General features: G+C 58.6%; 107 protein-coding genes, 3 tRNA genes and 1 pseudogene (2 of these 111 cut by a window edge). 43 read left to right on the top strand and 68 right to left on the bottom strand.

Features of this window, described 5'->3' with window-relative positions:
• From rpoC to ACY8FN_RS04900, 12 genes are all read right to left on the bottom strand, one after another.
• Positions 1-379 carry the 5' portion of a DNA-directed RNA polymerase subunit beta' gene (rpoC, locus tag ACY8FN_RS04955; RefSeq protein ID WP_042019312.1) on the bottom strand. It extends 3,926 nt beyond the left edge of the window, so only the first 379 of its 4,305 coding nucleotides appear in the window; the start codon lies at positions 377-379; its stop codon lies beyond the left edge, outside the window.
• A 91-nt stretch (positions 380-470) separates the two neighbouring features.
• A complete protein-coding gene (gene rpoB / locus ACY8FN_RS04950) occupies positions 471-4,499 on the bottom strand; it encodes a DNA-directed RNA polymerase subunit beta (protein WP_082186738.1) in 4,029 nt (1,342 codons plus the stop codon).
• A 224-nt stretch (positions 4,500-4,723) separates the two neighbouring features.
• On the bottom strand, positions 4,724-5,086 hold the full coding sequence (gene rplL, locus ACY8FN_RS04945; RefSeq protein ID WP_042019315.1) for a 50S ribosomal protein L7/L12: 363 nt from the start codon (positions 5,084-5,086) through the stop codon (positions 4,724-4,726).
• Between the two features lie 51 nt (positions 5,087-5,137).
• Positions 5,138-5,638, bottom strand: a complete 501-nt coding sequence (gene rplJ, locus ACY8FN_RS04940) for a 50S ribosomal protein L10 (protein WP_042019317.1) — start codon at positions 5,636-5,638, stop codon at positions 5,138-5,140.
• A 257-nt stretch (positions 5,639-5,895) separates the two neighbouring features.
• A complete protein-coding gene (rplA, locus tag ACY8FN_RS04935) occupies positions 5,896-6,597 on the bottom strand; it encodes a 50S ribosomal protein L1 (protein WP_042019318.1) in 702 nt (233 codons plus the stop codon).
• Positions 6,598-6,601: 4 nt separating this feature from the next.
• Positions 6,602-7,030 carry a 50S ribosomal protein L11 gene (rplK, locus tag ACY8FN_RS04930; RefSeq protein ID WP_042019319.1) on the bottom strand — a complete coding sequence of 143 codons (429 nt, stop codon included), beginning with the start codon at positions 7,028-7,030 and terminating at the stop codon, positions 6,602-6,604.
• Positions 7,031-7,165: 135 nt separating this feature from the next.
• Positions 7,166-7,717: a transcription termination/antitermination protein NusG gene (nusG, locus tag ACY8FN_RS04925; protein WP_042019321.1), complete on the bottom strand. Its 552-nt coding sequence runs from the start codon at positions 7,715-7,717 to the stop codon at positions 7,166-7,168.
• Positions 7,718-7,726: 9 nt separating this feature from the next.
• Complete coding sequence (gene secE / locus ACY8FN_RS04920) at positions 7,727-8,098, bottom strand: preprotein translocase subunit SecE (RefSeq protein ID WP_042019322.1); 372 nt, start codon at positions 8,096-8,098, stop codon at positions 7,727-7,729.
• Between the two features lie 60 nt (positions 8,099-8,158).
• Positions 8,159-8,235: transfer RNA gene (locus ACY8FN_RS04915), tRNA-Trp, on the bottom strand.
• A 53-nt stretch (positions 8,236-8,288) separates the two neighbouring features.
• A complete protein-coding gene (tuf, locus tag ACY8FN_RS04910; protein WP_068978300.1) occupies positions 8,289-9,473 on the bottom strand; it encodes an elongation factor Tu in 1,185 nt (394 codons plus the stop codon).
• Positions 9,474-9,645: 172 nt separating this feature from the next.
• Positions 9,646-9,720, bottom strand: a tRNA-Gly gene (locus ACY8FN_RS04905).
• 38 nt (positions 9,721-9,758) lie between these two features.
• Positions 9,759-9,843: transfer RNA gene (locus tag ACY8FN_RS04900), tRNA-Tyr, on the bottom strand.
• A 263-nt stretch (positions 9,844-10,106) separates the two neighbouring features.
• Here ACY8FN_RS04900 and coaA point away from each other — a divergent pair.
• Positions 10,107-11,045, top strand: coding sequence for a type I pantothenate kinase (coaA, locus tag ACY8FN_RS04895; protein WP_101323387.1), 939 nt, complete (start codon positions 10,107-10,109; stop codon positions 11,043-11,045).
• An 81-nt stretch (positions 11,046-11,126) separates the two neighbouring features.
• Here the strand turns inward: coaA and birA are convergent, their stop codons facing one another.
• Together birA and murB are read right to left on the bottom strand one after the other, a co-directional pair.
• The gene (gene birA / locus ACY8FN_RS04890; protein ID WP_463099382.1) at positions 11,127-12,092 is read right to left on the bottom strand and encodes a bifunctional biotin--[acetyl-CoA-carboxylase] ligase/biotin operon repressor BirA; all 966 of its coding nucleotides are present in this window, start codon (positions 12,090-12,092) and stop codon (positions 11,127-11,129) included.
• Entirely contained in the window at positions 12,089-13,126 is a 1,038-nt protein-coding gene (gene murB, locus ACY8FN_RS04885; RefSeq protein WP_463099381.1) for a UDP-N-acetylmuramate dehydrogenase, read from the bottom strand. The genes birA and murB overlap by 4 nt, the downstream gene beginning before the upstream one ends.
• Before the next feature lie 127 nt (positions 13,127-13,253).
• Here murB and ACY8FN_RS04880 point away from each other — a divergent pair, with 127 nt between their 5' ends.
• Both ACY8FN_RS04880 and ACY8FN_RS04875 read left to right on the top strand, forming a co-directional pair.
• Positions 13,254-13,907: a potassium channel family protein gene (locus tag ACY8FN_RS04880; RefSeq protein WP_042017933.1), complete on the top strand. Its 654-nt coding sequence runs from the start codon at positions 13,254-13,256 to the stop codon at positions 13,905-13,907.
• Positions 13,904-15,259 (top strand): TrkH family potassium uptake protein, encoded by a 1,356-nt coding sequence (locus tag ACY8FN_RS04875; RefSeq protein WP_463099380.1) that lies wholly within the window; start codon positions 13,904-13,906, stop codon positions 15,257-15,259. The genes ACY8FN_RS04880 and ACY8FN_RS04875 overlap by 4 nt, the downstream gene beginning before the upstream one ends.
• Positions 15,260-15,390: 131 nt before the next feature.
• Here ACY8FN_RS04875 and ACY8FN_RS04870 read toward each other — a convergent pair whose 3' ends face one another.
• The 7 genes from ACY8FN_RS04870 to ACY8FN_RS04840 form a co-directional block, all read right to left on the bottom strand.
• A complete protein-coding gene (locus ACY8FN_RS04870; RefSeq protein ID WP_463099379.1) occupies positions 15,391-17,367 on the bottom strand; it encodes a DNA topoisomerase III in 1,977 nt (658 codons plus the stop codon).
• Positions 17,368-17,434: 67 nt separating this feature from the next.
• Positions 17,435-17,932 (bottom strand): response regulator, encoded by a 498-nt coding sequence (locus ACY8FN_RS04865; protein ID WP_463099378.1) that lies wholly within the window; start codon positions 17,930-17,932, stop codon positions 17,435-17,437.
• A gap of 55 nt (positions 17,933-17,987) precedes the next feature.
• The gene (locus ACY8FN_RS04860) at positions 17,988-19,952 is read right to left on the bottom strand and encodes an ATP-binding protein (protein ID WP_463099377.1); all 1,965 of its coding nucleotides are present in this window, start codon (positions 19,950-19,952) and stop codon (positions 17,988-17,990) included.
• Positions 19,953-20,161: 209 nt separating this feature from the next.
• Positions 20,162-20,623 (bottom strand): hypothetical protein, encoded by a 462-nt coding sequence (locus tag ACY8FN_RS04855; protein ID WP_463099376.1) that lies wholly within the window; start codon positions 20,621-20,623, stop codon positions 20,162-20,164.
• A gap of 41 nt (positions 20,624-20,664) precedes the next feature.
• On the bottom strand, positions 20,665-22,014 hold the full coding sequence (locus tag ACY8FN_RS04850; protein WP_463099375.1) for a sensor histidine kinase: 1,350 nt from the start codon (positions 22,012-22,014) through the stop codon (positions 20,665-20,667).
• A complete protein-coding gene (locus ACY8FN_RS04845) occupies positions 22,011-22,667 on the bottom strand; it encodes an AHA_4052 family stress response regulator transcription factor (protein WP_042017947.1) in 657 nt (218 codons plus the stop codon). The genes ACY8FN_RS04850 and ACY8FN_RS04845 overlap by 4 nt, the downstream gene beginning before the upstream one ends.
• A 21-nt stretch (positions 22,668-22,688) precedes the next feature.
• Positions 22,689-23,027, bottom strand: a complete 339-nt coding sequence (locus ACY8FN_RS04840; protein ID WP_463099374.1) for a PepSY domain-containing protein — start codon at positions 23,025-23,027, stop codon at positions 22,689-22,691.
• 63 nt (positions 23,028-23,090) lie between these two features.
• Between ACY8FN_RS04840 and ACY8FN_RS04835 the strand changes: the two genes are divergently transcribed.
• Positions 23,091-23,339, top strand: coding sequence for a PepSY domain-containing protein (locus ACY8FN_RS04835; protein WP_463099373.1), 249 nt, complete (start codon positions 23,091-23,093; stop codon positions 23,337-23,339).
• On the opposite strand, the gene ACY8FN_RS04830 is transcribed toward ACY8FN_RS04835, so the two are convergent.
• A complete protein-coding gene (locus ACY8FN_RS04830; RefSeq protein WP_463099372.1) occupies positions 23,336-23,962 on the bottom strand; it encodes a protein-methionine-sulfoxide reductase heme-binding subunit MsrQ in 627 nt (208 codons plus the stop codon). The two genes, ACY8FN_RS04835 and ACY8FN_RS04830, sit on opposite strands and share 4 nt — an antisense overlap.
• Complete coding sequence (gene msrP / locus ACY8FN_RS04825; protein ID WP_463099371.1) at positions 23,953-24,954, bottom strand: protein-methionine-sulfoxide reductase catalytic subunit MsrP; 1,002 nt, start codon at positions 24,952-24,954, stop codon at positions 23,953-23,955. Before msrP ends, ACY8FN_RS04830 begins: the two co-directional genes overlap by 10 nt.
• Positions 24,955-25,322: 368 nt before the next feature.
• On the opposite strand from msrP, the gene ACY8FN_RS04820 reads away from it, so the two are divergent.
• Positions 25,323-25,805, top strand: coding sequence for a DUF1097 domain-containing protein (locus tag ACY8FN_RS04820; protein ID WP_463099370.1), 483 nt, complete (start codon positions 25,323-25,325; stop codon positions 25,803-25,805).
• 1 nt (position 25,806) lies between these two features.
• Here ACY8FN_RS04820 and ACY8FN_RS04815 read toward each other — a convergent pair whose 3' ends face one another.
• The 4 genes from ACY8FN_RS04815 to cydH all read right to left on the bottom strand — a co-directional run bounded on the left by ACY8FN_RS04815 (position 25,807) and on the right by cydH (position 29,204).
• Entirely contained in the window at positions 25,807-27,087 is a 1,281-nt protein-coding gene (locus tag ACY8FN_RS04815) for a sigma 54-interacting transcriptional regulator (protein ID WP_139719264.1), read from the bottom strand.
• Positions 27,084-27,611: a hypothetical protein gene (locus ACY8FN_RS04810; protein ID WP_414731102.1), complete on the bottom strand. Its 528-nt coding sequence runs from the start codon at positions 27,609-27,611 to the stop codon at positions 27,084-27,086. Before ACY8FN_RS04810 ends, ACY8FN_RS04815 begins: the two co-directional genes overlap by 4 nt.
• Positions 27,608-29,008 carry a sensor histidine kinase gene (locus tag ACY8FN_RS04805; RefSeq protein ID WP_463099369.1) on the bottom strand — a complete coding sequence of 467 codons (1,401 nt, stop codon included), beginning with the start codon at positions 29,006-29,008 and terminating at the stop codon, positions 27,608-27,610. Before ACY8FN_RS04805 ends, ACY8FN_RS04810 begins: the two co-directional genes overlap by 4 nt.
• A gap of 103 nt (positions 29,009-29,111) precedes the next feature.
• Positions 29,112-29,204: a cytochrome bd-I oxidase subunit CydH gene (gene cydH, locus ACY8FN_RS04800; RefSeq protein ID WP_101318427.1), complete on the bottom strand. Its 93-nt coding sequence runs from the start codon at positions 29,202-29,204 to the stop codon at positions 29,112-29,114.
• Between the two features lie 126 nt (positions 29,205-29,330).
• On the opposite strand from cydH, the gene ACY8FN_RS04795 reads away from it, so the two are divergent.
• Positions 29,331-29,915: a 2-amino-4-hydroxy-6-hydroxymethyldihydropteridine diphosphokinase gene (locus ACY8FN_RS04795; protein ID WP_463099368.1), complete on the top strand. Its 585-nt coding sequence runs from the start codon at positions 29,331-29,333 to the stop codon at positions 29,913-29,915.
• Here the strand turns inward: ACY8FN_RS04795 and ACY8FN_RS04790 are convergent.
• The gene (locus tag ACY8FN_RS04790) at positions 29,841-30,545 is read right to left on the bottom strand and encodes an SDR family oxidoreductase (RefSeq protein WP_463099367.1); all 705 of its coding nucleotides are present in this window, start codon (positions 30,543-30,545) and stop codon (positions 29,841-29,843) included. The two genes, ACY8FN_RS04795 and ACY8FN_RS04790, sit on opposite strands and share 75 nt — an antisense overlap.
• A gap of 162 nt (positions 30,546-30,707) precedes the next feature.
• Between ACY8FN_RS04790 and ACY8FN_RS04785 the strand changes: the two genes are divergently transcribed.
• Entirely contained in the window at positions 30,708-31,112 is a 405-nt protein-coding gene (locus tag ACY8FN_RS04785; RefSeq protein WP_463099366.1) for a CBS domain-containing protein, read from the top strand.
• On the opposite strand, the gene ACY8FN_RS04780 is transcribed toward ACY8FN_RS04785, so the two are convergent.
• On the bottom strand, positions 31,109-31,645 hold the full coding sequence (locus ACY8FN_RS04780; RefSeq protein WP_463099365.1) for a DUF2301 domain-containing membrane protein: 537 nt from the start codon (positions 31,643-31,645) through the stop codon (positions 31,109-31,111). The two genes, ACY8FN_RS04785 and ACY8FN_RS04780, sit on opposite strands and share 4 nt — an antisense overlap.
• Before the next feature lie 87 nt (positions 31,646-31,732).
• Between ACY8FN_RS04780 and ACY8FN_RS04775 the strand changes: the two genes are divergently transcribed.
• Positions 31,733-32,497 (top strand): substrate-binding periplasmic protein, encoded by a 765-nt coding sequence (locus ACY8FN_RS04775; protein ID WP_463099364.1) that lies wholly within the window; start codon positions 31,733-31,735, stop codon positions 32,495-32,497.
• Positions 32,498-32,601: 104 nt separating this feature from the next.
• Here ACY8FN_RS04775 and asnC read toward each other — a convergent pair whose 3' ends face one another.
• The gene (asnC, locus tag ACY8FN_RS04770; protein WP_033135290.1) at positions 32,602-33,063 is read right to left on the bottom strand and encodes a transcriptional regulator AsnC; all 462 of its coding nucleotides are present in this window, start codon (positions 33,061-33,063) and stop codon (positions 32,602-32,604) included.
• 154 nt (positions 33,064-33,217) lie between these two features.
• Here asnC and asnA point away from each other — a divergent pair, with 154 nt between their 5' ends.
• The 6 genes from asnA (at position 33,218) to ACY8FN_RS04740 (ending at position 40,576) form a co-directional block, all read left to right on the top strand.
• On the top strand, positions 33,218-34,210 hold the full coding sequence (asnA, locus tag ACY8FN_RS04765; protein WP_101323369.1) for an aspartate--ammonia ligase: 993 nt from the start codon (positions 33,218-33,220) through the stop codon (positions 34,208-34,210).
• A gap of 473 nt (positions 34,211-34,683) precedes the next feature.
• The gene (locus ACY8FN_RS04760) at positions 34,684-35,472 is read left to right on the top strand and encodes a substrate-binding periplasmic protein (protein WP_463099363.1); all 789 of its coding nucleotides are present in this window, start codon (positions 34,684-34,686) and stop codon (positions 35,470-35,472) included.
• Positions 35,473-35,620: 148 nt separating this feature from the next.
• A complete protein-coding gene (locus tag ACY8FN_RS04755; protein WP_042017963.1) occupies positions 35,621-36,289 on the top strand; it encodes a helix-turn-helix transcriptional regulator in 669 nt (222 codons plus the stop codon).
• A 21-nt stretch (positions 36,290-36,310) separates the two neighbouring features.
• Entirely contained in the window at positions 36,311-37,612 is a 1,302-nt protein-coding gene (locus ACY8FN_RS04750) for an L-cysteine desulfidase family protein (RefSeq protein ID WP_162511938.1), read from the top strand.
• 136 nt (positions 37,613-37,748) lie between these two features.
• Positions 37,749-39,149, top strand: a complete 1,401-nt coding sequence (locus ACY8FN_RS04745) for an L-cystine transporter (RefSeq protein WP_438580198.1) — start codon at positions 37,749-37,751, stop codon at positions 39,147-39,149.
• A gap of 98 nt (positions 39,150-39,247) precedes the next feature.
• Positions 39,248-40,576 (top strand): CoA-disulfide reductase, encoded by a 1,329-nt coding sequence (locus ACY8FN_RS04740; protein ID WP_463099362.1) that lies wholly within the window; start codon positions 39,248-39,250, stop codon positions 40,574-40,576.
• A 155-nt stretch (positions 40,577-40,731) separates the two neighbouring features.
• Here the strand turns inward: ACY8FN_RS04740 and ACY8FN_RS04735 are convergent, their stop codons facing one another.
• A complete protein-coding gene (locus tag ACY8FN_RS04735) occupies positions 40,732-41,487 on the bottom strand; it encodes an outer membrane protein assembly factor BamD (RefSeq protein ID WP_463099361.1) in 756 nt (251 codons plus the stop codon).
• Between the two features lie 117 nt (positions 41,488-41,604).
• Here ACY8FN_RS04735 and rluD point away from each other — a divergent pair, with 117 nt between their 5' ends.
• From rluD to clpB, 3 genes are all read left to right on the top strand, one after another.
• On the top strand, positions 41,605-42,585 hold the full coding sequence (gene rluD / locus ACY8FN_RS04730) for a 23S rRNA pseudouridine(1911/1915/1917) synthase RluD (RefSeq protein ID WP_042017969.1): 981 nt from the start codon (positions 41,605-41,607) through the stop codon (positions 42,583-42,585).
• Positions 42,586-42,718: 133 nt separating this feature from the next.
• Positions 42,719-43,468 carry a peptidoglycan editing factor PgeF gene (pgeF, locus tag ACY8FN_RS04725; RefSeq protein ID WP_463099360.1) on the top strand — a complete coding sequence of 250 codons (750 nt, stop codon included), beginning with the start codon at positions 42,719-42,721 and terminating at the stop codon, positions 43,466-43,468.
• Positions 43,469-43,639: 171 nt separating this feature from the next.
• Positions 43,640-46,213: an ATP-dependent chaperone ClpB gene (gene clpB / locus ACY8FN_RS04720; protein ID WP_101323362.1), complete on the top strand. Its 2,574-nt coding sequence runs from the start codon at positions 43,640-43,642 to the stop codon at positions 46,211-46,213.
• A gap of 333 nt (positions 46,214-46,546) precedes the next feature.
• On the opposite strand, the gene ACY8FN_RS04715 is transcribed toward clpB, so the two are convergent.
• The 4 genes from ACY8FN_RS04715 to arcA all read right to left on the bottom strand — a co-directional run bounded on the left by ACY8FN_RS04715 (position 46,547) and on the right by arcA (position 51,369).
• Entirely contained in the window at positions 46,547-47,953 is a 1,407-nt protein-coding gene (locus tag ACY8FN_RS04715; protein ID WP_101323361.1) for a YfcC family protein, read from the bottom strand.
• 123 nt (positions 47,954-48,076) lie between these two features.
• On the bottom strand, positions 48,077-49,081 hold the full coding sequence (argF, locus tag ACY8FN_RS04710) for an ornithine carbamoyltransferase (protein WP_042017978.1): 1,005 nt from the start codon (positions 49,079-49,081) through the stop codon (positions 48,077-48,079).
• A gap of 78 nt (positions 49,082-49,159) precedes the next feature.
• The gene (gene arcC / locus ACY8FN_RS04705) at positions 49,160-50,086 is read right to left on the bottom strand and encodes a carbamate kinase (protein ID WP_101318460.1); all 927 of its coding nucleotides are present in this window, start codon (positions 50,084-50,086) and stop codon (positions 49,160-49,162) included.
• A 62-nt stretch (positions 50,087-50,148) separates the two neighbouring features.
• The gene (gene arcA / locus ACY8FN_RS04700) at positions 50,149-51,369 is read right to left on the bottom strand and encodes an arginine deiminase (protein ID WP_101318462.1); all 1,221 of its coding nucleotides are present in this window, start codon (positions 51,367-51,369) and stop codon (positions 50,149-50,151) included.
• 748 nt (positions 51,370-52,117) lie between these two features.
• Between arcA and ACY8FN_RS04695 the strand changes: the two genes are divergently transcribed.
• From ACY8FN_RS04695 to ACY8FN_RS04685, 3 genes are all read left to right on the top strand, one after another.
• A complete protein-coding gene (locus tag ACY8FN_RS04695; protein WP_463099359.1) occupies positions 52,118-52,294 on the top strand; it encodes a hypothetical protein in 177 nt (58 codons plus the stop codon).
• Positions 52,295-52,391: 97 nt separating this feature from the next.
• Positions 52,392-53,039: an AAA family ATPase gene (locus ACY8FN_RS04690; RefSeq protein ID WP_042012296.1), complete on the top strand. Its 648-nt coding sequence runs from the start codon at positions 52,392-52,394 to the stop codon at positions 53,037-53,039.
• Between the two features lies 1 nt (position 53,040).
• Positions 53,041-53,406 (top strand): CopG family transcriptional regulator, encoded by a 366-nt coding sequence (locus tag ACY8FN_RS04685; protein WP_101323359.1) that lies wholly within the window; start codon positions 53,041-53,043, stop codon positions 53,404-53,406.
• Between the two features lie 722 nt (positions 53,407-54,128).
• Here ACY8FN_RS04685 and hemN read toward each other — a convergent pair.
• The 3 genes from hemN to yihI are packed head-to-tail and all read right to left on the bottom strand — an operon-like array spanning position 54,129 to position 56,570.
• Positions 54,129-55,502 carry an oxygen-independent coproporphyrinogen III oxidase gene (hemN, locus tag ACY8FN_RS04680; RefSeq protein WP_463099358.1) on the bottom strand — a complete coding sequence of 458 codons (1,374 nt, stop codon included), beginning with the start codon at positions 55,500-55,502 and terminating at the stop codon, positions 54,129-54,131.
• Positions 55,503-55,533: 31 nt separating this feature from the next.
• Positions 55,534-55,974: a DUF2489 domain-containing protein gene (locus ACY8FN_RS04675; RefSeq protein ID WP_463101131.1), complete on the bottom strand. Its 441-nt coding sequence runs from the start codon at positions 55,972-55,974 to the stop codon at positions 55,534-55,536.
• Positions 55,975-55,985: 11 nt separating this feature from the next.
• Entirely contained in the window at positions 55,986-56,570 is a 585-nt protein-coding gene (gene yihI, locus ACY8FN_RS04670) for a Der GTPase-activating protein YihI (protein WP_463099357.1), read from the bottom strand.
• 981 nt (positions 56,571-57,551) lie between these two features.
• Here yihI and ACY8FN_RS04665 point away from each other — a divergent pair.
• Complete coding sequence (locus ACY8FN_RS04665) at positions 57,552-58,469, top strand: IS5 family transposase (RefSeq protein ID WP_463099356.1); 918 nt, start codon at positions 57,552-57,554, stop codon at positions 58,467-58,469.
• A gap of 197 nt (positions 58,470-58,666) precedes the next feature.
• On the opposite strand, the gene ACY8FN_RS04660 is transcribed toward ACY8FN_RS04665, so the two are convergent.
• The 5 genes and pseudogenes from ACY8FN_RS04660 to ACY8FN_RS04640 form a co-directional block, all read right to left on the bottom strand.
• Complete coding sequence (locus ACY8FN_RS04660) at positions 58,667-59,710, bottom strand: IS110 family RNA-guided transposase (RefSeq protein WP_139692446.1); 1,044 nt, start codon at positions 59,708-59,710, stop codon at positions 58,667-58,669.
• A pseudogene (locus ACY8FN_RS04655) lies at positions 59,690-60,424 on the bottom strand (IS1595 family transposase); the annotation flags it as partial. The gene ACY8FN_RS04660 and the pseudogene ACY8FN_RS04655, both read right to left, overlap by 21 nt.
• A gap of 121 nt (positions 60,425-60,545) precedes the next feature.
• Positions 60,546-61,760 (bottom strand): IS256-like element ISAs3 family transposase, encoded by a 1,215-nt coding sequence (locus tag ACY8FN_RS04650; protein ID WP_139691386.1) that lies wholly within the window; start codon positions 61,758-61,760, stop codon positions 60,546-60,548.
• Positions 61,761-61,862: 102 nt separating this feature from the next.
• Positions 61,863-63,191, bottom strand: a complete 1,329-nt coding sequence (locus ACY8FN_RS04645) for an IS4 family transposase (RefSeq protein WP_463099355.1) — start codon at positions 63,189-63,191, stop codon at positions 61,863-61,865.
• 129 nt (positions 63,192-63,320) lie between these two features.
• A complete protein-coding gene (locus tag ACY8FN_RS04640; RefSeq protein ID WP_162515630.1) occupies positions 63,321-63,938 on the bottom strand; it encodes a c-type cytochrome in 618 nt (205 codons plus the stop codon).
• Between the two features lie 142 nt (positions 63,939-64,080).
• On the opposite strand from ACY8FN_RS04640, the gene yihA reads away from it, so the two are divergent.
• Complete coding sequence (gene yihA, locus ACY8FN_RS04635; RefSeq protein WP_139693135.1) at positions 64,081-64,737, top strand: ribosome biogenesis GTP-binding protein YihA/YsxC; 657 nt, start codon at positions 64,081-64,083, stop codon at positions 64,735-64,737.
• A 774-nt stretch (positions 64,738-65,511) separates the two neighbouring features.
• Here the strand turns inward: yihA and ACY8FN_RS04630 are convergent.
• The 9 genes from ACY8FN_RS04630 to ACY8FN_RS04590 form a co-directional block, all read right to left on the bottom strand.
• Entirely contained in the window at positions 65,512-65,772 is a 261-nt protein-coding gene (locus tag ACY8FN_RS04630; protein ID WP_139693134.1) for a DUF1488 family protein, read from the bottom strand.
• Positions 65,769-66,590, bottom strand: a complete 822-nt coding sequence (aroE, locus tag ACY8FN_RS04625; RefSeq protein WP_463099354.1) for a shikimate dehydrogenase — start codon at positions 66,588-66,590, stop codon at positions 65,769-65,771. Before aroE ends, ACY8FN_RS04630 begins: the two co-directional genes overlap by 4 nt.
• 103 nt (positions 66,591-66,693) lie before the next feature.
• Entirely contained in the window at positions 66,694-67,602 is a 909-nt protein-coding gene (gene hemF, locus ACY8FN_RS04620; protein ID WP_463099353.1) for an oxygen-dependent coproporphyrinogen oxidase, read from the bottom strand.
• 103 nt (positions 67,603-67,705) lie between these two features.
• Positions 67,706-68,266, bottom strand: a complete 561-nt coding sequence (tsaC, locus tag ACY8FN_RS04615; RefSeq protein WP_463099352.1) for an L-threonylcarbamoyladenylate synthase type 1 TsaC — start codon at positions 68,264-68,266, stop codon at positions 67,706-67,708.
• 134 nt (positions 68,267-68,400) lie between these two features.
• Positions 68,401-68,904 (bottom strand): 5-(carboxyamino)imidazole ribonucleotide mutase, encoded by a 504-nt coding sequence (gene purE / locus ACY8FN_RS04610; RefSeq protein WP_463099351.1) that lies wholly within the window; start codon positions 68,902-68,904, stop codon positions 68,401-68,403.
• Between the two features lie 73 nt (positions 68,905-68,977).
• Positions 68,978-69,535 (bottom strand): DNA topoisomerase family protein, encoded by a 558-nt coding sequence (locus ACY8FN_RS04605; protein WP_042017999.1) that lies wholly within the window; start codon positions 69,533-69,535, stop codon positions 68,978-68,980.
• A 55-nt stretch (positions 69,536-69,590) separates the two neighbouring features.
• Positions 69,591-70,064 carry a DUF494 family protein gene (locus ACY8FN_RS04600; RefSeq protein WP_463099350.1) on the bottom strand — a complete coding sequence of 158 codons (474 nt, stop codon included), beginning with the start codon at positions 70,062-70,064 and terminating at the stop codon, positions 69,591-69,593.
• Positions 70,057-71,172 (bottom strand): DNA-processing protein DprA, encoded by a 1,116-nt coding sequence (dprA, locus tag ACY8FN_RS04595; protein WP_463099349.1) that lies wholly within the window; start codon positions 71,170-71,172, stop codon positions 70,057-70,059. Before dprA ends, ACY8FN_RS04600 begins: the two co-directional genes overlap by 8 nt.
• A gap of 1 nt (position 71,173) precedes the next feature.
• The gene (locus tag ACY8FN_RS04590) at positions 71,174-72,265 is read right to left on the bottom strand and encodes a LysM peptidoglycan-binding domain-containing protein (protein ID WP_463099348.1); all 1,092 of its coding nucleotides are present in this window, start codon (positions 72,263-72,265) and stop codon (positions 71,174-71,176) included.
• A 109-nt stretch (positions 72,266-72,374) separates the two neighbouring features.
• On the opposite strand from ACY8FN_RS04590, the gene def reads away from it, so the two are divergent.
• From def to ACY8FN_RS04565, 5 genes are all read left to right on the top strand, one after another.
• On the top strand, positions 72,375-72,887 hold the full coding sequence (def, locus tag ACY8FN_RS04585; protein WP_068978268.1) for a peptide deformylase: 513 nt from the start codon (positions 72,375-72,377) through the stop codon (positions 72,885-72,887).
• Between the two features lie 12 nt (positions 72,888-72,899).
• Complete coding sequence (gene fmt, locus ACY8FN_RS04580; protein WP_463099347.1) at positions 72,900-73,844, top strand: methionyl-tRNA formyltransferase; 945 nt, start codon at positions 72,900-72,902, stop codon at positions 73,842-73,844.
• A 50-nt stretch (positions 73,845-73,894) separates the two neighbouring features.
• Positions 73,895-75,187 carry a 16S rRNA (cytosine(967)-C(5))-methyltransferase RsmB gene (gene rsmB, locus ACY8FN_RS04575; RefSeq protein ID WP_463099346.1) on the top strand — a complete coding sequence of 431 codons (1,293 nt, stop codon included), beginning with the start codon at positions 73,895-73,897 and terminating at the stop codon, positions 75,185-75,187.
• 87 nt (positions 75,188-75,274) lie between these two features.
• Positions 75,275-76,651, top strand: a complete 1,377-nt coding sequence (gene trkA, locus ACY8FN_RS04570) for a Trk system potassium transporter TrkA (protein WP_042018008.1) — start codon at positions 75,275-75,277, stop codon at positions 76,649-76,651.
• A 90-nt stretch (positions 76,652-76,741) separates the two neighbouring features.
• Complete coding sequence (locus tag ACY8FN_RS04565) at positions 76,742-78,184, top strand: TrkH family potassium uptake protein (protein ID WP_101323346.1); 1,443 nt, start codon at positions 76,742-76,744, stop codon at positions 78,182-78,184.
• 251 nt (positions 78,185-78,435) lie between these two features.
• On the opposite strand, the gene typA is transcribed toward ACY8FN_RS04565, so the two are convergent.
• Positions 78,436-80,247 carry a translational GTPase TypA gene (gene typA, locus ACY8FN_RS04560; protein WP_068978264.1) on the bottom strand — a complete coding sequence of 604 codons (1,812 nt, stop codon included), beginning with the start codon at positions 80,245-80,247 and terminating at the stop codon, positions 78,436-78,438.
• A 351-nt stretch (positions 80,248-80,598) separates the two neighbouring features.
• Between typA and glnA the strand changes: the two genes are divergently transcribed.
• The 5 genes from glnA (at position 80,599) to add (ending at position 86,412) form a co-directional block, all read left to right on the top strand.
• A complete protein-coding gene (gene glnA, locus ACY8FN_RS04555; protein WP_042018012.1) occupies positions 80,599-82,008 on the top strand; it encodes a glutamate--ammonia ligase in 1,410 nt (469 codons plus the stop codon).
• A 115-nt stretch (positions 82,009-82,123) separates the two neighbouring features.
• Positions 82,124-82,699, top strand: coding sequence for a DUF4124 domain-containing protein (locus ACY8FN_RS04550; RefSeq protein ID WP_463099345.1), 576 nt, complete (start codon positions 82,124-82,126; stop codon positions 82,697-82,699).
• Between the two features lie 86 nt (positions 82,700-82,785).
• Positions 82,786-83,841 (top strand): nitrogen regulation protein NR(II), encoded by a 1,056-nt coding sequence (glnL, locus tag ACY8FN_RS04545; protein WP_101323344.1) that lies wholly within the window; start codon positions 82,786-82,788, stop codon positions 83,839-83,841.
• 9 nt (positions 83,842-83,850) lie between these two features.
• Positions 83,851-85,269 carry a nitrogen regulation protein NR(I) gene (gene glnG / locus ACY8FN_RS04540; protein WP_463099344.1) on the top strand — a complete coding sequence of 473 codons (1,419 nt, stop codon included), beginning with the start codon at positions 83,851-83,853 and terminating at the stop codon, positions 85,267-85,269.
• Positions 85,270-85,410: 141 nt separating this feature from the next.
• On the top strand, positions 85,411-86,412 hold the full coding sequence (gene add / locus ACY8FN_RS04535; RefSeq protein ID WP_463099343.1) for an adenosine deaminase: 1,002 nt from the start codon (positions 85,411-85,413) through the stop codon (positions 86,410-86,412).
• A gap of 150 nt (positions 86,413-86,562) precedes the next feature.
• On the opposite strand, the gene rmuC is transcribed toward add, so the two are convergent.
• Complete coding sequence (gene rmuC, locus ACY8FN_RS04530) at positions 86,563-87,903, bottom strand: DNA recombination protein RmuC (RefSeq protein ID WP_139729052.1); 1,341 nt, start codon at positions 87,901-87,903, stop codon at positions 86,563-86,565.
• On the bottom strand, positions 87,900-88,115 hold the full coding sequence (locus ACY8FN_RS04525; RefSeq protein ID WP_101323341.1) for a hypothetical protein: 216 nt from the start codon (positions 88,113-88,115) through the stop codon (positions 87,900-87,902). Before ACY8FN_RS04525 ends, rmuC begins: the two co-directional genes overlap by 4 nt.
• Before the next feature lie 140 nt (positions 88,116-88,255).
• On the opposite strand from ACY8FN_RS04525, the gene ACY8FN_RS04520 reads away from it, so the two are divergent.
• Positions 88,256-88,777, top strand: a complete 522-nt coding sequence (locus ACY8FN_RS04520) for a ferredoxin-type protein NapF (protein WP_101318494.1) — start codon at positions 88,256-88,258, stop codon at positions 88,775-88,777.
• 72 nt (positions 88,778-88,849) lie between these two features.
• On the opposite strand, the gene ACY8FN_RS04515 is transcribed toward ACY8FN_RS04520, so the two are convergent.
• The 6 genes from ACY8FN_RS04515 to aptA all read right to left on the bottom strand — a co-directional run bounded on the left by ACY8FN_RS04515 (position 88,850) and on the right by aptA (position 95,463).
• Positions 88,850-89,302 (bottom strand): Rrf2 family transcriptional regulator, encoded by a 453-nt coding sequence (locus ACY8FN_RS04515; RefSeq protein ID WP_101318496.1) that lies wholly within the window; start codon positions 89,300-89,302, stop codon positions 88,850-88,852.
• Positions 89,303-89,633: 331 nt separating this feature from the next.
• Positions 89,634-90,473, bottom strand: coding sequence for a PfkB family carbohydrate kinase (locus tag ACY8FN_RS04510; RefSeq protein WP_139719729.1), 840 nt, complete (start codon positions 90,471-90,473; stop codon positions 89,634-89,636).
• A 105-nt stretch (positions 90,474-90,578) separates the two neighbouring features.
• The gene (locus ACY8FN_RS04505) at positions 90,579-91,550 is read right to left on the bottom strand and encodes a LysR substrate-binding domain-containing protein (RefSeq protein WP_139719756.1); all 972 of its coding nucleotides are present in this window, start codon (positions 91,548-91,550) and stop codon (positions 90,579-90,581) included.
• 181 nt (positions 91,551-91,731) lie between these two features.
• Positions 91,732-92,460 (bottom strand): glutamine amidotransferase-related protein, encoded by a 729-nt coding sequence (locus ACY8FN_RS04500; protein ID WP_463099342.1) that lies wholly within the window; start codon positions 92,458-92,460, stop codon positions 91,732-91,734.
• Between the two features lie 83 nt (positions 92,461-92,543).
• A complete protein-coding gene (locus ACY8FN_RS04495; protein ID WP_463099341.1) occupies positions 92,544-94,040 on the bottom strand; it encodes a CoA-acylating methylmalonate-semialdehyde dehydrogenase in 1,497 nt (498 codons plus the stop codon).
• Positions 94,041-94,131: 91 nt separating this feature from the next.
• Positions 94,132-95,463, bottom strand: coding sequence for an omega-aminotransferase AptA (aptA, locus tag ACY8FN_RS04490; RefSeq protein WP_463099340.1), 1,332 nt, complete (start codon positions 95,461-95,463; stop codon positions 94,132-94,134).
• Positions 95,464-95,649: 186 nt separating this feature from the next.
• Here aptA and ACY8FN_RS04485 point away from each other — a divergent pair, with 186 nt between their 5' ends.
• From ACY8FN_RS04485 to ACY8FN_RS04460, 6 genes are all read left to right on the top strand, one after another.
• Positions 95,650-96,192, top strand: a complete 543-nt coding sequence (locus ACY8FN_RS04485; RefSeq protein WP_042018027.1) for a cupin domain-containing protein — start codon at positions 95,650-95,652, stop codon at positions 96,190-96,192.
• Between the two features lie 124 nt (positions 96,193-96,316).
• Positions 96,317-97,813 carry an aldehyde dehydrogenase gene (locus tag ACY8FN_RS04480; protein WP_463099339.1) on the top strand — a complete coding sequence of 499 codons (1,497 nt, stop codon included), beginning with the start codon at positions 96,317-96,319 and terminating at the stop codon, positions 97,811-97,813.
• Between the two features lie 126 nt (positions 97,814-97,939).
• Positions 97,940-98,110, top strand: a complete 171-nt coding sequence (locus ACY8FN_RS04475) for a hypothetical protein (protein ID WP_172954754.1) — start codon at positions 97,940-97,942, stop codon at positions 98,108-98,110.
• Between the two features lie 125 nt (positions 98,111-98,235).
• The gene (gene rarD / locus ACY8FN_RS04470) at positions 98,236-99,132 is read left to right on the top strand and encodes an EamA family transporter RarD (protein WP_463099338.1); all 897 of its coding nucleotides are present in this window, start codon (positions 98,236-98,238) and stop codon (positions 99,130-99,132) included.
• Between the two features lie 190 nt (positions 99,133-99,322).
• Entirely contained in the window at positions 99,323-100,942 is a 1,620-nt protein-coding gene (locus tag ACY8FN_RS04465) for a methyl-accepting chemotaxis protein (protein WP_463099337.1), read from the top strand.
• A gap of 123 nt (positions 100,943-101,065) precedes the next feature.
• Positions 101,066-102,175: a YeeE/YedE thiosulfate transporter family protein gene (locus ACY8FN_RS04460; RefSeq protein ID WP_172954753.1), complete on the top strand. Its 1,110-nt coding sequence runs from the start codon at positions 101,066-101,068 to the stop codon at positions 102,173-102,175.
• Positions 102,176-102,248: 73 nt separating this feature from the next.
• Here the strand turns inward: ACY8FN_RS04460 and ompA are convergent, their stop codons facing one another.
• Both ompA and ACY8FN_RS04450 read right to left on the bottom strand, forming a co-directional pair.
• Positions 102,249-103,343: a porin OmpA gene (gene ompA / locus ACY8FN_RS04455; protein ID WP_303842586.1), complete on the bottom strand. Its 1,095-nt coding sequence runs from the start codon at positions 103,341-103,343 to the stop codon at positions 102,249-102,251.
• Between the two features lie 124 nt (positions 103,344-103,467).
• Entirely contained in the window at positions 103,468-104,034 is a 567-nt protein-coding gene (locus ACY8FN_RS04450; protein ID WP_463099336.1) for a TetR/AcrR family transcriptional regulator, read from the bottom strand.
• Positions 104,035-104,110: 76 nt separating this feature from the next.
• On the opposite strand from ACY8FN_RS04450, the gene ACY8FN_RS04445 reads away from it, so the two are divergent.
• Positions 104,111-104,563, top strand: a complete 453-nt coding sequence (locus ACY8FN_RS04445; RefSeq protein ID WP_463101130.1) for an HPP family protein — start codon at positions 104,111-104,113, stop codon at positions 104,561-104,563.
• A 44-nt stretch (positions 104,564-104,607) separates the two neighbouring features.
• Here the strand turns inward: ACY8FN_RS04445 and ilvA are convergent, their stop codons facing one another.
• From ilvA to ilvG, 5 genes are all read right to left on the bottom strand, one after another.
• Positions 104,608-106,128 carry a threonine ammonia-lyase, biosynthetic gene (ilvA, locus tag ACY8FN_RS04440; protein WP_101320204.1) on the bottom strand — a complete coding sequence of 507 codons (1,521 nt, stop codon included), beginning with the start codon at positions 106,126-106,128 and terminating at the stop codon, positions 104,608-104,610.
• Between the two features lie 3 nt (positions 106,129-106,131).
• On the bottom strand, positions 106,132-107,973 hold the full coding sequence (gene ilvD / locus ACY8FN_RS04435; RefSeq protein WP_463099335.1) for a dihydroxy-acid dehydratase: 1,842 nt from the start codon (positions 107,971-107,973) through the stop codon (positions 106,132-106,134).
• 144 nt (positions 107,974-108,117) lie between these two features.
• Complete coding sequence (locus ACY8FN_RS04430; protein ID WP_463099334.1) at positions 108,118-109,062, bottom strand: branched-chain amino acid transaminase; 945 nt, start codon at positions 109,060-109,062, stop codon at positions 108,118-108,120.
• A gap of 12 nt (positions 109,063-109,074) precedes the next feature.
• On the bottom strand, positions 109,075-109,353 hold the full coding sequence (gene ilvM, locus ACY8FN_RS04425; RefSeq protein WP_005342011.1) for an acetolactate synthase 2 small subunit: 279 nt from the start codon (positions 109,351-109,353) through the stop codon (positions 109,075-109,077).
• Positions 109,350-110,996, bottom strand: a complete 1,647-nt coding sequence (gene ilvG, locus ACY8FN_RS04420) for an acetolactate synthase 2 catalytic subunit (RefSeq protein ID WP_463099333.1) — start codon at positions 110,994-110,996, stop codon at positions 109,350-109,352. Before ilvG ends, ilvM begins: the two co-directional genes overlap by 4 nt.
• Before the next feature lie 384 nt (positions 110,997-111,380).
• Here ilvG and ACY8FN_RS04415 point away from each other — a divergent pair, with 384 nt between their 5' ends.
• From ACY8FN_RS04415 to ACY8FN_RS04405, 3 genes are all read left to right on the top strand, one after another.
• Positions 111,381-112,895 (top strand): YifB family Mg chelatase-like AAA ATPase, encoded by a 1,515-nt coding sequence (locus ACY8FN_RS04415; RefSeq protein ID WP_463099332.1) that lies wholly within the window; start codon positions 111,381-111,383, stop codon positions 112,893-112,895.
• A 136-nt stretch (positions 112,896-113,031) separates the two neighbouring features.
• A complete protein-coding gene (locus ACY8FN_RS04410; protein ID WP_101319555.1) occupies positions 113,032-113,931 on the top strand; it encodes an acyltransferase in 900 nt (299 codons plus the stop codon).
• A 6-nt stretch (positions 113,932-113,937) separates the two neighbouring features.
• Positions 113,938-114,599, top strand: the 5' portion of a protein-coding gene (locus ACY8FN_RS04405; protein WP_463099331.1) for an acyltransferase. The gene runs 313 nt beyond the window's last position; 662 of the gene's 975 nt are visible here — the first part of the coding sequence; it begins with the start codon at positions 113,938-113,940; its stop codon lies beyond the right edge, outside the window.

Below are 114,599 nucleotides of genomic sequence, written 5' to 3'. Positions count from 1 at the left end.
GCAGGCCGATACGGGATGGCAGCGACTTCAGGAACCAGATGTGGGCAGTCGGGCTGGCCAGCTCGATATGGCCCATACGCTCGCGACGGACCTTGGTCTGAGTCACTTCAACGCCGCACTTCTCACAGATCACACCACGGTGTTTCAGGCGCTTGTACTTGCCGCACAGACACTCGTAGTCCTTCACCGGTCCGAAGATACGGGCACAGAACAGACCATCACGTTCCGGCTTAAAAGTCCGGTAGTTGATGGTCTCAGGCTTTTTGACCTCACCGAATGACCAGGAGCGGATCATGTCAGGAGAGGCCAGACCGATCTTGATACTGTCAAACTCTTCGGTCTTGGTCTGAGCCTTCAAAAACTTGAGTAAGTCTTTCACGTGTTTCCCCTGTCAGGAGTCTAACCTCGGCGCCCCTACTGCCAAAGCAGCGGGGCGCCCACGTCAATTCTCGAACAATAAGAGCGAGCTCTTACTCTTCGTCCAGCTCGATGTTGATACCCAGAGAGCGGATTTCCTTCAACAATACGTTGAAAGATTCGGGCATGCCCGGCTCCATACGGTGGTCGCCATCCACGATGTTCTTATACATCTTGGTACGGCCATTCACATCGTCAGACTTGACGGTCAGCATTTCCTGCAGGGTATATGCCGCACCGTAAGCCTCCAGGGCCCACACTTCCATCTCACCGAAACGCTGACCACCGAACTGTGCCTTACCACCCAGCGGCTGCTGGGTAACCAGGCTGTAAGAACCGGTAGAACGCGCGTGCATCTTGTCGTCAACCAAGTGGTTCAACTTGAGCATGTACATGTAACCAACGGTTACTTTACGCTCGAAGCGGTTACCAGTACGGCCATCGAACAGGTCAATCTGACCGGATTCCGGCAGATCAGCCAGCTTCAGCAGTGCTTTGATTTCGCGCTCTTTGGCACCATCAAACACCGGTGTAGCAACTGGCAGACCATTACGCAGGTTACCCATCAACACACGTACGTCGTGATCAGACAGTTCAGCGATATCGACTTGCTTGGTGTCCTTCTCGCCCAGGTCATAGACCTGCTGCAGGAAGTTACGCATCTCGTGCAGCTCACGCTGCTCTTTGATCATTCGGTCAATCTTCTCGCCGATACCCTTGGCCGCAAGGCCCAGGTGCACTTCGAGGATCTGACCGATGTTCATACGGGATGGTACACCCAGCGGGTTCAGTACGATGTCTACCGGACGGCCAAACTCGTCATGGGGCATATCCTCGACCGGGCAGATCTTGGAGATAACACCCTTGTTACCGTGACGGCCTGCCATCTTGTCACCCGGCTGGATGCGACGCTTGACTGCCAGATAAACCTTGACGATTTTCAGTACGCCCGGCGCCAGATCATCACCCTGGATAATCTTGCGACGCTTGTTCTCGAACTTCTTGTCGAAATCAGCTTTCAGCTCGATGTGCTGTTCAGCGATCTGTTCCAGTTCGGTCTGCTTGCCTTCATCTTCGATGGCCAGTTCAAACCACTTGGAACGATCGAGCTTGTTCAGACGATCTTCGCTGTAACCGGCGGCCAGCAGCAGGTTGCGGGAGCGGCCGAAAATGCCGTCTTCCAGGATCTTGAACTCTTCGGTCAAGTCCTTCTTCGCTTCCTTCAGCTGCATCTCTTCGATTTCTTTGGCGCGCTTGTCTTTTTCCACGCCATCGCGGGTAAAGACTTGCACGTCAACCACGGTACCGTACACACCGTTCGGCACACGCAGGGAGGAGTCCTTCACATCGGAGGCCTTCTCACCGAAGATGGCGCGCAGCAGCTTCTCTTCCGGCGTCAGCTGGGTTTCACCTTTCGGTGTAACCTTACCAACCAGAATGTCGCCGCCCTTCACTTCGGCACCCACGTAGACGATACCGGACTCGTCCAGCTTGGACAGAGCGGCTTCACCCACGTTCGGGATGTCAGCAGTGATCTCTTCCGGACCCAGCTTGGTGTCACGGGAGATACAAGCCAGCTCCTGGATATGGATGGTGGTCAGGCGATCTTCCTGAACAACACGCTCATTCACCAGGATCGAGTCTTCGAAGTTGTAACCGTTCCACGGCATGAACGCGACGCGCATGTTCTGGCCCAGTGCCAGTTCACCCAAGTCGGTGGACGGGCCGTCAGCCAGCACGTCACCAGCCATCACCGGCTCACCCAACATCACGCAAGGACGCTGGTTGATACAGGTGTTCTGGTTAGAACGGGTATATTTGGTCAAGCTGTAGATGTCGATACCGGCTTCGCCAGGCATCAGCTCATCTTCATTAACCTTCAGGACGATACGGGAGGCATCGACATAGTCGATTACGCCGCCACGCTTGGCTACTACGGTTACCCCGGAGTCAACAGCCACAGCGCGTTCCATACCAGTACCTACCAGCGGCTTGTCAGCACGCAGAGTCGGTACAGCCTGACGTTGCATGTTTGAACCCATCAATGCGCGGTTGGCGTCATCGTGTTCCAGGAACGGGATCAGAGCTGCTGCCACAGATACGATCTGCTGCGGGCTCACGTCCATATACTGGATCTGGTCGGCGTTCATAAAGGTGGATTCACCTTTGTGACGGCACGGGATCAATTCATCTTTCAGACGGCCATCTTCGGTGGTCGCGGCGTTAGCCTGTGCGATCACGTACTTGCCTTCTTCAATAGCAGACAGGTAGTCCACTTCGTCGGTGATCACACCGTCAATGACCTTACGGTACGGCGTCTCGAGGAAACCATACTCGTTGGTACGAGAGTACACGGACAGAGAGTTGATCAGACCGATGTTCGGGCCTTCAGGAGTCTCGATAGGGCACAGACGACCGTAGTGGGTCGGGTGTACGTCTCGGACTTCAAAGCCGGCACGCTCACGAGTCAAACCGCCCGGGCCCAGCGCAGAAATACGGCGCTTGTGGGTCACTTCGGAGAGCGGGTTGTTCTGGTCCATAAACTGAGACAGCTGGCTGGAACCAAAGAACTCTTTGACTGCGGCGGAGATCGGCTTGGCGTTGATCAGATCCTGCGGCATCAGGGTGTCCAGGTCGCCCAAGGAGAGACGCTCCTTGACCGCACGCTCAACACGCACCAAACCGACACGGAACTGGTTTTCAGCCATTTCACCGACAGAACGGATACGACGGTTACCCAAGTGGTCGATATCGTCCACTTCGTCGTTGCCGTTACGGATGTCGATCAGACGCTTCATGACTTCGACGATGTCGTCTTTGGTCAGTACGCCAACACCAGTCTCGACTTCACGACCCAGACGGCGGTTGAACTTCATCCGACCTACGGTAGACAGGTCGTAACGCTCAGGAGAGAAGAACAGGTTTTCGAACAACTGTTCTGCTGCTTCACGGGTCGGCGGCTCACCTGGACGCATCATGCGATAGATTTCGACCAGCGCTTCCAAACGGTTGGAGCTGGAGTCGACACGCAGGGTCTCGGAGATATAAGCACCGTGATCCAGTTCGTTGGTGAACAGAACCTCGAAGTGCTTGAAGCCGGCTTGGGAAAGGTTAGCAATCGCTTCCAGGCTCAATGCCTGGTTGGCGGTCGCGACCACATCACCAGTTTGCGGATGTGCGTAGTCCTTGGCTGCAACTTTGCCAACAACATACTCAACCGGTACCTCAATCTGGGTAACGGCATCTTTTTCCAACTGACGAATGTGACGCGCAGTGACACGACGACCGGTCTCAACCACCACGGCGCCATTGGCCACGATGTCAAAGGTCGCTGTTTCGCCACGCAAACGCTCAGGCACCAAATCCATCATCAACTTGCCATCTTTTACTTCAAAACCGATGGTCTCGAAGAAGGTGGCCAGGATCTGTTCGGAAGTGAAATCCAGGGCGCGCAACATAATGGATGCTGGCAATTTACGACGACGGTCGATACGGACAAACAGGTTGTCTTTTGCATCGAACTCGAAGTCCAGCCAGGAACCACGGTAGGGAATAACGCGGGCGTTATACAGTACCTTACCGGATGAATGAGTTTTGCCTTTATCGTGGTCGAAGAAGACGCCCGGGCTGCGGTGCAGCTGGGAGACGATTACCCGTTCGGTACCGTTGATAACAAAGGTGCCGTTCTCGGTCATGAGCGGAATTTCGCCCATGTACACTTCTTGTTCCTTGATGTCTTTGACGGTGCCGGCAGCTGCTTCTCGGTCGTATAGAACCATACGAAGCTTGACACGCAGCGGCGCGGAGTAGGTCACTCCACGGATCTGGCATTCTTTTACGTCAAATACCGGCTCACCCAGGCGATAGCTGACGTATTGAAGCTCAGCACTACCGGAGTAACTGGTGATCGGGAAAACGCTTCGGAAAGCGGCCTCTAGGCCATATTCACCTTCCGGGTCGGCCTCGATGAACTGCTTGAAGGAGTCCAGCTGGATGGACAACAGATAAGGCGTGTCCAGTACCTGGTCTCGCTTACCGAAGTCCTTACGAATGCGTTTTTTTTCGGTATAAGAGTAAACCATAGGGTTCCTCAGCTCGCTGATAAGTGACCCACTCTGTCCCGCGGGACAGCTCTGTCTCAACACCGTTTTGTGTTGACCCGGACGAATGGAAACGGTCCGGATTGCTGGTGCACCGAGAGTCGTAAACGGTGTGAAATGCTCTCAGTCTACAGCGCAAAAAGGCTGGTGAACAAATATTCACCAGCCCTAGCCTGTTTTATCAGGCTAATCTACATAAATGCAGATTATTTGATCTCAACAGAAGCACCAGCTTCTTCAAGCTGCTTCTTCAGAGCTTCAGCTTCATCTTTGGAGATGGCTTCTTTCAGGTTGGTCGGTGCAGCTTCTACCAGGTCCTTGGCTTCTTTCAGGCCCAGGCCGGTGGCAGCACGTACAGCTTTGATAACGGCAACTTTGTTGGCGCCAGCAGCGGTCAGTACTACGTCGAACTCGGTCTTCTCTTCTACTGCTTCAGCAGCCGGACCGGCAGCAACAGCAACAGCGGCAGAAACACCGAACTTCTCTTCCATAGCTTCGATCAGCTCAACAACTTCCATTACAGACATGGAAGCAACGGCTTCGATGATTTGGTCTTTAGTGATAGACATGACAAAAATTCCTGATGTTGAATAAACTCAAACAGCCTAAATAGGCGAGAATCAAGCAGCAGCTTGTTTCTGATCACGCACAGCAGCGATGGTACGAACCAGCTTGCCAGCAGAGGCTTCTTTCATAGTCGCCATCAACTTCGCAATTGCTTCGTTGTAGGTCGGCAGCGTGGCCAGACGATCAATTTGTGCTGCGGCGATAAACTCACCGTTAAAAGCGCCAGCCTTGATTTCGAACTTAGGGTTCGCTTTGGCAAAATCTTTGAACAGACGAGCAGCAGCGCCCGGGTGTTCGTTAGAGAATGCAATCAAGGTAGGACCAGTCAATACGTCGTTCAGGCACGCGTAATCGGTGCCTTCAACTGCACGACGCAGCAGGGTGTTACGCACTACGCGCATATACACACCGGCTTCGCGAGCGGTTTTACGCAGGACGGTCATCTTATCAACAGTAACACCGCGAGTATCGGCGATTACTGCAGACAGAGCGCCTTTGGCAGCTTCGTTGACTTCAGCAACAATTGCCTTTTTGTCTTCGAGTCCCAATGCCATTGGCATAACTCCTGGATTGAATCTGAGTCTCATGACTCAGTACTGACACATCCCCCCTACCTTTACAACAGAGGGGAACGATGCGGTAGCAGGATTCCAGAAGAGAAAGAATCTTTCTCGCTGGGTTTCCGGCACCGTCTACGCAGGAAAAATTAAGGCGTTTAACGCCACCTGCGGTCTTGGACGGAGGTCGAAACCCCCAACCAATCAAGGCGCAAAATTATAGATTAAATTTTGCGCCTTGTAAAATCCATCAATTAGATCTTAGCTTCCAGAGTCGCTTGATCTACAGCAACACCGGCACCCATGGTGGTGGAGATGCTGACTTTCTTGATGAATACACCTTTGGCGGAAGAAGGTTTGCCTTTTTTCAGGGCAACCAGCAGAGCTTCCAAGTTTTCTTTCAGCTGACTTTCGTTGAAAGAAACCTTACCCAGAGTGGTATGGATGATACCATTCTTGTCATTACGGTAACGAACCTGACCAGCTTTAGCGTTCTTGACCGCTTCAGCAACGTTAGGAGTTACAGTACCAACTTTCGGGTTCGGCATCAGGCCGCGCGGGCCCAGGATCTGACCCAGTTGACCAACAACACGCATTGCATCCGGGGATGCGATAACGACGTCGAAGTTCATCTCGCCTTTCTTAACCAGATCGGCCAGGTCTTCCATACCTACCAGCTCAGCACCGGCTGCTTTAGCAGCTTCGGCGTTGGCGCCTTGGGTAAATACGGCAACGCGTACATCACGACCGGTACCGTGCGGCAGTACAGTAGCACCACGTACGTTCTGGTCAGATTTACGAGCGTCGATACCCAGGTTGACAGCAACGTCAACGCTTTCAACGAACTTGGCAGTAGCCAGTTCTTTCAGCAGGGCAATGGCTTCGTTGATGGAGTACTCTTTGGTACCGTCAACTTTTTCGCGAATAACGCGCATACGCTTGGAAAGTTTTGCCATTGTCTTAATCCTCCACTACCAGACCCATGGAACGAGCGGAGCCTGCGATGCAACGTACTTTTGCATCCAGATCGGCACCGGTCATATCCGGCTCTTTGGTCTTGGCGATTTCTTGCAGCTGGGCTACGGTCACCTTACCAACCTTGTCTTTGTTCGGCTTGGCAGAACCAGACTTGATACCGGCAACTTTCTTCAGCAGGAAGGAAGCAGGCGGAGTCTTGGTTTCGAAGGTGAAGGAACGGTCGCTGTAAACGGTGATCACGACCGGAGTCGGTGAACCTTTTTCCAGCTTCTCTGTACGAGCGTTAAACGCCTTACAGAATTCCATGATGTTCACACCGTGCTGACCCAGAGCAGGACCAACGGGAGGGCTGGGGTTAGCACTGCCAGCCTTAACTTGCAGCTTGATATAAGCTGTGACTTTCTTAGCCATTAGAAAAATACCTCAGATATGGGTTCTAGCGCCTCGGAGACATGCTCCTGCAAACGGCTCCCCAACTAAATAAAGGGGCAGCGAATTATAGAGATATTCGCTGCCCCTGACAACAGTTGAACGTACGAAATTCAATCAGCCCTTTTCGACCTGACCAAAATCCAGCTCAACAGGAGTAGAACGACCGAAGATCAGTACAGAAACCTTCACGCGGCTCTTCTCATAATCCACCTCTTCAACGGTACCGTTGAAGTCAGCAAACGGACCATCAGCAACCCGCACCATTTCACCCGGTTCAAACAGGGTTTTCGGACGCGGCTTGTCTTGGGCATCCTGCAGACGGTTGAGGATAGCATCGGCCTCTTTATCAGAGATCGGTGCCGGACGGTCAGAAGTACCGCCAATGAAGCCCATTACACGGGGTACATTACGTACCAGGTGCCAAGTGGTTTCATCCATCAACATCTGGACCAGGACATAACCCGGGAAAAATTTGCGCTCACTCTTGCGCTTCTGGCCAGCACGCATCTCGACCACTTCTTCAGTCGGGACCAGTACTTCACCGAACATGTCTTCCATGCCATGCATCTTGATATGTTCACGCAGGGATTTAGCTACACGGCCTTCATAGCCGGAGAATGCCTGCACGACATACCATCTCATACGTTGTTCACGTTGTTCAGTCATGGCTTATCCTTACACACCGGTAATCAGGTTGACCAACCATACCAAGGCACCGTCCAGCACGAACAGCAACAAACCCATCACGGCGGTCACCGCCAGCACAATCAGGGTTGTCTGAATGGCTTCCTGACGGGTTGGCCATACGACCTTGCGGACTTCCAGGCGAGACTCACGGGCAAATGCCAGTGTGTTCTTTCCCTTGGTGGTTTGCAGGGCTACTGCACCAGCAGCAGCAATGACAACGACCACACCCAGGGCGCGGACGGCAGCGATGACATCGTTGAGCAGGTAATTACCCACTACAGCGGCCGCCAGGATAATGAAAACCAGGCCCCACAGCAGGGTATCCTTGCTTCCGCCCTGGCTCTCAGAACTAACACTCATACAACCCACCTGTATCTGACGTAACCTAAGACACAAAAGCCCCGTACGAGACGAGGTATATGGCAGGGGTGGCAGGACTCGAACCCGCAACCATCGGTTTTGGAGACCGCTGTTCTACCAATTCGAACTACACCCCTACATAAGAAAGCCCCTATTATAGGGGCTTTGCTTTATTTATGTAAGCCAAAGATTAGGCGATTACGCTAGCTACAACACCAGCACCTACGGTACGGCCACCTTCACGGATAGCGAAACGCAGGCCGTCGTCCATCGCGATCGGCGCAATCAGGGTAACAACCATTTTGATGTTGTCGCCTGGCATTACCATCTCTACGCCTTCCGGCAGTTCGATGGTACCGGTCACGTCGGTAGTACGGAAGTAGAACTGCGGACGGTAGCCTTTGAAGAACGGGGTATGACGACCACCTTCTTCTTTGGACAGTACGTACACTTCAGATTCAAACTTGGTGTGTGGCTTGATTGAGCCCGGCTTGGCCAGTACCTGACCACGCTCTACGTCTTCACGCTTCACGCCACGCAGCAGTGCACCAACGTTCTCGCCTGCACGACCTTCGTCCAGCAGCTTACGGAACATCTCTACACCGGTACAGGTAGTGGTCACGGTATCTTTGATACCAACGATTTCTACAGACTCACCAACTTTAACGATACCGCGCTCTACACGACCGGTAACAACAGTACCACGGCCAGCGATAGAGAATACGTCTTCGATAGGCATCAGGAACGGCAGGTCAATTGCACGCTCCGGCTCTGGGATGTAGGTATCCAGGTGGCCAGCCAGCTCGATGATCTTCTCTTCCCACTGAGCTTCGCCTTCCAGCGCTTTCAGCGCGGAACCACGTACTACCGGCAGGTCATCACCCGGGAAGTCATATTCAGTCAGCAGTTCACGAACTTCCATCTCGACCAGTTCGAGCAGCTCTTCGTCATCTACCATGTCGCACTTGTTCATGAACACGATCATGTACGGGATACCAACCTGGCGACCCAGCAGGATGTGCTCACGAGTCTGCGGCATCGGGCCGTCAGTCGCTGCTACTACCAGAATTGCGCCGTCCATCTGGGCAGCACCGGTGATCATGTTCTTAACGTAGTCGGCGTGGCCCGGGCAATCTACGTGTGCGTAGTGGCGGATCGGGGTGTCGTATTCTACGTGGGAGGTGTTGATGGTGATACCACGCTCACGCTCTTCCGGTGCCTTGTCGATCTGGTCGAAGGCGAAAGCTTTACCACCGTAGGCCTTGGCCAGTACGCTGGTGATAGCTGCAGTCAGGGTGGTTTTACCGTGGTCAACGTGGCCGATGGTACCCACGTTTACGTGCGGTTTGTTACGCTCAAATTTTTCTTTAGACATGATCGTCCCTCTAAACTAACGCTGAGTACGCGGTGGCAAGCTAACCACAGAACAGTTGATAAGATGGGTTTGAATCTGATGAGGAAGAGAGACTGGAGCTGACAGGCAGATTCGACTGCCGACCTCACCCGCAGGCGTGGTCAATGATATCGTTTGAGCCATATCAGCATCTTGGAGCGGGCAGCGGGAATCGAACCCGCATCATCAGCTTGGAAGGCTGAGGTAATAGCCATTATACGATGCCCGCATTTCTCTAACCCAAAGAACTCAAACCGCAGAGAAATATGGTGGAGGGAGAAGGATTCGAACCTTCGAAGGCAGAGCCGTCAGATTTACAGTCTGATCCCTTTGGCCACTCGGGAACCCCTCCAGATGCCAGATTGTCACAACGGTAATTCTGCTTGCACCCGTTGTTTTTATCGCTTTTGCAGGGCAAATAGACGACAGACATTCAAGCGTCGCGCATTTTATTGTAAGGATTTGGGGGATGCAACCACTGAGCTGGGCAAAATATGCTTTATTGCCGGGAAAATAACAAAAAAATGGCGGCAACCCCGCCAATCCTGCCACGTCCCTTGTCGCTCCCCCCCCCTTGGTGTATGGTCGCCGTGCCCAAGAAACAGTGATGACACCATGACGAAAGAGCATAACCCCTATCTGCAATTTACCCGTGAACAATGGGCGTTATTGCGCGATTCGGTTCCCCTGACCCTGACCGAACACGATCTGCAGACCCTGCGCGGGATCAACGAGAAGGTGTCATTGCGGGAAGTGGAAGAGATCTACCTGCCCCTCTCCCGCCTGCTCAATCTCTATGTCAAAGCCAAACAGCGCCGCAGTCGGGTGCTGGAACAGTTCCTCGGCCAGTCCCGTGGCAAGGGCACCTATATCATCAGCATTGCCGGTAGCGTGGCGGGGGGCAAAAGCACCACAGCCCGCATCTTGCAGGCCCTGCTGGAGCGCTGGCCAGAGCATCCAAGGGTGGAGCTGGTGACCACCGATGGTTTCCTCTATCCCAACCATGTGCTGGAAGCGCGCGGTCTGATGCGCCGCAAGGGGTTCCCGGAGTCCTATGACATCCGTCATCTGGTGGAGTTTGTCACCGACCTGCGCGCCGGTCACGAGAAGGTCGAGGCACCGGTTTACTCTCACCTGATCTACGACATCATTCCCGATGAGAAGAAGGTGGTGGAGCAGCCGGATATCCTGATCCTGGAGGGGTTGAACGTGCTGCAAAGTGGCATGGATTACCCCCAAGAGCCCCATCGGGTCTTTGTGTCAGATTTTGTCGACTTCTCCATCTATGTCGATGCCGAAGCCGAACTGCTGCGCACCTGGTATATCGAACGATTCCTCAAGTTCCGCAGCGGCGCATTCTCGGATCCCGACTCTTACTTTCATCACTATGCCAAGCTGGCCGAAAGTGAGGCAACCCAGATCGCCAACAACCTCTGGAAAGATATCAACTACCTGAACTTGCAGGAAAATATCCTGCCAACCCGCGAGCGTGCCAACCTGATCCTGACCAAGGGACAAGAGCACGCCATCGAGCAGATCAAACTGCGCAAATGATGACAGGGTTTGCCGGATAACAAAGAGGGGGCCCGCAGGCCCCCTCTTCCATTTACCGTCATCAACCAGCCTCAATAACAGTCAGTCACCCCGGCGCAGGGAAATCTCCCCCCCCAGATAGAACTTGATCCCCTCCTCAGTCTCCAGCCGCAGGGCACCGCGATCGTCGATGCCGCGCGCGATGCCGCGGATCTCTTGCGCCCCCATCAGCAAGCGCACCGGACGACCGGCAAAGTGATCGAGCCGGTTCCAGTCCTCGACAAAGTGCGACAACCCGTGTTGCTCGAAAGCCACCAAGGCTTGCTGCAGGTAGCAGAGCATCCGGGCAGCAAGCTGATTGCGATCCACCAGTTCCGACTGAATATGACGTAGCTCGGACCAAGCCTGATCGATCTTCTCCCCCTCGCGGGCTGGCATCGCCAGATTAAGGCCAATCCCAATCACCAGATGACAGCTGGCACCAGCACTGCCGCTCATCTCCACCAATATACCGGCCAGCTTGCGCCCCTGGTAATAGAGGTCGTTCGGCCATTTGAGCTCGACTCCTTGATAACCAAGGGACTCCAATGCCTGAACCACAGCCACCCCGACCGCCAGACTCAGGCCCATGGCAGCCGCCATCCCCTGCTCCAAGCGCCAGTACATGCTGAGGATCAGCTGGCAACCAAAGGGGGAGACCCATGGCTTGCCACGACGACCACGACCGGCAGTCTGGCACTCGGCCAGGCAGCTCTCGCCGGATTGCAACCGGCTTACCCGCTCCAGCAAATACTGGTTGGTCGAGTCGATCACCGGGAAGCAGTGCACCGGCGCCATGGGGGCCAGCGCCTGCAATGTCCCCTGCTCATAGAGTGCCATTGGCACCGCCAGCCGGTAGCCCTTGCCGGTCAGGCTGAACAGATCCAGCCCCAGCTCCTTGAGCGCCGCCATGTGCTTGCTTACCGCGGCCCGGCTGATGCCCAGCTGCTCGCCCAGCTGCTCACCGGAGTGAAACTGACCGTCGCTGAGCAAGGTGATCAGGGTCTGCCTGATGGGAGTCAAGGTCATGAGAGCACCTCATCGAGCCAGGTTTCGCCCTGCGGCCCCATGAAGCGCACCTCGTGCTCCAGCACCACGCCGAACTTCTGCTCCACACTATCGCGGACATGAGCCGCCAGCGCGATCAGCTCCATGGCACTGGCGCCCCCCAGATTGACCAGCACCAGCGCCTGCTCCTGATGAACCGCGGCGCGGCCGATGGCGAACCCTTTCAGACCGCACTGATCGATGAGCCAGCCAGCCGCCAGTTTGGCGTGAGCCTCCCCGGCCGGATAGCAAGGCATCTGCGGGTAGCGCAACTTGAGATTCTCCGCCAATGCAGCGGGCACCAGCGGATTTTTGAAGAAACTGCCAGCATTGCCGAGTACGGCGGGGTCCGGCAGTTTGGCCATGCGGGTGGCACAGACGGTATCGAAGATGGCCTGCGCCGAAGGCGCGTCACCGAGGGCCGCCAGCGGGCCATAGCCCAACACCGGCTGCCACGCCTTGGGCAGCTTGAACCCGACGGCGGTGATCAGGTGGGAATCCTGATATTCATGCTTGAAGATGCTGTCGCGATAACCGAAGCGGCACTGGGCAGCCTCAATCCGTTCAACCTCGCCACTGTGCCAGTTGAATGCCTCGACATAAGCGCAGCAGTCCGCCAGCTCGACCCCGTAGGCACCGATGTTCTGCACCGGCGCGGCCCCGACGGTGCCGGGAATAAGTGCCAGATTCTCCAGCCCGTACCACCCCTGCTGCAAGGTGTGACGCACCAGCTGATGCCAATCCTCCCCCGCCGCCACATGCAGCAGCCAGTGATCGCCACAATCTTCAGCGGCAATTCCCTTGAGTCGGTTGAGCACCACCAGGCCGAGAAAATCGCTGGTGAAGAGCACATTGCTGCCGCCGCCAAGATTCAGACGGGGGAGCAGACTCAGCTCGGGATCGCTACGCAGGGTAACCAGATCGGCAACCTGCTCCACCTCGGCCAGCCAGAGGCAGTACGCATCGAGGGCAAGGGTGTTGAGCTTCAACAAGGAGGCGTTGGCATTCAGTTTCATCTGTCTATCCCGGCTTGGTGCAAGGGCGCAGTCTACCTCAAGTTGGTCGGTGACGAAAAACCCGAGATCTTTTCTCGCGAATAACAGTGGGTTAGAGTAGACCGCTTCAACTATTGAGGATGAACTCATGAACAACCAGTTTGCCGTCATCGGCCTGGGTCTGTTTGGCAGCGCGCTATGCGAAGAGCTGCAGCGGCAGGATGCCGAAGTGTTGGCTATCGACATCGACGAGAGCAAAACCCGCCAAATCGCCGCCCTCTGCAACCATGTGATCGTGGCGGATGCCACCGACGAGGCAACCGTTGCCGAGCTGGGTCTGGCCAATTTCGACATCGTCTTCGTCGCCATCGGTGACAACCTGGAGACCAGCATCCTCACCACGCTCGTTCTGAAGGAAGCGGGGGTAAAGAAGGTGTGGGTCAAGGCGCGCGACAAATTCCACGCCAAAATTTTGCAAAAAGTCGGTGCCGACAAGGTAATCAACCCTGAGTGGGATATGGGCCGCCGGGTCGCCCAAAGCATGCTGGACAACCGGCTGTTCGACTACCTGGAGCTGGGTCACGACATGGTGCTGACCGAGTTCGTCATCGGCCTGCCACAAAACGGCAAGGCGCTCGGTGACCTCCACCTGTTGCAACAGAGCGACTTCCAACTGCTCGCCATCAAGCGCGGTGAGGTGTTGCACAACGTGCTGACCGGCAAGATGGCGCTGCAACTGGGTGACATCCTGATTCTTGCAGGTAACAAGCACGCCATCGACCGCTGGCTCGAAACCCTATGATCAATTGGCGCAGCAGCTACGCCTTTGCCCTTCATCGGGAGCGCGACTCCCGCTGGAGCGAGGCTCGGCTGATCCTCGGCAGCTTCCTGATCATTCTGCTGGTTGGCACCATCTTTCTGGTGCAACCCTCCAGCCACAATGGCGAGGTCACCTTCGTCAACGCCCTGTTTACCGCCACCTCGGCCATCAGCGTGACCGGGCTTGGCGTGGTGGACACCGGCACCGCCTTCACCCTGCAGGGGCAGATTTTCCTGCTGATACTGATGGAGATTGGCGGGCTGGGTCAGATGACCATGACCCTGCTGCTGATCGCCATCTTCAGCAAGCGGGTCGGTCTGCGCCAGCAGGTACTGGCCAAAGAGGCGCTGGGGCAGGAGGGCTCGGTCAACATCATCCAGCTGGTCAAACGCATCGTGCTGTTTGCCTTTATTGCCCAGCTGATCGGCACCGGTATCATGGCGATCCGCTGGGTGCCGGAGATGGGCTGGGTGCACGGTCTCTACGTCAGCTTCTTCCATGCGGTATCGGCCTTCAACAACGCTGGTTTTTCGCTGTTTGCCAACAATCTCATCGACTATAGAGATGACCCGGTCATCAGCCTGACCATCGCCGGTCTGCTGATCCTGGGGGGGATTGGTTTCACCGTCATCGTCGATCTGGTACGCAACCGCAGTTGGCGCAAGCTAAAGCTGCACAGCAAACTGATGCTGCTGATGACCCCGGCCCTGTTGCTGGTCGGTACCCTGATGTTCTGGCTGCTGGAGCACAACAACCCGGGCACCCTCGGCAACGCCGGGTTCGGTGGCCAGCTGCTGGCGGCCTTCTTCCAATCTGCCAGCGCCCGTACTGCCGGTTTCAATACCATAGATATCGGGCTGATGACTCCGGCGGCCCTGCTGTTCCTGATGATGCTGATGTTTATCGGTGCCGGTGCGACCTCGACCGGTGGTGGCATCAAGGTGACCACCTTCGCGGTAGTGCTGCTGGCGACCAAGGCGTTTCTGACCAAGCGGCCCCATGTCACCGCCTTTGGCCGCACCCTGTCGCCCCAGATTGTGACCCGCTCGCTGGCCATCATCATCGTCAGCACCATGGTGCTGATGCTGGCGATGTTCCTGCTGATGGTGACCGAGGATCTGCCGTTCGACAAAATCATGTTCGAGACCATCTCGGCATTTGCCACCGTCGGCCTCTCCACCGGCATCACCGCCTCCCTGAGCGAGCCGGGCAAGCTGATCCTGGTGCTGGTGATGATCTGCGGCCGTCTCGGCCCGCTGACCCTGGCCTTTATGCTGGCCCGCCCGGTCGAGACCCGCATCCGTTATCCGGAAGAGAACGTCTACACCGGCTAAGTGGTGACAAGCCATTACAACGATAAAAAGAGAGAGGGGCTCATGGCCCCTCTCTCTTTTTTCAGCTGGCGGCTGCTGTGCATCAGCCAGTCAGCTCATCAACTACTCAGCCAGCACTAACCCTCACTCGGTCAGGCGGCCTTGCTTCTGGCGGGCCGCTTGCCCGTGCTTTTACGAGGAGTCCCACCAGCGCCGCTGGTCGCCGGACTCTTGCGCTTGGTAAAGCGCCGCTTGCTGGCACCCGGCGCCTCCTTGGGCAGGGCGCTGAAGCTGGCGCCGGAGTCCTGCCGCGCCCCTTCGATCAGACCGTTGAGCTGCTCGGTGAGCGGCCCCATAAACTGCTGATAACTGCCGTGGCGCTCGGCGATCTGGCCGAGGTGCTGCTCCCACAGCGCCGTCATATCCGGCGTGGTGGCGGTCGCAGGCAGCGCCTGCACCAGCGCCCGCCCGGTCGGGGTCGCCTTGATGCTCTTGCCCTGACGCACCAGAAAACAGCGCCTGAACAGCAGGTCGATAATGCCTGCCCGGGTCGCTTCGGTGCCAAGACCGTCGGTGTCGCGCAGGGTCTTGCGGATCTCGGGATCCTGCACATAGCGGGCGATGCCGGTCATGGCCGCCAGCAGGGTAGCATCGGTGAACGACTTGGGTGGCTGGGTCATCTTCTCCAGCAGCTCGCCCCGCTCGCACAGCAGTTGCTCCCCCTCTTTCATGGCGGGCAGGGTGCCCGCTTTCTCTTCGTCGTCATCCTCTTCCACCCCGAGCAGCGCCTTCCAGCCCGCCTTGAGAATGCGCCGCGCCTTGGCCTGAAACAGGCCACCGGCGATGCGCAGCAGCACCTTGCTGTCGTTGTATTCGAACGGCGGATAGAACTGCAGCAGGTACTGGCGGGCTACCAGGCTATAGATCTTCGCCTCGTCAGCCCCCAGCGTGGCGGGGTTGCCCTGCTTCTCGGTGGGGATGATGGCGTGGTGAGCATCCACCTTGCTGTCGTTCCACGCCTTGCTGCGGATCTTGCCATCTGCCTCGGCCACCGCCCTGGCCAGAGTGGGCGCGGTGGCGGCAATAGCGCCGCGCACCTGCTCGACCCGCTTGAAGTGATCGCTCGGCAGATAGCGACTGTCGGAGCGCGGATAGGTGATGAGCTTGTGGCGCTCGTAGAGGCTCTGGCAGATGTCGAGCACCCGCTTGGCATCCATGCCGAACCGCTTGGCGGCATCGATCTGCAAGCTGGAGAGGTTGTAGGGCAGCGGCGCTCCCTGCTTGCGGGCCTGCTCCTCCACCGACTCGACCTCTGCGGGCTGGCCGTTGATCCGGTTCACCACCTTGTCGGCCAGCGCCCGGTTGAGCACCCGCCCCTCCTCATCCTGCCACGGCAGACAGGCTTCCGATGGCAGCCACTTGGCGGTGAAACGTTCGTTGCCGTCGGTCAGCAGATGAGCCAACACCTCGTAGAAGGGTTTGGGCACGAAGGCCTCGATCTCGAGATCCCGCCGCACTACCAGCCCCAGCAGCGGGGTCTGCACCCGACCGACCGAGAGCAGCTCGCTGCAACCGGCTTTGCGCCCGAGCAGGGTGTAGGCACGCGTCATGTTGATGCCATAGAGCCAGTCGGCCCGACTGCGGGCCAGCGCGGAGACCGCCAGCGGCACGAACTCCTTGTTGTCACGCAGCTTGTCGAGGGCGCGGCGCACCGCGGGGGGGTTGAGATCGCTGATCAGGCAGCGCTGCACCGGTTTGGTTTTCGGGTAGCCGAGAAAATCGATCACCTCGTCCACCAGCAGCTGCCCTTCCCGGTCTGGGTCACCGGCGTTGACCACACAGTCCGCCTGCTTGATCAGCCGCTTGATGACGGTGAGCTGGGTTTTGGTCTTGGGTTTGGCCACCAGCAGCCACTGGGCGGGGACGATGGGGAGGTGCTCCATCCGCCACTGCTTGAAGGCGGCGTCATAGGCATCGGGTTCGGCCTGCTCCAGCAGATGGCCGATACACCAGGTGACCACATCCCCCTGGGCTGTTTCGATAAAGCCGTCGCCCTTCTTGTGGGGCTTGGGCAGGGCATCGGCAATGGCGCGGCCCAGGGTGGGCTTCTCGGCAATAAAGAGTCGCATCGGTGGCTACCTGCAATACTGTATATGTAGACAGTATACAACTGCCACCGCGAAAGCCCAACTGCCCCTATTGGTCGAACGGGTGATCGTGGATGGCGGCAAACAGCCGCGCCTGATTAAGCAGCGGCGCATAGTGGAAGGCGTTGTCGCCATCTTCCGCCAGCAGGTAGTCGGTCAGCTGTTCGCGCACCGCCTCTTGCAGCGTCTCCAGCTGCCACGGCTTGGCAAGGTAGTAGTGCAAGCCGCCGCGATTGACCGCTTCGACGGTGGCCTCCAGCCCCGCTTGCCCGGTCAGCAGCAACTTGCGGCTGGCACGGGTGCTGGCGCGCTGGTTCAGCTCCACCAGAAAATCGACCCCCAGGGTCCCCGGCATGATGTGGTCACAGAGGATCAGCGCCAGCTTGTTGCCGTCACTCTCCCACTCCTCCACCACCGCTCGCGCCTCATCGACGCTCTCGGCAGCCTCCAGCTCAAAGTGGGAACGGAACGGGGCGAGATCGTGGATCACCGCATCCAGCACCTCCCGCTCATCGTCAACACACAGGATCAGATAGTGTTTGTTCATTGCTCCTCCTTGGCGACATGGTTTGGCACGCCGCGCGATTGATGCTGGCGACGGCTCAGGCCGCATGCTCCTTGTGGCGGGGATCGCCTCCATAACTGGCCTGCCCCATGCCGTCCAGCGGCAAACAGACCCGCATCCGGGTATAACGGCCCGGCTCGGAGGCCACCTCGATCCGGCCATGATGCTGCTGCACTATCTGCAGCGAAACGCTCAGGCCAATCCCGAGGCCAAAATGGCCCTCCCGCTTGGTGGTGAAGTTGAGATCGAAGATCCGCTGCCATAGCTCGGGTTCGATGCCGCAACCGCTATCCTCGATCTCCACCATGGCCCACTCGGGATCCAGCAATCCGGTGCGAATGGTGAGCCGCCCCGGGCCGCTCATGGCATCCAGACTGTTGGCGATCAGGTTGGTCCACACCTGCTGCAGGGCGACGGGGTGACAGCGCACCAGCGGCAGCGGCTGGTACTCCTTGCAGAGCTCATGGTGTTTAAGGCGGTTCTCGAAAATCATCAGGGTATCTTCCAGCCCCTCGTGCAGGTCCACCAGCGAGGGTTCGGCCCGATCCTGCCGCGCGTACTGCTTGAGGCTCTTGACCAGATCGCCGATGCGGCGGGCGCACACCTCGATATTGCGCAAGAAGCTGCCGGTCTGCTGGAACAGCTCCAGCCGGGCGAGCAGCGCCGCCCGCTCGGCGGCGGTACGACCGGCAAACCAGCGCTGCCAGCTCAGCTCGTCATCCAGATTCATCTGCACCGCCTGCCGCGCCTGCTGACGATCGCCAAAGCGCCCCTCCGCCTGCCGGGTCTTGTCACGGATCTCGCTGGTCGAGACCGGCTGGGTGGTCAGCGCCTGACAGAGGGTCTGATTGCCCAACGTCTTGATAGGGGCCGGCAGCTCGAGATTGACCAGATCGGGGATGGCGGCGCGCAGGGTCTCGCTACCACGGATAATGGCCGCTACCGGATTGTTCAGCTCGTGGGCGACACCCGCCACCAGCTGGCCCAGCATCGCCATCTTTTCGCTCTCCACCAGCTGGGCATGGGCGGCATCGAGGGAGTTGAGGGTCTGCTGCAACCGCATCTCGGTGCGGATGCTGTTTTGCAGGCGGCGGTTGAAGTGGCGCAGCAGCAGGTTGGTAAAGGAGGGGAGCAGTTCGCTGCGCGCCTGCATCACCCGGGAGAATTGCAGCTTGTCGAGCTTGATCACCTCGGCGCCGGTCAGGGTCACTGCGGTGGTGAAGGCGGGTTCGCCGGTGACGAAGGACATGCCCCCCACCAGCGAGCCGGTGCGGTAGTGCACCACCTCCTGATCGATCCCCTGCTCATCCCGCTTGCGCAGCACCACCTCTCCCTTGGCGATGAACCAGAGGAAGCTGTTGGGCTCCCCCTCGCGGGTCAGCACATGGCCCGGACTGTAGTGGCGGCAGACCCGCGCCTCGTCGTTGCCATCAAAAAACTGGTAGAGGCCGTCGATCACCACCCGCGACAGCTCTTCATCGCTGTAGTGGGTGTAATCCATAAAACCCTGCCGATAGGCCGCCAGCTGGCGATCGACGTGGGCCCGCAGCAGCTTCTGGTTGTCGAGCACAGCGGCATAGCTCAGCAGGTCAGCCTCGGGTTGGAGCAGCACAAAGTGGCTGGCCTGCTCGATCACCGCCCGGCGCATGCTGCCATCGCGCCAGGGACGTTGCAGGTAGTAGTCGAGACGACCGAGGTTGACCGCTTCGATGATCGATTTCATCTCTGGCTGGCTGCCCAGCAGGATCTTGCGGCACGTCTCGTGGCGGTTGCCGAGGCGGATCAGAAAATCGGCCCCTCGCCCATCCCCCAGATCGCTGTCACACACCACCACAGCGGGCGGCTGCCCCTTGCGATCCAGCTCGTCGAGGGCCAATTCCGCCGACTCCTGCCCGACCACCACCACCAGCGCAAAATGGCCGAGCAGCGGCGCCAGCTCCTGTTCAAATTCGGCCAGCAGTTGCACGTTGGCGGCGACACACAGCAGTGAGAAAGGGCTCATCAGCGACACTCCGTTGTGGCTCACTGCTCACTATATCAACGAATCTTGTGGGGTTTTGCGAGGGGGCTAACAGCTGTCGAGAAAAACCGCGTGAGGAACCGAACGATGCCAGCGGCCAAGATTGACCTCTCGCAATAAAAACGGCGCCCGAAGGCGCCGTTTTCCTATCTGTATCTGTCTGCCAAAGCGCAGACATGGTCGGGAAGGATTTAAAAATCCCCCTCTTCCATATACTCCTGCGCGCACTCCACCAGTTGCGGCCACAGCTCTTCCGGCACCCAGGCATCCGGGTCATCTTCATCCCCGTCGTATTGGCTCCAGAAGTAGCGGCGCAGGCCAGAGGCGAACTCATCGCTGATCTCGGCCAGCTCCGAGAGCGGCCCCATCCAGGCGATGCGGCGCAGGCCGGAGGCGAGATCGTTGATGGCATCCATCAGGGTGCGATCGTCGAAGCTCTGCTCCACCAGCAGGGTGAAGCGCTCCCGCGCCTGTTCGGTCTGATCTTCCTCCAGCTCGCCCACATCGGCCAGCAGGTCGATAAAGTCTTCCAGCAGGAACGCGATCAGGCCATCCCTGTCTTCAAACCACTGGATCTGGGCGCCCTTGACCCCCAGTACAGAGGCATCAAATGAATCGTCAAGGTGACACAGTGCCCACGGATCGTCGGTCATACTTCTCTTCCTCAGGCTAAAACAAATGCCATATGTTATGCCTAGCTCTCGACTCTTGCCACCTTGGGCAACGAGAGGGAGGCAGCCAGACCGCCCAGTTCGGCGCGGCCCATGATGAAACTGCCCCGATAGGCTTCTGCCAGATCGGAGACAATATTAAGACCCAATCCGGAGCCCGGCACCTTCTCGTCGAGGCGTACTCCGCGCAACACCGCCTTGGCGATCTGATCCTCGCTCATGCCGGGACCGTCATCTTCAATGCGCAAGGTGATCCAGCCCCCCAGCTCGGCGCTGGAGATGCGCAGCTGAGTGGCCGACCATTTGAAGGCGTTTTCCAGCACGTTACCCACCATCTCGTCAAAGTCCTGCTCCTCCACCCCGACCGCCAGATTGGCGGGCACCTGCAGATCCACCACCTTGTCCGGATAGAGGCGGGAGAAGGCGCGGCAGATGTACTCCACCCGCGCCCGCACCGGCGTAGAGACCCCGAGGATTTTGGCGGCACCGGTGACCCGCGCCTTACCGAGGTGGTAATCAATATGACGCTGGATCTGGTCGAGCTGTTCGCCGATGGCGGCCTGATCTTCCGGCGGCAACTGGGCCACCTGATTGCGCATGATGCTGAGCGGCGTCTTGAGGGCGTGGGCCAGATTGCCGGTGTGGGAGCGGGCCCGTTGCAGCAGCTCGCTATAGTGGTGCAGCAGCCGGTTGATATCCTCCACCAGCGGCTGGATCTCCAGCGGGTAGCGTAGCCGGAACCCCTCCTGATGACCCTGATGGACATAGCCCAGCTCGCGGCGCAGCAGATGTAATGGCCGCAAGCCATAGAGGATCTGGAACATAAAGCCGAGCACCAGACCGGCGGCAGCAAAGCCGAGGCCAAGGAACAGACTGATACGGGTTTTGCTGAGGGTCAGCGTCAGGGCACTGCTATCCTTGGCCATCACCAGGGTGAACACCCGATCGGAACCTGGCAGCAGCACGGTACGGGTCATCACCAGCAAGGGCTCGCGATTGGGCCCCTTGCCGACAAACAGATCCGGATCACCGAAGGCGGATTTGAGCCCCTCGGTTTTCAAATTGGTATCCCACAGGGAGCGGGAGCGCCCCACCACATCGTGGCCCAGCTCCAGCTGCCAGTAGTAGCCTGAGTAGGGCTGGTTAAAGCGAGGGTCGGTCATCGCCTCGGTGACCACGGGCAAGCCATCATGCTGCACCTCGATCCGGGCGAGCAGATCATAAACCTGCAGACGCAGGCCGTCGGCCTCCGCCTCCTGCCAGTAGTTGCGCATCATGGTCTGCAGACTGAAGCCGGTGGCGAACAGAAACAGCCCGCACCACACCAGAGCAATGGCGACCAGTCGCCCCCGCAGGGTTCTCACCAGCCTCATTCGTTGATCCGGTACCCGAGGCCGCGCACCGTTTCGATCAAATCGGCATGGGTCTTCTTGCGGATCCGGCCGATGAACACCTCGACGGTGTTGGAATCACGGTCAAAATCCTGGGCGTAGATGTGGTCGATCAGCTCGCTGCGCGACACCACCTTGCCCCTGTGTTGCATCAGGTAACCCAGCACCCGGAACTCGTGAGCGGTCAGCTTGATGGGGGTCCCTTCGTACCACACCTGGGACGCCGCCATGTCGAGGCGCACCCCGCCGATCTCCAGAATGGAGCTGGCGTTGCCCGCCGCCCGCCGCACCAGCGCCTGAACCCGCGCCACCAGCTCGGCCACCTGGAACGGTTTGGTGAGGTAGTCATCGGCACCGGCGTTAAGCCCCTCGATCTTCTCGTGCAACTGGCCACGCGCGGTCAGTACCAGCACCGGCGTGTCGATACCCTTGCTGCGCCACTCTTTCAGCACGCTCAGGCCATCGCGCCCCGGCAAGCCGAGATCGAGAATAATGGCATCATAGGGCTCGGTCTCACCGAGAAAACCGGCGTCGTTGCCATTGTGGCAAAGGTCGGTGACAAAGCCGGAGAGCCGCAGCTGTTCAGCCAACTGCCCCGCCAGCGTTTTTTCGTCTTCAACAATCAGAATTCGCATCAACAGGCTTCCAAACAGAGGTTATTCATCATCCTCGACCGATGGCTTGGGCGGCTCGAACAGCCGCTCCAGATGGTGGCCCTTGGCCCACACCAGCTCAAGGTTATCGGCCCGATAGGCCACCTTGATCACGCTATTTGCTCGGTCGATAACTCGTAGTTCATAGAGCCAGATACCATCCTCTTCCCCCAGATCTACCCGCAACACCCGCACCGGCAATCTGGCCGCCACCTCCATCATTTCATGGAATGGCCGAACCCGTCCCTCATGGACAGCTTGCTGCAGCATGGCTTCATCAGGCGTGACCGCCTGTGCCAGCACCGGCAGCAATAACCCGAGCAGAGGGAGCGCTCTATTCATGGATGATTCATCTCCAAAAACCTAACATAATGGCGTTTATAGTCTGCCAGCCATGAATCCGGAATGAATATGATCCCGCGCAGTTTCCTGCTGATCCTTTGTCTGTTGAGTACCACAAGCTGGACGGCCCAGAGCCGTCTCGACATGGCCGGACTGGTCAAACTCCTGCTGGCGCAAGGGTATCACGACATTCGGGAAGTGGAGCTGGAAGGGGACAAATTCGAGGTCAAAACCCTCAATCGCCAGGATCAGAAGGTGCATCTCATCATCGATGCCTACACCGGCGAGATCAAACAACAAGAGGCCGATTAGGCCTCTTTTGTATTCCAGCGTCCCCGCCATGGGCGCAGCAGCTTATCTTTCCTCGGCCAGAGCAGGGCACAGGCCAGCAGCAGGTAGACAAGAGGCTCCCCCCAACCGCTCTTGAGCGACCACCAGTAGTGCACCGGCACCAGCAGGGCGATGGCATAGACCCAGTTGTGCAACTTCTGCCACACGGCCCCCATTCTGCGCTGCAATGCGGGCAGCGAGGTGATGCTGAGGGCGGCCAGCAGCAACAGTGCCACCATCCCCACCACTATATGGCTGCGCTTGACCAGCTCGCCGCCAATCAGGCCCCAGTCAAACTGCAGATCCAGCCCCAGCCACGCCATGAAGTGGAGCAGCGCCCAGGCAAAACACCAGAGCCCGAGGGGGCGGCGCAGCTTGATGAGCTGCCCCTGCCGCCAGCGCTTGGCCAGCGGCGACACCAGCAGGGTGAGCAGCAGCAGGTTGAGGGCCCCCTTGCCGAGGTAGTGGATAAGCTCGGGCACCGGATCGCCCCCCAGCAGGCCCGCCGGAATCGCCAACCCCAGCCAGAGCAAAAAGCCGAGGGAGCCCAGATGCACCAGCGCCCGCAAGCCGCTGATATGGGCCGGTTTCAATCTCAGTACCATTGGCGCAGATCCATCCCCTGATAGAGCGAGGCGACTTCATCGCCATAGCCGTTGAACATCAGGGTCGGCTGACGCTTGGCGCCAAACAGCCCGCCCTCGCCGATAAAGCGCTCGCTGGCCTGACTCCAGCGCGGGTGATCCACCTGCGGATTGACGTTGGCGTAGAAGCCATATTCGTTGGAGGCCAACAGGTTCCAGGTGGTGGGCGGCATCTCCTCCACCAACCGGATCGAGACGATGCTCTTGATGCTCTTGAAGCCATACTTCCACGGCACCACTAGCCGGATCGGCGCGCCATTCTGGGCAGGCAGAGTCTTGCCGTAGAGCCCCATCGCCAGGAAAGAGAGCGGATTCATCGCCTCGTCGATACGCAGCCCCTCCACGTAGGGATACTCGATACCGCCCCCCAGACTCGAGGCCTGCCCCGGCAACTGTTTCGGATCAAACAGAGTCTCGAAGGCAACAAACTTGGCGCGACTGGTGGGCTCGGCGCGGCGAATGAGCTCCGCCAGCGAGATGCCGTTCCAGGGCAGCACCATGGACCAGGCTTCGACGCAGCGCAGCCGGTAGATCCGCTCCCCCAGCTCGCTCTTGTTGATCAGATCCCACACGTCGAGAGTAAAGGGCTTGGCCACCTCCCCTTCCACCTTGAGGGTCCAGGGTTCGGGCTTGAGGTAATGGGCGTTGCGAGCCGGGTCGGACTTGTCGGTGCCGAGCTCATAAAAGTTGTTGTAACTGGTGGCCTTCTCTTCCGGAGTCAGCACCAGATTGGCTGGCCGCTCCGCAGGTTTGCTGTTGAGCGGCTTGGTGGCTAACTGGGGAGCATCCTCTTTACCACGCAGCAAATCGAGCACACCGGCCTGGGTGGGAAAAGCCAGGGTGGCAGCGCCCAGACCCAGCCCCTTGAGAATAAGGCGGCGATCCTGATAGACGGCTTCCGGGGTGACATCCTGTTCGGTGAGGGGGTGAGCGGCACGACGCTTGATCAACATGAAAAACTCCCGGGGCTAAGTAAGGCGATATGGATAAGACCCGCCCCGGCAGATTTTAATTTCACACAAATTTACATCATGTGGTGCAGGGGCAGTGCCTTGGCCATGGTGCCGACCAGAAACAGGACTACGAACACCAGCAGGGGGACGATCACATTGGGCACAATCAGACTCACTCCATGAGCAGGACAGGGCCTCTAACTATGGTCGACCGTTTGTCCGGTCACCAATGAATTTTTTTCGCGAACGCAAGCGTATTCCCGAGTTGAAAAGGGTGATGAAGATCACACACAATTCGCCCCCCGCTTGCCGCCCGGATTGCCGCAGGTAGGCTGCCCCTTTTGCGAAGCCAACTGAAGAGTCGCCCCATGAGCCCACTGATCGCCATCGCCATCACCACTGGAGTTCTCTCCGCCATCTGGGGCTGGATTGCCGTCGCGTTCGGCCTTATCTCCTGGGTCGGCTTTCTCGGCTGCACCAGCTATTTCGCCTCCAGCGGTGGCTACAAGGCGCTGCTGCAGACCATCTTCTGCAACACCAGCGGCATGTTGTGGGCGCTGTTGCTGATCCATGGCGACAGCCTGTGGGGGGCGGGCGTGGCGGGTTATGTGATGACAGGTGTGGTCGCAACCCTGATGTGCGTGCAGGCCAAGCAGCAGTGGCTCGGCTACATTCCCGGCACCTTTGCCGGTTGCTGCGCCACCTTCGGGGCGGCTGGCGAGTGGCGACTGATCCTGCCGTCTCTCATCATCGGTGCCTTGTTCGGTTACCTGATGAAGGCGAGCGGCCTCTGGCTCTCCCATAAAACCCGGAAAGCCGATGCCGCTCCGGCGGTGATTGATCCCGCCTGATTTATCCTTTCGACTTGAAGTTTACCGCCTCAATTGCGTGCCGATTCAATAGCTTGTAGAAATCGGTACGGTTTCTACCCGCCATATTGGCCGCCAGGGTCACGTTGCCCTCGGTGGTGCGCAGCAGGCGGATCAGATACTCCTTCTCGAACTCGGCCCGCGCCTCGTTGAACGAGAGGATGCCGCCGCCGCCGCCACTCAGGGCTGACTCCACCATGGAGACGCCGATCACCGGACTGCAGCAGAGGCTGGCGAGTTGATCCACCAGATGACAGAGCTGACGCACATTGCCGGGCCAGACTGCGGCAGCCAGCATCGCCAGCGACTCCGGTGAGAAACCCATGGCCGCGCAGTCGCTGTGGCGGCTGCGGTAATCATCAAGGGCCTGACGAGCCAGCAGGGGAATATCCTCACTGCGGGCACTGAGGGACGGCAAGGTGATATTGGCGACGTTGAGGCGGTAGAAGAGATCTTCCCGAAAGCGCCCCTCCTCCATCGCCTTGACCAGATCCTGATGGCTGGAGCTGAGCACCCGCACCTCAGGCGTGCCCTGACCGTACTCCTCCATCACCTGCAGTAATTTGGCCTGCAAGGATTCCGAGAGGCTGCCGATCTCGTCGAGAAACAGGGTCGCCCCCTTGGCCTGCTCGAACAGGCCGGATTGACCATCTTCACCAAACAGCTGCAAGTCGAGTGAGGCCCACGGAATGGCTGCACAGTTGATGGAATAGATCGGCTGGTTGCGACGATGACTGGCCTGGTGCAGTGCCTGCGCCATGGCCCCCTTGCCGGAACCGGATGGCCCCATGATCAGTACCGGCACCTCCATGGTGGCGATGCTGTGAGCCTGGATCAGCAGCTGTTCCAGCTGGGGATTGCGAGTCAGGATCAGCGACTGCCACTCCTGCTGCTGTTTGGGGCGCGTCAGGCTCAGGGCGTGCTCAATGGTGGAGAACAACTCATCCTTGTTGATGGGTTTGGTCAAAAAGCTGAATACCCCGGAGCGGGTTGCCTGAATGGCATCGGGAATGGTGCCGTGGGCGGTCATGATGATCACCGGCAACCCCAGCCACTGGGCCTGGATCCGCTCGAACAGTGCCAGCCCGTCCATACCGGCCATCCGCAAGTCGCTCAGCACCAGATCGGCCCGTTGCTGACGCAGCCGGTCGAGCGCCCCTTCCGCACTGTCGGCGGTATCCACTTCATAACCCTGACTGCGCAGTCGCAAACTCATCAGTTTGAGCAGGCTGACATCGTCATCCACCAACAAGATCCGACTCATGGAATGACCTCACGGCTCTCGTTCAACTTGCGCTGGTTGAGCTGGTCGTCGATGGCGGTCAGCTGTTCGATCTGACGACGCAGTCGCTGGACCTCCTGCCGCTGATCATCCCGACGGCTATCACGCACCAGCAACTGCTCGCCAAGGGCGATCCAGCTACGCAAAAAGGCCTGCGCATCGAGACCCAGCTCGGGCAGCATCTTTTTCAGGCGGGCCAGACCCGCGGTGCGATTGGCCACCGATTCGGCGGGATGGGAATCGACCATCGCCAGACTGACCCGGCTCTCCAGATCGTCGGCACCTTTCAGCCGCTGCCGCTCCTGCACCCGCTGCTGGGGGTGGCTGGCCAGCAGCCAGTCAGAGTATTGCAGGCGTACCTGCATCTCTTTGTTGGCAAACTCCATGCGCTTGGCAAAAGCGATATCGGAGGAATCCCGTGGCTCCTGTTGCGGCAGCAAGGTGCAACCCGCAAGCAGTCCTGCCATCAGGGCTGGAAATACCCGTTGTATCTTCATAGACCTCATTTCAACGTCAACCTGAAGCAGACATCCGCCTGCTCATCCTGTACCAGAACCAGTTCCCCCCCCAGACTATGGGCAGACTCGCGGGCGATGGAGAGGCCCATGCCTGAGCCTTTCAAAACCCCTTGCCGCACTGTGCTGCCCTGCTCGAAGGGTTCAAAAATTCGTTGCTGTTCAGCCTCGGGGATCTTTGGCCCCTCGTTGGCCACTTCCAGCCAGCTCATCTGTGCATCCTGCCCTACCCTGATCCAGATATTACCCTCGCGGGCGCCGTAACTGACCGCATTGGAGAAGAGGTTATCGAGGATCAATCGCAGCCGGTAGGGCTCTGCCAACAGCGTCACTGCGCTGGTCGGCAAGTGTACACAGATCTGCTTGGACTCCAATGCCAGCCGGTATTCGGCAACCAGCTCGGCGAGCATAGGATTGAGTGATACCGGCTCCAACTCGAACGCCTCCTGCTGGCTGAGACGGTTGAAGTCGAGCAGCCGCTCGATCAGGGTCTGCAGACGGCGACTGTTCTCATCAAGCATCTGGCAGATCTCCAGCTGATCCGGTGTCAAAGGCCCGACCAGCTGCTCGCAGAGCAGATCCGACCCCTCCCGCAGCACCGCCAGCGGGGTCTTGAGCTCGTGAGAAACATGGCGCAGGAACTGGTACTTCTGCAGCTCCAGCGCCTTGAGTTTGTCGTGCAACCAGAGGATCCGCTGCCCCAGCACCACCAGTTCGGCGGGGCCATCAACCGGGTCAGGATCGGGCTCGACCCCGGCCCCCAGGCTCAAAATGCGCGACTCAATCTGTCGTACCGGGTGGATGATGAGGTAGGTGAAGATAAAGACCAGCAGCAGGCTGATCACCGCCACAAAACCGCTCACCCACCAGAGCTCTCTGGTCAGCCCGTTGATGGTCACTTGCACCCAATCCATGTGTTCATCAACCCGGCTGCGGGTGACCATTTCAAGCTGCTTGTTGGCATCGTTGAACTGCTCGAGCTTGTCGCCCGCTACCGCCACCCGGGCCAGCGCGGCATCCTGCAAGGTGTCGAGCCAGGCAAGCCCCTGATCAAGCCCGCTGTAGAGCTGACCGTCGGAGATGGAGTTGCGATGTTCTGCCAGCAACACCCGATAGCCATCAAGTTGCTGCTGATAATTGGTTAGACTGCGGCGATCGCCCAGCACCGCAAAGCGGCGCAGGGTACGTTCAATGTCGATGGCTTGTGCGGTGAGCAAGGTGGCGCGGCGGGTATCCTTGACCGCCCGCTCCATCTCGTCGCTGGTGAGCTGGCTGAGGTTGGCCAGGGCTGTGCTGTTGTGCCAGATCATGCCGCCCAGCGGCATCAATACCAACACGAATCCCATCAATACCACCTGCAGCAGGGAGCGTGGGCGAACCTTGGTCATTATCTCTTCTCTTGCATTCTCACCGGTGCGCCAGCATAGCCGCAGCGCCCCAAAAAACAAAACCGGCCAACAGGCCGGTTCAGGTTATCTGAAACCACTAGGTTCACGCTAATCCGACGGATGCCAGACAGATAATCAGGATCATCGCCAGCGCCCCTGATGCGGTCAACAGCGCCCATTTCAGCTCAACACTCATGCCAACCTCCTTATTCTGCCAATCAGTGCCAGATCACAATCGATAAGATAATGTTACGCCATAGTTAATCCGATAACCGTGAGCTGCGTATACATTTCAGATGAGCCCAATCTGAGGAAGGTGAGCATGTTCTATCTCTGTAGCATAGGTTCCAATCTTGATCCCAGCACCCACGTCAGCACCGCACTGGGCGAGCTGCTTGCTCGTTTCGGCCCACTGCAGCTGAGCTCGGTGATCCGCACCGAACCGGTGGGAATGCAATCGCGCAACCACTTTCTCAACTGCCTGGTGATCGTGGAGAGCGGACTCGACCCTGCCAGCCTCAAGCAGATATTCGTGGCCCTCGAAATAGCCCATGGCCGGGATCGCAGCGACCCGCTCTGCAAGGTGCACGACCGACCGCTCGACATCGATATTGTGGCCAGCAGCCCTGAAGGTGACTTTGCCAGCGCCCGGGTTGATCCCTATCTGACCGAGCTGCTGGCCGAGCTGTACAGGCATAGCGAGGTGCACGATCCCAAGGTGGAGCTGCTGGTGCAGCTCCCCAACGAATTTAGCAAGCGCAGGGCTGGTAAAGCCGTGCAGCCACAGCCGGTCGGGTTGGAGCCACTCACACTCGGCCCCCGTGTCCAGCAGTCAAAGGGTGGCCAGAGCACGCCCCCCATCCACCTTGATGCTGGCCCCCGTCATATAACTGTTCCCCACCAGTAGCTGCACCGCCTGCCAGATGGGCTCAAGCCCCCCCTCCCGCGCTAGCGGAGTTTTCGCCAGCACCTGCTGGCGCCACTCTTCACCGTGCTCGTCGAGAAATAGGATCGGGCCTGGCTCTATGGTGTTGACCCGCACCGTGGGCGCCAGCTCGCGGGCAAAGCTCATGGCCAGTGAATGGGCCCCCGCCTTGGTCGCCACATAGCTGGCAAAACGGGGCGCCGGGGCGTGAATGTAGATATCGGTGATGTGAATGATGCTGGCGTTGGCATTGCTCGCCAGCTGGGGCGCCAGCGCCCGGTTGAGCTGGAAGGGGGCCGCCATATGCACCCGGTAGAACTGCTCGAACTGGGCCAGTTGCGCCGCCGGATCGGCAGCCTGTGGCTCGAAGGCCGAGGCGTTGTGGATCACCAGCGCCAGATCCTGATGGGCCGCCAGCACGTCGATCAGTTTGCCAACGTCCTCTTCCCGGCCAAAATCCGCCTGCACCAGCTCGACCCCCAGTGCAGCCAGCGTGGCCAACTCCGGCCGCTCGCTGCGATAACTGCCGGTCACCTGCCAGCCCGCTGCCACCAGCTGTTGACAGAGATAAAAGCCGAGTCGACGGCCGCAGCCCGTTACCAATGCACGCATAGAATCTCCTTTCCCTTTGATTGTCTTGCATGAACGAAGCCCGCCTGCTCGCGGATCACCGCCGATGGCCAGTGCCTATCAATCCCTGTAGCACAAGCCATTGGTGGCGGGCCACCCGGCCGCGTCATAGTGGCGACACCCCCATCTTGCGGAGTTACCACCATGCTGAAAGTTCACCACCACATGGGTCGCCTGACCCACACCCTCACTGCCGGACTCGGCCTGGCCGAAGCGCTGGATCGCCTGCATCAATCTGGTCTTGGCGGCCTGCCGGTGCTGGATGAGCAGAAACGGCTGATCGGCTTTCTTTCCGAACAAGACTGCATTCCCAGCCTGCTCAGCGGCAGCTACCACTGCGATACCCGCACCCGGGTGGAAGAGATGATGAACCGCACGCCCCTCTCGGTCGGACCGGACGACAGCATTCTGGAGCTGGCCCGCCAGATGGCCGACGCCAAACCCAAGATCTACCCGGTGCTGCAACAGGGCAAGGTGGTCGGCATCATCAGCCGCCGTCAGGTGATGCAGGCCCTCAACCAGCAGATGAAGGGGTGCCAGCAGACCTAAATCTGGTAACGCCCCTTGTCACCGATATCGAAGTGCAGGGGCATTCGCCACTTGGCAAGCGCCAGCAAGGTCAACAGGGCCCCGCAGACCAGCGCCACCAGCGCGGCGGCCCACTCCAATTGCAACCACTCCAGCAACCACAACAGCGGCAGCAGCACGGGCACCAGCTTGATACCGGGAATGGCGAAGCAAAACTGCTCCTTGAACGCCAGCCCGGAGAGGGTCGCCAACGCAGCCCCCAGCACCAGTGCATCCGGCGCCCCGACCGCCGCCAGCGCCAACGCCCCCCAACCAAATCCCTGCAGGATCAGGCGAATCCGCTTGTCGTAGATATGCAGCGAGAAGCCGCAAATTGCGCTTGCCACTGCCAGCGACATCAACCATTGTGCCGACGGGAGCAGTGCCATCCCGCTCAGCAGCGCCGCACCGCGGCAAAGCAGCAGCAGGGCGGCCGCACTCAGGCCAAGGCGGTAGAGCGAGACGGTCAACTTGTCGATCCCGTCCAGCGGGCTCTCAATTTCAGTGTTTGCCATACACGGTCGCTTCTAACAGATCAGGGGTGACCCAATATACTGGAATCAGGTCTTGGAATATCTTCAAACAGGCTCAGGAGACGTAGTTTGCGTGTGATCCCCCTGCTTTGGCTGCTGTTTCCACTCGGGTTGCCCGCCAAAGAGCTGGTGATCTGCGGCACCACGGAGCCCCCACTCAAGTTTCTCGATGCCGATCAGAAGCCCAAGGGCCTTGATATCGACATCGTCACCGCCATCTTCGACAAGCTGGGGGTTCCTGTCCGAATAGAACTGATCGACTCCGGCGCTCGCCTCACCCGCAATGCTGAAACCGGTCTCTGCGATATGGTACTAACCCACTCTTACAATGCAGCACGAGAGCGCTACCTCATCTATCCCCAACAGGCCCATCTTCGCCACAGCTGGCACTTCTTCGTGCGCAAGGTCGACCTGCTGCAGATCCACTACGAGACGCTGGCCGATCTCAAACCCTGGCGCATTGGCGTGACCAGGGATTTCTCCTATACCCCCGAGCTCACCGCGGCCATGGCCGATCCGACCTACCACTTCCAGCAAATTCCGATGAATCGGCTGCAACTGCGCAAACTACTGGCTGGACGGATCGATACCGTGCCCATGCCGCTGGTCACCGCCTTCACCCAGCTCAAGGAAGAGGGGCTGACCGACAAGGTCGATTACCTGCCCAAGCCGCTCAAGAGCAGCCCCTACTTCAACACCTGGACCCGCGCCAAAGCCGACGAGAATACGCCCGCCCAGATGGCCGCCTACGATGCCGAGCTGCTGCACATGAAGCACAACGGCAGCCTCAAGGCGCTCTACGACCAGTACGCCATCCCCTATATCGAACCCTGATTAGCCGCTCAGGGCTGCACATCCCGCAGGATTGGGTTTTGCAGTGCAATCAGGGTTTCGCACGGGAGATGGATCTCTACGCCCGCCCTCTTATACAACCCGACTCAAGGCTTCACGTCCCGCAAGATCGGGTTCTGCAGCGAAATTAACGTTTCAGTGGACTGGATCTCGTCGATGGTCTGGATCTTGTTGATCAGCACAATCTGCAGTTCATCGATGGAGCGGGTCATCACCTTCATGAAGATGCTGTAGTGACCCGTGGTGTAGTAAGCCTCCACCACCTCGTCCAGCGCCTGCAGCTTGGCCAGTGCCGAGGGGTAATCCTTGGCGCTCTTCAGATTGATCCCGATAAAGCAGCAGACGTCGTAACCCAGCTTCTTCGCGTTCACCTGCACCCGCGTCCCCTCGATGATCCCCGCCTGCTTCATCTTCTCCACCCGCACATGGATGGTGCCCGGGCTGACCGCCAGTTGTTTCGCCAGTTCGGCGTAAGGGATCCGCGCATTTTCCATCAGAGCGGTGAGGATGGCCTGATCGAGATTATCGATCCGGTAATTTTCCGGCATTTTTTTGCACTCCCGTTGACGATACCTCATTAAACAACAGCTTATTTTGAAGAAAAAAACACACAAAGCCTATTTCTATTATCGAATATTGAATTTAGTAGTCATTCCGTTGAAGAATCACCACATCCAACGGGGTTTGAAACAGGAATTCAGCATGAAACAGCACTACATTCGCAGCCAACAGCAGATCAGCTTCGTCAAAGAGATGTTCTCTCGCCAACTCGCCCAACAACTGGGCCTGATGGAGGTGCAAGCCCCCATTCTGAGCCGGGTCGGTGATGGCACTCAGGACAACCTCTCTGGCCACGAGAATGCAGTGCAGGTCAAAGTGAAGACCCTGCCAGAGCACAGCTACGAAGTGGTCCATTCACTGGCCAAATGGAAGCGCCAAACCCTGGGTCGCTTCGGGTTCGGCCCGGGTGAAGGGATCTACACCCACATGAAGGCGCTGCGTCCGGATGAAGACAAGCTCACCCCCATCCACTCCGTCTACGTGGATCAGTGGGACTGGGAGAAAGTAATGCCGAGCGAGCGCCGTGATCTGGCCTATCTGCAGGAGACAGTCAGCGGCATCTGGGCCGCCATCAAGGCCACCGAGCGCGCGGTCTGTGCCGAGCATGAGCTGACCCCCTTCCTGCCGGCCGAGATCCAGTTCCTGCACAGCGAAGAGCTGCTGACCCGTTACCCGGACCTCGACGCCAAGGGGCGCGAGCGGGCCATCGCCAAAGAGCTGGGTGCCGTGTTCTTGATCGGTATCGGCGGCGCCCTCTCCCACGGCGAGCGCCACGATGTGCGCGCCCCGGACTATGACGACTGGAGCAGCCACAGCGAGCTGGGGCTGGCGGGTCTGAACGGTGACATTCTGGTGTGGAACCCGGTGCTGCAAGACAGCTTCGAGATCTCCTCCATGGGGATCCGGGTCGACGCCGAGGCGCTGCGCCGCCAGCTCGCCATCACCGGCGATGAAGATCGCCTGCAGTACGACTGGCATCAGGATCTGCTGGCCGCACGGATGCCGCAAACCATCGGCGGCGGCATCGGCCAATCCCGTCTGGCCATGTTGCTGCTGCAAAAAGAGCATATCGGGCAGGTTCAGGTCGGTGTGTGGCCATCCGAAATGAAGGCCGCGATTCCGGGCATGTTGTAAACCGGTTTTCTCGTAAAGGAGCATATCGACAAACAGGCACAGGTCTGTGTCTGGCCAACTGAGATGAAGGCAGCTGTGCCGGGCATGCTGTAAATAATTCAACGGGTCTGGCCTGCACGCCATAGCGCGCGGGTCAGCCCTGAAGGTGTGTGGCGGTGCGGACTGAACGAGCGCAGTCCGGACATGCTGTAAGCCGTGTGGTCATCCCTGATGGCCCGCGGCGAAATCGGGGCTTGCCCCCGCGACCCGCTCAACCCACGCCAGGTCGCGTCACTACATTCCTCCCGGCAATCTTCGGATTGCCGTTTTTTTATGCAGAAAACTGGTGCTCGAATCCTGCGCCAATCTGAATCTGCCGTAGTAAGCCAGCTTTGCCGGTGCCGCGACAAGCAAACAAGCACTCGCCGCCTTTTTGTCCTGTCTATTGCCGGGCTTTGTATATGCTCAAATCATATTGATGTGGAGATAGTCCCATGGTGTGGCAGCGGTATTGGCGAAAAACGTGGCAACGGGTATGGCTCTATTGCGGGGTAATCCTATCTGGGTGTTTGGCCAGTGGAGCTCGGGCAGATGAGCCACCGACACTGACACTGCTGGCAGAGGTATGGCCCCCCTATATGATGCTGGATGACAGGGGTGAGCCGGTGGGCGCCGATCTCGATCTGGCCCGCACCGTACTGCGCCAGCTGGGCTATGACACCAAGGTGAAGGTACTGCCCTGGAAACGAGCCGTGAAGCAGGCGCAGTTGAAGGAAGGGGATGCGGTACTCGATATATTCTATGTCGAGACCCGTCAAAGCTGGCTCCACTATCCCGAAGAGCCGCTCTCCCAAAGCGGTGAGGTACTCTTCTATCCTGATGCTCGTCCAGTGCAGTTAGCCCGGATCTCCGACCTGCAAGGGCTGAGGATCGGCACTCAAGCTGACTACGCCTACAGCAAGGCATTTCTGACCGATCCCGGAGTGATCCGGATGCCGATGACCGGTGAGGGGAATGCCGTCAAACAGCTGCATCTGATGATGGCCGGCCGACTGGATGGGGTGGTACTCAACGAGCGGGTCGGGCGCTATCTGCTGCACACCCAGGGACTGCAGGATCAGGTGCGCCATCACCTGTTCCCACTGACCGATGATGACCGCAACTTCCTCGCATTTACCCACAAGCCCGGCCACGATCAGCTGGCTATCCGCTTCTCGGAAGCACTCAAACGGTTCAAGCAGACCCCCGCCTATCAAGAGCTGCTGGCTCGCTATCACCTCTGATTGACCACAGCGTCTGTGCGTGGCCTCACAATTTTTCGCACTTTGTTAAAAGGCGGGCATAATGACGTGCAAAAAGGGGATGCCGCTCAACATTAGTTGATCTTGTTGATAGTAGAATCAACTGCGGTTTACTCAACATTACTCATATATGTCCACAGCAGCCACCACTGACCACATCAATGCGTTAACGGATGAAGAACGCCATCTGATCGCCAGTTTCGAACCGGCCGTCGAGGCGTTGGCAGCCCTGTTTGGTGCCGGCTGCGAGGTCGTGCTGCATGCCTTCGATAATCTGGATGCCTCAGTCATCAAGATTGCCAACGGCCATGTCACTGGCCGTGGCGCGGGGGCTCCCGTCACTGACTTTGCCCTCAACCGCTTGCAAGGAGAGGCCGGTAGCCAGTGGAGCAGCTACTTCAGCCGCACCCGCGAGGGGGCGTTGATGAAGTCCTCCTCCATCACCATCAGCAACCGGCTGGGCAAGCCTATCGGCATGCTCTGTGTGAACTTCAGTCTGAATACCTCCCTCGGTAGCCTGCTCGATACCTTTGCGCAGCCTGCTGCACCGGCGCAGCTCAATAACGAAACCTTTGCCAGCTCGGTGGACGATCTGGTGACCCAGGTGATTGAGAAGGTGGATCAGGACAGTTCACTCGCCAGCACGGTGCGCAATAAGGAGATAGTGACCCGGCTTTACGACATGGGGATCTTCGAGATCAAGGAGGCGGCCCAGCTGGTCGCCCGGATGCTCGGCATCTCCCGTCATACCGTCTATTTGCACATCCGCAATCACAAGGCGGACCTGAACAAGCCATAACGGCCTGCGGGCGCCATGAACATGAGAAACACTGCAATGAAAGCACAATGGACCGACTTTATTACCCTGCTCAAGCGGGAAGTGGTACCGGCCCTGGGCTGTACCGAACCCATGTCGGTCGCGCTGGCGGCGGCCAATTGTCGCAAGCTGCTGGGGGAGACCCCGACCCGCATCAGCGTCTGGGTCAGTGGCAACCTGTTCAAGAACGGCATGGGCGTCGGGGTGCCGGGCACCGGCATGATCGGCCTGCCGGTGGCGGCGGCAGTCGGTATCACCGGCGGCAATCCCGATGCCGGGCTGGAGGTGCTCAACACCTTGACGCCAGAGCAGGTGGAAGCGGCCAAACTGCTGTTGCCCTGCATTGCGGTGGATGTGAAGGATGTGCCGGACGTGCTCTATGCCGAGGTGCTGGCCGAAGTCGAAGGCCACAGCGCCCGGGTGGTGATTTGTACCGACCACACTCGCATCATTCTGATGGAAAAGGATGGCGAGGTACTGATGGAGCAAGACAGCGCGCCCGGGGTGCAGATCCAGCCCGCCAAATCCGCCAAGCCGACCATGACCTTGCAACAGATCGTGGAGTTTGCCCTTGAAGTGCCGCTGGCCGAAATCGACTTCATCAAGGCGGCAGCCACCATGAATCAGGCGCTGGCAGATGAAGGGCTGCACGGTTACGGCCTGCAGATCGGCAAGATCCTCACCGAACAGGTAGAGCGCAAGCTGCTCTCCGACGATTTGATGACCCTGGCGATGCGCCTCTCCTCCGCCGCTTCCGATGCACGGATGGATGGCGCCATGCTGCCCGCCATGTCCAACTCCGGCTCGGGCAATCAGGGGATTGCTGCCACCATGCCAGTGGTCGCTGCCGCCCGCTTCCTCAAGGCAAGCGACGAGCAGCTGACCCGGGCACTGGTGATGAGCCATCTGGTGGCCATCTACATCAAGACCTATCAGAACAAGCTGTCGGCTCTTTGCGCCGCCAGTACCGCCGCCATGGGCTCCGGTGCGGCCATCACCTGGCTGCTAGGCGGTCAGTATCAACAGATCAGCCACTGCATCAACAACATGATTGGCGATGTCTCTGGCATCATCTGCGACGGCGCGGGCAGCGCCTGCTCCATGAAAGTCTCCACCTCCACCTCGGCGGCGGTGAAGTCCTCGCTGATGGCCATCAACAACCTGCATGTGCCCCAAAGCGAAGGGATCGTCTCCGATGACGTGGACGAGACCATCGCCAATCTGGGCCGCCTCTCCAAAAAGGGGATGCTGGATACCGATATCGAGATCATCAACATCATGCGAGCAAAACAGCAGAAGCGTTGAGTTCGCGCTAAGGGGGCAACAGACCCCCTTGCTCATGTCATGACGGATCAGGCCGTCTGACACTACGGTTGCCAGGACAAGCATGGCGCTTGTTCTTATTTCTCGGGCGTAAGCCCGCTTTTTGGGGAGTCATACCATGACATTCAGCGTTATCGGTAATCTGGCCATCCTGGCCATGTTGCTGTTCTTTCTCTACCGGTTACAGCAAAAACATGTGAGCTTCACCCGCCGGGTGTTTGCCGGTCTGGGCCTCGGTATCCTGTTCGGTGCCGCTCTGCAGCTGCTCTATGGCGCCGGTTCACCAGTCATAGTCCAGACCATCGACTATCTGGATATCGTGGGTGGCGGCTATGTGAAGCTGCTGCAGATGATCATCATCCCGCTGATCATGGTCTCCATCATCAGCGCTATCTTGAAGCTCAATGGCGGTACCGCCCTTGGCAAGATCAGCGCCATGACCATAGGCGTACTGATCTTCACCACCGCCATTGCCGCCGGTGCGGGCATCCTGATGTCCAACCTGTTCGGCCTGACCGCCGAAGGGCTGACCTCCGGCGCCGCCGAGAGCGCCCGTGGTGCCGCGCTGCAGACTACCCTCGGCAGCGTCGAGAGCATGTCGTTTGCCAAGATGATGCTGGAGTTCATCCCTGCCAACCCCTTCCTCGATATGACAGGGGCGCGCAAGACCTCCACCATCGCCGTGGTTATCTTCTCCATCTTCATCGGCATCTCTGCCACCGGCATCGCTCGCAAGAAGCCGGAGATCTTCGCCAGTTTCGGGCACTTCGTGGCCGTGGCTCACGCCATCGTGATGCGAATGGTGACCCTGGTGCTGCGTCTGACCCCGTTTGGCGTGCTGGCGCTGATGACCAAGGTGGTCTCTGGCTCCAACTACACTGACATCATCAACTTGCTTAGCTTCGTCATGGCCTCTTACGGTGCCATCGCTATCATGTTCGCGGTACACCTGCTGCTGGTGAGCATGGTCGGCATCAACCCGCTGCGTTTCCTCAAGAAGATCACCCCCGTGCTGGCCTTTGCCTTCACCTCGCGCACCAGCGCGGGCTCCATCCCGATGAACGTACAGACCCAGACCAAGTCACTGGGTATTCCGGAAGGGATCGCCAACTTCGCCGCCTCCTTCGGTTCCACCATCGGCCAGAACGGCTGTGCCGGTATCTATCCGGCGATGCTGGCAGTGATGATCGCCCCGACTGTCGGGGTTAACCCGATGGATCCCGGCTTCATCATGACTCTGATCGCCATTATCACCGTCAGCTCCTTCGGGGTGGCCGGGATTGGTGGTGGTGCTACCTTTGCCGCGCTGATCGTGCTCTCCGCGCTGGACTTCCCGGTGGCGCTGGCCGGTCTGCTGATCTCCATCGAGCCGCTGATCGACATGGGCCGCACCGCGCTGAACGTCTCCGGCTCCATCACCGCAGGGACGGTCACCAGCCGCCTGATGGGCGAAACAGACATGCATGTGTTCAACAGCGATCACGAAGTGAGTCTGGACGGCGAAGAGTCCACCGTCTGATTTGCTGCAGGTTGATCTGCGCGTGGAAAGGGGTGACCCTTTCCCGCCATAGACCGCAGGGAGGGCATGCCCTCCCTGCGCCATTGAGAGGTAAAACTATGAGAATCCTGATCATCGGTGGCGAAGCCGCCGGTATGAGTGCGGCCGCCAAGGCGCGCCGTCTGGCCAAAGAGGCTGAGATCGTGGTGTACGAAGCGTCCGAGGTGATCTCCTTCGGTGCCTGCGGCCTGCCTTACTTCGTCGGTGACGAGTTTCAGGAGCCCGGCTACATGGCCGAGTTCACCCCCGAGCAGTTCGCCGCCAAGGGGATCGAGGTCAAGATTGGCCATCGGGTGCTGAACGTTGACGCAACAGCCCAGACCCTGCAGGTAGAGCACAACGGCGACACCTTCACCGATCGCTACGATCGGCTGATGATCGCCACCGGTGCCCGCGAAGTGATGCCCCCCATCCCCGGCTTGCAGCAGCAAGGGGTATTCGGTCTGCGCCGGATGGCCGACGGACTGGGGCTGAAAGCGGCGGTACAAGACAAACACAATCGCCGCGCAGTGGTGATCGGCTCCGGCTTTATCGGGCTGGAAGTGGTAGAGGCGCTGGTCCATCAGGGCAAAGAGGTGCGCCTGATCGAGCTGGCGGATCGGGTCATCCCGGATGCGTTTGATGGCGAGATCACCCAACACATCGAAACCGAACTGCGCGAGCAGGGGGTCTCTCTCCATCTGGGTGAGCGAGTTGAAGCGCTGCTGGGGGATGGCCGGGTGACCGGCGTGCGCACCAGCCAGGGCGAGTACGAGGCCGATATCGTGGTGGTCTGCACCGGGGTCAAGCCCAACACCGAGTTTCTGGCCGATACCGGCATCGAGCGGCTCGGCAACGGCGCCATCAAGGTGGACCGGCAGGGGCGCAGCTCGCTGGCCAACGTCTGGTCGGCCGGTGACTGTGCCAGCGTCTGGCACAGCGTGAAGCAGCAGCAGGTCTATGTGCCGCTCGCCACCATCGCCAACAAGCTGGGCCGCATGGTGGGCGAAAACCTGGCCGGGGCCGAGCAAGAGTTTCCGGGCACCCTCGGCTCTGCAGCACTCAAAGTGCTGGGGCTGGAGGCGGGCCGCACCGGTCTTTCCGAGCAGGAAGCCAAGGCGATGGGCATCGACTATCGCACCGTGGTGATCAAGGACAAGTGCCACACCAACTACTGCCCGGGTCAGTCTGACATCCACGTCAAGCTGGTCTATGAGGCGGGCAGCAAGCGGCTGCTGGGCGGTCAGATCCTCGGTCGCAAGGGGGCGGTACACCGCATCGACGCGCTGGCGGTGGCCATCACCATGGGAGTGACCACCGAGCAGCTCGGCATGCTCGACTTCGCCTACGCGCCGCCCTTCTCCCGCACCTGGGATGCCCTGAACGTAGCGGGCAATGTAGCCAAGTAGCCGAACCGTAATGACGGCGCATCAGCTGCGCCGTCAGCCAATTTATCCGCAGACCACAGTGGTCTGCAGATAAATAGTGGTCTGCAGATAAATGGCAGGCATAAAAAAACCGATGCCAAGGCATCGGTTTTTTGTTACCGGTTCATTCACATTACTCAGCCACGGCCGAGGCGATTGTCCGGGTAGTTCTTGGCCAGCACTTCGCGGGCATTCTTGGCCAGCTGCGGCATCTTCAGGGTCTCGTAGGACTCGACCATGATCTCCAGCGCCGCCTTGGTTTCAGCGGTGTCGGGATAAGTCTCGACAATCAGCTTGGCCCGGTTGGCAGCGGCGATGAGCGCATCACGCTTGACGTAGTACTTGGCCACGCTCAGGTCATATCTGGCCAAGCGATTCTTCAAGCCAGTCATACGCGCGCGGGCATCGGCGGCATAGACGCTGTTGGGATAATTCTGCAGCAGAGTCTTGAAATCCTGGAAGGCCTGACGGGCATAAGCCGGGTCTTTGTCGTCCCGATCGATTCCAAACAAGTCCTGGAAGAAATTATAATCCGCCGCCATGTTGGTCAGGCCGCGCATATAGAAGACGTAATCGATATTTTTATGCGCCGGATTAAGGCGGATAAAACGGTCGATATTGGCGATCGCCTGAGCGGTGTCATCCTGCTTGTAGTAGGCATAGATAAGGTCAAGCTGAACCTGGTTTGAGTAAGCACCGAACGGATAACGAGAGTCCAAAGCCTCAAGTAATTCAGTAGCTTGCACGTAATTACCAACATCCAGTTTGAGGCGTGCTTTCTGGTACAGGGTCTCCGGCGGTTCGTCGGGTACCTTGGGTTTGGTGCTGGAACAGCCCGTGATCAAGGTAGCGACCAAGGCGAGCGACATCAGCAGGTGAGACTTCTTTCCCATCAACAACATCCGGTCCATTTCCACGAAATTGGCAAAGTATCCGTTATGCTTGGCTAAAAGAAAAGCTAGAATACCCTGATTATTTCGAATTGATACCCCCCGCTCAAGAGACCATACATGAGCCAGCATATTGAACTGACAGGCGAATTCCAGGATCACCAATTCGGGCAGCGACTCGACCAGGCCCTGGCCGAATTGTTTCCAGACTACTCCCGCACCCGCATCAAGGAGTGGATTTTACAGGACAGAGTGACCCTGGACGGTCAGGTTGCCAACACCCCGCGCGAGAAAGTGATTGCCGGGCAACAGGTGCATGTGGATGTCGAGCTGGAAGATGACACCCGCTGGGATGCCCAGGATATCGCGCTCAACATCGTGTATGAGGATGAGCATATTCTGGTGATCGACAAACCGGCTGGACTGGTGGTTCACCCGGGAGCAGGTACACCGGATGGCACCATCCTCAATGCCCTGCTGCACCGTTACCCCAGCATTGCCGAAGTGCCCCGTGCCGGCATCGTGCACCGTCTGGATAAAGACACCACCGGTCTGATGGTAGTTGCCAAGACGGTGCCAGCCCAGACTCATCTGGTGGAAGCACTGCAGGCGCGCCAGATCACCCGTGAGTACGAAGCAATCGCCATCGGTCACATGACCGCAGGCGGCACTGTAGATGCGCCAATTGGGCGTCACCCGACCCAGCGTACCCACATGGATGTCGTACCCAATGGCCGACCTTCCGTGACTCACTATCGGGTACATGAGAAGTTCCGTGGTCACACCCGTCTGCGTCTGCGCCTGGAAACCGGCCGTACGCACCAGATCCGTGTCCACATGGCACACATCAAGCACCCGCTGGTGGGTGACCCGGCATACGGTGGCCGTTTGCGCCTGCTGCGCAATGCTACCCCTGAACTGACCCAGATGCTGCGTAGCTTCAACCGTCAGGCGCTGCATGCCACCATGCTGCAACTGGCGCACCCCATCACGGGTGAGGTGATGCAGTGGCACTCCCCAACCCCGCAAGACATGGTGGAGCTGATGGAAGTGCTGCGTGCCGATACCCTCGTTAATCCGGATGACATCGTCTGGAGTTGATGAGCAAGGCGGGTATGCGACCGATCTTGCCGTAACCCGCCATCAAGCATGTCTGACACCCCAAACGGGGCGCCTTAACTGACGACAGTTAAGGCGCCCCGTTTTTATATCAGTGAAATTGAAGGAGTCACAGATGAAATGGATCGAACCTGACTGGCCTGCTCCGGCCAACGTCAGAGCCCTGTCAACCACTCGGGATGGCGGGGTAAGCGAGGGGGGGTTCGCTGGGCTGAATCTGGGCAGCCATGTGGGGGATGAGCTGGCGCGGGTCGAGGCCAATCGTGGCCACCTGCAACGGATAGCGGCCATTCCTGCCCCCCTCAACTGGCTTAATCAGGTACATGGCACCGTCGTTCATCCGGTCAGTTGTCATTATGAGCAGGCACCGGACGCCGACGCGGCGTGCGCCCATGAAGTGGAGCAGGCCTGTATCGTGATGACCGCCGACTGCTTGCCGGTGCTGTTTTGCGATCGGGCTGGCACTGTGGTCGCCGCCGCCCACGCTGGCTGGCGCGGATTATTGGGGAATGAGCAGGGTGGAGTGCTGGAGGCGAGTATTGCAGCCATGGCTTGCGATCCTGTCGATATCCTGGCCTGGCTTGGCCCGGCCATTGGCCCCACCGCGTTCGAAGTGGGTGGTGAGGTGCGCGATGCCTTTATGACGGAGCAGGCCGAGGCGGCGGCAGCCTTTGTGCCCTCCCCCAACCAGGGTAAGTGGCTGGCGGATATCTACCAGCTAGCGCGGTTGCGACTGGCCCGTGCCGGGGTGAACGCCGTTTACGGCGGCGAGCACTGCACCTTCAGCGATGGCGAGCAGTTTTACTCCTATCGCCGCGACGGCCAGACCGGCCGGATGGCCTCCCTTATCTGGCTGACGGCCTGATTGCGATCCCCGTCCTTTGGCTCAACAGGACGGGGATCCCGCCCCCGCCCCGTGTTGCAGAAAAAATAACCAGCCCTGCCCCTTGAAATAACCCGTACGGGCCGCATCTTTCTTGTCAGAAAGTTATGTTGTTTGCCGCGCAAGCGGCGTCTGCCTCAAAGGGGGAGTGCGATGCGTCTCGATCGCCTGACCAGCAAATTCCAGGTTGCTATTTCCGATGCCCAGTCACTTGCACTGGGTCGTGATCACCAATTTATCGAACCCGTCCACTTGATGACCGCACTGGTCAATCAGAACGGCGGATCAATCCGTCCACTGCTTACCCTGACCGGAATGGACATCAATACCCTGCGCTCGCGCCTTGGCGAAGAGCTGGATCGACTGCCCAAGGTAAGCGGGGTAGAGGGGGATGTTCAGCTCTCCAGCGGCCTCGGCCGCCTGCTCAACGTCTGTGACAAACTGGCCCAGCAGCGCAAGGATCAGTTCATCTCATCCGAACTGTTCGTGCTGGCGGCCCTCGACGAGAAAGGCAATCTGGGTGAGCTGTTGCGCGCTCAGGGCCTGAGTAAAGAGAAGCTTGAAACTGCCATCGACAAGGTGCGCGGCGGCAGAAAAATTGAAGATGCCAATGCCGAAGAGAACCGTCAGGCGCTGGAGAAGTACACCATAGATCTGACCGAGCGGGCCGAACTCGGCAAACTCGACCCGGTGATCGGTCGTGATGACGAGATCCGCCGCACCATTCAGGTGCTGCAGCGCCGCACCAAGAACAACCCCGTGTTGATCGGTGCTCCCGGGGTCGGCAAGACCGCCATCGTGGAAGGGCTGGCCCAGCGCATCATCAACGGTGAAGTGCCAGAAGGGCTCAAGAACAAGCGGGTGCTCTCCCTCGACATGGGGGCTCTGGTGGCCGGTGCCAAGTATCGCGGCGAGTTTGAAGAGCGGCTCAAAGCGGTACTGAGCGATCTGGCCAAAGAGGAAGGCAACGTCATCCTCTTTATCGACGAACTGCACACCATGGTCGGCGCCGGCAAGGGCGAAGGGGCCATGGATGCCGGCAATATGCTGAAACCGGCACTGGCCCGTGGCGACCTGCACTGCGTTGGTGCCACCACCTTGGACGAGTACCGTCAGTACATCGAGAAAGATGCCGCCCTCGAGCGCCGTTTCCAGAAGGTGCTGGTGGAAGAGCCGAGCGTGGAGGACACCATCGCCATCCTGCGCGGCCTCAAAGAGCGTTACGAGCTGCACCATCATGTGCAGATCACCGACCCCGCCATTGTGGCGGCAGCCCAGCTGTCCCACCGCTATATCGCCGATCGTCAGCTGCCGGACAAGGCCATCGACCTGATTGACGAGGCGGCAGCCAGCATCCGGCTGCAGATCGACTCCAAACCGGAAGCCCTCGATCGTCTCGAGCGTCGCATCATCCAGCTCAAGCTCGAACAGCAGGCGCTGATGAAGGAGGATGACGACGCCAGTCGCAAACGGCTGGATCTGATCAATCAGGAGATTGGCGAAAAAGATCGGGAATACAACGAACTGGACGAAGTATGGAAGGCCGAGAAGGCCGCCCTTGCCGGTACCCAGCATATCAAGGCGGCGCTGGAACAGGCCCGTCAGGATCTTGAGGTGGCACGCCGTGCTGGCGATCTGGGCCGGATGTCCGAGCTGCAATATGGCCGCATTCCCGAGCTGGAGAAACAGCTGGATCTCGCCACTCAGGCCGAGATGCAGGAGACCAGCCTGCTGCGTAACCGGGTCACCGATGTGGAGATCGCCGACGTGCTGGCCCGTGCCACCGGCATTCCAGTGGCGCGGATGCTGGAAGGGGAGCGCGACAAGCTGCTGCGGATGGAAGAGCAACTGCACAGCCGGGTGATCGGGCAGGAAGAGGCGGTTGAAGCCGTTTCCAACGCCATTCGCCGCTCCCGTGCCGGACTGTCGGATCCCAACCGCCCTATCGGCTCCTTCCTGTTTTTGGGGCCAACCGGGGTGGGCAAGACCGAGCTGTGCAAGGCGCTGGCGGAGTTCCTGTTTGATACCCAGGATGCCATGGTGCGGATCGACATGTCCGAGTTCATGGAGAAACACAGCGTGGCCCGCCTGGTGGGGGCGCCTCCCGGATATGTGGGTTACGAAGAGGGCGGTTATCTGACCGAGGCGGTCCGCCGTCGCCCCTACTCGGTGATCCTGCTCGACGAAGTGGAGAAAGCCCACCCGGATGTGTTCAACATCCTGTTGCAGGTGCTCGATGATGGCCGCCTGACCGATGGTCAGGGCCGCACCGTCGATTTTCGCAACACTGTGGTGATCATGACCTCGAATCTGGGTTCTGATCTGATCCAGGAGCACCACTCCGAGAAGGATTACGAGGAGATGAAAGCCCTGCTGATGGAGGTGCTGACCCGCAGCTTCCGGCCGGAATTTATCAACCGGATCGACGAGACGGTGGTATTCCATCCCCTCGATGAGGCTCACATCAAATCCATCGCCCGCATCCAGCTCAAGAGCCTGATGGGCCGACTGGAGGCGCAGGGTTACGAGGTGACGGTGAGTGAAGCGCTGCTCGACAAGCTGGTACACGCCGGGTTCGATCCTGTCTACGGAGCACGCCCGCTCAAACGGGCAATCCAGCAAAAAGTGGAGAACCCACTGGCTCAGGCCCTGCTCTCCGGTCGCATCGTGCCCGGCAAGACGCTGGTGCTCGGGGCCGACAGCAACGGCTTGACCATGACCCAGTAAGTGGCCCGATGAAAGGCCAGCCAGCAACGCCTTGCTGCTGACAAAACGCCATCGCTCGGTGTGCAAGAGCTAAAAAACCCCGAAACCATGGGAATGGTTTCGGGGTTTTTATCGCCATCACAGTCGTTCGTGACTTCATTCATCCTGTCACGGTGCTCAATACTTCGGACTCCCCCCTCTTCGCTTACTCTCGCGCTCATCCCCCTCTGCGCAGAGAGTGGCTGCGGGACTCCCCCCTAACCCCGCAGCGGGGATACTCACAAAAATAATGCCAGTCAGGCTAGCTGACTGGCATTCACCCTCGCGGGCAGTTGTTACAGCTTGCGAGTCATCTTAGGAGAGCAGCGCCCCCAGGCTCAGGCAGACCACAATCAGCACGGTCAGGATACCGAGCAACGGAGCCACCCATTTCAGCCAGCGCACATAGGGCACCTTGGCGATGGCCAGACCGCCCATCACCACTGCGGAGGTCGGGGTGACCAGGTTCACCAGACCGGACGCTGACTGGTAAGCAGTCACCACCAGATCGCGACCCACGTTGGCGAAGTCAGCCAACGGCGCCATGATCGGCATGGTCAGCACGGCCAGACCGGAGGAGGACGGCACCAGGAAGGAGAGCACCAATTCCAGCACGAACATCACGTTGATGAACACCACGGTAGAAAGACCGGTCACGATCCCTTCTGCACTGTGCAAAATGGTGTGGGTGATCATACCGTTGTCCATTACCACCACGATACCGCGGGCGATACCGATGATCAGTGCCACACCCAGCAGGTCGCGGGCACCGTCGATAAAGTTGGTGGTCAGCTCCTCTTCGCTCATGCGCGAGATGACACCGACTATGATGGCGGCAGCCAGGAACACGCCGGAGATCTGCGCCATCCACCAGCCCAGCACGGCCACACCGTAGATCATCACGGCGAAGGCGGCAACGAAGATACCCAGCACGATTTTACGGGTCAGGGTGAACTCCAGCATCTGGTCGCTCTTGTTGCCAAGGAAGTGAGCACGGTTCTCTTCCCACTTGTCAGCCACCAGGGATTTGCTCGGATCGCTGCGCACCATCTTGGCGTAACGCATGACGTAGGTGACACAGATCAGCCAGCCAGCTATCAGCATGGCGACACGCAACCAGATGCCATCGGTGAAGGAGATACCGGCCGCGTTGGCGGCGATCACAGTGGCAAACGGGTTGATGGTAGAGCCTAGGGTACCGATACCGGCCCCCAGCAACACGGTTGCCGCAGCGACGACCGGGTCGAAACGGGCAGCCATCATCACCGGCACCAGCAGGGTGTAGAAGGGCAGCGACTCTTCGGCCATGCCGTAGATGGTGCCGCCGGCGGCGAACAACGCCATCAGGATCGGGATCATCCACTCTTCACGACCGCGCAGGCGGTCGGTAACACGTTCAATACCGGCATCGATGGCACCGGTCTTGGTCACAATGCCAAGAAAACCACCGATGATCAGGATAAAAAGGGAGACGTCGATGGCGCCTGCCTCATAGGTTTCGTGGTTGTAGAGGCCATCGATAGGTGCCAGCAACACATCGACGATCCCCTGAGGATTCCCCTCCACCAGCTTGTAGGTACCCGCCACCGGCACTTCTTTGCCGAGGGCTTCGTTCATGGTCATCTCGTATTTGCCGGCCGGCACTATCCAGCTCAGGGCGGCCACCAGGGCGATCAGCACAAACAGTATCGTGTAGGCTGACGGGAACTTGAATTTGGTCATGGTCCAGCTTCCTTCTGTGGGTGTGGTATCCATGCAGGCTGCGGGTTGTAGGGTTAGAGGTATTATGCCGCTGTCACATGGTCGAAAAGCCGGGGGTTGCCCCCCGGCACCACTACTGCGACCTTAGTCGCCCAGCGTAGCAACCATCACTGCCTTGATGGTGTGCATCCGGTTTTCGGCCTCGTCGAACACGATGCTGTGCTCGGATTCGAACACCTCCTCGGTCACTTCCAGGCCTTTCATGCCATATTTCTCAGCCACTTCCTTGCCCATGGTGGTCTCGTCGTTATGGAACGCCGGCAGACAGTGCATGAACTTCACATCAGGGTTCTTGGTGGCGTTGATGACATCCATGTTGATTTGGTACGGGGTCATCAGTTTCACCCGCTGATCCCAGGCTTCTTTCGCTTCGCCCATGGAAACCCAGACGTCGGTGTAGAGGAAGTCGGTACCCAGCACACCCTCTTTCACATCTTCGGTCAGGGTGATGCGCGCGCCGGTCTCTTCGGCGATCAGGCGGCACTTGGCAACCAGATCCTCTTCCGGCCAGAAGGCTTTCGGCGCGACCAGACGAATATCCATGCCCATCTTGGCGGCACCGACCATCAGGGAGTTACCCATGTTGTTGCGGGCATCACCCAGGTAGGCGAACTTGATTTGATCCAGACGTTTGCCCTTGCCGTGCTCCAGCATGGTCATGAAGTCGGCCAGGATCTGGGTCGGGTGGAATTCGTTGGTCAGGCCGTTCCAGACCGGAACACCGGCATAAGCACCCAGCTCTTCCACGATCTCTTGGCCGTAGCCGCGATATTCGATGCCGTCATACATGCGACCCAGTACCCGGGCGGTGTCTTTCATGGACTCCTTGTGACCGATCTGGGAACCGCTTGGGCCGAGGTAGGAGACTTGCGCCCCCTGGTCGAAGGCCGCCACTTCAAACGCACAGCGGGTGCGGGTAGAGGTCTTCTCGAAAATCAGGGCGATGTTCTTGCCGGTCAGGTGTTTGCGCTCATAGCCACCGTATTTGGCTTTTTTCAGGTCGATGGCCAAGTCGATCATGTATTGGATTTCGCGTGGGGTGAAGTCCAGCAGTTTCAGGAAGTTACGGTTACGCAGATTAAAAGCCATGATGAGTTCTCTCTATATTTGTTGCAGACCAATTCGGGCAGTAGTGTTGACTACGCATTCTCAGTACAGATTCGTTAACTAGGCATGTTCGGTGCGAGTGGCGACGATATTGGTACCGGCTTCGCCCTTGAGGATGGCCAGGCCATCTTCCAGCGAACCGATCCCGACCATGCCGCCGGTCGCTTTGACAAATTCACAGGAGGCTTCGACTTTCGGTCCCATGGAGCCTGCGTCGAATTTGACCCCGGCCAGCTCGTCCGGGCTGGTGACCCGCAGCGGATGCTGGGTCGGCTTGCCCCAATCCAGATAGACGGCATCGGCATCGGTCAGGATCAGCAGGGCGTCAGCCTTGATCTGCTTGGCCAGATAGGCGGCAGACATGTCTTTGTCGATCACCGCTTCGATACCGGTCAGGCTCTGGCCATCCCAGGTCACCGGAATGCCACCACCACCGGTACAGATGATGAGGTGGCCCTGAGCGATCAGGGTTTCGATGGCATCACCTTCGATGATGCGCTGGGGCAGCGGGGACGGCACCACGCGGCGGAAGAACTTGCCATCAGCCTTGACCACCCAGTGTTTCTCTTCTGCCAGAGCGCGGGCTTCCGCTTCGTCATAGACGGGGCCGATAAATTTGGTCGGATTGGCAAATGCCGGATCCTTGGGATCGACCTGCACCTGAGTCAGCAATGCGGTGACGTTGCGGCTCGGCATCAGATTTTTCAGCTCCTGGATCAGCATGTAGCCGATCATGCCCTGAGACTCGGCACCCAGCACATCCAGCGGATAAGGAGAGACCTTGGTGTAAGCACTGTTTTGCAGGGCCAGCAGGCCGACTTGCGGGCCGTTGCCATGCACCAGCACCACGTTGTACTCCTGAGCGATCAGGGCGATGGTCTTGGCGGCAGTGGCGATGTTCTTGCGCTGAATATCCGCCTCAAGGGGCTCACCACGACGGAGCAGTGCATTACCACCCAGAGCGACGACGACAGTTGGTTTTTTCATAATGGTTAATCTCGATTTTGGGTCTGTGTGGCGCCAGCCTCTGCCGGCGCCACGCCGTCTCATCAGATGCTGTCGCGTTCCATCGGGCAGCTCATGCAGCGGGCGCCGCCGCGGCCACGGCCCAGTTCATCACCCGGAATGGAGAGAACTGTGATACCGGCCTTGTCATACTTCTCGTTGGTGTAGGTGTTGCGCTCATAACCCACCACCACGCCGGGACGTACGGTCAGTACGTTGTTGGCATCGTTCCACTGCTCGCGTTCGGCTTCGAAGCTGTCACCGCCAGTAGTGATGAGCTTGAGCTGATCCACTCCCAGCGCCTTCTCGATGGCGGTAACGAAGTAACCCTCCTCCTTGATGTTCATGCCGGTGGCGCCGCCCGGAGTCAGACTCCAGCACTGCAGATCTTTGCGAACCACTTCTGGATAAACGGAGAAGGTATCTATATCCATGTGAGTCATGACGGTATCCAGGTGCATGCAGCTACGGTGTTTCGGCAGCTCCATGGCGATGACCTGTTTGGCCTGACCATGTTTGAACAGGCTGCGAGCCAGATGCTCGACCCCTTGTGGCGTAGTACGCTCGGACATACCGATGAGCACAGCACCACGGCCGATGACCAGTACGTCCCCCCCCTCAATAGTGGAGTTGTCGTAGTCATGATCTTCGTCACCGAAGTACTTGATGAAGTCCTGCCCGGCAAACATCGGGTGCCAGCGGTAGATAGCCTTCACATGGTTGGTTTCGCGGCGACGCGCCGGCTTGGCCATCGGGTTGATGGATACGCCACCGTAGACCCAGCAGGAGGTATCACGGGTAAAGAGGTGGTTAGGCAGCGGCTCAATGATGAAATCGGTTGGGGTGTGCATGCCAACAACCATGTTGACGCCGCGATGGGGCATCTCGGAGTAGGTCAGGCCACCCGTCAGAATCCGGGCCAGCTCACGATGCGGCATATCAGCCAGGAAGCAACGCACATCGTTGGCCAGAGAAGAGCCGAGGCGATAATCGGAGACCTGATGTTGCAACAGCCAGGTTTTGGCTTCCGGCACATCCAGGGTTTCGGCCAACATATTAGTCAGCAGGAAAACTTCGACATTCTGATCGCGCAGTACCTGAGCGAATTTGTCGTGCTCCTGACCGGCACGCTCTACAGACAAGACATCATCGAACAGCAGGTCCTGGCAGTTGGAAGGGGTCAGACGCTTCAGACTGAGGTTGGGGCGGTGCAACATGACACGGCGCAATTGGCCAACTTCAGAACCTACATTAAATTTGCTCATGATTAAATTCCGTCTAGCAGTGGTCCCTGCGAGTGATTGAATAGATTCCTTCTATTCATGCTCGTGGCTAAGGCGGGATATTCTTTATGTAGGGTATTCAGCTTATGTTCTATCCTGCCCTTGCCTTTCGAGACCGAGGTTAGACCTGCAAACCAACGCAAACTTAGACATTGATCACATTCACTCAGAACTGAATATATTCACCGCTCAATCTATGACCCCAGTAGCAAATCGCACATTTTCCAAACACTCCATGCTGAATAGCCATGCACAACCACCCTGCTATATTTCAGTTTGATTCGTTTTTTATTCATTCATGGTCAATGGCCGGATTAAACTTAAAAACAACAAAACCTTTAAAATCAATTAAATGAAAACATTTAAACAGGAGCAATGAATATTAGCGTCTCGCTATTGAATACATCAGCATGACCACCGGATCAGAGGAGAAATAAAAACTCATATCCCCACACTTCATTGCATAAATCTTTTCTTGTCCCAGATCATGGCATTGATGTAATCCCCTTAGCGCCCTGCCCTGCACGCAATACTCTTCCCGATCCGATTCAACTCAATATGCACAAAGTGCGCATCCAGGCAGCTAACTATCCCGGTGAAGCATCACAACGCCTTTTGATACTTTTTTCATTAACTGAATTTATTGGTCTCACCTTGCACTGCCACCAACCTCGACTTAACTCAGACAGTGATCCAGATCACATATGGATGGTTCAACCAAGGAGTTGTTATGAAGATGAAACCCATGCTGCTGCTCGCCACTTTGTTCCTGACTGCTCTACCAAGCCTCAGCCAGGCCGAAGGAGCTCCCGCCATGCCCATGGTGGTCTGCCATGTCGACAAGGCCCCCCAAATGCTGGTGCCCGACTATGTCTGCCGCTGGCATGGAGGTCAGGTTCATTACTAGTCGAGACAGCGAGAGGAGCATCACTCCTCTCGCCTTGTGATGAGACAGGCTCCTCCTATACTGAAATCAGCAGTTTTCTCATGGATAGGGGAACGTCATGATCTTGTTGGTCGGTGGAGAGAAGGGGGGAAGTGGCAAGAGCTGCCTGGCACAAAATCTGGCGGTCTACCTCAGATCCCAATTTCAGGGGGAAGTGTTACTGGTCGATTGCGACCCGCAGCGCACCACCTCTGACTGGATTCAGGAGCGCAATGACAACCCGGAGCTGCCACAAATCAACTGCGTTCAGCTCTACGGCAATATCCGCAACGATCTGCTCAGCCTGAAGAACCGCTACGACTACGTCATCGTCGATTGCGGTGGGCAAGACAACCGGGCACTGCGCTCCACTATGGCTGTCGCCACCCACGCCCTGATCCCCCTGCGCCCCAAGCGCCGCGATCTCAAGACCTTGCCCCATATGGAAGATCTCATCACCACCTGCAAGATGGTCAATCCGACACTCAATGCAGCAGTAGTGCTGACCCAGTGCCCCGCCCTGCCCAATCAGGTAAAACGCATTCTGGAGGCGAAGGAGGTCTGCTCCTCGTTCGGTGTCGATGTCCTGAACGCCATCACCTACGGCCGCAATGTTTACGATGACAGCGAAGAAAAGGGGCTATCAGTGATGGAGATTGAGCCTGACGGCAAATCTGCCGAAGAGATCAGGACCATCGCCAAAGAGTTCCTGCAAGTGGGGGTATGAGATGGGCCTGGCTGATCTGAAAAAAAAGCACCAGTTGCATCATCAAAAGAAGTTCACCGTTGACGAGTTTATCGAAGATGCGGAGTTCTACGCAAAAGGCACCCCCAAGGTGGTCAGCCTGGAACTGAACCAGCATAGGGATGAAGCCTTGTCTGCTCTGGCCTTTATCGAGAGTGGTGAACACCTTAAACCCAGCTATAAGAAGGCCACCTTCTCGATGAGCGCGGTGGCCATCGACGAACTGGGCAATCTGACCCAGCAAGATGGCATGAACAAATCCCTGTTGCTGCGCCTTTTCACTCACTACTTCTCTTCGCTCACTCCGGAAGAGCGCCAGACCATCTATGAGCGACTCCAGCGCTCATAATTTCCCAATTCAACCAATCTTTTGGCGCATCGCCAACCGACCCCGAATGACCATCATCAGACCGCAGAATCTGTTTCCAAAGTAACCAAAAAGCCGTGTAAGAGATCTGCCATTCTATATGTAAGCCAACCGCCGAAAAGATCCCCGAGATAATCGGAAGATGGGATCTTAAAACATGACAATGGAACACTTAACATCATGTTTATAAATGAATAAATAGAAACACCCTGCTTTCGAAACAGCTAATGACAAAAACGTTTTCCAATCTGACGTTGTAGCCGGTAAGAAAATCCTTATAGTTACTCATGCACGGACGCAATGAAGTCGGTCAGGAAGACTGGCTGCCAGGGTTAGGCAAATGGACTCACCACAGGATGTGGTAAAGGACACCTCCCAGGATGGAGAAAGTGCGACGGGACAGGATGACTCGTCAGGCCAAGATGGCTAAAGGACACCCCAAAGGATTGGGAAGGGGAAACCTAAAGGAAGAGGTAAACAGTCAGGGATTGCAGGGAGCAACTTCGTTCAAGGATATGAGCGATACGACTACCGGGGGCGACGCAAGTCGCCCCCATCTTTTTGTCTGCGTTTCACCGCCCCATTGCTTGCCTCAGCGCAGCGCCTTCTTGCCAGAACTTTCCCGACCCGCAGCTTAAGCAAAAATACCTATGGAAAGGGCACAGCAATGGCGCCCTTTTCTGTTTTCTGATCGGCAAACAAGCTTATATCACGCGAGAGAACTGCTGCTGACGCGCCTTGTTGCGCAGATAGACATCGAAGCACATACAGATATTGCGGATCAACAGCTGTCCCGTGGACGAAACCTCCAGCCCAGCATTTGTCATGCGCACCAAACCATCGTCAATGAAGGTCTGCAGCAGCTTGAGATCTTCAGCGAAATACTCCTTGAAGTTCAGGCCGAACATCTGCTCGACAACAGCAAAGTTAAGGCGAAAATCACAGATAAGCCGCTTGATCACCTCACGGCGGATCAGGTCATCCTGATTGAGCGAGCAACCTTTCCATTGAGCATGGCCCAGCTCTGTAACTTGGGCGTAGTACGCTTTTAGCTCTTTCTGATTCTGGGAGTAGGCATCGCCAATCATGCTGATGGACGAGACCCCCAGTCCCAGCAGGTCGCAATCGCCCTGGGTGGTGTAGCCCTGGAAGTTGCGGTGCAAGGTACCCTCACGCTGCGCTACTGCCAGCTCGTCATCGGGTTTGGCGAAATGATCCATGCCGATGAACTGGTAACCCTGGCCGGTCAGGAAGGCGATCGTATCCTGCAGCATGGCCAGCTTCTCCTGCGGAGCAGGCATATCGTCTTCTTTCAGCTTGCGCTGGGCCGCGAAGCGACTCGGCAGATGGGCATAGTTGAAAATTGAGAGGCGGGCCGGATCGGTTTTTAGCACCTCTTCCAGCGTATGGTGGAAACTGGCACGATCCTGATGCGGCAGGCCATAGATAAGGTCGAGGTTGGTCGAGCGAAAGCCCAACGCGCGGGCACGTTCCAACATGGCTTTAATAAAGTCATTGTCCTGCTCGCGGTTTACCGCGACCTGCACAGCCTTGTTAAAGTCCTGCACCCCGAGGCTAATGCGGTTGAAACCGACTTCCCGTAGCACATCCAGCATGGTAATGGCGATCTCGCGCGGATCGACCTCGATGCTGAACTCCCCCTCTTCGGCGAAGTGGAAGTGCTCACGCAGCATACCCATCAGACGGCGCGTCTGTGCTTCATCCAGATAGGTAGGCGTACCGCCGCCCCAGTGCAGCTGGGTAACCAGTCGATGCTTGAAGAGCGGGGCCTGCGCTTTGATCTCTTGTTCGAGGTAGTCGAGGTACTCGTCAGCCTTGTGCTGGTGGCGGGTAATGACCTTGTTGCAGCCGCAGTAATAGCAGAGCTTGTGACAGAAAGGGATATGCACGTAGAGCGACAGATTGCGCTCGGGATACTGGCCGGCAGCGCGGACAAAATCCGGATAGCCGAAGCCCTCGTTGAACTCCAGCGCGGTGGGATAAGAGGTGTATCGCGGGCCGCTGTAGTTATACTTTTCGATCAGGGCCTGATCCCACACAATCTGTTCTGCTTGCACGCTCGCTTCCTCTCTTGTTGTTATTGACGGCTCATCGGCCTAACTGAAAATCCTTTAGTTGGGCCACATCCTTGAGGATCTGAGCCTCCAGCTCTGCCTCGTAGCCACTGCGGTCGAGATCCATCCTCATCACTTGGTTGCGCTTGAGGGCTCGCCTGGCCTCATGAGTCGGCATATCTTTCACCTTCTCATACAGTCCGTACAGACCCGGGAACTCGGTTGCAAATACCCGCCCACCCTTGATCTGCAACGCATCTAACAGGTTAGTCAGTCGAATGGCACCTTCGGAGTAGTCGCACTGCCCCTCCTGCACCGCATGGGCAATGACTCGCACGCTATCCAGAATTAGCTCATTGCGGGCAGCAATCGCCTGCGACTGCATCCCTTGCTGTCGTTTGAGCCTGGCTAGCAGCATACCGGCATAGGTGGCCAAGCCTGACAAAATCAGGCCGCCCAACAGGGCGGCCAGCATCCACTCACTCATCACTTTTTCTTCGGCTCAGGTTTTGGCTCAGGCTTGTAATCGACCTGAGTGAAACGATCCCACAGCTCCTCTTCGGAAGCAGGCTGTTGTGGTTCGTCGAACCCGCCATCATCATCACCATCGAACGGGAGGTCATCCTCGTCTTCATCGTTATCGATGATCCCCAGCTCATCCATCAGCACCTGATAACGGTCAACACGCTGATCAACCCAGGCCTGCTCGGCAGCTTCCAGGGTTTCACCGGCATCAAGACGATCCAACAGATCATTCAAGCGATCATCATTTTCGATAGAGGCCAGCTCCTGCTCAGGCGTCATCGCCAGTTTCTTCTCTTTTAGCGGCTTGGTCGTCGTCGGCTTCTTCTGCTTTTCATCCAGCACCAATACAACCGGCTTGCGTGAACCGATCCGTGGGTCTTTGGGCTGCTTATTCGAGTTATTGTTTTGTTGCTCGGCTTGCTGACGAGAACCTGCCTTCAGGCCCTTGCGCTTGGCAGCCCGCTTACGCTCACGACCTTCCTGAGCACTGACATCAGATTCTTGGCGCTTACCGGTAGGCTTGCGAGTGGGTTGTTTAGCAGACATGAATGGCTAACTCCGAAAAATAACTGGATTGAACCCGAACCCGGGATGATCTGACCCGGTGGGATACGATGCGAGGAACAGTAAGGCTGGAACAAGAACAGGATCTCGCCCCAACTCGGCCAAAAGTGACCACTGAACACCGCAGGATCGGTATCCTCTGGGCATGTTGCTGGTATTTTGACACAGAATGGCTAATCGGGTTAATGACCCCAACGAAAAAAGGCAGCCGAAGCTGCCTTGATATGTTTATGCGAGTAGATCCTGAAGAGCAAAACAGTACGCTTTACCTTTTCTGCTTAAGACTTCTCATCACGTCATATCTTGGTGTGGTCATCCTGACCTTATGTTAAGTCGTTCCTGAATGTGCGTGTGCCTGTTTGACCCGCCTCGACCGCATCCTGCCATCGTGCCGGGGAGTCTGCATCCCGCAACCCATCCCGCTCCGGAGATGGTCACCATCCTGATCCTTCAATCCCTTGCCAGCTCATGCGAGCCCATGGCATCCCGCCACGCCTGCCATCCTCTGCTCACAACATCCCGTTGTGAAAACCGCCACCCAATCCGTGGGTGAATCCATTGAGTCTACTGTATCAACTCTATAAGGTTGCTCAATCCACTCAAAGCATTCTCAATATGCCGAAAAATATCAAATTGCACATAATCAATTGATAAATAATAAATATTTCAAATTGTATGCAATTTAATGAGCCTTGGCCTGCCGCGAGAATGGAAGATCTCTTACAGAACGGGGGGATTAAACCGAGCATTATCGCCAAACCATAAAAAATGTATGGTCTGCTCCTTATCTGCAAGCTTGAACTGATTTCCAGAAGTCGTTTGCGTCAATGTATCCGGCCTGTCTGTGAGCCGTTTTCCGGCTCTGGCCTTGATGGGGCGTTGTTGCCCAAATCGATGCAGCTTGAATGGAACTAACTGAGGGCGCGGTGATCTGATCACCACCATCCTCTTCAAGTCTGCATCATGGGCACCTCGCTTCACCCCATCACCAACTGGCCTAAATACAACAGGTCTCTGATTAACCGTGGCTCACTCACCTTCTGGGTTGATGCCGAGGCCATGAGCAATTGGTTTCACCACGACCATCATGGGCGACGGGGACGCAGCCAGCTTTACACTGACCAGACCATCTGTACCTTCCTTATGCTCAAGGGGATTTTCAACCTCACTCTGCGGGCCACCCAAGGACTACTCGACTCCCTGTTCGAGTTGATGAACGTACCGCTTTGTGCCCCCGATTACAGCTGCGTCAGCAAGCGAGCACGCACAGTGACGGTCGCTTATCGACAGCCCCCAAAGGGACGTATTACCGACTTGGTTATCGACTCAACCGGGCTGAAGGTGTTTGGTGAAGGCGAGTGGAAGGTCAGAAAACACGGCGCCGAGAAGCGGCGAGTGTGGCGCAAGTTGCATCTGGCGGTAGACCCGGTGACTCACGATATCGTGGCGGCAGAAGTGTCGCTGGAGAATGTGCATGACGCAGAGGTGTTGCCGACCTTGCTCAATCCTCTGCGGCGCAAGCTGGGGCGTGTTTATGCGGATGGCGCCTATGACAGCAAAGCCAGCCATCGGTTGATTGCGCGTAAAGGGGCGACGGCGTGTATCCCGCCTCGCAAGAACGCAGGACTATGGAAAAAGGGCCATCCGAGAAATGAGGCGGTGCTGGTGATGCGCAAGGAGGGGCTAGCGCACTGGAAGAAGATGTTGGGATATCACCGTCGCTCGCTGGCAGAGACGGCGATGTATCGGTTCAAACAGTTGCTGACGGGGAAAATCAGTCTGCGAACATACAACGGTCAGGTAGGGGAAGTGATGGCGTATGTTGGTGCAATCAACAAACTGAACACCCTTGGTCTGCCTGTCAGAAAGCCCCGAGTGTAGCGGTCACCTGGGGCTGGGGACGTTGTGACCTGATAGCTGATTTGGGCAACAACGCCCCTTGATGGGATCCGCACGTCGTCGTCCTAATAAAGCTACCAGTCATGAGAGACTGCTTTTTTAGCCAGGCTGCAACGTCGTGGGGTGAACGCTTCTGTCATCTGTTTTTGGCTCGCAAAACCGGGTATGAGTTATATCTGTTAAACGGCTGCGCTTGCGTTGGGATAGGGTTGGTAATCCCTGCCGGATGTCAGTACTTTCCAGCAAATTCGCATTATCTTGTTGGCCAAGGCGATAAGGACCACATGATGGTGATGGCCGGCCTCCAGCCTAGCGACCCATTCGCCTAACGATGATTTGTCACGCTTCATGTGAATTTTCAGCGCTTTGGCGCCCTGAATAACCATTTGCCTTAAATAGCTATTGCCACGCTTACTGATCCCGCCGAGCGAAGATTTTCCGCCCGTTGAATATTGCCTAGGGACCAGCCCCAACCAGGCTGACAGGTCGCGGGCTTTCTTGAATTGTGAGCCATTGCCAATCGCGGCAATCAACGCGGTTGAGACAATCGGTCCAATGCCGGGGACGGTACTGATTTTTTGGCACAAACTTGATGCGCTTGAGGCTTGTCCGAGCATGAGGCTCATGTCATCAATCTGAATATCCAGCTGTTGCCACCGTTCTCTCAGGCGTAATACCAGGGCGCGGATAAAGTCAGGCAAGCCATTCTCGGCATCTTCAAGGATCGTCGGCAGAGAGCGCTCGAAGACTTTTCTGCCGACTGGCACGGTGAGCCCATATTCCAGCAGCAACGCTCGCATCTGATTGACAGTGGCGGTACGTTCGACGATGAAACGCTGACGGACGCGATGAGTCGCCTGCAATGCCAGTTGCTCATGAGATTTCAACGGGACACAGCGCATAGTGCCTCTGCTACCAGCCTCGGCAATGGCGGTAGCATCGTTGAAGTCATTCTTGTTTGATTTGAGGTAGGGCTTCACAAATTGGGCAGGGATAATCTTGGGTTCGAACCCCGCCTGTTGAAACAGGCGCCCCCAGTATTGCGAACCAGGACATGCCTCGAAGGCGACCCGACAGGGTGGGGTCGTACTGATGAACTGTTTCAGTTGTGAACGAGTGAGCTTTTGCTTGGTCAATACATGCCCCATGCGATCCATCGCCACCAGGTGAAACCAATTTTTGCCTAAATCGATCCCGTAAATGTAAATCTGCGCTTGAGTCACGCCCTGCACTTTACTGAAACTGGCATACACGCCCGCGCCATCGCTACACAGCACGGCATCCGGTGACACCAACGGCTTCAAGACCGCGATAACTGTTTCGGCATTCATCTTTTCCAACTGAAAATCTGCATGATGGCCAGCACGATCCTGCACCACCATCACCGGGATGTAATCCGGCCCGGTTCCCCGGGTTCGCCCTTTACCACCGCGATGCCGTGCCGGACGCGGCAGTCCCCGTTGCCCCTTGAACGACTCGAGGAAGAAGGTCTCATCGACCTCAACGATGCCCTCTTCCCGTGTGGCTTGATGGGCGGCCATCGCACGCAAGAAGCGGTGACGCCAGAGGAAGGCAGTGTTTTTGCTGACCCCGCAACGCAGAGCTGCCCGGCGGACAGTCAGTCCTTCAATGAGGGCTTGAGCGTAGTCTTCCCAGCACTGCGCTTTACGTAATCTGGCCAAGGGGGTCTTGGTCAGCACGGTGCTGGTGCGCAGACACCGTTTGCAACGGTAGCGACGTAGTCCCCGACTCCATCCCCAGGGAGCCAACTGATTGGCATCGGCCTGACAATGTGGGCAACCACTGCATGCAGGTAGCTGGGTATTGAGTGAGGTAATGGCGTGGGGCGCAGTGAGCTCCTGCCGGGCAACACGGCGTTGGCGCAGGGTAAGCTGTGGAAAGAGAGACAGCAGGTGTTGAAAGGCTGGGGTATCCATGATGGTAGACCTCAAGGTGATGGCCTACTTCAAGCTTAGCCTTTCAACACATAATTGGGACAGAGCCATAAAAAACGGGGAGCCAGAGCCTGTAAATAATTCTGTGTAACTGCCCACTCCATTACAGGTGACCGTTCAGGCGATCACCGAACTCGATAATAAAGCGATTCAGGGCCGGCTTCCAATTCTGGATCGGCATGGTCCATTTCTTGGAGGCCTGCTGTATTGCGAGAAACGCCACTTTGAGCGCCGACTCATCGGTCGGGAAGAGCTTCCGTTGTTTGGTCGCTTTGCGCAGTACGCTGTTCAGTGACTCGATCGCATTGGTGGTGTAGATCACCTTCCGGATAGCGGGGGGATAATCAAACAGCGTGATCAGATTGTCCCAGTTACTCTGCCACGAGCGCGCTATCTGCGGGTATTGGCTATCCCAGCGCTCGCCGAAGGCCGCCAGCGCCTGCTGAGCCTCACGTTCTGTCGCAGACTGGTATATCTGCTTCAGTTCAGCCGTCACCGCCTTGTAGTCCTTCCAGGAGACATAGCGCAACGAGTTGCGGACCATGTGGACGATACACAGTTGCACCTTGGTCTGGGGATACTCCACGGCAATGGCATCAGGGAAGCCCTTGAGACCATCCACACACGCGATCAGGATGTCTTCCAGGCCGCGGTTCTTCAGCTCGGTCAAGACCGACAGCCAGAACTTTGCCCCTTCGGTCTCGGCCAGCCACAGGCCCAACAGCTCCTTGTGCCCCTCCATATTGATGCCCAGTGCCAGATAGAGCGACTTGTTGATCACCCTCTGGTTCGCGCGGATCTTCAGCACAATGCAGTCCAGATAGACGATGGGATAGAGCGGATCCAGCGGCCGGTTTTGCCATTCGTGGACCTGCTCGATGACGCGTTCGGTCACCTTCGATACCAGCCCCGCCGAGATGTCGGCGTCATACATCTCTTTGAACGCGTCCACGATATCCCGCGTACTCAAGCCCTTGGCGTAGAGGGCGAGGATCTGGTCGTCCATCTGGGTCAGGCGTGACTGACCCTTGCGGACAAACTGAGGCTCGAAGGAGGCGTTACGGTCACGAGGCGCCTGGATGGTGACCTCTCCATGGTGGCCTTTTAGGCGCTTGGTGGAATAGCCATTGCGATTGTTGCCGGTCCCGCGGCCTTGTGGGGCGTGTTTCTCGTAGCCCAGATGCTCGTCCATCTCGGCATTGAGCGCGGTCTCAACGGTGAGCTTGATCAGCTGTTGGGTGAGTGTGCCGAGATCTTTTTCAGATTTGATGTCTTTGGCCAGCTCAGCGGCCAGTGCTTTGAGTTTGTCTTGGTCCATTTGCTTACCCACGAAGGTATCCTTTTGAAAAAGTTACTTATTCGTGGGCGGTTACACAATTGGATTTACAGGCTCGGGAGCCAAGGCTCTAATGCCAGTCAGTTAAGCCTGACTGGCATTGTTTTTATTGGCTTTTTTAACTCCATACTTCTGTGGCCTTGGCTTCACGCAGCGGGGATAACTTCGTTCCCTGCGGGCCGGCAACACAAACTGGCCCGCCTGTTTCTCCAGCTCCGCAACGCGTCCCGGGATATTCCCCGGCGACACATACGGCATGCAGCTCAACTCATGGATGAGATAGACCGATGCCATGTGAAAACTCAGCTGGCTCGCCGTGTATCCCTTCAGGCTTGCTGCCATCTTTACCATCTGGCTGCGCAGCAGGTTGTACGCCAACAACACGCCCCACAGCTCTTGCCGTATCCCCGCCGCCTTCTTGCTGCGCAGGGTCAGCCGGTGCTGCTGTAAGCTGTGCTTCATCTCCCGATAGCCCAACTCGATTTCCCAGCGCTGGCCGTAGAGTTCGACGATGTCGGCACCGGGGAAGCGCATCGGGTCGACCATTGAGGTCAGCACCTGCCGCTCTTTGCCGTTGATGGTGCGAGTCAGCAAGCGGGCTTCTAGCGTCTCTGGCAGTTGCAGCCACTTCTTCCTCGCCTGTGGACTGGGTTTGAGACGCACCAGCGCATCCTGACGCCCCAGCTTGCGCACCACCTCGTATTGCGTGCCCTTTTTGAGTGGCAGCAACCAGTGCCGCTCGCTGCCAGCAGTCTGCCAGGCATGGAGCAAACCGAGGGAGTAAAACCCCTTGTCGAACAGGGTGAGCGAGTGGTCTGGCGTACGCGCGACAAGTTGTTCGGCCAACACCATCTCGTTGACGGCGCAGCTCTCCATGACCGCCTGAACAAGCAGGTGACTGGTCAACTCCATCTGGCAGAGCATGCGCACCTGAGGATAGGCGGTCTCCCCATGCTGGGTACCGGGCTTGGCAAACGCGGCGGCATTGTCTGGGGTATCAGGCGTGCGCCACATCACGCCATCAACGGCGAGCAGTTGCAGCCCGGCCCAGCCGGGGTGATTGGCATGCTGGTGCCAGCCTGCGGCGGTCTCGTGAAACAGCCGCTCAATGCTCTTGTGGCCAAGCTTCTGGCGAGCTTGCAGGAAGGCGCTGGGGGCAACGAAAGGGCGGTCACCAGGCAACAGGATATCAAGCTGATTGACCAGCTGGGTCATGGGGACGTGGCGGAAGATGGCCATGCCGATGATGGCCCAGACCAGTCGCTCCATGGGCATACGGCGACGGCGGAGGGTAGCGACGCCCTCTTCGCCGAGCAGAGTGGTGATAAGCTCGTTGGGAATGAGGTCGGAGAGTGACTCAAACTGAGCGGCATTACTGGCGTGGAGGAAGTCGAGAGCTTGAGCGATACGCATAAAAAATCCGAAACCAATCAACAGGTTTCGGATTTTCACACATCAGAAGGATCGGTCAATGGATCCTTAACTGATCGGCATTAGAGCCAAGGCTCCCCGTTTCAACTCAAATCGACCATGTCGGCGGTATCAGTGCAGACCCGCCACATATTTAGACAGGACTTCGATATCCTGATCAGTCAGCTTCTTGGCAACGTCCCGCATCATACCATTGGGGTCGTTATCCCGCGCAGCTGCACGAAATGCGGTGAGCTGAGCTTTGATATAAGCAGGATGCTGGCCGGACAGGCTTGGATACTTGGCCTGTTCGACACCCGAGCCTCGGGGGCCATGGCAAGCCGTACAGGCCGCCAAACCACGGCTCATATCACCACCCATATAGAGCGCCTTGCCAGCGTCAACCACGTCGTCAGGCACGGCTATCGGGGTGACTTTCAAGCTGGAGAAGTAAGCCGCCAGGTCGTCCATGTCCTGTTCCGACAAGGGCAATGCCATGGGCCCCATCACAGGTGCAACCCGGCCAATTTGACCAGAAGCGGCAGCCTTCAGTTCAACTAACTGCTTTTTGATATATGATGCATGCTGACCAGCAATTTTGGGGTACATATCAATCAGGCTGTTTCCGTCCGGTCCATGACACGCCGCACAAACGGCAGCCTTGGTTTGTCCCGCAGCGGCATCGCCCTTGGCTTGTGCCATCCCCGTTACGCCAACCATCAGAGCAAGAGTAATGACTAGGTTCTTCATGGCGTTCCAACTTTTCGTTATTAGGCTTCCAGATCCCATGCCGCTGAAGGCATGTTAAAATAAACGCGTTTAAGCGACGCTATTTTACACCATTTTACAAAAAAGTAACTCTATAACCCTCTATCTCCATGGGGAATTTACGTTGGATACACAAACTCTGAATTTCAATAAGGTGCATTTTGTGACCAGCGCACCCGACATCCGCCACCTGCCAAATGATGGGGGTGTCGAGATCGCGTTTGCCGGCCGTTCCAACGCCGGTAAGTCATCTGCATTGAACACCTTAACTAAACACAAGAACCTGGCTCGTACCAGTAAAACACCCGGTCGAACCCAGCTAATCAACCTGTTTGAACTGGAGCCGGGCAAGCGCCTGGTCGACCTGCCGGGTTACGGTTATGCGCAAGTTCCGCTAGAAATGAAGCTCAAGTGGCAAAAGTCACTGGCAGAGTATCTGCAGTGCCGTGAATCATTGAAAGGTCTGGTGATCCTGATGGATATTCGCCACCCGCTCAAAGATACCGACATGAACATGCTGGAGTGGAGCTCCCACCGTGATCTACCTGTGATGCTGCTGCTGACCAAGGCCGACAAACTGAGTCCGGGTCCGCGCAATAATCAGGTGATCAAGGTGCGCCAAGCCGTTGCCAATCTGGGCTCACAGATCCAGGTGGCCGCCTTCTCGTCTACTACCAACATTGGTTTGGACAAGTTGGAACAAACTCTCACCGAATGGTATCTCAGCGGTGATGATCAACAGCTCGCAGACGCTGTTCAACACGAACCCGCCGGGGAATAATCGACTCCTCGCCATCCTTGCAATTGGCGGAGTGCTCCTCCGCTGATTGAAAGGGTTTCAGATTGCCGCTTTCATTGTTATTGCGGCATCATCTCAATTCCAAAATCCAATAAAAACAAATTAATTCATATTTTTCATATGGTTAGATTCAAATTTCGCATCGAGAATTAACATGATTTTATGCTGATAGCGTTTTCAACTTTGTTCTTTTAACACCAAGCCAAATAACAAGAAATCTCAAAATATGAAATTAAATTACACAACTTAAAGCGACGGATAAAAATGAGGCCGGACGACAGTGATGCCATCCAGCCTGAAACAATAAGTTCAAAAATTGAGAAGAAGCTGAATTTAGAGTACCAGACGACAGGTATCCCTCAAGCAGCAGCCTTATTCTATCAAACGCACCAGTATTTTAAAGCATTTACTCTAAACGCCACCCATAAAAAAATACCCCGACGAGAACCTCACCGGGGCAGCTATTCAGCTACATTCAATTACGTGAAATAAAAGGTCTGAAAGATAGAACATCTTACCTCTGTACCCTACGCAGATAACTGTACGACAAAGCAGCAGAAAGTGAAAGTAATTTCTGTAATTTAGTTTCACAACTCGCAGGTTAAGAAAAAATCTTTTATTTTCATGAAGATAAAAAAATCCCCAGTACGAATACCGGGGAGTTATAAAGGTGACTAGCTAGCACTACCTCAACTATCTAGTTAGTCAGCACTATTTCAAAGTAGTTCCGCTACAAAACAAAAAAACTTTAAGAGATCAGAGGTAGATGGCGCCATCCTCAGCAAACTCTTGTTCTTCAATGAGTTTTTCTGCAACATCCTCGATGTCAAAGCGCACACTTTCGAAGGCTCTGACGATGTCATCTTCCTTGGTCAACACCAGACCCGTCATTTTCTCCAGTCGCCGCTGGCTGATGTAACAATCTATCAGCGCCCCCATTTGCTGGGCGGGAAAACGCACCCGCTGTTCGCTAGCCTGCCACTCCATCAGGTCGGGAAACAAAATGCTTTGGTTCATAGGATCCCCAGATTACGTTTCAACTCTCTCAATACCTGTTTAGTCCCTGGACGGATTCCACGCCACACGGTAAAGGCTTCCGCTGCCTGCTCCACCAGCATGCCGAGTCCATCCATTGCCAGCCGTGCACCATGCTGTTTGGCCCAGCGAATAAAAAGAGTCTGCGTTGCACCGTACATCATGTCGTAGATGGCAATATCCGCATGGATAATGGCGGGAGCCAGCGGCGGCAGCTCACCCTGCAAACTGGCCGAAGTGGAGTTGATGATGAGATCGAATCGCCCAGTCAATAACTCATAGGTCTCGGCAGTGACCGTACCCAGATCGTGAAATTCGGCAGCCAGTTGTTGCGCTTTCCCGTGCGTACGGTTGGCAATCACCAGCTCACTCGGCTTCTCGGCCAGCAGCGGCGCCAATGCACCGCGGGCCGCCCCACCAGCCCCCAGCAGCAAGATCCGGCTGCCCGCCAACGTCACGCCATGAGCTTTAAGATCGGCAACCAGTCCTGCGCCATCCGTATTGTCGCCCAGCAGTACGCCATCATCGGTCAGCTTGATGGTATTGACTGCGCCCGCCCGCTTGGCCCGCGGGCTCAAGCGATCGACCAGCGCGAATGCCTGCTCCTTGAAGGGCACGGTGACATTGCACCCCTTCCCTCCCTCTGCAAAGAAGCTGTGCAGGGTGTCAGCAAACTCGTCGACAGCGGGTTCGGCCAGCCCATACTCCAACTCTTGCTGGGTTTGTCTGGCAAACAGGGTGTGAATGAAGGGGGACTTGCTGTGGCGCACCGGGTGGCCAAAAACCAGATAACGATCCATCAAAGAGTTCCATCAGAGGGCAATATTCCGATTTAACGGGTTTTCGCACTCAGGAACAAGCCGAATATCGGCCAGTAAAAAGGGGCCATCATGGCCCCTCGGGTCACAACCACTCTCGTGGCGTGAGGTAGTCGCTGTAGAGCAGGGCTTCCGAGCTGCCCGCCTCCGGCTGCCAGTCATATTCCCAACGTGCCAGTGGCGGCATCGACATCAGGATCGACTCGGTACGTCCGCCGGTCTGCAAGCCGAACAGGGTGCCCCGGTCATACACCAGATTGAACTCCACATAACGACCGCGGCGATAGAGCTGGAACTCCCGCTCCCGCTCGCCAAAGGGCTGCGCCTTGCGTCGCTCAATGATCGGCAGGTAGGCATCGAGATAACCCCGGCCTACCGCCTGCATAAAGGCGAAGCAGTCGGCAAAGGGCCAGCGATTCAGATCGTCAAAGAAGAGGCCACCGACCCCTCGAGTCTCGTTGCGATGCTTGAGGAAGAAGTAACGATCACACCAGGATTTGAATTCGGGATAGATCTCATCACCAAAAGGCTGGCAAAGATCACGGGAGACCTGATGCCAGTGCTGCACATCTTCGGCAAACGGGTAGAAGGGCGTCAAATCGAAACCACCACCAAACCACCAGATGGGCTCTTCGCCTTCCTTCTCGGCAATGAAGAAACGGACGTTGGCGTGGCTGGTCGGCACATAGGGGTTGTGCGGATGGATCACCAGCGACACGCCCATCGCCTCAAATTTACGACCGGCCAGTTCGGGCCGATGGGCCGTCGCAGAGGCAGGCATGGCATCGCCATAGACATGGGAAAAATTGACGCCCCCTTGTTCGATCACAACACCGTGACGCAGTACCCGGGTGCGGCCGCCACCACCGCCTTCACGGCTCCAGCTATCTTCCACAAAGTGTCCGCCGCCGTCAGCCTGCTCCAGACCACGGCAGATCTCATCCTGCAACTGCAACAGGAAGGCCTTGACCTGTGCCACATCCGGTTTGCTCATCTTGTCTCCAGTCAGGCAGGATCTTGAACGTCCTGTCCATTTTTGTTGTGGTATCACGTCATGATCTCATCACCATGACGGTAAATCAGCATGCCCCGCCCGCTCAGGAGGGGCGAATAATGGAACCAGTGCGCGCATCCTTGATTTCGGACGGATTGGCATTCCCTCCGACGTCACCGGGCAGGACATAGGCCAGTTTGCTTGCCAGCAGCTCACCGATATCGGCCACCCGACGGGCAGGCTCCTCACCGGTCAGGTTGGCACTGGTGGAGACCAGCGGCTTGCCAAAGGCGCGGCACAACCCCTGTACCTGAGGATGGGCAGTGACGCGCACCGCCAGGGTGTCGAACTGTCCGGTCAGCCAGGCCGGTGTCGTCGCACGGGCCGGCATGATCCAGGTGAAAGGGCCGGGCCAGCTGGCCTCAACCCGTGCCAGCTGTTCGCTGGTGAGCTGGCTCAGATCGATATAATCCTGCAATTGTTCCAGATCCGCCGCGATCAGGATCAGCCCCTTCTCCACCGGGCGTTGCTTGATGGCCAGCAGCCGCTGCACCGCAACCTCAGAGTCAGGATCACAACCCAAGCCAAACACGGCTTCGGTTGCGTAGGCAATCACCCCATCCTGCTGGAGAGCGGTAACTGCGAGTTCAAATTTATTTGGCATATAAAAATGCGGCAGTCTGGCTGCCGCCTCATCACTTGGTTGCAAATTGAATCAAGGTGGCAGCGATCATGGCGGATAGACGCGCTGGCAGAAGCACAGAAAAATACGTCATCTTCAGATCGCGACCAACCGACTTATTTGAGTAGAGCCTGCAGAGCGGCATCCTTGGCCATTACCTCTTCGGCATTCTTCTGCCGTTCGGCACGAACCTTGACCGCCAGTGCATCATCAGCCACCGCCAGCATCTGCGCGGCCAGGTAACCTGCGTTCTTGGCGCCGGCCTTGCCGATTGCCACCGTCGCCACCGGTACACCGCCCGGCATCTGCACGGTAGAGAACAACGCATCCAGCCCCTTGAGCGGGCCGCCATCGATAGGCACGCCGATCACCGGGCGAGTGGTGATGCCAGCAACGGCACCTGCCAGATGAGCAGCCAGGCCGGCCGCACAGATAAAGACCTTGCAGCCACGGGCCTCGGCATCGGTCACATACTGATGGGTCGCTGCCGGAGTACGGTGCGCGGAGGTCACTTTAACTTCCACAGTGATATCAAACGACTTGAGCACCTCAAGGGTGGTTTGCATCACCGGAAAGTCAGAATCAGAGCCCATCAAGACGGCAACAAAGGGTTTACTCATGGTGAAGATGTCCTTACTCCAAGTGGGGGATGATGTTCACCGAAAACGTTTTTATCTGCTTGCGGCGGCGCGATTATACCTGCTCACTTTGGTGGCCGCATTTCTTTTGCGGACAGACCCAGCGCAGATTTCCCCGCACTTTTTTCTCGACCATGATGCCCCAGCCACACGCGGGACAGGGCATGGGGATCGGCTTGTCGTTCACCACATATTTGCAATGGGGATAGCCATCACACGAGTAAAACTGCTTGCCATAGCGGGAGGTTCGGCTCACCAGATGATCCTTGCCGCACGCGGGGCAGAGGATCTGGGTATCGTCACTCTCCTGCAAGGATGCGATGTGCTGACAGGCCGGATAGTGGGTGCAGCCGACAAACAGACCGTAACGCCCCTTCTTGATCGCCAGCGGCTGTCCGCAATCGGGACAGGCAGAGCCTTCAAGCACCTTTTCGATGTCGCGGCCGGATGGTGTCAGGGAGCGGATATAGTCACAGGAAGGGTACGTGGAGCAGCCAAGAAACAGGCCATGCTTGCCCTGGCGCATCACCAGTTCGGCCCCACACTGCGGGCACGGCTCGCGCTCGAAGGCATGTTCGTGGGCTGAAAAGAGGTGATGATCGATTTTTGACATGGGCCGCGCCTTGGAATCCAGATGGCCTGAATTCTACCAGCGCGGCACCGGACTGTCAGTGAATGACGCCGTCTGACTCATCAAACACCAGCTCTTCCATCTGCTGGTAGGCATTTTCACTGCCCGGTACGTTAAACAGCACCATCATGACGACCCACTTCAGGTCATCCAGCTCGATATCCGGCTTATCCAGCTCGAGCAGGCGCTCGATACAGATCTCGCGGGTTTCAGCATTCAATACTTGAGCCTGCTCCAGGAAGAGCAGGAAACCACGGCACTCGGTGCCGAGACGAGCCAGCTCCTGCGGGGCATAGATACGCATTGAGCCTTGCGCGCTGGCGGTGACATAGACCTCCCGCTCGCTATCGTGCAAGTTGGCCAGTCGCTCCAGCCAATTCAGTGCCTTGTCGATTTCATCTTTATCGAAACCGGCCCGAGTCAACTCGTCGCTGAGCTCATCCTGCTCGACCATCACATCTGCATCGCTGTGGATGTAGGTCTCGAAAAGGTACATCAATACATCAAACATGATTCGCCCTCCTCGCTCTGACGTATCCACCGGCTACCGCCATCACTGCACCGGCCAGCTCCAGCTCTACCAACCTGCCTAATACCACTTCGACAGGAAGCTGGGCCCGCTCGGCAACGGTATCCACGCTCGTGGTCTCATAATCTACGTTATCCAACAAATCGGCATAAGGCAATTCGCTATTATGCTGTTGCTCAGATGATGCAGCCGGCCACTGCGACCGAACGCTCCACTCAGGCAGCTCTTCCACTATATCGGCCGCACTCAGCACAAGTTTGGCCCCCTGCTGAATTAATCTGTTGCACCCTATGGCTTGGGCATTTTGCGGCGCGCCGGGCACCGCAAACACCTCGCGCCCCTGTTCCAATGCATAGCGGGCGGTGATCAATGAACCGCTCTGTTCGGTCGCCTCCACCACCAGGGTGCCCAACGACAGGCCACTGATAATACGGTTGCGCCGAGGAAAATGTTCAGCGAGCGGTCCCTTATCCGGTGCCAGCTCGGAGATAAGCAAACCACCATTCTCCAGAATCTGGCCTGCCAGCCCTTGATGGCGTTTGGGGTAGAGGCTGTCGAGACCCGAGCCCAGTACCGCGAGGGTTATGCCCCCGGCAGCCAGCGCTTGCTGATGGCAAACACCATCAATGCCCAGCGCCAGCCCTGAGGTAATAGCCAACCCACAGGCGACCAGCTCAGCACTGAGGCGAGAGGCATTGTCTTTGCCGGCATAGGTAGGATGGCGCGTCCCGACCATCGCCAACTGAGGTAGTGACAGGGCAGCAAGATCGCCGCGACAGTAGAGCAGCAAAGGGGCGGCTGGAATTTCACGTAACAAGGGAGGATAAACCGGATGATCTTGCGGGATCAGGGCATTGCCGGACAGTGCCGCCCAAGCCAGGCTCTGCTCAACAACCGGCGATGGCCACCGTAATTGCCTTATCTGTTCCGAGGATAGCCCCAGGCCATGAAGCTCTGTTTCGTCGCACTGAAATAGCGCATCAATGCTTCCTCCAACTCGCTCCAGCAGACGGGCAGCAGTCACCGGGCCAATACCGGCGACTGCATCAAGGGTCAGCCAGAGCGCCAGACGCTCATCTGGATAAGTCACGTCAGAAATGAGTGACCTGATAACCCGAGCTCACCATGTCATTACTCTGCATGATGAGACCGTAGCTCAGCTTGTCATAGACCTTAAACAACATGACTCGGGCAATCGCTTCGGAAGGCAGTGGTGCCTTGTTATTACTGCTGTAAAACATCCGGTTAAAGACCGACGACAGCTCCTTGTACTGCACATCGCCATTTTTGGTTACCAACGCGGCCCCAGGGCGTTTGACATCCAGCACATCCCCGGCGACCAGTTGATCACGGGCACCCCGATTGATCAACACCACATCAAACTTGCCCCCCCCACGGGTCTTGTTTGGCAAGCCGATAATGTAACCGGGGGTAATAGCAGGCGCGGCTCGGGGCATAAATACGGCTGGCATGTTCTCCTGAGCGGGTAATGGCATCACCTTGTCACCCTGCAGCACTTCGCGCTGGTTGTGGGTCAGGGTTACTTTGGTCCGGTCGCCATCAAGACGCGCCACGGCACGCACCACACCGGCGAAGATCGCCTCCTGGCCCAGCAGTTCACCGGTTTCACGATCCTTGTAGATCACCCCGGGGTGATAGACGCCATAGACCTGCCCCGGCGTCAGTGAACCCTGCACATAGAGGGTATCCCCCTCCAGCATGCCTATGTGTTTCTGGTCCGATCCCAGCAGATAAGGCAGAGTCTTCTGCTGCTGGCTGTCTGCCAAAATATGGTCGGTTTGCAAGAAAGGGCCGATCTCGCTGATGGGCAAGGTCGGAATAGGGTTGGCTTTGTTCTCATAGCGGTTTTTGGGGCTAAGGCGGATGACTTGCTTGCCACCCTGTATCTCCTTGCCAAGACGGGGCTCCCCGTTGACCCAGGTCAGATGCAGCACATCGCCGGGATAGATCCAGTGCGGGTTGGCAATCTGCGGATTAATGTTCCAGAGGCGCGGCCACAGCCAGGGTTCTGCCAGATACTGGCCGGAGATATCCCACAAGGTGTCGCCTTTTTGCACCACATAACTGTCGGGATAACCCTGCTTCAGCTGCAACGGCTCGGCCAAGGCTGACTGGCCCACTGTCACCAACAAGCAGGCGAAGATGGTTTGCTTCAGATACATAACACTCCCTGTTACTTCTGCACGCAAAGTGTTGCTGTTTTTTGTCGGCGTAAATGACTAGAATTACGCCAATATTTGACTGCATTTATACGAAACGAAAGAAAAAACTATGGCCATTCTAGATGTATTGCGCTTTCCCGATGAACGTCTGCGCACTGTAGCAGCCCCTGTCGAGACCTTTACACCCGAGTTACAACACATTGTAGATGATATGTTCGAAACAATGTATGCGGAGGAAGGCATTGGCCTGGCCGCAACTCAAGTCAACATTCATCAGCGCATCATAGTGATCGATGTCTCTGAAAACCGTGAAGATCCTCTGGTATTGATCAATCCGGAGATCCTCGAGCAGAGCGGCAGTACCGGCATTGAAGAGGGGTGCCTCTCCGTTCCGGAACATCGTGCCTTGGTGCCTCGCGCCGAACAGCTCACCATCAGGGCTCTGGATCGTCACGGCAAGTCATTCGAACTGGCAGCGGACGATCTGCTCGCTATCTGCATCCAGCATGAGATGGATCATCTGGTCGGCAAGCTGTTTGTGGATTACTTGTCCCCACTCAAGCGCCAGCGCATTCGTCAGAAGCTGGAAAAAATGGCCCGTGAAGATCGCAAAGCCCTCTGAGGACCTGTTGCATTGAAGAAACTGAAACTGATTTTTGCCGGTACTCCCGACTTCGCCGCCCGTCACTTGGCGGCGTTGTTGTCTTCCGACCACGAGGTCGTTGCCGTTTATACCCAGCCTGACAAGCCTGCCGGTCGCGGTCAGAAGCTCACCGCCAGCTCGGTCAAAGAGCTGGCCCTGACCCACAATCTGCCGGTTTACCAACCAGCCTCCCTGCGCAAAGAAGAGGCGCAAGCCGAGTTGGCCGCCTTGGGTGCCGACCTGATGGTGGTGGTGGCCTATGGCCTGATCCTGCCCAAGGTTGTGCTCGATACCCCCCCGCTGGGCTGCATCAACGTCCACGGCTCGCTGCTGCCACGCTGGCGCGGTGCAGCGCCGATCCAGCGCGCTATCTGGGCGGGCGATGACGAAACCGGTGTCACTATTATGCAGATGGATGTGGGGCTCGATACCGGCGCCATGATCCGCAAGGTACACTGCCCCATCTCGGCAGACGACACCTCGGCCAGCCTGTACGACAAGCTGGCGGAACTGGGCCCGCAGGCACTGGTCGATACCATCAATGCCATGGCGGCCGGTGAAACCGCCGCCGACGCGCAAGATGATGCGCTAGCCAACTACGCCGAAAAGCTCTCCAAAGAGGAGGCTCGCATCGACTGGTCAATGGACGCAGTGACGATTGAGCGTTGTATCCGTGCCTTCAACCCCTGGCCTATCAGCTGGTTTGAGGTGGCTGACCAAACCATCAAAGTATGGCAAGCAGAGGTCATCGCCAGCGAGCACGGTCAGCAACCCGGCACCCTGCTCAACGCTGACAAACAGGGGATCGACATCGCCACCGGCCAAGGCATCTTGCGCCTGCTGGCCCTGCAGCCACCCGGCAAAAAAGCCATGTCGGTTGCAGATCTGCTGAACTCTCGCCGCGACTGGTTTGAACCCGGCACGCAATTGAACTGAATTGACACAAGCGGGGCCAAGGCCCCGACTTGCGCATCTAAGGTAACATTATGAAAACACGCGCACAGGCTGCTCTCGTTATTCAACAGGTGCTGGATCAGGGTCAATCTCTCTCCGCTGTTCTGCCTGCTGCCCAGGAGAAGGTTGCGCCTCGCGACCGCGCCCTCCTGCAAGAACTTTGCTATGGCACCCTGCGCTGGCTACCCCGCCTCGATGCGGCGGTGAGCGAGATGATGGACAAGCCGCTCAAGAACAAGAGCCGTATCTTTCATTACCTCATTCTGGTCGGCCTCTATCAGCTCATCTATACCCGCATTCCGGCCCACGCCGCGGTGGCCGAGACGGTCAATGCCGTCAAACTGCTCAAGGGTACCTCCCTGCGTGGCCTGATCAACGGCGTGCTGCGCAACTTCCAGCGCAGCGCTGAAGTCATCCTGCTGCGCATCGACCGGGTCCCCAACATTCGCCTCGGTCACCCAGAGTGGCTGACCAAACGGCTGCGCCAGGCTTACCCTGATCAGTGGGAATTGATCATGGAGGCCAACAACCAGCGCCCGCCAATGTGGATCCGTAACAACAGCCAGCGCCAGAGCCGCGAACAGATGCTGGCCCGCATGGCCGAAGTGGGCATCAATGCAGTAGCCGGCGAGGAAGGGGAAGATTGTATCCTGCTGGAACGCCCTTGCGACGTCACCAAGCTGCCCGGCTTCGAGGAAGGTGACTGCTCGGTACAAGATGGCGCCGCACAGCAGGCCGCACAGCTGCTCGACCCCCAACCGGGTGAGTGGGTACTCGACGCCTGCGCCGCTCCCGGTGGCAAAACCGCCCACCTGCTGGAGCGTCAGTCCAAGCTTGCCGGTGTAGTTGCCGTCGATGCTGACGACAACCGCCTCAAACGGGTGCAAGAGAACCTGGTTCGCATCGGCCTCACCGCTCAGGTGATCCATGGCGATGCCAGCACCCCGGATCAGTGGTGGCCAGAGGGCCAGTTCGATCGCATTCTGCTGGATGCGCCCTGCTCCGCCACTGGCGTGATCCGTCGTCATCCCGACATCAAGTGGCTGCGCCGGGATCAGGACATTCGTGAGCTGGCCGAACTGCAGCGCCGCATTCTCAATGCCCTCTGGGGCAAGCTGAAAAGCGGCGGCACCCTGCTCTACGCCACCTGCTCCGTACTGCCGGAAGAGAACCGCGAGCAGATCCGCGCCTTCCTTGCGGCGACCAAAGGTGCCAAATTGGTACCGCTGCACCCGCAAGACACCCCGGATTGCCCGGGGCGCCAGTTCCTGCCGGGTGAAGCCGAGATGGATGGCTTCTACTACGCCAAACTGATCAAGCTCTGAACCTGAGATGACGCCCCTCGTTCAGGAAAGCAGCCAGACATCCGCTGGCTGCCCCTTTTACTGCACCAATGTGAGTAGACGTTCCCTATGAAAATTATCATTTTGGGAGCCGGCCAAGTCGGCGGCACCCTGGCCGAGAACCTGGCCGGGGAGAACAACGACATCACCATCGTCGATACCGACAGCGAACGCCTGCGCGAGCTGCAGGACAAGTTTGACCTGCGGGTGGTCAACGGCCACGGTGCTCACCCCAAGGTACTGCGCGAAGCGGGAGCGCAAGATGCTGACATGCTGGTAGCCGTCACCAACAGTGACGAAACCAATATGATTGCCTGTCAGGTGGCCTACACCCTGTTCAACACCCCGAACAAGGTGGCGCGGATCCGCTCCCCTGCCTATCTCAGTGAGCGGGATCGCCTGTTCCTGCCTGAATCTGTGCCGGTCGATCACCTGATCGCCCCCGAGCAGCTGGTCACCGACTATGTCCGTCGCCTGATCGAGTATCCGGGAGCGCTACAAGTGGTTGATTTTGCAGGTGGTCGCGTAGGTTTAGTGGCGGTAAAGGCTTACTACGGCGGTCCGCTGGTGGGCAATGCCCTCTCCACCCTGCGCGAGCATATGCCCAACATCGAGACCCGGGTAGCGGCCATTTTCCGTCAGGGGCGCCCGATCCGCCCGCAAGGCACCACCATCATCGAAGCGGATGACGAGGTGTTCTTTGTGGCGGCGGCAGGCCATATCCGCGCAGTGATGTCGGAGTTACAGCGCCTCGAGAGCCCCTACCGTCGCATCATGATCGTCGGCGGTGGCAATATCGGGGCCGGTCTGGCACGTCAGCTGGAGAAGCGTTATAGCGTCAAACTCATTGAGCGCAACCAGAAGCGGGCAGAGCAGCTTTCCGAGCTGTTGGAAAACACCATCGTCTTCTGTGGCGATGCGTCAGACCAGGAACTGCTGGCCGAGGAGCATATCGATCAGATCGACGTCTTTATCGCGGTGACCAACGAGGATGAGGCCAACATCATGTCGGCACTGCTCGCCAAGAAGATGGGTGCCAAGAAGACCATGGTGCTGATCCAGCGCGGTGCCTACGTGGATTTGGTGCAAGGTGGCCCGATCGATATCGCCATCTCACCCCAGCAGGCCACCATTTCAGCCCTGCTGACCCACGTGCGCCGGGCAGATATCGCCAACGTCTACAGTTTGCGCCGTGGCGCTGCCGAGGCCATTGAGGCGATCGCCCATGGCGACGAGAATACCTCCAAGGTGGTCGGCAAGACTGTGGGTGAACTTAGGCTGCCACCCGGCACCACCATTGGTGCCATCGTTCGCGGGGATGAGGTGCTGATCGCCCACGATCGCACCAAAATCCAGCAGGATGACCACGTAGTCATGTTCCTGGTGGACAAGAAGTACATCCCTGAAGTGGAACGGCTGTTTCAGCCAAGTCCTTTCTTCCTGTAACGTATTGATGCGCTCAGGCTGTCAAACCAGACCCGGCTCCCTGAAGGGAATTGTCCGGGTCTTTTTTAATCAACGACCAGGTTATCGAACATGATCAAGCTGCGTCCCATTATCTTCACCCTCGGGTTGGTGCTCTCCAAGCTGGCGCTCTTCATGTGGCTGCCCACCTTGCTGGCACTGCTCACCGGCTCTGAAGGATTCGTCGAATTTCTCAAATCGGTGCTGATCACTCATGGTGCTGCGCTGCTCTGCCTGCACTATGGCCGCAAGGCAGAATTTCATCTGGGGGTGCGGGAGATGTTCCTGCTCACCACCTCCGTCTGGGTAGTGGCCTGTATCTTTGGCGCCCTGCCTTTTGTCTTCATCAATCACATCGGCTTTGCGGATGCCTATTTCGAGACCATGTCAGGGGTGACCACCACAGGGTCTACGGTGCTCTCCGGGCTCGACAATATGGCCCACAGCATCCTGTTGTGGCGATCTATCCTGCAGTGGCTGGGAGGCGTTGGCTTTATCGTCATGGCGGTCGCCATCCTGCCTTACCTCAACGTGGGGGGTATGAAGCTGTTCCAGACCGAGAGCTCGGATTGGTCTGACAAGAGCGCGCCACGAGCCAAGACGGTGGCCAACAACATAGTCGTGGTGTATCTGGTGCTCTCCATGCTCTGCTTCATGGCTTACTGGGCCAGCGGCATGAACATGTTCGAGGCAATCAACCACGCCATGACCACCTTGAGTACCGGTGGATACTCGACCTCCGATCAGTCCATGTCCCACTTCTCCAACTCGGCACACTGGATTGGCACCCTGTTCATGTTCCTCGGCGGCCTGCCCTTCCTGCTCTACGTGCAGAGCCTCAACCACAAGGATTACAGCCTGTTCCAGGATGCCCAGGTACGCGGCTTTTTCTGGCTGGTCGTCTGGGTGACGGCCATCATGACCTTCTATTTGTGGCAGCGGGACCTGTTCAGTTTTATGGATGCCTTGCGCATCAGCTGCTTCAACATCGTCTCGGTACTCACCACCACTGGCTTCGGTCTCGGTGACTTCGGCACCTGGGGGCCGCTGGCCAGCATCGTCTTCATCGTGCTGTTGGCACTGGGCGCCTGCTCCGGCTCCACCGCGGGCGGTCTGAAGATCTTCCGGGTACAGGTGGCGTTTGCCCTGTTCAGAAAACAGATGCGCCAGCTGATGCACCCCTCTGCGGTGTTCCCGCAAAAATACAACGGCCGGACGGTCAATGACGCCATCATCCGCTCGATGATCTCCTTCGTGCTGGCCTACTTCGCCATCATTCTGGTGATTGCAGCGCTGCTGGCGGCCATCGGACTCGACCCCCTGACCTCCATCTCCAGCTCCATCACCGCCGTCGCCAACGTAGGGCCGGGTATGGGCCCCGTGGTTGGCCCCAGCACCAACTTCGCCAGCCTGCCCGACTCGGCCAAATGGCTGCTGTCGTTCGGCATGCTGCTGGGCCGACTGGAGATCCTGACGGTCGCCGTGCTGTTCTTCCCCTCCTTCTGGCGTCAGTAACTCCTCTCTGCATGCCAGCAAAAAGCCGCAGCGTTCACCCGCTGCGGCTTTTTCCTATAGGGCACAGAACCATCGAACCATCGAACCATCGAACCATCGAACCATCGAACTACAGGCTGACAGCCAGCTGGCTTGAGCGCCATCGCCTGATAGCCAGACATGAAAAAACGCCCCCAAGCCAGGGGCTTGGGGGCGTTTTGCAATAAACCATTAGCAGTCGGTGACGACCATCAACAGCTCAAGCCGTTGGATTAAGCACGACCTGCGCGCTTACGATCCATCTCAGTCAGCAGCTTCTTACGAATGCGGACTGCCTTAGGAGTAACTTCTACCAGTTCATCGTTGTCGATGAACTCGAGAGCCTGTTCCAGGGTCATGCGGATCGGCGGAGTCAGCACTTGAGCTTCATCGGTACCGGAGGCACGCATGTTGGTCAGCTGCTTGCCCTTCAGGCAGTTAACTGTCAGGTCGTTGGAGCGGGAGTGAATACCGATCACCTGGCCTTCGTATACTTCGGTAGCGTGACCGATAAACAGACGACCGCGGTCTTGCAGACCGAACAGGGCGAAAGTCAGCGCCTTACCGGTTGCGTTGGAGATCAGCACGCCATTCTGACGCTCGCCGATGCTGCCACCCTTGTGCGGACCGTAATGGTCGAAGCTGTGATACAGCAGACCGGTACCGGAGGTCATGGTCAGGAACTCGGTCTGGAAACCGATCAAGCCACGGCTCGGGATCATGAAGTCAAGACGCACACGGCCTTTGCCATCCGGAGTCATGTTGGTCATCTCACCCTTACGCAGGCCGAGTTGCTCCATCACGGAACCCTGGTTCGCTTCTTCCACATCGACAGTGACTGTCTCATACGGTTCGTGAAGCACGCCATCGATGGTGCGCAGGATAACTTCTGGACGGGATACCGCCAGTTCGTAGCCTTCGCGACGCATGTTTTCGATCAGGATGGAGAGGTGCAGTTCACCACGACCGGATACACGGAACTTGTCCTGGTCATCAGTGTCTTCCACACGCAGGGCCACGTTGTGAACTAGTTCCTGGTCAAGACGCTCACGGATGTTACGGGAAGTAACGAACTTACCTTCTTTACCGGCAAACGGTGAGGTGTTGACCTGGAAGGTCATGTTCACGGTCGGCTCATCAACAGACAGCGCCGGCAAGGCTTCAACTGCGTTGTTATCACAGATGGTGTCGGAGATTTTCAGCTCACCCAGACCGGTGATAGCGATGATGTCGCCCGCTTGCGCGCTTGCAACTTCAGTACGAGCCAGGCCCAGGTAACCCAGTACCTGACCGACCTTACCAGTACGAGTCTTGCCATCAGCACCAACAACAGTAACCTGCTGGTTGCTCTTGACGCGACCACGGCTGATACGGCCGATACCGATAACACCCACGTAGGAGTTGTAATCGATCTGGGAGATCTGCATCTGGAAGCCGCCTTCAGGATCGGCATTCGGTGCTTTCACGTTATCAACGATAGCCTGGAACAGCGGCTCCATGCTGTCAGACTCAACGTCCTGATCCATGGAGGCCCAGCCGTTCAGCGCAGAGGCGTAAACAACTTTAAAGTCCAGCTGCTCATCAGTGGCACCCAGGTTGTCAAACAGGTCAAATACCTGATCCATAACCCAATCAGGACGAGCGCCCGGACGGTCAACCTTGTTGATAACCACGATCGGCTTCAGACCCTTGGCAAATGCTTTCTGGGTCACGAAACGGGTCTGTGGCATCGGGCCGTCAACGGCATCAACCAGCAGCAGCACGGAGTCAACCATGGACAGAACACGCTCAACCTCACCACCGAAGTCGGCGTGACCCGGGGTATCAACGATGTTGATGCGGTAGTCATTCCAGCGGATCGCGGTGTTCTTGGCGAGAATGGTAATACCACGTTCCTTTTCCAGGTCGTTGGAATCCATCAGACGCTCTTGACCATCAGTGGTACGGTCCAGGGTTCCAGACTGCTGCAGCAGCTTATCAACCAGGGTAGTTTTGCCGTGGTCTACGTGCGCAATAATCGCAATATTGCGTAAATTCTCTAACATTCTCGCCTCAATCACCGGGTAAAATTGGGCGCTAATTGTACTCTCGCCTTTGTGATCTGCCTAGCAGAATTGCAGTCCATTCACGCACAACAACAGATCTGGATCATAGACCGCCCCGACAAACCCTGCTTAGATGGGAAGTGACCGTATGATATGCACCACTTTAGAGCACCAAAACGATCCATCGTTGCACTAATTTGATGCGTTACCAGTCATGACCGCCTGATTTTGGGGCACGTCTCCTGCGGGATGACGCTGAAATCACGCTGCCACAAACTTGGCACGATACTGGCTTATGTGAATACGATGACGCATTCACCCAAAGATTTTTAACACCGGAGGTTACTTAGCATGTCAGCCCAGAACGTTTTGGCCCTGATCCAGGAACACGAAGTCAAGTTTGTTGATCTGCGCTTTACCGACACCAAGGGTAAAGAGCAGCACGTATCCATCCCTTCTCATCAGGTCAACGAAGATTTCTTTGAAGACGGCAAGATGTTCGATGGTTCCTCCATCGGCGGCTGGAAAGGTATCAACGAATCCGACATGGTACTGATGCCGGACGCAGCCTCCGCCAAGCTGGATCCCTTCACTGAAGAGACCACCCTGAACATCGTTTGTGACGTGCTCGAGCCTGCCACCATGCAGGGCTACGACCGCGACCCGCGCTCCATCGCCAAGCGCGCCGAAGATTTCCTGAAGTCCAGCGGCATCGCTGACACCGTGCTGTTCGGGCCGGAGCCGGAATTCTTCATGTTCGACAACATCACCTTCTCCAACACCATGGGCCACAGCTTCGTGAAAATCGAATCTGAAGAGGCTGCATGGAACTCCGGCACCGAGTATGAGCACGGCAACAAGGGCCACCGTCCGTTCGTCAAAGGCGGCTACTTCCCGGTTGCACCGGTCGACTCTTCCCAGGATATCCGCGCCGCCATGTGTCTGGTGCTGGAAGAGATGGGCCAGGTCGTTGAAGCTCACCACCACGAAGTGGCCACTGCCGGTCAGAACGAGATCGCTACCCGCTTCAACACCCTTACCCTGAAGGCTGATGAAGTACAGGTACTGAAGTACGTGATCCACAACGTGGCCCACGCCTACAACAAGACCGTCACCTTCATGCCGAAACCCATGTTCGGTGACAACGGCTCCGGCATGCACTGCCACCAGTCGCTGGCCAAGAACGGTGTCAACCTGTTTGCGGGCGACCTGTACGGCGGCCTGTCCGAGATGGCACTGCACTACATCGGCGGTATCATCAAGCACGCCAAGGCTATCAACGCCTTCGCCAACCCAACCACCAACTCCTACAAGCGTCTGGTGCCGGGTTATGAAGCACCGGTCATGCTGGCCTACTCCGCTCGCAACCGCTCTGCCTCCATCCGTATCCCGGTGGTACCGAGCCCGAAAGCCCGTCGTATCGAAGTGCGCTTCCCGGATCCGGCCGCCAACCCGTACCTGGCCTTCGCAGCCCAGCTGATGGCCGGTCTGGACGGTATCATCAACAAGATCCATCCGGGCGATGCCATGGACAAGAACTTGTATGACCTGCCGCCGGAAGAAGCCGCAGAAGTACCGACCGTTGCCGGCTCTCTGGACGAAGCGCTGTCAGCCTTGAATGCAGATCGCGAGTTCCTGACCCGTGGTGGCGTGTTCAGCGATGACTTCATCAACTCCTATCTGGAGCTGAAACAGCATGACGTTGACCGTGTGCGCATGACCCCGCACCCGCTGGAGTTCGAACTGTACTACTCCGTTTAAGTCAGAACAGCCTGCCCGTTTAAATCCGGCCAGCTTGCTTAATCGTGACAAAACCCGCCATCTGGCGGGTTTTTTCTCTGATAGGATTAAGCAAGATACCGTCAAGGAGAGATGGATGAACAACAAACATGGCATAGGGACTCTCGCCCTCCTGTTGCTGACCTCGTTCGCTGCAGAGGCGGCCAAGGTTTACTCCTGGGTCGATGGCAGCGGCGTCACCCACTACACAGATGCACCACCACCGGGCAAGAGTGCCAAAGAGGTCGATCTGCGGGTCGCCCCCCTCATAGGTAGCTCGCCCCGTTCGGTACAGGTGGACAACTTCAACAGCCTGACCGGCGCCGATGCCAAGAAGGAAAAAGAGGCGGCCAAGCTGGCGATTGAACTGCTCTCCCCTGAGCAGGGCAGTACACTGCGCGACAACACCGGCAACATCGTCTTTCAGGGCACCATCAGCCCCAAACCACCCACCCAGTACGATGTGCGCCTGACCCTGGATGGCAAAGCCGCCCCCATCGTCAGCAACAGCCTGTCGATCCGGGTAGAAAACGTCGATCGCGGTGCCCACGAGGCGCAGCTCGAGCTGCTCGCCAAAGACGGTACGATCCTTGCTAAATCCAGCTCAGTCACCTTTTACCTGCATAGAGCAAGCGTGACTCCGGCTCCCACACCCACCCCCAAGGCCGACTAGGGGTGATATAGCGCACCGATGCGGGTAAACTCAATGCACCATGTCGGTGCATTACAGGTGCATAGCACCGTTTTAGGGAGAAACCTGTGCCAACCCGCTCGGATAATGCCAAGACCCTATTGGATAATTTATTCACCGCCGTGATCCTGATGGATGAGCGGCTCTGCATTCAATTCGTCAACCCGGCGGCGGAACAGCTACTTTCCCTCAGTGAACGCCGGTTGATCGGCATCGAACTGCCCCATCTGCTGGAGCATATCTCCCTCGACTTGCAGCGACTCAAGCAGTGCCTCGTTTCAGGGCAAGGCTTTACCGACAGCGAAGTGACCCTGGTGGTGGAGGGGGAACCCAGACTGGTGGAGATCAGCGTCAGCCCGCTCGCCGACCATGAGCAGCGACTGATGGTGGTGGAGCTGCGCAAGATCGATCAGCAGAAGAAGATCAGCCAGGAGCAGCAACAGCATGCCCAGCAACTGGCCGCCAAGGAGCTGGTGCGCGGACTGGCCCACGAGATCAAGAATCCCCTCGGCGGCCTGCGCGGCGCAGCCCAACTGCTGCAAAAAGAGCTGCCGGACCCGGCCTTGCGTGAATACACCGGCATCATCATCGAACAGGCTGACCGGCTGCGGGTGCTGGTCGATCGACTGCTTGGCCCCCAGCGCCCCGGCCGCCACCAGATGCACAATGTTCATTCGGTGCTGGAACAGGTGCGTCGCTTGGTGGAGCTGGAACTGCCGCCCACGGTACGCATCGAGCGGGATTACGACCCCAGTATTCCCGAATTCGAGATGGAGCCGGACCAGCTGCAGCAGGCGTTTCTCAACATAGTGCGCAACGCCGCCGAAGCGCTGGGCGATCAGACCGGGCTTATCCGCATCAAGACCCGCACCGCCTTCCAGATCACCATCCACGGCCAGCGTTACCGGTTGGCGGCGGAGATCAAGATCATCGACAACGGCCCCGGCATTCCCGATGCCATCCGCGACACCCTGTTCTATCCGATGATCACCGGCAAGGAGGGGGGCACCGGGCTCGGCCTCTCCATCGCCCAGAACCTGATCGACCAGCACAAGGGGCGGATTGACTGCATCAGCTGGCCGGGCCACACCGAATTCACCATTTTTCTACCGCTTCGCAAGTAAGGGAACCCCATGACCGCCAAAGTGTGGATCGTCGATGACGACAGCTCTATCCGCTGGGTGCTGGAGCGCACTCTCGGCAGCGAAGGCTTCAACTGCGAGAGCTTTGCCGACGGCGAAGCGCTGCTGCACGCCCTTGAGCTGCGCTCGCCCGATGTGATCCTCTCCGATATCCGGATGCCCGGCATCGATGGCCTCAGCCTGCTGGAGCAGATCCACCGCCGTCAGGCCGATCTGCCCATCATCATCATGACCGCCCACTCGGATCTGGATAGCGCGGTCAACGCCTACCAGCGTGGTGCCTTCGAGTACCTGCCCAAACCGTTCGACATCGACGAAGCAGTGACCCTGGTCCGCCGCGCCGAGAATCACCTCAAAGAGCAGCGCACCAAGCGCAAGGTGCGCCAGCAGGAGACTACCGCCACACCGGAGATCATCGGTGAGGCACCGGCGATGCAGGAGGTGTTCCGCGCCATCGGTCGCCTGTCGCGCTCCAGCATATCTGTGCTGATCAACGGCCAGAGCGGTACCGGCAAAGAGCTGGTCGCCCATGCGCTGCACAAGCACAGCCCGCGCGCTCACAAGAACTTCATCGCCCTCAACATGGCGGCTATTCCGAAAGATCTCATCGAATCGGAGCTGTTCGGTCACGAAAAGGGGGCCTTCACCGGCGCCAACAACATCCGCCACGGCCGCTTCGAGCAGGCCGACGGCGGCACCCTGTTCCTCGACGAGATCGGCGACATGCCACTGGATGTGCAGACCCGGCTGCTGCGGGTATTGGCCGATGGCCAGTTCTACCGGGTCGGCGGTCACCAGCCGGTGCAGGTGGATGTGCGGATCATCGCCGCTACCCACCAGAATCTCGAAAAACGGGTGGCCGATGGCGAGTTTCGCGAGGATCTGTTCCACCGCCTCAACGTCATCCGCATCCACATCCCCGCCCTCAGGGAGCGCCGCGAGGATATTCCCCAGCTGGCCCACCACTTCCTGCTGCGGGCGGCCAAGGAGCTGAATGTGGAGGCCAAGAGCCTGCACCCCGATACCCAGACCTATATCAGCCGCCTGCCCTGGCCGGGCAACGTGCGCCAGCTGGAGAACGTCTGCCGCTGGCTCACCGTGATGGCCTCCGGTCAGGAGGTGCTGGTCGGCGACCTGCCTGCCGAACTGCTGACCCCGATCAGCAATAGTGCCGAACCGGGCCAACCGGCCATGCCCGGTTGCTGGCAACAGCAGTTGCAGGAGTGGATTGCCGCCAAGCTGGCGCTGGGGGAGACCGACATCCTGGCCGATGCTATGCCCCAGTTCGAGCGGATCATGCTGGAAACGGCGCTGGAACACACCCACGGCCACAAGCAGGAAGCGGCTCGCCTGCTCGGTTGGGGTCGCAACACCCTTACCCGCAAGCTGAAGGAACTCGATCTCTCCTGAGTCCCGTGGAAAAACGATTCCCATCACGCCCTGACAAATCACCGCCCGCCAGAGCCCCGTTTAGCCGTAAACGGGGTATCTTTTTTGAAAGCCCCGCCTAGAATGGCAGGCTTTCAAACCTGACTCGACGAGGGCGCCCCCATGATTGACAGATCTCTCCCCCTGACCGACCTGCACCGCCATCTGGACGGCAACATCCGCCCGCAAACCATCCTCGAGCTGGGTCGCCAACACAATATCCAGCTGCCAGCCTTCGAGCTGGAAGCGCTGCGCCCCCACGTGCAGATCGTCGAGAACGAGCCGAGCCTGGTTGCCTTCCTGAAGAAGCTGGATTGGGGTGTGGCCGTGCTGGCCGACTACGACGCCTGCCGCCGGGTCGCCTACGAGAACGTGGAAGATCTGCTGCGCGCCGGTATCGACTATGCCGAGCTGCGTTTCAGCCCGGCCTATATGGCGATGGCCCACAAGCTGCACCCGCAGGGCGTGGTGGAAGCCATCATCGACGGCATGGCCGCTGGCAGCCGCGACTTCGGCATCAAGACCAACCTGATCGGCATCATGAGCCGCACCTTTGGCACCGAGCAGTGCAATCAGGAGCTGGCCGCCTGTCTGCCCCTTCGCGACAAGCTGGTGGCCATCGATTTGGCGGGTGACGAGCTGGGCTTCCCGGGCACCCTCTTTACCGAGCACTTTCGCAAGGTGCGTGATGCTGGCCTGCGTGTCACCGTGCACGCCGGTGAAGCCGCTGGCCCCGATAGCATGTGGCAAGCCATTCGCGAGCTGGGTGCCGAACGTATCGGCCATGGCGTCAAGGCGATTGCGGATCCGGCCCTGATGGCCTATCTGGCCGAGCACCGCATCGGCATCGAATCCTGCCTCACCTCCAACATCCAGACCACCACGGTGGCAAGCCTGACCGAACACCCGATCCGCCAGTTCTTGGCTGCCGGTGTGCTGGCGTGCCTCAACACCGACGATCCAGCGGTAGAGGGCATCGACCTGCCCCACGAATATGAAGTGGCCGCCCCGGCCGCTGGCATGACCGCCAGCGAAATCCGCACCGCCCAGCAGAACGGCCTGACCCTGGCCTTCCTGAGCGATAGCGAGAAAGCCGAACTGAGCGCCCGCGCTGCCAGCCGCTGATCCACACCGGCACTGCAAATAACAACGGCCCACTTCGGTGGGCCGTTTGCTGTTCAGCTTTCTGATGATGGGTAAGCGCTGGGCAGACGGTAGATTGTAAAAGGCCCAAACAGTGTTTGGGCCTTGGCTGATGGCGGCGCAGGGAAATAACTACTCCCGCTCGTTGTCACGCTCCAGCGCGCGCTCCACCAGCGGCTCGGGCAGGCTCTTGGTCACCTCCACCCCCAGCTCGCGGAAACGCTCGACCTGCGCAATCAGGTTGCCACGGCCGTTGACCAGCCGCCCCATCGCCTTGTCGTAGCTCTCCTGCGCCTTGTGCAGGCTGCCGCCCATCTGCTGCATCTCCTCCACAAACAGCCGCAGCTTTTCGTAGAGGCGACCGGCCCGCTCGGCAATCTGGCGGGCATTCTGATTCTGTCGTTCGTAGCGCCACAGGTTTTCGATAGTGCGCAGCGCCACCATCAGGTTGGTGGGGCTCACCAGCAGGATGTTGTGGTCGAGGCCGTAGCGCACCAGCGAGGGATCGGCTTCCAGCGCGGTGAAAAAGGCAGGCTCCACCGCCACGAACATCAGCACATAGTCGAGGGTACGTACCCCGGGCAACTGCTGGTAATCCTTGCGGCCCAGCTCGCGGATATGGTTGCGCACCGAGGCGACGTGCTCCTTGAGCGCCACCGCCTTCTCCAGCTCATCCCCAGCATTGAACCAGCGCTCGTAGGCGGTCAGCGACACCTTGGCGTCAATGATGATGTCTTTTTCCTGAGGCAGGTGGACGATCACGTCGGGCTGGTAGCGTTTGCCCTTCTCCACCTCGATATTGACCTGGGTGTGGTACTCGTGGCCCTCGCGCAGACCGCACTCGCTGAGGATCCGCGCCAGCACCACTTCACCCCAGTTGCCCTGCTGCTTGCTGTCCCCCTTGAGGGCGCGGGTCAGCGCCGCCGCCTCTTCGGTCATGCGGGCGTTGAGCTCGGCGAGGCGCTCCAGCTCGAACTTGAGGCTGTGACGCTGGGCTGTCTCCTGGGCGTGGGTCTCCCCCACCTGACGGCGAAAGCCCTCGAGCTGCTCTTTGAGCGGAGTGAGAAGCAGATCGAGGCTGTTCTGGTTCAGTTCGCGGAAGTTACCGGAGTTTTGCTCGAAGATCCGGTTAGCAAGGTTCTCGAACTGCTGGCTGAGGCGCTGTTCCGCCTCCTGTTGCAGTTGCAGCTTCTCGGCGGCGGCCAGCCGCTCGCTGCGCAGGGTCGCCTCCGCATCCTTGAGGCGAGCGGTGAGCTTGATCAGCAGGGTCTGCTGCTGATCCAGTTTCTGCTGGCCCTGCATCCGCTCATCTTGCAACTCGTCGAAACGATCTTGCAGCGCCTGATGACGCTCCTGCACCAGCATCAGTTCCTGAGCCTGCGCCGTGGCAGCTCGCCGCCCGATCAGCCAACCAAGCCCGAGGGCTAGCACGGCGGCAGGCAGCAAGATCCCCCAGAGCCCGGGATCGATCATTTGCGACTCCGTTGACGCAAGAACAGCTCGAGATAGCGGTTAGCCAAAATCCAGAGCACCACGTAGATCAGGTAGGCGGCCAGCACCACCCACTTGTGGCTGTTGACGCCGGTATCGAGCTCGGCGAACTCGATATCCTTGATGCGGCAATAGGCCCACATCAGCAGCGGAAAGACGTAGAGCAGGGAGGCACGCCAGAGAAATAACCACATATGTTTTCATTCAACCAGGCAAAAAGACCCGCCTAGCTTACACAAGGGCAACTGCGCTTGCGATCCTGGTGGCCGCTATTCTCTGGCCTGCTTACCGAAACTTCGATAAAATTAACCCCTAATAGGTATCAGGGGCGCGCATGACTCACTATTTCCTCCGTTGGCTAACGCAAGGCTGGCAAGCTTCCCGCAAGCCCGCCGTGGTTTGCCATGAAGCGCGCCCGCCGTGGGCCATCGAGGAGTCCCAATACCTCTCGCTGTGCAACCGTTGCGGCGAGTGCTTCAAGGCCTGCCCGCGCGGCCTGCTCAAACCGGCCACCCAGGAGGAGTACGAGGGGAGCCCCATTGAGGGCACGCCGGTGCTCGATCTCGCCTGCGGCCAGTGCAGCTACTGCGGCAGTTGCGCCAGAGCTTGTCCCACCGGCGCCCTCGATCTGCAACTGGGCCGTCAGGTGCAGACCCGGGTCCAGATCGAGGAGAGCTGTCAGGCCAGACAAGGCTTCTACTGCCTGCTCTGTGAAGATGCCTGCCCCCAGCAGGCGATCAAGGCCAGCGCCGATGGCATCAACGTCAACATGGATGCCTGCAACGGCTGCGGTGCCTGCGGCCTCGCCTGCCTGCACGGCGCCATCACCCTGATCCGCCAGCCGGGCAGTCGTTAAAAACCAGCTGTGCACAACAGCAAAAGGGGCCATCAGGCCCCTTTCATATCTTGTTCGTTATTGTGCGCCCCGTCAGGCCATGGTCACGATGGGATCCTGCTCGATACCCAGCAGGTGGCAGAGACGATTAGGATCACGCACCGCATCGGCCAGGGTGTATTCACCCAGCACTTCGAGGAAAGCGTTCATGGCGCGGCGCAGAATGCCCTGAATACGGCAGCCACCGGAGAGACGGCAATTCTCACGCTTGCAGTCGACCGGGCAGAGCACGTGCTCCATGTCCATCACCACATCCCGCAGATTGATGGAGACTGCAGAGCGACCCAAGCGGATGCCACCGTGCTTGCCACGTACCGTCTCGATATACCCCTTGATGCCAAGCTGGTGCACAATTTTGACCACATGGTTGCGCGAGATCGCAAAGGTGTCGGCCACTTCGGTAATTGTCGACAGGCGATCCCCTGGCTGAATCGCCAGAAAGGTCAGGGTACGCAGGGCGTAGTCGGTAAATCGTGTCAGTTGCATGGTCTCACTTGCCTCTTACTACAAGCCAGGAATCAGGACGACAACATTGAGCTAAGAGGCAGGAGACAACCGGATCGTCCCTGTTCACCAAGGGGACCTGTCTCTTAATCTGAGTTGCGGAGTGACAGGTTAAGAGCAGCACCAGCGGGTGTCGATGAAGATGCACATAAATCGACACTTTCTTTGATTGATCGCAAACTTGCCGGGTTAACCCAACGTTTACCCGCTTTATTGCGGGTAAATCTCCCGAACCGTCCCCCTCGCCAAGCCCCCTCTACGAGTTGCCATATGGCCCGTGATCCGGCCCTCAATCGACCGTCAGCAAGGTGGCTCAGTGGGGCTGTTTCAGCCAGTTTTTCAGGGCAATAGAGGGGATGGAGCTCTCGGATGCGACGGCAAACGCGCCCCAATCCACCGCGCACTGCAGGGCATCCTTGATTGCCATGCCCCGCGCCAACCCGTGGATCAGGCCACCAGCGAAGGCATCCCCCGCCCCGGTGGTATCGACCACCGAAACCGGCCGGGCAGCAACCCGGATCTGCTCGTCACCATGGATGGCCACGGCCCCCGCCTTGCCCTCGGTCAGCACCAGCCATTCGAGCTGCTCCCCCGCCAACTGGCGGGCATGTTGCCAGGGGTCGCTCACCTCCCCGAGGTCAGAGCGGGAAGCTACCAGCACATGGCAGGGGCGGCGCGCCTGCCCCCCCTTGGGATACTGGGCCACCACGAAGCTCTTGCCGAGCATCTGACGCATATAGCTGATGATGGCGGTGCCGGGATAGTTCACATAGAGGCAATCCACCCCCTCCAGCGGCAGATCGCCGGGCAGATCGGGGCGCCGCGGGCGGCGCAGTATGGTGCGCTCGCCGGTGGAGTCCACCAGGATCAGCAGCTCGCCGGTTTCGCCGCCGAAACGCTCCACATGGCTGCAATCCAGCCCGTAACCGGCCGCCTGCTCCAGCAGCCAGTCACCGGCCTCATCCAGTCCGATGCGGGAGGCAATGGTCACCTCGTGGCCCGCCCACACCAGCCCGATGCCGGTGTTGGCGGCGCCGCCGCCCAGCCTGCGTCCCTGATCCACATATTGCAGCCGGGCCCCCGCCACCAGCGGTTCGGAGAGGGAGAGCACATGATCACAGTTGAGATTGGCAAGCAGCAGAATGCGGGACATAGAGACCTCGGACGATGGAGATAGCCCAGAAAAGAAGGCTGAACCCCGAGTAGAGCCCAGCCTGACAGAAGAGACAACCGGCGGCGATCGGGAATCCGATCGGGATCAATAGATGGGCAGCTCCACCCCCGTCAACAGCTCGTCGATGCGCGCCTGACTCGGCTGCTGCATCACGCTCTGGATCACCTCCTTGGTGAGGTGAGGCGAGAAGGAGCTGATGAAGTCATACATGTAGTTCTGCAGCAGTATGCTCTTGCTGAAACAGATCTGCGCCGGGCAGGGTTTGAACAGGTGCTCCAGATTGATGGAGACCAGCCCGGGTGCATCGGTGTCATTGGCCACCAGCGAGGAGATGATGCCGATGCCAAAGCCCAACTCCACGTAGCGCTTGATCACCCCGGCATCCATCACCGTCATGTAGTAGCTCGGGGTGAGACCGGCGGCATGGAACACCTCGTCCTGCACCTGACGGCCGGTTGCCCCGCTCTCGTAGCTGAGGATCGGGTAGTGGCAGAGCTGCTCCAGGGTCGGCTTCTTCACCTTGGCCAACGAGTGGTCCTGCGGTACCACCAGCGAGAGGGTCCAAAGATAGGCGGGCAGCGCGATAAGCTCCTTGTCACAGCCAATCTCGTGGGCAACGATGGAAAAATCGGAGTAACCCTTGCTGATCTGCTCCTTGCTCGCCGACATCACCGGATGGAGGTGGAACGAAATCTTGGGGTACTTCTTGGTGAAGTAGGTGACCGACTTGGGCAGCAGATAGCGGGCTATGGTGTGGGTGGTGTGAATATTGAGGGTGCCCACGGTCGGGTCCAGATACTCGCGGGAGATCGCCTTGATCTTGCTCTCGATATTGAGCATCGCCTCGGCACACTTGATGATCTCTGCCCCCACCGGCGTGATGCGATGCAGGTGCTTGCCGCGGCGCTCGAAGATCCGCACCCCCAGCTCGCCCTCCAGCAGGCCAATCTGTTTGCTGACCCCGGGCTGACTGGTATAAAGCGCATCAGATGCCACGGACACATTGAGGTTGTGGTCCCGGATCGCGATCAAATACTTTAACTGCTGTAGTTTCACGGCTTCACTCTCTGTGCTCAGGCAGGGTTGGCTCAGACTGGTGCGGCGATCAAGCCAGACAAACTGGCCGCCACAAAGGGCGGCCAGTGTATCACCCGATCCCGACATCGCAGTGCTTGGTCCTTCATTTTGCTACAGAATCTAGCACCCGAAGAGGGGGCTGACAAACCACAAACCGGGTTCAGGCCGCGCCAGCCTGCAGCGACAAAATCCCCAAAAACTGTAGCAGCCACTGCATCATGGTGGCGGAATCCACCTCTCCCTCCAGCGAAGAGAGGCTGCTCCGGTAGCGTTCGTCGGGCAACAGGCCACGGCGCCGCTCGATCAGCGCCCGGTTGTACTCCACCGAGAACTCCGGGTGCCCCTGAATGGCGACGATGTGATCGCCCTGCAAAAACATGAAGTTGGGGCAAAAATCGTTGCCCGCCAGCCGGGTCGCCCCCGGCGGCAGCAGGGCCACCTGATCCTGATGGCTGGCCAGAATGCGGATCTGATCCCGCGACGGCGCCATCCAGGGTGCATCCGCCAGCATGGGATGCACCGCCACCCCCAGCCCCCACCCCTTGGTGGACTTCACCACTTCGCCACCCAGCGCCTGGGCGATCACCTGATGACCGAAGCAGATACCGGCCAGCTTGACGTCGGCATCGTGCGCCTGGCGGATCCACGCCCGCAGCGCCTGAATCCAGGGGATGTCGCTGTAAGCATCGTGGCGCGAACCTGTGATAAGCCAGGCATCGCACTCGTGCAGGTCGTCCGGCAGCTCTCCATCGAGAGCCGACCAGACCCGAAATTCCAGTTCGGGGGCCAGGGCCGCAAAGCCCCTGATAAACATCTCGGAGTAAACGGGGCCAAAACGATCCGCCAGATCGGGATCGAGCCGGTCACAATCGAGAATTCCCAATCGCATCTGTTGTTCCTTTACAGAGTTCGCCCCCGCCAATCAACGACCGGCGGGGGCAAGAAGTTAGGCCATGAGCACGCGCCAGCGCATCACTTCATGGTCGGCATGGAGAACTCGGCACCACTGCGCAGGCTCTGGGGCCAGCGCGCCGTCACCGTCTTCATCCGGGTATAGAAGCGAACCCCGTCCGGCCCGTGCATGTTGAGCGGCCCGAAGATGGAGCGCTTCCAGCCACCAAAGCTGTGAAACGCCATCGGCACCGGAATGGGAACGTTCACCCCTACCATACCGACCTGCACCCGCGCCGTGAAGTCCCGCGCGGTGTCGCCGTCACAGGTAAAAATGGCGGTGCCGTTGCCATACTCGTGCTCGTTGATGAGCCGCAGCGCTGTCTCGTAGTCCGGCACCCGCACGATGGCGAGCACCGGGCCGAAGATCTCCTCGCGGTAGATGCGCATCTCGGGCGTCACCTCGTCAAACAGGCAGCCACCGATGAAGTAACCCTCCTCGTGAGCCAGCTTGCGGCCATCGACCCGCAGCGCGGCCCCTTCGGCTACCCCCTGATCCACGTAGCCGCGCACCTTGGCCAGATGTTCCTTGCTGATGAGCGGCCCCATCTCGCTCTCCGGGCTCCGCCCCAGCCCTGGCCCGACTCGCAATTTTTCCACCAGCGGCGTCAGCTTGGCCACCAGCGCATCGGCGGTCTCGTCACCCACCACCACCGCAACCGAGATCGCCATGCAGCGCTCGCCCGCCGCCCCATAAGCGGCCCCCATCAGGGCGGAGACCGCCTGTTCGAGATCCGCATCCGGCATCACCAGCATGTGGTTCTTGGCGCCACCCAGCGCCTGTACCCGCTTGCCATGCTCCGAGGCGGTGGCATAGATGTACTGGGCGATGGGGGTGGAGCCAACAAACGACACGGCACCCACTCGCGGGTCGGTCAGCAGCACATCCACCACCTCTTTATCGCCGTTCACCACGTTGAGCACCCCGTCCGGCAGACCGGCCTCCTTGAGCAGCTCGGCCATCCGCAGCGAGAGAGAGGGATCCTTCTCGGAGGGTTTGAGGATAAAGGTATTGCCGCAGGCGATGGCGACCGGGAACATCCAGAGCGGCACCATGGCCGGGAAGTTGAACGGGGTGATACCGGCGCAGACCCCCACCGGCTGCATCATGGAGTAGCTATCTACCCCGCGACCAACGTTGAGGGAGTGCTCCCCCTTGAGCAGATGGGGAATGCCGCAGGCAAACTCCACCACTTCCAGCCCACGGGTCAGCTCACCCTGCGCATCGGAGAAGACCTTGCCGTGCTCGCGACTGATCAGCTGGGCCAGCTCATCCCTGTGCTGCTCCATCAACTCCTTGAAGCGGAACAAGACCCGGGCCCGCACCAGCGGCGGGGTTTGCGACCAGTCGGCAAAGGCGCGCTCGGCGATGGCGATCGCCTCCTGACACTCGGCGGTGCTCGACAGCCCGACACTCCCCTGCTGCTTGCCGCAGGCGGGATTGAAGATGGCCCCCTGGCGCTCGCTGCGACTCTCCTGCAACTGGCCGTTGATGAAGTTGCTGACCCTGTATGTCATGTATCCTCCGTGATGACTGATATGGTTACTGCGTTGCGCTTGCCGATGTGCGCCAACGCAAGGCCCCGCCAGTGCGGGGCCATCAAATGGATTAGGGTTGTACCTGCAGGACATCCTGCAGCAGGGTGAAGAGATCGTCGATTTGACTGCGCTCGATAATGAGAGGCGGCGACAGGGCTATGATGTCGCCGGTCACCCGGATCAGTGCCCCCTTCTCGAAGCAGCGCACAAACACCTCGTAGGCGCGCTTGCCCGGCGCATCCGGCATGGATTCCAGCTCGATACCCGCCACCAGCCCGTAGTTGCGCACATCCTTCACATGCTTGCAGCCCTTCAGCGAATGGGCCGCCTCCTCCCAGTAGCCAGCCAGATCGGCGGCGCGGCTGAGCAGGTTCTCGTTGCGATAGATCTCGAGGGTTGCCAGACCGGCGGCCGCCGCCACCGGATGGCCGGAGTAGGTGTAGCCGTGGAACAGCTCGATGGCCCCCTTGCCCGCCGCCATCATGTCGTCATAGATATGCTTCTGCACCAGCACCGCCCCCATGGGGATGGCGCCGTTGGTGAGCCCCTTGGCGCAGGTGATCATGTCGGGAATGACATCGAACTCTTGTGCCGCAAAGGGGGAGCCGAGGCGACCGAAACCGGTGATCACCTCGTCAAAAATCAACAAGATGCCGTGTTTGGTACAGATCTCCCGCAGCCGCTTGAGGTAGCCTTTGGGGGGCATCAGCACGCCGGTACTGCCGGCGATGGGCTCGACGATCACCGCCGCGATATTGCTGGCATCGTGCAGGAAGACGATTTTCTCCAGCTCGTCGGCCAGCGCCACATCCTCCTCGGGTAGCCCTTTGGTGAAGGCGTTTTTGGCGATGTTGAGGGTATGAGGCAGATGATCCACCCCGGTCAGCAGGGAGCCGAACCACTTGCGGTTGCCGGGAATCCCCCCCACCGAGATGCCGCCAAAGCCGACCCCGTGATAGCCACGCTCGCGACCAATCAGCCGGGTGCGAGTGCCCTGACCGCGAGCCCGCTGCCAAGCCAGCGCGATTTTGAGCGCGGTATCGACCGATTCAGAGCCGGAGTTGGTATAGAAGACGTGGCCAAACCCCTTGGGGGCAATCTCCACCAGCCGGTTGGCCAGTTCGAATGGCAGGGGGTGGCCCATCTGGAAAGTAGGGGCGAAATCGAGGTGGGAAATCTGCTGGGAGACCGCCTCGGCAATCTCGCGCCGACCATGGCCTGCGTTGCAACACCAGAGTCCGGCTGTGCCATCCAGTATCTTGCGGCCATCCTCTGAGTGATAATACATCCCCTCTGCCGACTTAAGAATGCGCGGCGCCGCCTTGAACTGCTGGTTGGCGGTGAACGGCATCCAGAAGGCGGACATGTCGGAGGGCGTATTGATGTCGCTGATCGGTTTCATGGTCACCTCATCCTTAAGGTGTTTAGCAACTGTCGGCCTATGCCTATTAAATTAAACACCTGAATCCATAAAAAAGGGCCCGTTATCGCCCTGTCTGGTGCCACCCCTAGCTAGATGTATCAGCAGGGTGGTATAAGATATTTAACACAATTTTAATAATAGTAAACAGTCAAGGAGTGTCTATAGATGGATATAGGTCACCGCCTCAAAGCGGTTCGCACCACGGCAGCCCTCTCCCAGCGCGAGCTGGCCAAGCGCTCCGGCGTGACCAACGGATTTATCTCCCAGATCGAGAAAAATCAGGTGAGCCCCTCTGTCTCCTCCCTGCGCAAGGTGCTGGAAGGCATCCCCATGTCGCTGGCCAGCTTCTTCACCGAAGAGACCGAAATGAGCACAGAAGTGGTCTTCCGCGCCGCCGATATGCCGGATCTCGGCACGCACCCCATCAGCTACCGGCTGGTCGGGCACAGCCGCGCCAACCGCGCCATCGGCATGCTGCAGGAGGTGCTGCCACCGGGCGCAGACACCGGTGACGACATGCTGAGCCATGAGGGTGAAGAGTGCGGCATCGTCATCAAGGGCGAAGTTGAAGTGACTGTGGGCGAGCAGATCTACCTGCTGGGCGCAGGAGACGGCTACTACTTTGACAGCCGCACCCCCCACCGTTTTCGCAATAGTGGCGAGCAGGAGTGCATGCTGATTTCGGCCAACACCCCCGCCAGTTTCTGACATCCAGACGCACGTCGGCAGGTGGCTAATGTTTAATGAATTGTTACAAGATGGATTTACAAGCGGCAGGATGTTTAGCATATTGATACGCGGAAACTGACTTTTGCCGGTTCAAGGAGTGAACATGAGTGACCTGACCCTGGCCCAGTGGCAACACAAGGCTGCCCATCTGACCCTGCCCTCGCAAGCCTTTATCAACGGCAGCTATCGGGATGCCGTCAATGGCGCCACCTTCGATTGCATCAACCCGGCCAACGGCAAGCTGCTGACCAAGGTGGCTGCCTGCGATGCCGCCGATGCCGAACTGGCGGTGCAGGCCGCCCGTGACGCCTTCAACGACAAACGCTGGAGCGGCCTGCCGCCGAAACAGCGCAAACTGATCATGCAGCGCTTCGCCGAGCTGATGCGCCTCAACAAGGTGGAGCTGGCGCTGCTGGAGTCGCTGGATATGGGCAAGCCCATCGGCGATGCCATGGGCTATGACGCCCCCGCCGCTGCCAACTGCATCGCCTGGAACGCCGAAGCGATTGACAAGATCTACGATCAGGTCGCCCCGGTGGAGGAATCTGCACTGGCGCTGGTGACCCGCGAGGCGCTCGGGGTGGTGGCCGCCATAGTACCGTGGAACTTCCCGCTGGTGATGGCCTGCTGGAAGCTGGGTCCGGCGCTCGCTACCGGCAACTCGGTCATTCTCAAACCTTCCGAAAAATCCCCCCTGACCGCCCTGCGCATCGCGGGTCTGGCCAAGGAAGCGGGCATTCCGGACGGCGTCTTCAACGTGCTGCCGGGCTTTGGCCATACCGTGGGTGAAGCGCTGGCCATGCACATGGATGTGGACTGCATCACCTTCACCGGCTCCACCAAGATCGGCAAACATCTGGTGCAGTGTTCCGGCAAATCCAACCTCAAGCGCGCCTTTATGGAGTGCGGTGGCAAGAGCCCCAACATCATACTGGCGGATGCGCCGGATCTGGACGCTGCGGCCAAGAGCGCCGCTGGCGCCATCTTCTACAACCAGGGGGAGGTGTGTACCGCCGCCTCTCGCCTGCTGGTGCAAAACAGCATCAAGCCGCAATTTATGGAGCGGCTGCTGGCCCACGCCAAGGAGTGGATTTCGGCCGACCCGCTCGATCCTGCCACCCGCATCGGCGCCATGGTGGACAATATCCAGATGGAGCAGGTGCTGCGCTATATCGAGATTGGCAAACAGGAGGGGGCCAAACTGCTGCTGGGCGGCAACCGCACCAACAGCGGGAGCGGCGGCTTCTACATCGAGCCCACCATCTTCGACGACGTGACCCCGCAGATGCGGATCTTCCGTGAGGAGATCTTCGGCCCTGTGCTGGCGGTGACCGGTTTCGATACCCTCGAAGAGGCCATTGCGCTGGGCAACGACTCTGACTACGGGCTGGCGGCGGCGATCTGGACGGCGGATCTCAACAAGGCGGTGAAAGGCTCCCGCGCCCTGCGCGCCGGTACCGTGTTCGTCAACAACTGGGACGGTGGCGACATGACCATGCCATTCGGCGGATTCAAACAGTCCGGCAATGGCCGCGACAAGTCGCTTCATGCGCTGGAAAAGTACACCGAGCTGAAAAGCACCTGGATCCAGCTGGAATAACCCCACCAAACAACACTATCGGATCAAAAAGGGGGAAAAATCCCCCTTTTGCATTTTTGGCCTTCCATCACCGAGCTCAATCCTTATAATGACAAAATAGCCAACATGTTAAATATAAAGACAAAAATGCTATTTTTTCTGGGAAGCGTACTTTTTCTGGTGATCGGTTTGCCCCTGCTGTTCTTCATGCTGGGGCATGGCGAGGCCTACGTGACCTGGGGCCCCTGGATCTCCGCCATCGCCCTGATGTTGTGGCTGTTGATGGACGTCGACAAGATCCGCCGCGGCAAAGGCTGACCGGTCAGCCACACTCTCCCTTCCCCTCAAACTTCGTTTATTCGCTTCTTTCCCCGCAAAAGGATCGCTACACTGATTTTTTGCGATGTTTTCCTGCATCCAACGCTTCAGTAAAGGTCATCCCCATGCCGCAACAGATCCAGCGTCAGGGCGTCATCTACGCCCTGTGCGCCTATACCCTTTGGGGCATAGCCCCTGTCTATTTCAAGACCCTCTCTGCCGTCCCGGCCGCCGAAATCCTGACCCACCGGATGATCTGGTCCTGCGTCTTGCTGATGGTGCTGACCCTGCTCGGCCGCCAGTGGCACAAGGTGCAAGCGGTGCTACGCCAGCCAAAAGTGCTGCTGACCCTGGCGTTTACCTCGATCACCATCGGCGGTAACTGGCTGCTGTTTATCTGGGCCATCAACAACGGCCACATGCTGGATGCCAGCCTCGGCTACTACATCAACCCGCTGTTCAACGTGTTGCTGGGGATGGTGTTTCTGAGCGAGAAGCTGCGCCGCCTGCAGTGGTGGGCCGTCGCGCTGGCCTTTGCCGGTGTGGCGATCCAGCTCATCGCCTTTGGTTCGCTGCCCGGGATTGCGCTGGTACTGGCGTCGAGCTTTGCCATCTATGGTCTGATGCGCAAAAAACTGGCCCTCGATGCCCTCACCGGTCTGCTGATCGAAACCATGATCATGCTGCCGCCAGCGGCCATCTATCTGTGGGGCTTTGCCGACAGTCCCACCAGTCATCTCACTGAAAATGATTGGCACCTCAATCTGCTGCTGATCGCCGCCGGTGCCGTCACCACGGCTCCCCTGCTCTGCTTTACCGCTGCGGCAACCCGACTCAAGCTCTCCACCTTGGGCTTCTTCCAGTACATAGGCCCCAGCCTGATGTTCATTCTCGCGGTCACCCTCTACGGGGAAGAGCTGGCGATAGACAAGCAGCTCACCTTCGCCTGCATCTGGAGCGCACTGGTGCTGTTTAGCCTTGATGGCCTGCGTCGAGGCAGAGCTGTGCCAAAACAGGCATAACGCCACCGACCCTCTGCCCCGGCTCATCTGCCGGGGTTCTTTTTTGCACCACCGGCCCCCTGACCACCAGCTCCCGCTCCCGCTCACCAGAGCCGACAACCGGCTACCTGACGCTCCAAAGGCCACATCCGAGTCATATCCTCCTCACAGAGAGCTATGCTATCCATGAACGGAGCCGAATGGAGGCAACATGCTCAAGCAAATTCACGACAGATCCCTGCTTTTTGGCCAGGTTCTGGGGATCATGGTCATTATCACGCTGATCTCCATCAGCTTTTTCGGGCTTTACTCGGTCCGGAGTGCAGCCGACCAGATGGGACAGGGGAAGGATGTGGTAGCCGATATTCTGCCGCCGCCCCTCTACCTCATCGAATCCCAGTTGCAGGTCTACACCCTGCTCCATGCCAAACCGGAGGAGCGGGAAGCGTTGCTGCAAACCCTCACCCGACTGCAGCAAGAGTTCGAGAGCCGCAACCGCTTCTGGCAAGAGAGCAATCTGAACGAGCCCCTCAGGGAGCTGCTGCTGGGGGAGCAAAAAGTGCAGGGGGAGCTGTTCTGGCAACTGCTCAACACCAAGTTTGTCCCCGCCATCAAGGCGGGCGATCTGACGCAGGCGGGAGCGATTGCCGCACGCCTGCACACCCTCTATAACGCCCACCGGCTAGGGGTGGACGCCACCGTCATCAGCGGCAACCAATATGCCGCCGAACAGATGGCTCATCTCGCCAGCACCTCCCGACTCTGTTACGGCCTGTTGCTGTGCGCCGCACTGCTGGGCGCCGGACTCATCTTCTGGCTGGGACGCCCCACCCAGCAGCGACTGCTGGCCGCCGGCAAAGCCACCGCCGCCATCGCCAAAGGAGAGCTGAACAGCCCCATGCCGGAGCCGGGCCTCGACGCCATCGGTGAACTGATCCACCAGATCGGGGCAATGCGCGACCAGCTTGCCACTCTGGTGGCGTCGCTGCAGCGCAGCGCCAGTACCCTGGATGATCGCGCCACCAACCTGACCGCCATGGCACAGCGCCACGCCGATGATAGTGAGGCACAGGTCGGCGCGGCCCACCATGTCGAACAAGCCATAGAGCAACTCACCCACGCCATCGAGCAGGCAGGTAGCCAGCTGCATCAAGTGGGGGAGCAGACCCTGCAGTCCGCCACCCGCGCACAAGAAGCCACGCACGCCATTCACACCGTTGAACAGGTGATCGAGGAGCAAGCGGCGGGGGTGAAGCGGGTATCTCGCACCATTTCGGATCTGACCGGGCTCTCGCAACAAATTGCCGGGCTGGCGGGCGCTATCCACGGCATTGCGGAACAGACCAATCTGCTGGCGCTTAACGCCGCCATCGAAGCCGCCCGAGCGGGCGAACAGGGGCGCGGTTTTGCCGTGGTGGCCGATGAAGTTCGATCGCTGGCGACCCGTACCGGTAGTGCCACCACCGAGATCAACACCATCATCGGCAAGATCCAGGATGTCAGCCTGCGCGCCGCCAGCGAGATGGATGCCGAGCTGGCCCGGGTCGAACAGGCGGTCGCCCACGCGATGACGGCGCGCCAGAGCGTCGCCCGGATCGGCCAGAGCTGCGAGGAGATCAACCAGCGCATCGCTCAGGTTGATCAGCTGATGAGCGATGAGACCCGCCTCATTCAGGGGATTAATCATCAGGTCGGTGAGATGTCCCGGCTGGCGGCCGAGGTCAACCAGAGCGCCAGCCACGCCGCCGAAGAGGCGACCATGGTCGCCCAGCATGCCCGCATCCTGACCAAGCAGACTCACCACTTCCATCTCGACACCACCCGCCACTGATCTGCGGCGCTGACGGGAGTCAGCGCCCCCATTTTCCGCTGCGTTGGCAAAATGGGTAGCATTGGACTCCATGAGGGAATAGGATCCGCCCCTCTAAAAAACCAATTGCAAGGATCAACTGACATGAATCGAAAATGGTCGCTCCCCATCGTGGCACTCGCGGGGGGAGCGTTACTCTGGCTTGGCAACACCTTTGGTATGAAATGGGCTCTGATGGCCCTGATCGGATTCGGCTTCGGCTTCACCCTCTCCTTCAGCCGCTTCGGCATCGTGTTCGGTTGGCGCGAAATGCTGACCAAGCGCAACAGTTACTATGTGCGGGTTCACCTGCTCACCATCGCCATCGAAATTCTGCTGTTCACCTGCTTCCTCTCCTTTAGCCACGCCCTGTTTGGCGATGCCATGGTGGGCAACGTGATGGCTATCGGCATTCCTTTCATCGTCGGTGCCTTCCTGTTTGGCATCGGCATGCAACTGGCGGGCGTCTGCGCCACCGGCACTCTCTACTGCTGTGGCGAGGGGCAACCCCGCTTCTGGCTGGTGCTGATCTGCTACGGCATCGGCACCCTCATCAGCAACCAGTTCCGGCCAGAACTGACCGCCACCTTCTCCAGTCATGTGGTATTGGCCAAAGATCTGACCGGCAATATCTGGAGCGGCATGCTGCTCAACCTGGCGCTGGTCGCCGTGCTGTTCCTGCTGTTTCGCAACAGCGAGCTCAAACGCACCGGCGAGCTCAAGCCGATCTTCAGCGGCGGCAACCTGTTCTGGCGCGATGGCCGCTTCACCGTGCTGACCGGCGGCATCATCATCGCCCTGCTCAACTCGACCGTGGTCGCCCTGCACGGCTCGGCCTGGACCATTACCGGTGCCGTCTATGACATGGCGCTGCGCGGCGCCTCCCTGTTCGGCCTGTTCGAGGGGAACCCGAAACTGGCCCAGCCGCTCTTTATCAACCCCATGGTCGGTATGTTCTGGCTTGGCATTCTGGGGGCCATGCTGGCGCGCTGCATCAGCGGGGGTGGCAACTTCGCCCCGATGCGACTCGGCAACAGTCTGGCATCCATCATCGGCGGCCTGTTGATGGGGATGGGGGCCATGTACGCCGCCTGCAACCTCGGCGGCTTCTTCGATGGCACCGCCTCCGGCAGCCTGCACGGCTGGGTCTGGATGCTGATGGCCCTGGCGGGCAGCCTGATCGGCATTCGCCTGCGCCCGCTGTTCGGGCTCTGACACGCGACATCGCACCATAGAAAACGGGAGGCCAGGCCTCCCGTTGTGGTATTTATCGATCCCGTCGTTCTGCTTATTGGACTGGCTGGGAGACCCCTTCCAGATTGATCTCCACCCGGCGATCCGGTGCCAGACAGGCGATCAACTCCTGCTTGGAGTTGCTGGCGCAGTTGCTGCCAGTGACCGGATTGGCCTTGCCACGACCCTCGACCCGCACCTTGTCGGCATACAAGCCTTTGGAGACCAGATAGCTGGCCACGCTCTGGGCCCGTTTTTCGGAGAGGGCCAGGTTGTAGTTGTCGGAGCCAATGCGGTCGGTATAACCGATAACAGTTGCGACGCCATCCTTCGGATTGGCCGCCACAATCTGGCTGAACAGGGCATCGAGCGCCTGATTGGCCGAAGGCTTGAGGGTCGCCTTGTTGAATTCGAACAGTACGTCGGAGCTCAAACTGAAGGTCTTGGGCTCAACCACCGCTACCGGAGCAGGTTCAACTGCTGGTGCCGGCGCAGGTGCGACAACCTCGCCACCTTGTTGGCCGAAGCGATAGAGCATGCCAAACGAGATCAGGCCGTTGTCCAGCTCGATGCCGGAGCGATCGAGAGAGGCATCGCCGAGCGGCGTGGTGTACTGGTACTCCAGACGGGCGGCCCAGTCACGATCGATGGCGTATTCGGCACCAAGCGCCCCCACGAAGGCAGCCCCATGCTTTTTGCCGGTCTCGCTGATATTGGCGATGCTGATCTCGCTATCCGTCCAGGCATAGGCGCCGCCCAGTCGGCCATAAAGATCGAGCACATTGGTTGCCGGGAAGCTGATCTTCATAGTGGCCTGAATCATCTGACTCTTGGCTTCTGCCTTTAGGGCTGTAATACCACTACCACCTTTCAACTCGTATTTGCCCAACCAGTCATAACCCAGCTCAAAACCAAGATTCGGGTTGAGCTGATAGCCAGCAAATGCTCCCAGCCCCAGATCGTCGGTGTTCTCGCTATTGTTACCTACCGCGCTGAAGGCATTGGCTATATCCTGGTTTTTGTCCACCCCGTAGTAGTTCGACCAACCGGCCTTGCCACCGACATACCAGGTGTTGTCCTGCGCGGCGGCCTGCACGGCCCCGGCCGCCAGCAAACCACTGACCAATACGGCAAGCATGGATTTATTCATATTTTCGCCTCTGCAATAAGTCGTTATGGGCGCCTGAGTGCGCACTCTCCCTGTGTGAAGCCGTCAGGCAGCTTCCCGCATTCCAGAGTATCCCATCCGAACGCAGCCTCAAATGACCAGCAGCTCAGGAGTGTGAAGCGGCCAGCATTATCGCGCCATCGTCGACCAAAATGCTCTTTGCCAGCATTCTGGCCTGCTCCAGAGCCAGCGGCTGCTGATAGCTGTGAGCCATCACAATCGCCCCCTCCAGCAGCAGGCAAAGCCCGGTCGCCTGAGCCAGAGAGCACTCGAGCTGGTTCATCACCCAGCTCAGCAACGCCTGCTTGTGCGCCATCACCAGCTTGCGCACCGGATGGCGCGGCGCGGCAAACTCGGCACTGGCGTTGATGAAGTTGCAGCCATAGAAATCGCTGCGGCCAAACCACTCTGCGAAACCATCGAACAGCCCCTGCAGGCGAGCTTCGCGTCCGGTCACGCCGGCCAGCCGCTGGTCAAGCAGGGCGAAGAACTCCCGGTCACGCGCGAGCAGCACCTCCTCAATCAAGGCGTCCTTGGTCGGGAAGTGGCGATAGAGGGTGCGCTTAGTACTGCCCGCCTCGGCCCAGATGCGATCTATGCCGGTGGCATGAAAGCCATGACGGTTGAACAGACGGTAGGCCGTCGCCACCAGCTGTTGACGCTTCTCGCTCATGATTTACCTCTTGAAGTACACCGATCTGTCTACCTAATGTGCCTAATCAGTGCTGGCAAACCAAGAGGAAAACATGATGACAAAATGGTATGGCCCGTTATGGGCAGGCGTGGGCGCTGCACTCACCATCGGCATATTGGAATGGCTCAATCTGAACTGGCAGGTGGCGCTGATAATGGCACCTTTCGGGGCCAGTTGCGTGTTGCTGTTTTCCCTGCCCGAGAGTCCACTGGCGCGCCCCAAAAACGTGCTGGGTGGTCACCTGCTGACGGCTTGCATCGGGCTGCTCATCTGCTTGCTTCCCCTCCCCGCTGAAGTGCAGATGGCCTTGGCAACCGGGCTGGCCATCGCCCTGATGCAGGGACTGAATGTCATCCACCCTCCGGCAGGCGCCAATCCCTTGCTGATCCTGATGACAGGACAAGAGCCGGCGTTCCTGTGGCAAACGGTACTGCCCGGCACCCTGCTGCTGATGGCGCTGGCCTACGGATTTCAATGGCTCAGACGAAGGTGGCTAGCAACAGCCTGAAAAACAGAGGGAGGCCACAGCCTCCCTCCTTCTTTATCCCGTCATTAACTGGCCAAAAATAGCCGGTAGGCGGGGTCGTCACTCACCTCTTTCCAACGGTAGCCAATCTCCCGCAGGTAGTCGTGGAAAGCGGCGATATCCTCGTCCGGCAGCTCAAAGGCGCAGAGCACGCGGCCGTAGTCGGCGCCATGGTTGCGGTAGTGGAACAGGCTGATGTTCCAGCGACAGCCGAGGGTCTCAAGGAAGCGCATCAGGGCGCCCGGTTGCTCCGGAAACTTGAAGCTGTAGAGACGCTCGCCCAAAGGCCGGGCCGGGCGGCCACCAATCATGTAGCGTACGTGGTTCTTGGCCAGCTCGCTCTCGGTCATGTTGACCACCGGATAGCCGTTGCCGCCGAGCTGATCGATGATCTGGCCCAGCTCCTGGTCGCCACCGGTGAGACGCACCGAGACGAACAGCGAAGCTTGAGCGGCATCCGAATAGCGGTAGTTGAACTCGGTCACCATGCGAGGGCCGAGCTGACGGCAGAAGTCGAGGAAGGCCCCTTTGCGCTCGGGAATGGTCACCGCCAGCATGCCCTCGCGCTTCTCGCCGATCTCGCAACGCTCCGACACGTAGCGCAGGCTGTGAAAGTTGACGTTGGCACCCGACAGAATGGCCGCCATCCGCCCCCCTTTGACCTGCTCCCGCTCGCTGTAGGCTTTCAACCCCGCCAGCGACAGGGCGCCCGAGGGTTCGGCGATGGCGCGGCAGTCATCGAAGATGTCTTTCAACGCGGCGCAGATCTGGTCATTGGAGACGGTCACCACCTCGTCCAGATACTGGTTGCAGAGCCGGAAGGTCTCCTCGCCGATGCGCCTGACCGCCACCCCGTCGGCAAACAACGAGACTCGCTCCAGATTGACCGGCTCACCCGCCGCCATGGCCGCCTTGAGGCAAGCGGAGCCCTCCGCCTCCACCCCGATCACCTTCACATCCGGCAGCAGTTGCTTGATGTAGACCGCTACCCCGGCGGCCAGACCGCCGCCGCCCACCGGCACGAAGACATGGGTGAGGTGGATGTCCTGATCCAGCAGCTCCTTGCCGATGGTGCCCTGCCCAGCGATCACCTCGACATCGTCGAATGGAGGGATCAGGGTATAACCCTCCAGTTCGGCGAGGCGGCGGCTCTCGGCATAGGCCTCGTCGAAGCTGTTGCCAAACAGCATGACGTTACCGCCCTGACGGCGCACCGCGTCGATCTTGATGTCCGGCGTAGTGTTGGGCATCACTATGATCGCCTTGATACCGAGCTTGGCCGCCGACAGGGCGACCCCCTGCGCATGGTTGCCCGCAGAGGCAGCGATGACGCCGTGATCCTTCTGTTCCTGAGTCAGGGTGGCGATCTTGTGATAGGCGCCGCGCAGCTTGAAGGAGTGAACCGGTTGCAGATCCTCCCGCTTCAAACTGACATGATTGCCGAGCCGCTCGGACAATTTTTTAAGGGTTTGCAATGGTGTCACCCGCGCCGCCTCATAGACGGGGGAGAGCAACACCTTGCGTAGATAATCAGCCGCAGAGACCATGGTTTACTCCTCCAGCTTGCTGCGGTCACGCACCGCGCCCTTGTCAGCGCTGGTGGCGAGCATGGCGTAGGCGCGCAGGGCAAAGGAGACCTGACGCTGGCGATCGAGCGGCTTCCAGCCACGGGCTTCCACGGCAACGCGGCGGCTGGCCAGCACGCTGTCGGCCACCTCCAGCACCATGCTGCGGGCCGGGATGTTGATGCTGATGATGTCGCCATCCTCCACCAGACCGATAGTGCCGCCAGAAGCCGCCTCCGGCGAGACGTGGCCGATGGAGAGGCCCGAAGTACCGCCGGAGAAGCGGCCATCGGTGATCAGGGCGCACTGCTTGCCCAGTCCCATGGATTTCAGATAGGTGGTGGGGTAGAGCATCTCCTGCATGCCCGGGCCCCCTTTTGGCCCTTCGTAGCGGATCACCACCACCTCGCCCGCTTTCACGGTGCCGTCCAAAATGCCGGCGACCGCCGTGTCCTGACTCTCGAACACCCGGGCCGGGCCGCGGAAGGTGAGGTTCTCGTCATCCACCCCAGCGGTCTTGACGATGGCACCATCAAGGGCCAGATTGCCGGAAAGTACCGCAAGGCCTCCTTCCAGACTGTAAGCGTGATCCAGCGAACGGATGCAGCCCCCGGCGCGATCCACATCCAGCTCGTCCCAACGGCAATTCTGGCTGAAGGCCTTGGTGGTGCGGATCCCGGCAGGGCCAGCGCGGTAGAAATCCACCACCGCCTGACTCGGCTGGCGGCTGACGTCATATTCATCGAGCTGTTCGGCCAGCGAACACCCCAGCACGGTGCGGGTATCGCCGTGCACCAGACCCGCTTTTTCCAGCTGGCCCAAAATGGCGACTACGCCACCGGCACGGTGCACATCTTCCATGTGGTACTTCTGGGTAGAGGGCGCCACTTTGCACAGCTGCGGCACCTTGCGCGACATGCGGTCGATATCGGCCATGGTGAAGTCGACACCGGCCTCTTGTGCCGCCGCCAGCAGGTGCAGCACGGTATTGGTGGAGCCGCCCATAGCGATGTCGAGCGCCATGGCGTTTTCGAACGCCGCCTTGTTGGCGATATTGCGCGGCAGCGCGCTCTCGTCATCTTGCTCATACCAGCGCTTGGCCAGCGTCACGATGCGCTGACCCGCCAGCTTGAACAGCTGCTCGCGGTCGCTGTGGGTCGCCAGCATGGAGCCGTTGCCTGGCTGGGAGAGACCGAGCGCCTCGGTCAAACAGTTCATGGAGTTGGCAGTGAACATGCCGGAGCAGGAGCCGCAAGTGGGGCAAGCGCTGCGCTCGATCTGATCGCTCTGGGCGTCGGAGACCTTGGGATCGGCACCCTGGATCATGGCGTCCACCAGATCCAGCTTGATGATCTGATCCGACAGCTTGGTCTTGCCCGCTTCCATCGGGCCGCCGGAGACAAAAATAACCGGGATATTGATACGCAGGGCCGCCATCAGCATCCCCGGAGTGATCTTGTCGCAGTTGGAGATACAGACCATGGCATCAGCGCAGTGGGCGTTGACCATGTACTCCACCGAATCGGCGATCAGTTCGCGCGATGGCAGGGAGTAGAGCATGCCGCCGTGGCCCATGGCGATGCCGTCATCCACGGCTATGGTGTTGAACTCCTTGGCAACGCCGCCTGCGGCTTCGATCTCTCGTGCCACCAGCTGGCCCAGATCCTTGAGGTGGACGTGGCCCGGTACAAACTGGGTGAAGGAGTTGACCACGGCGATGATGGGCTTGCCGAAATCCTGATCGGTCATTCCGGTGGCACGCCAGAGGGCGCGGGCCCCGGCCATGTTACGTCCGTGGGTGGTGGTGGCGGATCTCAACTTCGGCATTGTCTCTACTCCCTGAATGCCCATATGGGCTCGATGCGTTATGCGGTGATGATACGAGTGGATCGGAATCGATCCTGGTGAAGGCTCTACTGGATAGCCCTCACCGGAAGCGACTCGGGGAGGCATGGCGCCTCCCCTCTCTTATCAGTCGTTGACTGGCGTCAGCCAGCCCCACTTGTCTTCGGTCTGGCCGTTGAACAGGCCAAAGAAGGCGTTTTGCAGCTGTTCGGTCACCAGACCACGGCTGCCAGCGCCCACCTTCATCCGATCGACCGAGCGCACCGGGGTCACTTCGGCGGCGGTGCCGGTCATGAAGATCTCGTCCGCCACATAGAGCGCCTCACGGGGCAGCGCCTGCTCGCGCACCTCGTAACCCAGATCTCGTGCCAGCGTCATTATGGTGTCGCGGGTGATGCCGGGCAGGATGGCCGCGGTGGCAGGCGGGGTGAACAGCACGCCATTCTTCACCAGAAACAGGTTCTCTCCCGCCCCTTCGCTCAGATAGCCGTTCACATCCAGCGCCAGCCCCTCGGCGAAGCCGTTGCGTTTGGCCTCACGGCTGATCAGTTGGGAAGAGAGGTAGTTGCCGCCCGCCTTGGCGCCGGTGGGAATGGTATTGGGAGCAAGCCGGCTCCAGGAGGTGACACAGACATCCACCCCGTTTTTCAGCCCCTCTTCACCCAGATAGGCGCCCCACGGCAGGGCCGCCACCATCAGGTCTGCCTTGGCATCCAGCGGCGGATGCAGCCCAAGCCCCACGTTGCCGACAAAGGCCAGCGGGCGCAAATAGCCGCTCTTCAGGCCGTTCTCGCGCACCACGGTGCGGCAGGCTTCATTCACGTCAGACTCGCTGTAGGGCACGTCCATCCAGTAGATCTTGGCGGAGTCGAACAGGCGACGGGTGTGCTCCTGCAGCCGGAAGATGCAGGTGCCCTTGGGGGTATCGTAGGCGCGCACCCCCTCAAACACCGAGGAGCCGTAGTGCAGGGCGTGGCTCATGACGTGCACCTGGGCATCTTGCCAGGGCACCAGTGTGCCATTGAACCAGATGTATTGCGGGTGAGTGGCGGATTGGGAAGGCTGTGACATTGGCTTGGCTCCTTAAGCTCTGATCCGGGGTTGCTGTTCCAGTGCATCGACCCGGGAGACGTCCACCAGCTTCACCAGCTGGCTCCACAACTGTTGGATTGGACGCACCGACTCGACAGTAACCGTGATCCGCAGCTGTTGGCAATCCTGCTCCATATTCAATGCGCAGAGATTGAAGCCGCGGTGACGCACCACCCGCAGCACCCGCTCCATCACTTCGGGTCTCGGCTGGGCGTGGATATGCAGGGTGTGTTGTGCAAATGCAGGCTGTGCAAGGGTGTGCGGGTTCATGGGCGTTGCTCCATCATCTTGTGGTTGGCGACTCCCGGCGGAACCAGGGGCCAGACGTTTTCTTCCTCTGAAATAGCCACATGCAGCAGATAGGCGCTCTCGCTCTTCAGCAAGCGATCGAGGGCTCCGGCTATCTGCTCCTTGCATGTGATGGTCTCGCCCGGAATGCCGAAGGCGGCAGCCAGCGCGACGAAATCGGGGTTGTCGGAGAGGATGGTCTCGCTGTAGCGGCCGTCGAAGAACAGCTCCTGCCACTGGCGCACCATGCCGAGGCGCTGGTTGTCCAGCAGCACCATCTTCACCTTGAGCTGGGCGCGGCGGATGGTGCCGAGCTCCTGCACATTCATCATGAAAGAGCCATCACCGCTCACCAGCACCACTTCATCCTGCGGGCGCGACATCTTGGCGCCGATGGCGGCGGGCAGACCGAAGCCCATGGTGCCGAGACCGGCACTGGAGAGGTGGTTGCGCGGGCTGGTGAAGCGCATGTGCTGGGCCACCCACATCTGGTGCTGACCCACATCACAGGCCACCACGCTGGTCTCCGGCAGCCGGGCGGAGAGCTGCTTGAGCAGGGCTGGGGCGTAGATGGCCTGACCCGGATGGTCGTAGCGAAACGCATATTCGCGGGCCATGGTGGCGCAGTGTTCACGCCAAGGGGCGATAGTGAGGGACATGGCGAGTCTCGGCAGCACCAGCTTGAGATCCGTGGTGATACCCACCTCGGCAGCGCGGCGCTTGCCGAACTCGGCAGCATCCACATCGAGATGTATCACTTTCGCCTCGGGGGCGAACTCCTCCAGTTTGCCAGTTACCCTGTCGTCGAAACGGGCACCCACCACCAGCAGCAGATCGCACTGCTGCACCGCGTAGTTGGCCGCTTTGGTGCCGTGCATGCCGAGCATGCCCAAATAAACGGCGCTATCGGGATCGAGCGCGCCAATCCCCTTGAGGGTGGTGACCGCAGGCATGCCGGTGACGGCGGAAAAGTTGCGCAACTGCTGCTCGGCATTGGCCATGCCCACCCCGCCACCGACGTAGAGCAGCGGGCACTCGGCGGCAGCGATCAGGGTACGGGCGGCGGCCAACTCCGAGGGATTGAGCGCTTCCGGCTCTGCCACCGCAAACAGCGGGCTCTGGGTAGTCACGGCGGCCAGCTGCACATCCTTGGGCAGATCGATCAATACCGGCCCCGGACGCCCCTCGCTGGCGATAGCAAAGGCATCGGCGATAACCTGCGGCAGATCCGCCACATCCGTCACCATGAAGGAGTGCTTGGTGCAGGAGAGGGACATGCCGAGCACGTCGACCTCCTGAAACGCATCGGTGCCGATGGCAGCGCAGGGCACCTGACCACTGATGGCCACCAGCGGCACAGAATCGAGCAGCGCCTCTGCCAGACCGGTCACCAGATTGGTGGCGCCGGGACCAGAGGTGGCGATGCAGACCCCCACCTGACCGGAGGCGCGGGCATAACCGACCGCGGCCATGGCGGCGCCCTGCTCGTGGCGGCAGAGCTGATGGGCCAGACCACCGTCATACAGGGCATCGTAGACTGGCATGATGGCCCCGCCCGGGTAACCAAACACCTGGGTCACACCCTGTTTCTTGAGAGCCTGTACCAAAAACTGCGCGCCGTTCATGTGGAGAATCCTGTCCTTTGGTCGAAAAAAAACCCCCGAGCTGTGAGGCTCGGGGGTCGCTTGTTTCGTTCTGTCCGGTGGTGGGTCTATCCCTTGTTCCGTGCAGCTAAACGAGCCCCGAGCGGTGAGATAATAATCACCACTAGGACCACAATAATGCTGACGAAACGGGAGGCCATGTTCATAGTTACAACCGGAAATCCTGTGAAATTGGGGCGGTTTGCACCGCGAATGGCTATTAGAACTAGCACGGTGATTTTTATTGGGCAAGGATTTTTTCTGTGACAACCCACTGATTTTGGCTATTCCCCAGCCGGAACTCTGGAATAAAAAACCAACAACAAGCAGTTAGTCAGAACATATATCAACTCAAGGACGGGATTTATGTCATTAGCTGTGGTTTATAGCCGTGCCAGCCTCGGGATCGCGGCCCCGCAAGTTACAGTGGAAGTTCACCTCTCCAACGGCCTGCCCGCCTTCAACATGGTCGGCCTGCCGGAAACCTCGGTGAAAGAGTCGCGGGATCGGGTGCGCAGCGCCCTGCTCAACGGCAATTTCGAGTTCCCGAGCAAACACATCACAGTCAATCTGGCGCCCGCTGACCTGCCCAAGGAGGGCGGCCGTTTCGATCTGGCCATCGCCATCGGCATTCTCGCCGCTTCCAAGCAAATACCGGCAAAATACCTGCTCGATCACGAATTTTTAGGCGAATTGGCCCTGACCGGCGAAATTCGCCCCGTGCTCGGCGTGTTGCCCGCCGTGCTCGCCTGCCGCGATGCAGGACGCACCCTGCTGGTGCCGCGAGAGAACGGCCCGGAAGCCTCCCTCATTCAGGATGCCGAGGTGCGCACCGCCCACCAGCTGCTGGCCGTCACCGCCTGGCTGGCAGGCCAGTACGAGCTGCCGCTGCCAGATCCCCAAAGCGCGGAGAGCCTGCCCGACGTGCCGGATCTGCAGGATGTGATCGGCCAGTCACAGGCCAAGCGGGCGCTGGAGATCGCCGCCGCCGGCAGCCACAATCTGCTATTCATCGGCCCACCCGGCACCGGCAAGAGCATGCTGGCAAGCCGATTGCCCGGCATTCTGCCGCCCTTGAGCGAACAGGAAGCGCAGCAGACTGCCGCCATCCACTCCATCGGCGGCCTCACTCCGCGCGCCGGACGCTGGCACCACAGACCCTATCGCACGCCCCACCATAGTGCCTCGGCGGTGGCGCTGGTGGGAGGCGGCAGCCACCCGCGCCCCGGCGAAATTTCGTTGGCCCATAATGGCGTGCTGTTTCTTGACGAACTGCCCGAATTTGAGCGCAAGGTGCTCGACTCCCTGCGCGAACCGCTGGAGACCGGCCACATCACCATCAGCCGGGCCGCCCGTCAGGTGGATTTCCCCGCCCGCTTCCAGCTGGTCGGCGCCATGAATCCCAGCCCTTGCGGCCACTATGGCGATGGCCAGACCCGCTCCAGCCCGGATCAGATCCTGCGCTACCTCGGCAAGCTCTCCGGCCCCTTTCTCGATCGCTTCGACCTCACAGTAGAGGTGCCGCTGCTGCCCAAGGGGAGCCTCACCGGCAAGGCGGAGCGGGGGGAGTCGAGCCAACAGATCCGCGATCGAGTGCTGGCGGCGCGCGAACGAATGCTCAGTCGCAATGGCAAACTCAACAATCTGCTGGATAGCCGCGAGATAGAGGATATCTGCCGACTATCGCTGCAAGATGCCGAGTTTTTGGAGAATGCGATCCAGAAGCTGGGGCTCAGCATAAGGGCCTGGCACCGCATTTTGCGGGTGTCGCGCACCATCGCCGATCTGGCGGGGCAACCGGCCATCGGCAAGGAGCATCTTATCGAGGCGCTCGGTTATCGCGCCATGGATCGGCTGCTGTCGCGGCTACGTAACGGCTGAATCTGCAAGATGGCGAAACGAGGGTTTCGTGCTGCCAAACGCCCTCTGCATGGTCTAGCGCGCCATCGGCTGATATTATGGCCACAGATCTGACCACTTGATGGCCCTTTATCGACAGCAAGACGGACCCTTACTCATGCCCAACAAGCTGACAGAGCGACTGCGCGGCAGCCTCTCTACCCTGCTCTATTTTTTCAATACCCTCTTCTGGTTTGTCCCCATCTTCTTGCTGGGTTTGCTCAAGCTGCCGCTACCGTTCAAGGGGTGGCGAACCCTCTGCAACACCCTGCTGGATGGCTGTGCCAGCTGCTGGATCGGTTTCAACAATCTGATCCAGAAAACCATCATCCAGACCCCTTTCGAGGTGGTCGGAGTGGACAAAGGGCACCGGAATGAGTGGTATATGGTGATTGCCAACCATCAATCCTGGGTCGACATACTGGTATTGCAGCGGGTTTTTAACCAAAAAATCCCCTTCCTGAAGTTTTTCCTCAAGAAAGAGCTGATTTGGGTACCTTTTCTCGGTCTGGCATGGTGGGCGCTCGACTTCCCCTTCATGCGGCGATATTCCCGCAAATTTCTGGAAAAAAGGCCACATTTGAAGGGAAAAGACATAGAAACAACGCGCCAGGCCTGTGCCAAATTCCGCCACATTCCGGTGAGTGTGATGAACTTTGTCGAAGGCACCCGTTTCACCGGCAGCAAGCATCAGAAACAGGGCTCGCCCTATCGCCACTTGTTGCTCCCGAAAGCGGGGGGCATCGCCTTCACCCTGGCAGCCATGGGCGACCAGTTGCAGCAACTGGTTGATGTCACCATCGCCTATCCGGACGGCATTCCCAGCTACTGGGACTTCATGTGCGGCCGGGTCGGGCAAATCAAGGTTCAGGTCCGCTATTTGCCGATCGACCGTAAGCTGGTGGGGGATTACTTCAATGACCCCGAGTTCCAACAAGAGTTTCAACAGTGGTTGAACGGGATCTGGCACGACAAGGACCAGACCCTGAGCCAACTGCTGGCAACCAAGGCGCAGTAGACATTCATGCTATCCCTGCTTCCCGGCCCGCTGGTGCTGATCATCAGCGCGGGCCTGACCATCCTGTTCACCGCCTTGTGCGCCAGCTTGATCCTGCTGGTATCGCTGGCCAAACTGCTGCTGCCGATCCCGGCCTTTGGCCGCGCCTGCAGCCGCCTCAACAACCGCTTCATGCGCCTGTGGCTGGCCTGCAACGCGCTGGTGATCCGTCTCACCATGCTCATCGACTGGCAGATCGAAGATGAGACCCGACTGCGCCAGGATGGCTGGTATCTCGTCATCAGCAACCACATGAGCTGGACCGACATAGTGGTGCTGGGTCATCTGTTCCGCGACCGGCTGCCGGTGCCCAAGTTCTTCATGAAGCACGAGCTGATCTACATCCCGCTGCTGGGGCTCGCCTGCTGGGGGCTCGACATGCCCTTTATGCGCCGCTATTCACGGGCGTTTTTGCTGCGCAACCCGCACCTGCGCGGCAAGGATATCGAGACCACCCGCAATGCCTGCGAGAAGTTTCGCCACATCCCCACCACCGTCATCAACTTCGTGGAGGGAACCCGCTTCACCGAGCAGAAACGGGACGCGGCCCGCTCCCGCTACCGCCATCTGATGCCGCCCAAGGCGGCGGGTCTGGCCTTTACGCTGGCGGCCATGGGGGAGCAGTTTGA

This window comes from Aeromonas sp. 160P (assembly GCF_055193095.1).
The sequence above is the reverse complement of the archived record's forward strand: the minus strand, read 5'-3'. Positions and strand labels throughout refer to the sequence as shown.

Coding starts and splice junctions, on each gene's coding strand:
- ACY8FN_RS04650 (WP_139691386.1), bottom strand. CDS start 61,760: ATGGACCAAGACAAACTCAAAGCACTGGCCGCTGAGCTGGCCAAAGAC.
- asnC (WP_033135290.1), bottom strand. CDS start 33,063: ATGCCGGAAAATTACCGGATCGATAATCTCGATCAGGCCATCCTCACC.
- typA (WP_068978264.1), bottom strand. CDS start 80,247: ATGTTAGAGAATTTACGCAATATTGCGATTATTGCGCACGTAGACCAC.
- tsaC (WP_463099352.1), bottom strand. CDS start 68,266: ATGCCAAATAAATTTGAACTCGCAGTTACCGCTCTCCAGCAGGATGGG.
- ACY8FN_RS04445 (WP_463101130.1), top strand. CDS start 104,111: ATGACAAAATGGTATGGCCCGTTATGGGCAGGCGTGGGCGCTGCACTC.
- ACY8FN_RS04815 (WP_139719264.1), bottom strand. CDS start 27,087: ATGAGTCGGATCTTGTTGGTGGATGACGATGTCAGCCTGCTCAAACTG.
- pgeF (WP_463099360.1), top strand. CDS start 42,719: ATGAAATGGATCGAACCTGACTGGCCTGCTCCGGCCAACGTCAGAGCC.
- ACY8FN_RS04450 (WP_463099336.1), bottom strand. CDS start 104,034: ATGAGCGAGAAGCGTCAACAGCTGGTGGCGACGGCCTACCGTCTGTTC.
- ACY8FN_RS04410 (WP_101319555.1), top strand. CDS start 113,032: ATGCCCAACAAGCTGACAGAGCGACTGCGCGGCAGCCTCTCTACCCTG.
- arcC (WP_101318460.1), bottom strand. CDS start 50,086: ATGAAAAAACCAACTGTCGTCGTCGCTCTGGGTGGTAATGCACTGCTC.
- aroE (WP_463099354.1), bottom strand. CDS start 66,590: ATGGATCGTTATCTGGTTTTTGGCCACCCGGTGCGCCACAGCAAGTCC.
- clpB (WP_101323362.1), top strand. CDS start 43,640: ATGCGTCTCGATCGCCTGACCAGCAAATTCCAGGTTGCTATTTCCGAT.
- ACY8FN_RS04690 (WP_042012296.1), top strand. CDS start 52,392: ATGATCTTGTTGGTCGGTGGAGAGAAGGGGGGAAGTGGCAAGAGCTGC.
- ACY8FN_RS04715 (WP_101323361.1), bottom strand. CDS start 47,953: ATGACCAAATTCAAGTTCCCGTCAGCCTACACGATACTGTTTGTGCTG.
- ACY8FN_RS04415 (WP_463099332.1), top strand. CDS start 111,381: ATGTCATTAGCTGTGGTTTATAGCCGTGCCAGCCTCGGGATCGCGGCC.
- ompA (WP_303842586.1), bottom strand. CDS start 103,343: ATGAATAAATCCATGCTTGCCGTATTGGTCAGTGGTTTGCTGGCGGCC.
- rplK (WP_042019319.1), bottom strand. CDS start 7,030: ATGGCTAAGAAAGTCACAGCTTATATCAAGCTGCAAGTTAAGGCTGGC.
- ACY8FN_RS04870 (WP_463099379.1), bottom strand. CDS start 17,367: ATGCGACTCTTTATTGCCGAGAAGCCCACCCTGGGCCGCGCCATTGCC.
- ACY8FN_RS04520 (WP_101318494.1), top strand. CDS start 88,256: ATGACTCACTATTTCCTCCGTTGGCTAACGCAAGGCTGGCAAGCTTCC.
- trkA (WP_042018008.1), top strand. CDS start 75,275: ATGAAAATTATCATTTTGGGAGCCGGCCAAGTCGGCGGCACCCTGGCC.
- ACY8FN_RS04640 (WP_162515630.1), bottom strand. CDS start 63,938: ATGAAGAACCTAGTCATTACTCTTGCTCTGATGGTTGGCGTAACGGGG.
- rsmB (WP_463099346.1), top strand. CDS start 73,895: ATGAAAACACGCGCACAGGCTGCTCTCGTTATTCAACAGGTGCTGGAT.
- aptA (WP_463099340.1), bottom strand. CDS start 95,463: ATGAAACCGATCAGCGACATCAATACGCCCTCCGACATGTCCGCCTTC.
- ACY8FN_RS04480 (WP_463099339.1), top strand. CDS start 96,317: ATGAGTGACCTGACCCTGGCCCAGTGGCAACACAAGGCTGCCCATCTG.
- ACY8FN_RS04675 (WP_463101131.1), bottom strand. CDS start 55,974: ATGCTGGCCGCCCTGTTGGGCGGCCTGATTTTGTCAGGCTTGGCCACC.
- ACY8FN_RS04790 (WP_463099367.1), bottom strand. CDS start 30,545: ATGCGTGCATTGGTAACGGGCTGCGGCCGTCGACTCGGCTTTTATCTC.
- secE (WP_042019322.1), bottom strand. CDS start 8,098: ATGAGTGTTAGTTCTGAGAGCCAGGGCGGAAGCAAGGATACCCTGCTG.
- ACY8FN_RS04875 (WP_463099380.1), top strand. CDS start 13,904: ATGATCAATTGGCGCAGCAGCTACGCCTTTGCCCTTCATCGGGAGCGC.
- ACY8FN_RS04780 (WP_463099365.1), bottom strand. CDS start 31,645: ATGGCAAACACTGAAATTGAGAGCCCGCTGGACGGGATCGACAAGTTG.
- ACY8FN_RS04785 (WP_463099366.1), top strand. CDS start 30,708: ATGCTGAAAGTTCACCACCACATGGGTCGCCTGACCCACACCCTCACT.
- ACY8FN_RS04755 (WP_042017963.1), top strand. CDS start 35,621: ATGTCCACAGCAGCCACCACTGACCACATCAATGCGTTAACGGATGAA.
- rmuC (WP_139729052.1), bottom strand. CDS start 87,903: ATGATCGATCCCGGGCTCTGGGGGATCTTGCTGCCTGCCGCCGTGCTA.
- ACY8FN_RS04810 (WP_414731102.1), bottom strand. CDS start 27,611: ATGAGGTCTATGAAGATACAACGGGTATTTCCAGCCCTGATGGCAGGA.
- add (WP_463099343.1), top strand. CDS start 85,411: ATGATTGACAGATCTCTCCCCCTGACCGACCTGCACCGCCATCTGGAC.
- ACY8FN_RS04760 (WP_463099363.1), top strand. CDS start 34,684: ATGGTGTGGCAGCGGTATTGGCGAAAAACGTGGCAACGGGTATGGCTC.
- ilvA (WP_101320204.1), bottom strand. CDS start 106,128: ATGGTCTCTGCGGCTGATTATCTACGCAAGGTGTTGCTCTCCCCCGTC.
- ACY8FN_RS04525 (WP_101323341.1), bottom strand. CDS start 88,115: ATGTGGTTATTTCTCTGGCGTGCCTCCCTGCTCTACGTCTTTCCGCTG.
- asnA (WP_101323369.1), top strand. CDS start 33,218: ATGAAACAGCACTACATTCGCAGCCAACAGCAGATCAGCTTCGTCAAA.
- ACY8FN_RS04685 (WP_101323359.1), top strand. CDS start 53,041: ATGGGCCTGGCTGATCTGAAAAAAAAGCACCAGTTGCATCATCAAAAG.
- ACY8FN_RS04865 (WP_463099378.1), bottom strand. CDS start 17,932: ATGAACAAACACTATCTGATCCTGTGTGTTGACGATGAGCGGGAGGTG.
- ACY8FN_RS04465 (WP_463099337.1), top strand. CDS start 99,323: ATGCTCAAGCAAATTCACGACAGATCCCTGCTTTTTGGCCAGGTTCTG.
- rplJ (WP_042019317.1), bottom strand. CDS start 5,638: ATGGCATTGGGACTCGAAGACAAAAAGGCAATTGTTGCTGAAGTCAAC.
- ACY8FN_RS04515 (WP_101318496.1), bottom strand. CDS start 89,302: ATGCAACTGACACGATTTACCGACTACGCCCTGCGTACCCTGACCTTT.
- ACY8FN_RS04740 (WP_463099362.1), top strand. CDS start 39,248: ATGAGAATCCTGATCATCGGTGGCGAAGCCGCCGGTATGAGTGCGGCC.
- ACY8FN_RS04645 (WP_463099355.1), bottom strand. CDS start 63,191: ATGCGTATCGCTCAAGCTCTCGACTTCCTCCACGCCAGTAATGCCGCT.
- glnA (WP_042018012.1), top strand. CDS start 80,599: ATGTCAGCCCAGAACGTTTTGGCCCTGATCCAGGAACACGAAGTCAAG.
- ACY8FN_RS04835 (WP_463099373.1), top strand. CDS start 23,091: ATGAATATGATCCCGCGCAGTTTCCTGCTGATCCTTTGTCTGTTGAGT.
- ACY8FN_RS04665 (WP_463099356.1), top strand. CDS start 57,552: ATGGGCACCTCGCTTCACCCCATCACCAACTGGCCTAAATACAACAGG.
- rplA (WP_042019318.1), bottom strand. CDS start 6,597: ATGGCAAAACTTTCCAAGCGTATGCGCGTTATTCGCGAAAAAGTTGAC.
- ilvM (WP_005342011.1), bottom strand. CDS start 109,353: ATGAACCCGCACACCCTTGCACAGCCTGCATTTGCACAACACACCCTG.
- rluD (WP_042017969.1), top strand. CDS start 41,605: ATGAGCCAGCATATTGAACTGACAGGCGAATTCCAGGATCACCAATTC.
- ilvG (WP_463099333.1), bottom strand. CDS start 110,996: ATGAACGGCGCGCAGTTTTTGGTACAGGCTCTCAAGAAACAGGGTGTG.
- ACY8FN_RS04565 (WP_101323346.1), top strand. CDS start 76,742: ATGATCAAGCTGCGTCCCATTATCTTCACCCTCGGGTTGGTGCTCTCC.
- ACY8FN_RS04430 (WP_463099334.1), bottom strand. CDS start 109,062: ATGTCACAGCCTTCCCAATCCGCCACTCACCCGCAATACATCTGGTTC.
- ACY8FN_RS04850 (WP_463099375.1), bottom strand. CDS start 22,014: ATGAGGCTGGTGAGAACCCTGCGGGGGCGACTGGTCGCCATTGCTCTG.
- msrP (WP_463099371.1), bottom strand. CDS start 24,954: ATGTTGATCAAGCGTCGTGCCGCTCACCCCCTCACCGAACAGGATGTC.
- nusG (WP_042019321.1), bottom strand. CDS start 7,717: ATGACTGAACAACGTGAACAACGTATGAGATGGTATGTCGTGCAGGCA.
- ACY8FN_RS04500 (WP_463099342.1), bottom strand. CDS start 92,460: ATGCGATTGGGAATTCTCGATTGTGACCGGCTCGATCCCGATCTGGCG.
- ACY8FN_RS04460 (WP_172954753.1), top strand. CDS start 101,066: ATGAATCGAAAATGGTCGCTCCCCATCGTGGCACTCGCGGGGGGAGCG.
- ACY8FN_RS04805 (WP_463099369.1), bottom strand. CDS start 29,008: ATGACCAAGGTTCGCCCACGCTCCCTGCTGCAGGTGGTATTGATGGGA.
- arcA (WP_101318462.1), bottom strand. CDS start 51,369: ATGAGCAAATTTAATGTAGGTTCTGAAGTTGGCCAATTGCGCCGTGTC.
- ACY8FN_RS04550 (WP_463099345.1), top strand. CDS start 82,124: ATGAACAACAAACATGGCATAGGGACTCTCGCCCTCCTGTTGCTGACC.
- murB (WP_463099381.1), bottom strand. CDS start 13,126: ATGAAACTGAATGCCAACGCCTCCTTGTTGAAGCTCAACACCCTTGCC.
- ACY8FN_RS04845 (WP_042017947.1), bottom strand. CDS start 22,667: ATGCGAATTCTGATTGTTGAAGACGAAAAAACGCTGGCGGGGCAGTTG.
- ACY8FN_RS04605 (WP_042017999.1), bottom strand. CDS start 69,535: ATGTCAAAAATCGATCATCACCTCTTTTCAGCCCACGAACATGCCTTC.
- ACY8FN_RS04860 (WP_463099377.1), bottom strand. CDS start 19,952: ATGAGCCCTTTCTCACTGCTGTGTGTCGCCGCCAACGTGCAACTGCTG.
- ACY8FN_RS04745 (WP_438580198.1), top strand. CDS start 37,749: ATGACATTCAGCGTTATCGGTAATCTGGCCATCCTGGCCATGTTGCTG.
- coaA (WP_101323387.1), top strand. CDS start 10,107: ATGACGAAAGAGCATAACCCCTATCTGCAATTTACCCGTGAACAATGG.
- ACY8FN_RS04485 (WP_042018027.1), top strand. CDS start 95,650: ATGGATATAGGTCACCGCCTCAAAGCGGTTCGCACCACGGCAGCCCTC.
- yihI (WP_463099357.1), bottom strand. CDS start 56,570: ATGTCTGCTAAACAACCCACTCGCAAGCCTACCGGTAAGCGCCAAGAA.
- ACY8FN_RS04590 (WP_463099348.1), bottom strand. CDS start 72,265: ATGTATCTGAAGCAAACCATCTTCGCCTGCTTGTTGGTGACAGTGGGC.
- ACY8FN_RS04630 (WP_139693134.1), bottom strand. CDS start 65,772: ATGAACCAAAGCATTTTGTTTCCCGACCTGATGGAGTGGCAGGCTAGC.
- cydH (WP_101318427.1), bottom strand. CDS start 29,204: ATGAGTGTTGAGCTGAAATGGGCGCTGTTGACCGCATCAGGGGCGCTG.
- ACY8FN_RS04855 (WP_463099376.1), bottom strand. CDS start 20,623: ATGACCGACGATCCGTGGGCACTGTGTCACCTTGACGATTCATTTGAT.
- rpoB (WP_082186738.1), bottom strand. CDS start 4,499: ATGGTTTACTCTTATACCGAAAAAAAACGCATTCGTAAGGACTTCGGT.
- ACY8FN_RS04880 (WP_042017933.1), top strand. CDS start 13,254: ATGAACAACCAGTTTGCCGTCATCGGCCTGGGTCTGTTTGGCAGCGCG.
- rarD (WP_463099338.1), top strand. CDS start 98,236: ATGCCGCAACAGATCCAGCGTCAGGGCGTCATCTACGCCCTGTGCGCC.
- ACY8FN_RS04840 (WP_463099374.1), bottom strand. CDS start 23,027: ATGAATAGAGCGCTCCCTCTGCTCGGGTTATTGCTGCCGGTGCTGGCA.
- ACY8FN_RS04750 (WP_162511938.1), top strand. CDS start 36,311: ATGAGAAACACTGCAATGAAAGCACAATGGACCGACTTTATTACCCTG.
- purE (WP_463099351.1), bottom strand. CDS start 68,904: ATGAGTAAACCCTTTGTTGCCGTCTTGATGGGCTCTGATTCTGACTTT.
- ACY8FN_RS04475 (WP_172954754.1), top strand. CDS start 97,940: ATGCTATTTTTTCTGGGAAGCGTACTTTTTCTGGTGATCGGTTTGCCC.
- rplL (WP_042019315.1), bottom strand. CDS start 5,086: ATGTCTATCACTAAAGACCAAATCATCGAAGCCGTTGCTTCCATGTCT.
- ilvD (WP_463099335.1), bottom strand. CDS start 107,973: ATGCCGAAGTTGAGATCCGCCACCACCACCCACGGACGTAACATGGCC.
- hemF (WP_463099353.1), bottom strand. CDS start 67,602: ATGAGCAAACCGGATGTGGCACAGGTCAAGGCCTTCCTGTTGCAGTTG.
- argF (WP_042017978.1), bottom strand. CDS start 49,081: ATGGCTTTTAATCTGCGTAACCGTAACTTCCTGAAACTGCTGGACTTC.
- birA (WP_463099382.1), bottom strand. CDS start 12,092: ATGACCTTGACTCCCATCAGGCAGACCCTGATCACCTTGCTCAGCGAC.
- ACY8FN_RS04600 (WP_463099350.1), bottom strand. CDS start 70,064: ATGTTTGATGTATTGATGTACCTTTTCGAGACCTACATCCACAGCGAT.
- ACY8FN_RS04795 (WP_463099368.1), top strand. CDS start 29,331: ATGTTCTATCTCTGTAGCATAGGTTCCAATCTTGATCCCAGCACCCAC.
- ACY8FN_RS04510 (WP_139719729.1), bottom strand. CDS start 90,473: ATGTCCCGCATTCTGCTGCTTGCCAATCTCAACTGTGATCATGTGCTC.
- glnG (WP_463099344.1), top strand. CDS start 83,851: ATGACCGCCAAAGTGTGGATCGTCGATGACGACAGCTCTATCCGCTGG.
- ACY8FN_RS04735 (WP_463099361.1), bottom strand. CDS start 41,487: ATGGGAAAGAAGTCTCACCTGCTGATGTCGCTCGCCTTGGTCGCTACC.
- ACY8FN_RS04495 (WP_463099341.1), bottom strand. CDS start 94,040: ATGACATACAGGGTCAGCAACTTCATCAACGGCCAGTTGCAGGAGAGT.
- def (WP_068978268.1), top strand. CDS start 72,375: ATGGCCATTCTAGATGTATTGCGCTTTCCCGATGAACGTCTGCGCACT.
- ACY8FN_RS04820 (WP_463099370.1), top strand. CDS start 25,323: ATGAGCCCACTGATCGCCATCGCCATCACCACTGGAGTTCTCTCCGCC.
- ACY8FN_RS04830 (WP_463099372.1), bottom strand. CDS start 23,962: ATGGTACTGAGATTGAAACCGGCCCATATCAGCGGCTTGCGGGCGCTG.
- ACY8FN_RS04695 (WP_463099359.1), top strand. CDS start 52,118: ATGAAGATGAAACCCATGCTGCTGCTCGCCACTTTGTTCCTGACTGCT.
- tuf (WP_068978300.1), bottom strand. CDS start 9,473: ATGTCTAAAGAAAAATTTGAGCGTAACAAACCGCACGTAAACGTGGGT.